Origin of the sequence: Pseudomonas sp. 2822-15, assembly GCF_002742515.1 — a bacterium.
GTDB lineage: Bacteria > Pseudomonadota > Gammaproteobacteria > Pseudomonadales > Pseudomonadaceae > Aquipseudomonas > Aquipseudomonas salomonii.
The window spans coordinates 1-115,343 of the sequence record NZ_LJRY01000199.1; the positions used below are offsets into that span (position 1 = coordinate 1).

A 115,343-nucleotide genomic window follows, 5' to 3' on the forward strand; every position below is an offset into this window, starting at 1 on the left:
CGAAATCGACCCTGCCAGTTAAAAACTGTTACCTATGTGCGTGAACTGATTTGTAACCCATGTGGGTGAGTCATACCCCGGCGAGGACCTTTTGGTTACTTTTGCGTCCTTGCAAAAGTGACCCGCTGTAAGAGCGGAACCAATAGAAGCCGTTACCGCAGCAACGGATATGTACTCAGCAACCCCGCCACAACCCAAGACCTCGGCATCCCCCCGGTCACAAGGAAAAACCGAGGTGCCTGTAGCGAGGGCAAGCCCGGCGCCAACACTCAGTCAGCAGAGAACTTGAACACAGTGTTCTGGCTATAGGTCTGCCCCGGATTCAACCGAGTCGAAGCAAACTTGGGCTGGTTGGGCGCATCAGGAAAATGCTGGGTTTCGAGGGTAAAGGCACTCCAGTGCTGATACGTCTTGCCGCCTTTGCCCTTGACCGTGCCGTCGAGGAAGTTGCTGGTGTAGAACTGCACCCCAGGCTCGCTGGTGTAGAGCTTCAAACGCCGGCCAGACGCAGGGTCGTGTACTTCGGCGGCGAGTTGTTTGATATCGCCCTGGGTGTCGAGCGCCCAGTTGAAGTCAAACCCACCTTGTTTCGGCTCGGCAAATTTAAGCTGCGGATGTTCGTCCTTGATGTGCTGGCCGATCGGCGTGGGCTTGAGAAAGTCCATCGGCGTGCCCTTGACCGGTGCCAGCTCGCCGGTCGGAATCAGGGTGGCATTCACCGGGGTGTAATGGCTGGCATGCAAGGTCGCGACCTGCTTGAGAATGTCGCCGTTGCCCGCGCCGGCCAGGTTGAAATAGCTGTGGTTGGTGAGGTTGAGCACCGTGGGTTTGTCGGTGCTGGCCTTGTAGTCGATATGCAGTTCGTTGTGATCGTTGAGGCTGTAGGTGACCTCGGTCTTCAGGTTGCCGGGAAAACCCATTTCACCGTCCTTGGACAGGTAGCTGAGTTTGACGCCGACCGAGTCCTTGCCCTTGACGGGTTCGGCTTGCCAAACGTGTTTGTCGAACCCCTGGGCGCCGCCGTGCAGCGAGTTGGGGCCGTCGTTGAGCGGTACCTGATAGCGTTGGCCATCAAGTTCAAACGCACCGCCCGCCAGGCGGTTGCCGAAGCGCCCGATGGTCGCGCCAAAAAACGCCGTGCCGCTCTGATAGCCCTGCACGTCATCAAAACCCAGTACCACGTCATCGATCTTGCCGTTTTTATCCGGCACTTTGAGTGACTGCAACACGCCGCCGTAGGTGATCACCGTGGCTTGCATGCCGTGGCTGTTGCGCAAGATGTACTGCTCGACGGCGGTGCCGTCGTTGGTTTTACCGAAGGGTTTGTGCTCGCTGGTTAGGCCTGCAGCCTGGGCGCCGCCGCTGGCGATCAGCATGGACAAGGCGAGGCCGGAAAGCAGGTGACGAGGGTGCTTCATGGTCGAACTTCCTTTTGTTGTTTTCAGTGGAATAGTTCTACTAATGTGCGATATTTTGTGGTTGCAGCAGCAGATTTATAGCCTTTTACGGCCTGTTTGCAAAATAAAATAAGACTAATTAAGTGAGGCAACCTTTATATGACCACTCAGCAGGCTGTTTACCCCGACCTTGAGGGTAAGACCGTTCTGGTTTCCGGTGGTGCCTCAGGCATCGGCGAATTCCTGGTACGCGCGTTCGCCGCCCAGGGCGCCAAGGTGGGTTTTGTGGACCGGGCGCAAAGCCAGGGCGAGCGGCTGGCCGCGCTGCTGCATTCCCAGGGCTACAACGTAGAGTTCGTGTGGTGCGACATTACCGATGAAATCGCCTACAAGGCGGCGATCGAGCGCTTTGAGCACTCGCTGGGGCCGATCACCGTATTGGTCAATAACGCGGCCAACGACGTGCGTCACACCCTGGAGGAAGTCGATTCGGCGATGTTCGACAGGCTGATCGCCGTCAACCTCAAGCACGCATTCTTTGCCGCCAAGGCCGTGGTGCCGATGATGAAACGCGCCGGCGGCGGGGCGATCATCAACCTGGGCTCGGTGGGGTGGATGATGGCGTCTGCCGGCTACCCGGTGTACGCCGCCAGCAAGGCGGCTGCCCATGGCATGACCCGCGCCCTGGCACGGGAACTGGGCCCCAGCCATATCCGCGTGAACACCCTGGTGCCCGGCTGGGTCATGACCGACAAACAACTGGCGATGTGGGTCGATGATGCGGCCAAGGAGCTGATCAGCCGCAGCCAGTGCCTGCCCGGCAGCGTGCTGCCGGAACACATCGCCAATATGGCGTTGTTTCTCGCCTCCGATGCCTCGGCGATGTGCTCGGCGCAGAACTTTATTGTGGATGGCGGCTGGGTCTAGGCCAGCTATTCGACGGGGTAGCGCTTGAACGCCGGATGCTGTTCCAGCCGGTCGGCGTGACGTTGCAGGTTAGGGAATGCCTTGGGGTCGAGCACCAACGGCAGTTTGAGTTGGGTGAACGACCACGCGACTGCCGCGGTCAGCGCCGCCTGGGTCAGCGGCGCGTCGGTGGATTGGGCAAGGTGCTTTTCCAGCAGTGAATAGGCGGCCAACAGTTGCCCGGTCACGCGGTCTACCCACGGCTCATGGCGTTTTTCTGCCGGGCGCAGATTGTCCTCATAGACGATCTGCACGGTTTTCTCGCAGGCCGCCAGGGCCAGCCCAAGCAGGTGCAGCTCGTGGGCGCGGGCGCCAGGCGCTTGCGCCAGCAGCTTCTTGTCGATGGGGGCCTGGGCTTCGAAATAGTCCAGGATCAGGCTGGAGTCCATCAGCACGGTGCCGTCGTCCAGCACCAGGGTCGGTGCCTTGACCACCGGGTTGATCGCGTGGAACTGCTCAAAGGTGCTGAACACCGACACCGACTGATGTTCAAACGCCACGCCGTACAGGTCCAGGGAAATTGCCACGCGGCGTACGTAAGGCGAGTCCAGCATGCCGACCAGTTTCATGAAGCCTCCGTTGCTTTCAGGTGATTGCTTTCAGTTGATTCGATCAGGAGATTAAGGGCACAGGATCGTCCTGTGCAACGGTTTCGCACAGTTGCCGATAGGCTTGCACCAACTGCTCCAGGTTGAACGCCAAATTGCGCCCGCTGGGGTTGGGCAGCACCCATACCGCTGCGCCGCCCAATAACGGCGGCTGCAGCCCCCAGGCAACCTCGCGTTGGCCGGACACCGCGCTATAGCCGACCTTGCCCAGAAAGGCCACGAAGCGTGGCTGGCAGCGGCGGATTTTCTGTTCAAACGCTACGGCTGCGTCGTTGAATTCATGCCGCGCCAATTCCCCCGCGCTCGCTGTCGGGCGCTCCACCAGGGTGGTCAGGCCGCAGTGGTAGTCGAGCAAGCTGCGCCCCGCTTCGGGGCGGATCTCATGGGGCGTAAAACCGGCCAGGTGCAACGTGCGCCAGAAGCGGTTGCTGCGGTTGGCGAAGTGCAGGCCCAAGGCGGCGGAGCCTTTGCCGGGGTTGATGCCGCAGAACACCACGTTCAAGTGCTCGGTGAGGATGTCTTCGAGTCTGTCGCTCATGTCGGGTCTACCTGCAAATGCATCAGCAACCATTGGGTAAAGCTGCGCGCCAGTGGTGCATTTTCACTGTCACGGTGGGTCGCTTAGGCGTCCTTGGCCAACAAGGTGCGGGCAAATTCGTCGGAGGCGATAAAGTCCAGGGTCTGGCGCAGTTGCGCCGCCGCTTCACGGCCGAATGCCTGATCGAAGCGTTCGGCCATTTGCGTGGAAATACGCTTGGCCGCCAGGTGGGTGCGCTTGCCGTGTTCGGTCAGCAGCACGCGCCGGGTACGCCGGTCGAGTTCGTCCACGCGCAGCTCCACCAGGCCGTCACGTACCAGCGGTTTGAGCGTGTGGCCGAGCGCGGACAAATCCATCACCAGGGTTTGTGCCAGCTCGCCCATTTTCGGCGTGCCGGCCTTGGCGATGCGGTTGAGCAGCGCGTATTGCGTGGCTTTGAGCCCGCAGGGCGCGAACGCTTCGTCATAGATCTGGCCCAGGCGGCGCGAGGTGCGGCGCACGGCACCGTTGACGCAGGCGCTGGGGCTCTCGGAGCAAGGCGGGGCAGATTTCAAGGGCAGATACTCTCTGATACAAAACACGACGCGGCTGATTATGCCTGCGCGACCTGTCAGGACAAGGCCTTTCGGACCGAACTGACGCTCCAGATGAAAACTGAGACAGCTTGAAACAAATTAGTTGCGTATGCCACTAAGTTCGATATCGTGGCATATGCCTCTTTGTGACCTGGATGTCGTTACAAAACCCCAGGACGTGCGTGGGGCGAGGCGGGAAAACGGCATGGCGAAGCCTGCTTGACCGACCAATCTCCTGTCTGGATCACTTCCTATGCTCAACCTCGTGCGCATCGCCTTGCTGCGCCCCTATACCTTTGTGGTATTGGCTATTTTCATCCTGATCGTCGGGCCGCTGGCGGCCTGGCGCACGCCGACCGACATCTTCCCGGAAATCCGCATTCCGGTGATTGCGGTGATCTGGCAGTACACCGGTTTGCCGCCTGACCAGATGGCGGGGCGGATCACCTCGCCATTCGAGCGGGTGCTGACCACCACCGTGAACGACATTCGCCATATCGAAGCGCAGTCGATGAACGGCTACGGGATTGTGAAGATCTTCTTCCAGCCCGGCGTCAACATCAGTACCGCCAACGCCCAGGTGACGTCGGTGTCCCAGGCGATCCTGCGGCAATTGCCGCCCAGCACCGTGCCGCCGCTGGTGCTCAACTACAGCGCCTCCACCGTGCCGATCGTGCAGCTGGCTTTATCCGGGCCGGGCCTGAGCGAACAGCGCCTGGGCGATATCGGCCTGAACCAGGTGCGCCTGATGCTCACCAGCGTGCCCGGCGCGGCCCTGCCATACCCGTTTGGCGGCAAGAGCCGGCAGGTGCAGATCGACCTCGATTCGGCGCGCATGCAAGCCCGTGGCCTGTCGGCGCAGGACGTCGCCACCGCCCTGGCCACGCAGAACCTGATTACGCCGGTGGGCACCCAGAAGATCGGCAGCTACGAATTCAACCTGCAACTGAACAACTCGCCGTCGGACTTCCATGACCTGGAAAACCTGCCGATCAAGACCGCCGACGGCACCACCGTGCTGATCCGTGACGTGGCCACCGTGCGTGACGGCAACCCGCCGCAAACCAACATCGTGCATGTGAACGGCAACCGCTCGGTGCTGCTGCCGGTGCTCAAGACCGGTTCGGCGTCGACTTTGGGCGTGATCGCCGGGATCAAGGAAAAACTTGCCGACAACAAGGCTGCGTTGCCGCCCAATCTGAATATCGACCTGATCGGTGACCAGTCGCTGTTCGTGCGCTCGGCCATCAGCGGCGTGGCCCGTGAAGGCTTGATCGCGGCGGCGCTGACCAGTCTGATGATCCTGCTGTTCCTCGGCAGTTGGCGTTCGACGGTGATCATCGCTACCTCGATTCCGCTGGCGATCCTGGCCTCGATTGCCACGCTGTCGGCTCTGGGTGAAACCCTGAATATCATGACCCTCGGCGGCCTGGCGCTGGCCGTGGGCATCCTGGTGGACGATGCCACGGTGACCATCGAGAACATCAACTGGCACCTGGAGCAGGGCAAGCCGGTGCAGACGGCGATCCTCGACGGGGCGGCGCAGATCGTGACGCCGGCGTTTGTCTCGCTGCTGTGTATCTGCATCGTGTTTGTGCCGATGTTCTTCCTTGATGGTGTGGCGCGTTTCCTGTTCGTACCGATGGCCGAAGCGGTGATCTTTGCCATGATCGCTTCGTTCCTACTGTCGCGCACGCTGGTGCCGACACTGGCCAACTACCTGCTCAAGCCGCATGTACACGGCGACGACGGGTATGCACCGTCGCGCAACCCGCTGGTGACTTTTCAGCGCGGTTTCGAGAAGCGTTTTGAGGCCTTTCGCGAGCGTTACCGCAGCGTGTTGCACGGCGCCTTGCACCATCGTCGCGCGGTGGTGATCGGCCTGCTGGTGTTTGTCGCCGTGTCGTTTGCACTGGTGCCGTTCCTGGGCCGCAACTTTTTCCCCGAGGTCGATTCCGGGCTGATCCTGTTGCACGTCCGCGCTCCGGTGGGCACACGGGTGGAGAGTAATGCGCACCTGATCGCCGACATCGAAAACGCGATCCGCCGCAACGTCCCGGCCGAGGAACTCAAAGCCCTGGTCGACAACATCGGCCTGTCCATCAGCGGTATCAACGTGGTGTACAACAACACCGGCACCGTGGGTTCCCAGGACGCCGATATCCAGATCAGCCTTAACGAAGGCCATCGCCCGACCGCCGAGTACATGCGCCAATTGCGCGAAACCCTGCCACGGGAATTCCCGAGCGCGGTGTTCTCGTTCCCGGCCTCGGACATTGTCGGGCAGATCCTCAACTTCGGTTCTTCGGCACCGATCGACCTGCAAATCACCGGCAATAACCTGGCGGCTAACTTCACCTATGCCAGCGCGCTGCTGCGTGATATTCGCCGGGTGCCGGGGGTGGTGGATGCGCGCATCCAGCAGTCGCGGCAATTGCCGACGTTCAATATCGACGTGGACCGCACCCGTGCGCAGTTGGTCGGCCTCACCGAACGGGATGTCACCAACAGCCTGGTGGTCAACTTGGCGGGCTCCAGCCAGGTGGCGCCGACGTTCTGGTTGAACCCGGCCAACGGCATTTCCTACCCGATCGTGATGCAAACCCCGCAATACAATCTGGAAAGCCTGGCCGCACTGCACAACTTACCGCTGAGCGGCAGCAATGGCGCGGCCACCGACCAGACCTTGGGCGGCCTGGCGAATATCCAGCGCAGCCACAGCAGTTCGGTGTTCAGCCAGTCGGATATCCAGCCGGTGGTTGAGGTGCTGACCGCGATCCAGGACCGTGACCTGGGTGGCGTCGCCGCCGATATCCAGAAGATCATCGCGGCCCACGCCGGTGAAGTGCCGACCGGCTCCAAGGTGATTTTGCAGGGCCAGGTACAGACCATGAACGCGGCCTTCAGTGGCTTGCTGTTCGGCCTGTTGGGCGCGGTGGTGCTGATCTATTTGCTGATCGTGGTCAACTTCCAGTCCTGGGCCGACCCGTTTGTGATCATCACCGCGTTGCCGGCGGCATTGGCGGGCATTGTGTGGATGCTGTTTGTTACGCATACGCCGCTGTCGGTGCCCGCCTTGACGGGAGCGATCATGTGCATGGGCGTGGCCACCGCCAACGCCATCCTGGTGGTGAGCTTCTGCCGTGAGCGTCTGGCCGTGCATGGCGATGCTGTGCAGGCCGCGTTGGAGGCCGGTTTCACGCGGCTGCGGCCGGTGTTGATGACCGCCATCTCGATGATCATCGGCATGGCGCCCATGGCGCTGGGCCTGGGCGAGGGCGGCGAGCAGAACGCGCCGCTCGGCCGTGCGGTGATCGGCGGGCTGGCGTTTGCCACCATCGCCACATTGATTCTGGTGCCGTTGATTTTCAGTCTGGTCCACGGGCGTCGCCAACACGCCACGCTGGCGACTACCGTTTCCCAAGGGGTTTGACATGTCCGTTTCCAGTTCTCAAAAAAAGCCGTCCCGTGGCCTGCTGTGGCTGATCGTGGGCGGTGTGACGGTGGTGGTCATCGTCGGTGTCGGCCTGAGTGTGCGCGCCAGTGAATCCCGTGATCTCAAGACCTGGACCGATGCCCAGGCACTGCCCAGCGTCAACCTGGTCAAGCCGGTGGTGCAAGCGCAAGGCCCGGTCCTCAACTTGCCGGGGCGCATGGAGGCTTATTCGCGGGCGTCGATTTTTGCGCGGGTCAATGGCTACCTGAAATCCTGGAATGTCGACATCGGCACCCGTGTCAAAGCTGGCCAGGTATTGGCCGAAATCGACACCCCGGAACTCGACCAGCAACTGCTGCAGGCCCGCGCCACTTTGGCATCGGCCCAGGCCGATGAGCACCTGGCCGCAACCACCGCCAAGCGCTGGCAGGCGATGCTGGCGACCGACTCGGTGTCGCGTCAGGACGTCGACGAGCGCACCGGCGACTTGACCGCCAAGCAGGCCAAGGTGACGGCGGCCAAAGCCAATGTCGAGCAGTTGGTGGCGACCAAGGGCTTCCAGCATCTGGTCGCACCGTTTGCCGGTGTGGTCACCGCGCGCAGCACCGACGTGGGCGCGTTGATCAGCGCCGGGGGCACCGCCGGCAAAGAGCTGTTTGCGGTGGCCGACGTCAGCCGCCTGCGCGTGTATGTGCAGGTGCCGCAGACCTTCTCGCCACAGATTCGCGAAGGCACCACGGCGCGCCTGAGCGTGCCGGAGTATCGCGGCGAAACCTTTACCGGCAAGGTGATCGCCACTGCCGATGCGGTCAACGCCGCGTCCGGCAGCACCTTGGTGCAACTGCTGGTGGACAACCCCGGCGGCCGCCTGCTGCCCGGTGGCTACACCAGCGTGCAGTTTGATTTGCCGGTGCAGGCCGACGTGCTGCGCGTACCGTCCAGTGCCCTGGTGTTCGATGACAAAGGCATGCGCGTCGCCACCCTCGACAGCCAGGACCATGTGCACTTCAAGACCGTCACCATCGCTCGTGACTTTGGCGACAGTGTGGAGATCGCCAGCGGCCTGCAAGCGGCCGACCGCGTTATCGATACGCCGCCGGATGGCCTGGCCGATGATGATTCGGTGCAGTTGGCTGTCGCCTCCGCCGAGGCCAAACCCCATGGCTAAGCGAACCCTGCCGGGCCTGCTCGTCACCTTGAGCCTGGGCGCCTGCTCGTTGGCGCCGCCGCTCAATGTGCCGCCAACACCCATCGCCGCGCAGTTTCACACCCAAGGCCCGTGGACCGCCGGCGCGCCCGACGACCAGGCCAACCGTGACGGCTGGTGGCGCATCTACAACGACCCGCAGCTGGACGCGATGCAGCAGCAGTTGCTCAACAACAACCCGGACCTGAGCGCGGCCCTCGCGCATTATCAGCAGGCCCAGGGCTTCCTGGCCCAGGACCGTTCGGGGTTGTTCCCCAAGCTCTCGGCCATCGGCAGCGGCCAGCGTATTCGCCAGTCGGACACCCGACCGCTGCGCTCGGCCACCTCGCCGGACGTCTACAACTCCGCCACCCTGGGGCTTGAGGTGGACTATGAAGTCGACCTGTGGGGCCGCGTGCGCGACACGGTTGCGGCGGGCACCAGCGATTCCCAGGCGGCCAGGGCCGATCTGGCGTCGGTACGCCTGAGCCTGCAAGCGCAATTGGCTGACAGTTACATCCGCCTGCGCGGTATCGACTGGCAGAACCAACTGCTGGAACAGACCCGCGACGCCTACACCAAAGCCCTGAGCCTGACCGAAGGTTTGCATGGCGGCGGCATTGTCTCCGGGCTGGACGTGGCGCGGGCGCGCACGCAGCTGTCGACGGTCAAGTCGCAACTCAAACAGAGCCTGGTACAACGGGCGGTGCTGGAGCATTCGATTGCGGCGATGCTGGGTGAGTCGGCATCAACCTACACCGTCGCCGTCAATGTGACGCCGATTGCCTTGCCCAACGTGCCCACCGGCGTGCCGTCGAGCCTGCTGCAACGCCGCCCGGATATTGCCGCTGCCGAGCGTCGCATCGCGTCGGCCAATGCGCGTATCGGCGTGGCCAGGGCCGCGTGGTTTCCGCAGATCACCTTGAGCGCCCAGGGCGGTTATCAGAGTGATGAGTTTGCGCGTTTGCTCAGCGCACCGAACCTGTTCTGGGCCATCGGCCCGTCGCTGGTCGGCACGCTCTTTGATGGCGGCGCGCGCCAGGCCCAGGTGGATATCGCCAAGGCCGCCACCGACGAGGCCGCGGCCAAATACCGCGGCGTGGTGCTGAGCGCTTTCGAGCAAGTGGAAGACAACCTGTCGCAAATCGCGGGCCTGGGCAGCGCCCTGGATGACCAGCGTGACGCGGCCGCCGCCGCGCAATACGCCGAAGACCTGTCGACCTCGCGTTATCGCCAGGGCGCCGTGGCCTATCTGGATGTGGTGACCGCCCAAGTGGCGGCGCTGGAAGCCAAGCGCAGTGTGCTGCAACTGCAAACCCAGCAATTAAGCGCTAATGTGGGCCTGATCAAGGCGCTGGGCGGCGGATGGAACGTGGCCCAACTGGCTGCATCGAACAGTACTCAAATCAAGGAGAAGTGAGCATGACCGACTACCTACCCCCGAAGGTGTGGACCTGGGACACCGAAAGTGGCGGCACTTTCGCCAGCATCAACCGGCCCATTGCCGGTGCGACCCATGAGAAAGCACTGCCGGTCGGCAAGCACCCGTTGCAGCTGTATTCCCTGGCCACACCGAATGGGCAGAAGGTCACCATCCTGCTCGAAGAACTGCTGGCCCTGGGGCACACCGGCGCGGAATATGACGCCTGGCTGATCAAGATCGGCGATGGCGACCAATTCGGCAGCGGCTTTGTGGCGGTCAACCCGAACTCCAAAATTCCGGCGTTGATGGACCACAGTGGCGACACACCGATTCGCGTGTTCGAGTCCGGGGCGATCCTGCAATACCTGGCCGAGAAGTTCGGCGCGTTCTTCCCCACCGAGCCTGCTGCGCGTGCCGAGTGTTTGTCGTGGCTGTTCTGGCAGATGGGCAGCGCACCGTACTTGGGCGGCGGCTTCGGGCATTTTTACGCCTACGCGCCGAGCAAGATGGAATACCCGATCAATCGCTTCGCCATGGAAACCAAGCGTCAACTGGACGTACTCGACCAGCGCCTGGCGGTGAGTGAGTACATTGCCGGCGATGAGTACACCATTGCCGATATCGCGATCTGGCCCTGGTATGGCGGCTTGGTCAAAGGCCGTTTGTATGGGGCCTCAGCCGAGTTCTTGTCGGTGCACGAGTACAAACACGTGCTGCGCTGGGCCGAGGCGATTGAGGCACGCCCGGCGGTACAGCGTGGGCGGCGGGTGAACCGGGTGTCCGGCGCACCTGAAGAGCAACTGGCTGAGCGCCACGACGCCACCGATCTGGACTGAAACCCGGTCAAAAATGTGGGAGCTGGCTTGCCTGCGATTTGCGGAGTATCAGTCGATAAATGTGTGACTGACCCACCGCAATCGCAGGCAAGCCAGCTCCCACAGTTTTGATTTGTGTGTATCAGATGGACAGGTTCTCTGAAGTCACGATATGCGGTGGGATGTGCACTCTGTGCCGCAGTGGGTCGAAGGCCTCGGTGGCCTGCAACTCCACCAGTAGTTCTATCAGCGCGGTCGCCGTCTGCCGTGGCTGTGAGTCCATCACCACATCAATTAAACCCCGGCTCAGCGCCTCACGCGACAACGCGGTGGACTCCTGCAAAATGCAGCACAGCGCCGGCCGCTTGGGCAGTTGCGCCAGGGCATTGATCACGCCGTCACCGCCGCCGCCCACCACGCACAGGCCGCGCAAGTCGGTGTGGCGGGTGAGCAGGTCGAGAGTGGCTTCTTCAGTGATGTCGCTGTTGTCCAGGTTGATCAGCGGTTCCAGCGGCTTGAGCCCCGGCGCATGTTCGGCCAGGTAACTGTGCAAGCCTTCAACCCGTGCCTGGTGGCCGAGAAAACGATGGCCGCCCAACAGAATGCCGACGCTGCCTTTGCGTGCGCCGCAGGTGCGCGCCAGCAGCCAGCCCATGGTGCGCCCGACTACATGGTTGTCCTGGCCCACATAAGGCTCCAAGGCGTGTTCGTGGATATCCGAGAGCAGCGCAACCACCGGCACGCCGGCTTCGCGCACTTGCGCCAGTGTGGCGTTGATCAACGGATGGGCAAAGCTGACCACCGCAAGGGCGTCGCATTGCACGGCCAATTGCTCGATCTGTGCGGCGATGGCGCTGGGCGTGCGGTCGAGAATGTAGTCGAACTGGCAGGTCAGGTTGGCTGTAGCGTGATGCTGCGCGGCCGCGCTGATCGACTGCGCCAGGTTGGCGTAAAACGCTTGGGCGGTGCCCAGCAGCAGGATGCCGAAGCGATAAGTGGGGCGCCGTTCGCGAATGCGCTGGCCAATCAGCCGTGCAGCAAAATAACCCACGGCTTCGGCGGCCTGGAACACCTGCTCGGCGGTCTGCGGATTCACCGGCGCTCGGGCGTTGAGTACGCGGTCGACGGTGGCCACACTCAAGCCCGCCTGGGCGGCCACGGTGGCGATGGTCGGGCGTTTATTATTGGTCATGACAGGCCTCTCAAGCGTCTTGATAGAAAACTATCAAGCCCCGCTGGGCCTGGATGATAGCTTGATAGGGAATGGATTCAAGGCCTTGAGGCGGATTTATCCGCGCTCTATGGTTTGTTCGCAAAGCACCTGTTACCCAACGCTTGCGGAGAACAATAACAATGCCTGAATACACGCCTCACCGCGCCCGGCGCGACTACAGCCTCACCGGCCCTGAAGCTTCCCGCGCCGCAGAGAAGGGCCTGGTCTCGGCCAGTTGGTATCAATCGCCGATCTCGCGTAAACGCATGAAAGAACTGATGCAGCGTCGCGACGGCCCGGCGTTGCTCGACACGGCCTTGTGGGTGTCGGCGCTGCTGGTTACGGGGTTTGGCGGCTACTGGTTCTGGGGCTCATGGGCGTGCGTGCCGTTCTTTATTGCTTACGGCGTGCTCTACGGCACCGCGTCCAACCCGCGTTGGCATGAGACCGGCCACGGCACTGCCTTCAAAACCCGCTGGATGAATGATGGGCTGTACCAGGTGGCAAGTTTCATGTGCATCTTCGAGCCGCATGTTTGGCGCTGGAGCCATGCGCGGCACCACACCGACACCATCGTGGTCGGGCGTGACCCGGAAATCGTCGAGCCGCGCCCGCCAAGCCTGTTGATGATGGGCCTGAGCCTGTTCAACCTGCCGCTGGCCTGGAAAACTTTCAGCGGCGTAGCGCGCCATGCGCTCGGCAAGATGAGCGCCCAGGAGCAGGACTTCATCCCCGAGTCCGAATGGCCCAAGGTGTTCCGTGCTGCGCGGATCTGGGTCGGCATTTATGCGCTGGTGATCGGCACCGCGTTGTACCTGCACAGCTGGCTGCCACTGATGCTGGTCGGCCTGCCGAGCCTGTATGGCGCCTGGCTCGGCTACCTGTTCGGCCTCACCCAGCACGTGGGCCTGGCCGAAGATGTGCTGGACCACCGCAGCAACTGCCGCACCATCTACATGAATCGCCTGCTGCGCTTTATCTACATGGACATGAACTACCACCTCGAACACCACATGTACCCGATGGTGCCGTACCACGCGTTGGCGCAATTGCACGAAGAGATCCGCAGCGACTGCCCGCCGCCGTACGCGAATATTCTTGAGGCGTACAAGGAAATCCTGCCGACGATCTGGAAGCAGCGCAGCGACCCGAGCTATTTCGTGCAGCGCCCCGTGCGCCATCGCACAGAACCCACTGCCCATGCCCCGGTCAATGCCGAAGCCACTGCTGGCTAAGTTTCACCCCACCCAATAAGAGAAAACGCCATGAACGATCAATGGATCGACGTCTGCGCCGTGGGCGAAATTGACGAAGAAGACGTGCTGCGCTTCGACCATGGGCCGCACACTTACGCGGTGTACCGCTCGGCCGAGAATGAATTTTTTGCCACTGCCGGGCTGTGTACCCACGAGAAAATCCACTTGGCCGACGGCCTGGTGATGGACCACGTGATCGAGTGCCCCAAGCACAACGGGCGCTTTGATTACCGCTCCGGCAAGGCCCTCGGCGCGCCGGTGTGCGTCAACCTCAAAACCTACCCGGTGCGGGTCGAAGCGGGGCGGGTTTTACTCGCCGTGACGGCGTGAGCATGAACGCACCCCTGATCATCGTCGGCGCCGGCCATGCCGGTGGCCGTGCGGCGCTGACCTTGCGCGAAGAAGGCTACACCGGGCGCCTGATCCTGATCGGCGATGAAGCGCACTTGCCCTACGAACGCCCGCCGTTGTCCAAGGGCTTGCTGCAAGGCAGCACGGACCTGGCGGGTTGCAGCCTGTGTGACAGCCAGCGCATGGCCGCGCTGGGCATCGAACATATTGCCGGCAACCCGGTCACGCGCCTGGAGCCGCAACAGCAGCGGCTGCAACTGGCCGACGGCCAATGGCTGGATTTTGCCGGTTTGCTGCTGGCCACCGGCGGCCGGGCGCGACGCTGGCCTGTGGAGCAGGCGAACGTGCTTTACCTGCGCACCCATGATGAGGCGTTGGCCCTGCGCGACGCCTTGCGCCCCGGCACGCGGCTGGTGGTGGTCGGCGGGGGTTTTATCGGCCTGGAAGTGGCGGCGACCGCGCGCGGCCTGGGCTGCCAGGTAACGGTGCTTGAAGCAGGCCCACGCTTGGCGGGCCGAGTGTTGCCAGCGGTGATCAGCCAAGCCCTGCTGGATTTGCATCGCCAGCAAGGCGTCGCGGTTCATCTGAACGTGGCGCTGGAATCCATCGACGCCGACGCGGTGCAACTGGTCGATGGGCAACGCTTGCCGTGCGATCGGGTGGTGGTCGGCATTGGCATGCAACCCAATCTGGAACTGGCCTCAGCCGCAGGGCTGGAAGTAGGGCAGGGCATTCGCGTCGATGCGCACCTGCGCACCAGTGCGCCGAACATTTATGCGGCCGGCGATGTGTGTGAGTTTCGCCTGGGTGGCCTGTATCAACGTCAGGAGACCTGGCGCAATGCCGAAGCCCAAGGCCGCCACGCCGCGCTGAATATGCTCGGGCGGGAGTTGCCGTTCGAGGCGCTGCCGGGCTTCTGGTCCGATCAGTACGACTGGGGCTTGCAGACCGTCGGCGTGATGACCCCGCTGACGGTCAGCCGGGCACTGCCGGGCGGCGGTTTGCTGTTGTTCCACTTGGATACCGACGGGCATTTGCAAGGCGCTTGCGGCTGGGCGCTGGACAATGGCGTGGCCAAGGACATCAAGCTGTGCGAACGCTTGATCAACGCGCGCATTGCACTCAATACGGCCGACCTGGCCAACCCGGACGTTTCCCTAAAACACGTGCTGCGAGGCTGATATGCGCGAATTTCTGGTGTTCCAATCCCTCTGGGCCATGCAGACCGAGCCCGGGCCGCTGGAAGCCCAGCTCGATCGCATCGCCGCCGCCGGCTTTGACGGCATCACCGACCATTACTGGAAACCCGCCGAGGCCGCGCGCCTGCACGCTGCCGCCAGCGCCAGGGGCTTGCAGATCGAAGGTCAATTGTTCCCGCAATCGGTGGATGACCTGGCCGCCGCGCTGGATGTGATCAGCCGCTATGGCTGCCACCACCTCACCCTGCAGGCCGATGTGCGCCCGCGCACACTGGGCGAGGCGGCCGGGTTGGTCGAAGGCTGGCAGCGTCTGGCCGAACAGGTGGACTTTCCGATCCTGCTGGAAACCCATCGCTACCGCCTTACCAGCGACCTGCTGTTCACCCTCGACCTGCTCGCACAAATGCCCGACTTGAAACTGCTGGCCGACCTGTCCCATTACGTCGTCGGCCGGGAGTTGCCGGAGCCTGGCGCGGCTGAGGACGACGAACACATACGCACGATATTGCGCCACAGCTGGGGCTTTCATGGCCGGGTGGCCAGCAGTGAGCAGGTGCAGGTCTCTGTGGATTTCCCTCAGCACCAGGCCTGGGTCGAGCGCTTTACCGGCTGGTGGCGCTACGGGATCCAAGACTGGCTGGCCCGGCCTGACACGCCCGATAGCCTGTCATTCACCTGTGAACTGGGCCCGCCGCCCTATGCAATCACCGATGCAAACGGCGGTGAAATCAGTGACCGCTGGGCCGAGGCGCTGAAGTTGAAAACCCTGATTCGCCAGGTGTGGGAGAGCTGCCAGTGATGATCTGCTAATCTGCGCGGGTTAAAACCGCCCTTAGCCTGTGGACTTTCATCATGAAGACTTGCCCTGTTCAGCCACCTCTTGAGCCGCAGTCCGTCTGCCATCCCATCACCAGCAGCGCGATCTTCATGGTGGCAACCGTCGCACCCGGCAGTGAAGACCAGGTGCGCGCCTGGTGCGGCGACATCGCCGGGCTGGTGCGTTCGGTGGGCAAGCGCGTGCCGGCGGGCAACCTGACGTGTGTCTGCGGGTTCGGCTCGGATGCCTGGAGCCGGCTGTTCGGCGGGCCACGCCCGGCGGCCTTGCACCCGTTTCGCGAGTTCGGCGTGCCAGGGCGCATGGCGCCGTCGACGCCCGGCGATATCCTGCTGCATATCCGCGCCGAGCAGATGGACCTGTGCTTTGAGCTGGCCACGCAGTTGATGGTGGCCCTGGGCGACAGCGTCAAGGTGGTGGATGAGGTCCAGGGTTTCCGTTACTTCGATATGCGCAGCATCATCGGGTTTGTCGACGGCACCGAGAACCCGGTAGGGCGCAAGGCTGTCGGCTTTACCATCGTCGGCGATGAAGACGCGGAATTTGAAGGTGGCAGCTACGTGTTGGTGCAGAAGTACCTGCACAACATGAGCGCCTGGAACGAACTGACGGTGGAAGCGCAGGAGAAGGTGATCGGGCGTACCAAACTGGCCGATATCGAACTGGATGAAGAGACCAAGCCGAGCAACTCCCACAGCGCCTTGACCGTGATCACCGACGCCGATGGCGAAGAAGTGAAAATCCTGCGCGACAACATGCCCTTTGGCCGCCCGGGCGCCGGCGAGTTCGGCACCTACTTTATCGGCTACGCGCGCTCGCCGCAGCCCCTGGAATTGATGCTGGAAAACATGTTCGTCGGTCGCCCGGTCGGCAACTACGACCGCTTGCTGGACTTCAGCACCGCCGTGACCGGCGGCCTGTTTTTTGTGCCCTCGGCCGATTTGCTTGAAGAGCTGGCCGAGCGTCAACCGGAATCTTAACTGAGCAACCCGGTGCTGACCGCCACAATCAGGAAGATCCCCAGCAGCGCGCGATAAATCACAAACGGCCAGGTGGAGAACCGCTCCAGGAACTTCATCAGGCCCCAGATCGCGAAGAACGCCGAGATACTTGCCACCACCAGGCCAAAGAGCAAATGTGGCCAAGCGTGGGCCGGCATGTCGGCGTGCAGCAGCACCCACAGTTCTTTCAAACCGGCCAGCGCGATCGCCGGCAGGCCCAGCAGGAACGAAAAGCGCGCGGCTTCTTCACGCTTGAAGTTGAGGAACAGCGCAGCGGTCAGTGTCGAGCCTGAACGCGAGACGCCGGGAATCAACGCGCCAATCTGTGCAACCCCGACAATCAGCGCATCGCGCAGGCGCATTTGGCCCATGTCTCGGGTGTGGCGTGCACGCACTTCGGCCACCGCCAGCAATACCGCCATCACCACACAGGAAATACCGATGACCATCAGGCCGCGCAACGGCGAGTTGCAGCTGTTGAGGGTCGAGGACAAGGCCAAACCGGCAATGCAGATAGGGATGGTCGCCAGCACAATCGCCACCGCCAGCTTGAACCACGGGTCGTTGTAGTCGCCCCGGCGTACCGCACCGATGCTGCCCGTGGTGACCTGGCGCACATCGCGCCAGAAATAACTGACCACCGCCGCCAGCGCCGCCAACTGCATCGCCGCCGAAAACGCCGAGCCGGGGTCTTGCCAGCCGAGCAGGGCCGGCACCACACGCATGTGGGCGGTGGACGACACCGGCAGCAACTCGGTAATGCCCTGGATCACCCCCAGGATAAAAATCTGCAGGTAATCCAGGGAGGCAAAGCCTACATCCAGGCCGGCGGAACAGACGTTGGTCAAAATAGAGGTCCTTGAGGAAAAGGTCGAAGCTGACGAAGTTTATTCTAAATGTTTCAGGAATTTCGGTTGGACGGGGCAAATCCGCAATCGGTTCAGCAAACAGAAAGGTTAGGCAATGTATTGGCCTGCGCGCGTGTTTTGTGAACAATGGCGCCCTGCGTTTTGTCACCGAGAGCCCCATGCCTGAAACCACCGTTGAACTGATCCAGACCGGCCCCGAAGAGGCCGAATTGATCCGCAATCTTTACCAGTATTACGCCTATGAGTCGTCGGACTGGGAGCAGGAAGATGTCGAGGCCGATGGCCGCTTCTACATCCACGATGAGCACCTGACCCGCTACTGGCAAGACCCGCAATGGAGCGCCAACCTGCTGCTGGTGGACGGCTATATCGCCGGCTTCCTGCTGATCGAAGGCAGCGAACTGCCGGGCATCGACGCCCTGGAACTGGCCGACCTGTTCATTCTCAAACGCTACCGCCGCAAAGGCATCGGCCGTGCCATCGCCACCCAGGTGTTGAGCAGCGGCCAGGCCGATTGGTTGGTGCGTTTCTATGACCAGGATGAAGTGTCCCAGGCGTTCTGGCGCGCCGTGCTGGATGATTTGCCGCGCCCGGTGCAGACCCTGGAGCTGGAGGATGACCCGCAGTTGGTGAGTTACCTGATTACCCGAGCGGTCCTGCATTAAAAGCCTGCTGCATAGCCTGCGGCGGCTGCCCGAAGGCACGCAGAAACGCCTGGCGCATGCGTTCGCGATCACCAAAGCCGGTTTCGCGGGCCACCACTTCGACCGGGTGGCGGCTGGTTTCCATCATCGCCCGGGCCGCTTCCACGCGCAGTGATTCGATGGCCTTGGCCGGGGTTTGCCCGGTTTCTTCGCGAAATACCCGGCTGAACTGGCGCGGGCTCAGGCGGGCGACCTCGGCCAGGGCTTCGACCGACAGGTCGTGGGTCAGGTTTTCGCGGGCATAGGCCAGGGCCAGTTGCACGCGGTCGGACTTGGGGTCCAGTTCCAGCAGGGCCGACAACTGCGACTGCTCACTGCCACGGCGTTGTGCAATCACCAGTTTGCGCGCGATGCGCCGGGCCAGGTCGCTGCCCAGGTCGGCCTCGACCATGGCCAGTGCCAGGTCGACACCGGCGCTCATGCCCGCGCCGGTCCAGATCTGGCCGTCGACCACAAACAGTTTATCTTCCTCCAGCTGGATGTGCGGGTAGCGCTTGCGAAAGGCGGGCGCGTGAATCCAGTGGGTGGTGGTGCGCTTGCCGTCGAGCAGGCCGGCTTCGGCCAGCACGAAAATGCCCATGCACAATGAGGCTACACGCCGTGACTGCGCGGAGGCGGCCTTGACCAGTTCGAGCAGGTTGGCTTGCGGCAAGCGAAATTCCAGGTAGCCGCTGACGATCAGCGTGTCATAACCCTGCGCGCGGATCGGCGTGGTGTTCACCGAAAAGCCTTGGGAGGTCATCACGGCGCCGCCGCTCTCCGACACCAGGTGAAACTCATAGGCCGGCTCGCCGCGCAACAGGTTCGCGCATTCAAATACCGAGCCCAGGCTAAGGCTCAGGGATTGGAAGTTCGGGTAAACCATCAGCGCAACGCTGTGCATCATTGTTCTCCTAAAAAACGCGGGCCAAGGGCGCGGGAGTGGCGATTGTCGGCGCGTGCCGGGTAAACGGCAACCGGCTTTGTGGCATGTCCGGAATCCTTGCGCATATGACATTGTTGAAGGTCTGCGTGGCGCCTAACATCCCCTCAACGAACTAGACGACTGGTCTAATCGGACGGGAAGCGTGATGAACAACGAAGCTAAAAATACTCGGCAGGTGATTCTGGACACGGCGCAAGTGATTGTCGGCCGCAAAGGATTTTCTGCGGTGGGCTTGAACGAAATACTGCAAGCCGCCGAGGTACCCAAAGGCTCGTTCTATCACTACTTCAATTCCAAGGATGCCTTCGGCGTGGTGTTGCTCGACAGCTACTTCGACCACTACGTCAAAGGCATGCAGCAGTTGTTCGATCAGCCTGAACTGTCAGGTTTCGCCAAGTTGATGCGCTATTGGCACTCCTGGGTCGACAACCAGACCGGCTGCACCGATACGGGCAAATGCCTTGCCGTCAAACTCGGTGCCGAGGTGTCAGACCTTTCAGAGCCGATGCGTCTGGCCCTGCAGCGCGGCACCGCACGCACCATTGCGTTGCTGGCAGAAGCCTTGCAGCACGGCGTTGAAGACGGCTCGCTGCCGGCACAGTCACACCCCGAAAGCCTGGCCCGGCGCCTGTATGCGTTGTGGCTGGGGACCAGCGTCATGAGCAAGATCACCCGAACATCCGCGCCGTTTGATGAGGCGCTGCTACTCACACAACACCTACTGCAACCCATCGATCGAGGCACTGGAAAATGAAAGTATTAATGGTACTGACCTCTCACGACCAGCTGGGCAATACCGGTCGTAAAACCGGCTTCTGGCTCGAAGAGTTTGCCGCTCCGTATTACACCTTCAAGGACGCCGGTGCCGAACTGGTGCTGGCATCCCCGGCCGGTGGCCAGCCACCGCTGGACCCGGTCAGTGACCAGCCGGATGCACAAACCGACGACACCCGCCGGTTTGCCGCCGACTCGGCCGCGCAGCAGGCCCTGGCCAACACGGTCAAGCTGGACTCGGTGAATGCCGCCGATTTCGACACGGTGTTTTACCCAGGCGGTCACGGGCCACTGTGGGACTTGGCCGAATCGCAAACGTCTATCGCGTTGATCGAAGCCTTTGAGCGCGCCGGCAAGCCGATCGGTTTTGTCTGCCATGCGCCGGGTGCGCTGCGTCACGTCAAGGCGGTCAACGGTGAAGCGTTGGTGAAGGGCCGTCGTGTGACGGGCTTCTCCAATTCCGAAGAAGCCGCCGTGGGCCTGACCGATGTGGTGCCGTTTTTGATCGAAGATGATTTCAAGGCCCTCGGTGGCCTGTATGAGAAGGGCGCCGACTGGCAATCCTTCGTGCTTGAAGATGGCTTGCTGGTGACGGGCCAGAACCCTGCCAGCTCCAGCGATGTGGCCAAGGCCCTGCTGAAACTCACCGCGTAAATTAACTAACCGTTGCAGGCATTGGCGGCTCTGAAGAGCCGCCAACGCTTTTGTTCGCCCTGAATTTGGACAGTGACTCATGACGATGCATGTTTTAAATACCCCGGTAAAACTGGGGCATCACACGCTGAATAACCGGGTTGTGCTGCCGCCGTTGACCCGTCAACGCAGTGCGCAACCGGGCGACATAGCTACCGACCTGATGGCCGAGTATTACCGTCAACGTGCCACTGCCGGTTTCATGGTCAGTGAAGGCACGCAGATCGAACCGCGTGGCCAGGGCTATGCGTGGACGCCGGGTATTTACACACCTGCGCAGATCCACGGCTGGCGTAAAGTTACCGAGGCGGTGCATGCCGATGGCGGGGTGATTTTCGCGCAGCTCTGGCATGTTGGCCGTGTGTCCCATAACGCGTTGCAGCCGGATGGCGCAGCACCCGTCGCACCGTCTGCGCTTGCGGCGCTGCAAGCGAAGGCGTTCATTGAAACCGGCCCTGGCGTCGGTGAATTGAAACAGCCGCCGGTGCCGCGTGCATTGAGCGTGCTGGAGATTGAGGAACTGGTTGGGCACTACGCCCAGGCGGCACGCAATGCCTTGGACGCCGGGTTCGATGGCGTGGAAATCCATGCTGCCAATGGTTACCTGGTCAACCAGTTCATCTCTGCGCATGCCAACCAGCGCGACGACGAATACGGCGGCTCGTTGCACAATCGCCTGCGCTTTTTGCGCGAAATTGTTGAAGCCGTGACGGCCGTGGTCGGGCCTGAGCGCCTTGGCGTGCGTTTTTCGCCGTTGTTCAGCGGCACTGACCAGGATCGCGTGTATATCGGCCTGGTGGAGGAAGATCCGCATCACACCTATATCGAGGCGATCAAGGTGCTGGAGGCGTCCGGCATTGCCTATGTGTCCATCGCCGAAGCCGACTGGGACAACGCGCCTGACCTGCCTGAAACCTTCCGCCAGGCGGTGCGCAGCACTTTCAGCGGGCGGATCATTTACGCCGGGCGCTACACCGCTGAGCGTGGTGCAAAGCTGCTGGAGTCGGGGCTGGCGGACTTGATCGCGTTCGGTCGCCCGTTCATTGCCAACCCGGATCTGCCACAGCGACTGTTCAACGGCTGGCCATTAAACCCGCTGCGGGCAGAAGGGATGTACGGCGGCTCGGCGCAGGGCTATACCGACTACCCGGTGTACGCCGGGTCTGTGCGCTGAGCCAATGCGCAAACGGTGAGCCAGGTGGTTAATGTTTCGCCTGTGCCGCCGCCTTCGCAGCCTCGCCGGGGCTCGACAGCTCCCACATTTGAGCTTTGTCGCTAGCGAAATCTGCGTTCGACGCGATGGCCCTGCTGACAGAGAGCTAAGCAACAAAGCCGAACTACTGTGGGAGCTGTCGAGCTTTAGCGAGGCTGCGAAAGCGGTGGGTCAGGCAACTAATATGTCGCCCGTGCCGCCGCCTTCGCATCCTCGCCGGGGCTCGACAGCTCCCACATTGGAGCTTTGTCGCTAGCGAAATCTGCGTTCGACGCGATGGCCCTGCTGACAGAGAGCTGAGCAACAAAGCCGAACTACTGTGGGAGCTGTCGAGCTCTAGCGAGGCTGCGAAAGCGGTGGGTCAGGCAACTAATATGTCGCCTGTGCCGCCGCCTTCGCATCCTCGCCGGGGCTCGACAGCTCCCACATTGGATCTCTGTCGCTAGCGAAATCTGCGTTCGACGCGATAGCCCTGCTGAATGAGAGCTGAGCAAAAAAGCCGAGCTACCGTGGGAGCTGTCGAGCTTTAGCGAGGCTGCGAAAGCGGTGGGTCAGGCAACTTACATGTCGCCTGTGCCGACGCCTTCGCAGCCTCGCCGGGGCTCGATTACTTCACTTGCAACACGATCTTGCCAATATGATCCCCACCTTCCATTCGCGCATGGGCCTGGGCGGCGTCGGTGTATGCGTACACTTTGTCGATGATCGGCAGGCAGCGCCCGGCGGACAGCACGGGCCATATATATTCGTGCAGTTGCTCAGCGATTGCGGCTTTCTCGTCCTTGGTGCGAGCGCGCAACAAGGAGCCGGTGATGACTGCGCGTTTACCGAGGATAGTCAGCAGGTCGACGTCATTGGCTTTGCCGCCGCCGAGGAAGCCCAGCATCACCAAGTGCCCGTCCATGCCCAGGGCCTTGAGGTTGTTGTTCAGGTAGGAGGCTCCCATGATGTCGAGGATCACATCGACGCCTTTGTCGCCGGTCTTCTTGGCGATGACCTCGGCAAAGTCCTGCTCGCGGTAATTGATCGGCTCGGCGCCCAGTTTGGCAATCGCCGCGCATTTGTCGGTACTGCCGGCGGTGGCGAACGCCTGGATGCCGAATTCCTGGCAGAGCATCAGCGCGGTGGTGCCGATGCCACTGGTGCCGCCGTGGATCAAGGCGCGTTGGCCTTTGTGCGCGCCACCCAGGCCGAACAAGTTGGCCCAGACAGTAAAAAAGGTTTCCGGCACGGCAGCGGCTTGAATCCAATCCATGCCTTCAGGCACCGGCAGGGCCTGGCTGGCGGGTACGGCGCAGAACTGTGCATAGCCGCCACCATTGGTCAGGGCACAGACCTTGTCGCCCAGGCTGTATTCACTGACGCCGTCGCCCAGCGCCACCACTTCGCCGGCCACTTCCAGGCCCGGTATCGGGCTCATGCCGGGTTTCATCGGGTATTTGCCGGCGCGTTGCAGGGCATCGGGACGATTGACCCCGGCGGCGTGCACTTGAATCAGAATCTCGCCGGGGGCCGGTGAGGGCACTGCAACCTGACGGGGCTGAAGCACCTCAGGGCCGCCGAAGGTGGTGATTTCAATCTGGGTCATGTCGTGGGGCAGAGTCATGTTCTGGATACCTGTAGCGATGAGCGTATGAAGTAGGACCGCAGTCGGTGGTGGTTGATTCAACCGGGGTGGTCTGTGTGGCGCCCAGCATAGCCGGCTCGTTGCCATAAGGTCAGCACAGGCTTGCAAGCTCGGGCTCGGTTCTGGGAACACAATCGACGTCGGTTTCTTTTATGGACGTTGCAGATGAATGAATCTAAAAACCAGGCGCTTGGGCTGCTGTTTCTGCGAGTCAGCGCATCGCTGTTCTTGCTGTGGGTGCATGGGTTGCCCAAACTGCTCCACTACAGCCAGCAATTGACGCTGATCGAAGACCCGTTCCACCTGGGCGCCCATGTCACGTTGTGCCTGGCGATTGGCGCTGAAGTCGTCTGCCCGCTGTTGATTATCGCCGGGTTCTGGGTGCGCCTGGCCTGTTTGCCGATCCTCGCTGTGCTGCTGGTGGCGTTGCTGGTAGTGCACCCGGAGTGGTCGCTGTTTGAAGGGCAGTTTGGATGGCTGCTGTTGATCCTGTTTTCCAGCATTCTGATCGCAGGGCCCGGTCGCCTGGCACTTGGTCACGCTTGAGCCTGAACAAAAAAAGGCCGGGCAAGCCCGGCCAAAGAAAGGAGAGGGTGACGCCGTTGCTTCAGCGGTTGAGGAAGGCCAACAGGTCTTCGTTTAACTGCTGGGTGTGAGTGGCGGCAAAACCATGGGGCGCATCCTTGTACACCTTCAATTGCGCGCCTTTGATCATCTGCGCCGCCACCTTGCCGGTGGTCTCGAACGGCACGATCTGGTCGCCGTCACCGTGGATCACCAGGGTCGGCACATCGACCTTGGCCATGTCGGGGCGAAAGTCGGTTTCGGAGAATGCCGTGACGCAATCAACCGTCGATTTGAGCGATGCCAGCAAGGCAATCTGCAAGGTCTGGGTGAGCACGCCCGGCGAGACCTTCTGCCCCTGGTTGATGCCAAAGAACGGGGTATTGAAATCGCTGATAAATTGCGCGCGGTCCTTCAGCAGCCCGGCTTTGATACCGTCGAATACATCGGTGGGCACACCTTGCGGGTAGTCCGCTTTCTGACCAAAGATCGGCGTCACGGCACCCAGCAATACCAGGCCGGCTACGCGTGCGTTGCCATGGCGGGCGATGTAGCGAGCAACGTCGCCGCCGCCCATGGAGAAGCCCACCAGGGTCACGTCGGTGAGGTCCAGGTGTTCAATCAACTGGGCAATATCGTCGGCGAAGGTGTCGTAGTCATTGCCGGTCCAGGGTTGGTCGGACCGGCCAAAACCACGGCGGTCGAAAGCGATGGTGCGAAAGCCGCGGCTGCTCAGGTATTCCATCTGGTATTCCCACATATCCGCATCCAGCGGCCAGCCGTGGCTGAACAATACCGGTTTACCGCTGCCCCAGTCCTTGAAGTAGATCTGGGTACCGTCTTTGGCAACGAATGTGCTCATGCATAACTCCTTGATTGAGGGGGATGACTGCGCGTTACTATTGCCCTGCACCCGTCGAAGGGCTTGTACGCGTGTGCTTGCTTGGGTTTACCAACTGAATTTGAGTTCGACTCCCAGGTAATTGCTGTCGTCGCCACCGGCCTCGCGCAGGGTGCGGCCCACCGCGTAATGCACGGCTTCGACCGCGCCGGCAAGGTTCGGCGTGAAGGCGTAGTCGGTGCGCAACTGAGCGTAGGCGCCGGTCCAGCGTTCGCCTTGGCCTGCAGTGCCGGCAACGGGCAAGTTCGGTTGGGTATAGACCGCGTCGTCGGTGGTCTGTCGCCAGAGCAGACCAATGGCAGACTGTACGCTCAGTTTGGGAAGGGGTTTGACGGTGATCGACGGTTTGACGTGGATCAGGTTGCTGTAGCCCGTATAGCCGGCCAGTGAAAAATAGTAGCCGTTGGGAAACAGCGGGTTGAACGTGCCGACGGTAGCGTCACCCGCTTTGCGGTCGCCGGAGGCGATATCCAGTTGCACGCCGAGCCGTGGTTGCCATGCCAGGCTCTCAAGCGTATAGCCCGTGCGGCTGCCGGCGGCCCACGCCCGAATCGACTTGCTCCCCACCGACCCCCTTTGCAGCATCGCCTCGATGTCCCAGTCGAAGCCCTGGGCCGCGCCGCCCAGGCGGGCGTCGACAAACTGGCGGGTTTCCTCGCCGTCGGCGTCCAGGGAATGCGCAGCGCTGCGTTCATATACGCCGTAGTAGGCCGACAACTCATTGCTGCCGCCCACCAATCGCTCGACCCGCAGCAGGTGAAAGCGTGCGTCGCTGTTGGAGCGGTCGTCGAAGTGTCTCTGGTCCTGATACTGCACCGGTTGGCTGGCGATCGCGATAAAACGCCAATGGGTGGTTTCCCAGTCGGCCCAGAGTGCATCGAACGACTGGCGCACATTCGGCCCATCCCGCGACGAGATAAACCGCTGCAAGTCGAAGGCGAAGTCCTGGCGGCCGATACGGCTTTTGAACGTCCCGCTGCTGAAGGTGTTTACGTACTCTGCAAACGCCAGCCGCAAGTCGACACGGTTCTGATCGGCACCACCCACTGTAGTTTTGTCGTACGCCCGAGCATCTTCGAGTTGGGTGAACACCCGCCAGTGTTCGTCCAGGTGCAGATCCGCGTGGACCTCAACGCGCTGGATCAGGTAGCGATCACGCTGCACATCGCGCACGCCGAACCCGCTGGCATCGTTCATCTCGAAACGTTCGCGCAAGCTCGCGCCCAACGACAGGTACGTCATCGGGTTGGCGCTTGATAGCGGGATGTACTTCAAATTGTCCAACGGTTGTGTGCGCAGCAACGGGTCTTGCAGCACCGACCAGTTTTCCTGCCAGCGGTTGGTTTTGAGCACCGGACGGGTGGCTTGCTCCTCGGCGTGGGCGCCGGCGGTGAGCAGCGGCCACAGCACGGCCAGGCCCCAGGGGGTACGACGATTCATTTTGCCGCGCTGAGCTGGTGAATTTCCGCGACGTATCCACCGGGAAATTCGACCATTGCGCTGCGCCGCCCTTTGCTTGCGAACGCCGGTACCAGCACAGTGGCGCCCGAGCCTGTGGCTTTGGCCAGGGTGGCCGTCAGGTCGTCGACCTGGTAACCGGTGGTCTCATGGCCGAACGGGTAGGGCAGTTGGCCATTGGTCACCAGCACGGCCATGCGTCCGAACGGCGATTGCAGGTCGACACGCCGGTAGAGGCCGCTCTGGCCGATATCGATACCCGGCGCGTGTTTGTCGTCAGCCAGGACCTTGCCATGGGAAAAGCCGAGGAACGCTTTGATAAACGCCTCGGCCCGTTCGGCAGGCAGGTAGACGCGGTTTTCCGGCACCGTCTGGAACCCTGCGTAGTTCGGGGCCTGGGTGTGCCAGTAGAGCTGCATGTTCACACCGCCTGGCCACTGCACCACGGCATCGCGGCCGATAGGGTCGGGAAAGTCACTGACAATCACGGCTGCACCATTTTCCCGCGCGGCCTTGAGGGCCACGTCCATGTCCTTGACCAGATAACCGTTGCGCTCCTGGCCAAACGGATGCGGTATGGGGGTGCTGAAGCCAAACAGTGACACCGTACCGACCGGCGTCTGCAGCAGTTGCGAGGTGGTACTGCTTGGCACTGGCAGTACGTTCACCACCACCTGTGGGGTACTTTTGCCACCGAAGGTCGCCAGGAAGCTTGTGGCAAAGCGGTCCACATCAGCCGGTGCCACGTAGACGTGGCTGGTGTCGTACTGCGGCGCCACTGCCACGCTCGGCGTTGCCGCAAACGCGCTGTTCATCATGGCCCCGGCCAACAGCGTCAATGCCAGGCTTACCCTATTCGCTTTTCTACCCATGCCTGCTCTCCAGCCGATTTTGGAAAGTCAGAAGCTTAGGCGGCCTGCCTGGATGCGAATTGTATGGGCGTGCTTGATGGCGCACTTGAGGCAGGAAAGTCACAGGGCATGACCGCTGGTTTTTTCAGCGCGCACCCTCTTTATTATCACGCCACCTTAATAATCTTCGACACCAACTCCACCACCGTCTTGGCCTGCAACTTTCTCATCAGGCGCGCGCGGTGCACCTCCACCGTGCGGTGGGAGATCGCCAGGCGCAAGGCGATTTCCTTGGACTTGAGGCCATTGACGATGTGCATGGCGATTTCCCGCTCCCGTGGCGTGAGATCGCCGGTGCCCTGGTGCGTGCGGTCCAGGCGCTCGAAGTGCCAGATCATCAGTTTGAATGGGTCTTTGGGCGTGAGGGTGTAACCGTGGGACTTGGCCCAGAACACTTCGCCATTGTGGTGCTGCATGAAACGCTCGTCGGAGTAGAAACCGTTTTCGCTTTCCAGCAGCCATTCATGGCTGCGCTTGCCAATGGCGTGGTAGTCCGCCTGGGAAGGGTAGATCAGCAGCGTCAGTTGGTTGACCAATGCGTCGCGCGAATAGCCGAACAACTGCAGGAAGGCTTCATTACAGTCGACCATTACGCGGTTGCGGGTGACCAGTTGCGGCGCGGGGGAGAGTTGGAACGCCAGGCGTTCTATGTCATGGAACTGCTGTGCAAACGCGTTCATTGGGCATCCTGCCTCGTCGCTTTTCTCAACTGGGGCTACTTAGCCATGTAAGTAGTTGCACGAATTGGCGCGCGGCCAACGGTGGGTCATTGTAGGTAAATGTCCGCACCAAAAATAGAAGAAATTGATTATGCCAGCTGATTGCGTCTCCATTGTTGCTGCCGGTCATTCACGTTTCGGTCGCCTTGAAGGCACCCGCCTGGAGGATCTGATCGTACAGGTCACCCGCGAAGCCCTGAAGGACGCGGCAATTGACGCGAGCGAGATCGACGCGTTATTCCTTGGCCACTTCAATTCGGGGTTGGTGCCCGATGGGTTCCCGGCCTCGCTGCTGCTGCAGGCCGACCCTGGGCTGCGCTTCAAACCGGCGACCCGCTGTGAAAACGCCTGCGCGTCCGGTTCGGCGGCGATCCTGGCCGGGGTTCAGGCGATCCTGTCCGGCAGCGCCGAGCTGGTACTGGTGGTGGGCGCCGAAAAGATGACCCACACCACCACCGCCGAGGTGACCCAGGCCTTGGCCGGTGCCGGCTATCAGAACGACCCGGCCGAAGCAGGCTTGAGTTTCCCGCAGTTGTTCGGCCGTGCGGCACGTCAATATGCCGAGCGCTACCACTGCCCGTTGGGCTCGATGGCGGCCATCGCCACCAAAAACCACTCCAATGCCATGGCCAACCCGTTGGCGCAGATGCACCGGGTGATGGATTTCGAACACTGCAACAACGTGTCCCAGAGCAACCCGTTTGTGGCCGATTCGCTGCGCCTGACCGATTGCTCGCTGATCAGCGACGGCGCCGCCGCGATCATCCTGGCTTCGCCCAAACGTGCGCGCGCGTTTCGTCGTGATGTGCAGATTCGCACACTGACCCAGGTCAACGATTGCCTGCCGATTGCCCAGCGCGACATCCTCGCCTTTGAAGGCCCGCAACGCGCGATTCATACGGCGTTGCGCGGGGCGAACATCACCCTGGCCGACCTGAGTTTTGCCGAGGTACATGACTGCTTCACCATCGCCGAGCTGCTGATCTACGAAGCCATGGGCCTGGCGCCCAAAGGCGAGGGGCACCGTGTGCTTGACAGCGGCGTGGTGCGCGCGGGCGGGCGGTTGCCGGTGAACCTGTCCGGCGGGCTCAAGGCCAAGGGGCATCCGGTGGGCGCCACCGGCGTGTCGATGCATGCCCTGGCGTTTCGCCAATTGACCGGCGAGCCGATCGGCCTGGCAGTGCCTAACCCCGAGTTCGGTTTGGTGTTCAACATGGGCGGGATGGCCGTGGCCAACTATGCCTCGGTGCTGCACGCGCGTCGGAGCTGAGCCATGAACATTGCCAACTGGCTGCACGACACCCAGCGCCGCGACCCGCAACGCCCGGCGTTGTTTGAAGGCACGCGGCACGTTGCCGACTACGCAACCTTCGCCGCCCATGTCCGTCAACGCGCCGCGCAACTGGTCGATCAATATGGCCTGGTGCCGGGCGATGCGGTGGCGCTGTTGATGAAAAACAGCTGCGACTACCTGGAAGTGCTCTACGCCGTCTGGTGGCTGGGCGGCGTGGTGGTGCCGATCAACGCCAAACTGCACCCGGCAGAAGCCGCGTGGATTGCCACCCATGCCGAGGCCCGCTTGATCTTTACCGACGGCGGCCGGGTCTTCGCGTCATCCCGCGACTTGCCTGCGCGCTGCAAGGAACTGGACGCTCACACGCTGCCGCCGACCCGTGGCTGGCCGACCCTGGAGCAGCCGGTGCCGCGCCAGGATCAGGACCTGGCCTGGCTGTTCTACACCTCCGGCACCACCGGGCGCTCCAAGGGCGTGATGCTGTCCCACGGCAACCTGGTCGCCATGTCGCTGTGTTACCCCACGGATGTCGACCCGGTGCGTGCCGACGACGCAGCCGTGTATGCCGCGCCGATGTCCCACGGGGCGGGGCTGTATAACTTTATCCATGTGCGCTGCGGTGCACGGCATGTGGTGCCGGCTTCCGGCGGTTTTGATGCCGGCGAACTGTTTGGCCTGGCTACGGAGCTGGGCAATGTATCGCTGTTTGCCGCGCCGACCATGGTCAAGCGCATGGTCGAACAGGCGCGGCGCCAGGGGTATGGCGGCGACGGCATCAAGACCATCGTCTACGGGGGCGGGCCGATGTACCTGGCCGACCTGTGCGAGGCGCTCGACACCTTCGGCCCGCGCTTGGTGCAGATCTACGGCCAGGGTGAAAGCCCGATGACCATCAGCGTATTGCCCCGCACCCTGATCGCGGACCGCCAGCGCCCAGGCTGGTCAACCCTGGCGGCCTCCGTTGGCCATGCGCAAGCCTGTGTGGAAATCCGTATTCTGGATGCCCGGCATCAGCCGCTGCCGACCGGCGAGCGCGGTGAGATTGCCGTGCGCGGTGCCACGGTGATGCAAGGTTATTGGCGCAACCCGCAGGCCTCCGCGCAAACCCTGGTCGATGGCTGGCTGCTCACCGGCGACATCGGCTTTCTCGACCCGGCCGGCTACCTGACCCTCACCGATCGTTCCAAAGACGTGATCATCAGCGGCGGCAGCAATGTGTACCCGCGTGAAGTCGAGGAAGTGCTGGTGCAGCATCCCGAGGTGTCCGAGGTGTGTGTGGTGGGCGAGCCGGACGCGCAATGGGGCGAGTCCGTGGTGGCCTTTGTGGTCACACGCAGCGGGCAGGCATTGGATGAGGCCGAACTCACCGCGTGGTTTCTGGAGCGCATGGCGTCATTCAAGAAACCCAAAAAGTATGTGTTCAGAGCCGATTTGCCGAAGAACAGCTACGGCAAAACCCTCAAGACCGACTTGCGGCAGTGGTTGAAAGCAGCGAGTATCGCCGCGCTTTCCTAGCTTTTCATGGACAGAACAACCGACAAGGAGTCCCTTCGATGGGCAATACAGCGCAAGACACGCAGCGCAAGCGCCGCCGTGCATTTCTCGGTGCCACCTCGGGCCACCTGATCGAGTGGTATGACTATGGCGTCTACGGCTTTCTCGCCGTGTACATCGGCCAGGCGTTTTTCGTCTCCGATGACCCCACCACCAGCCTGCTCGCCAGTTTCGCGGCGTTCGCCCTGAGCTTCTTTATCCGGCCGCTGGGCGGGCTGTTCTTCGGCCCGCTGGCGGACAAGATCGGCCGACGCAAAACCCTGATCATGGCGCTGGTGATGATGACCGGCTCCACCGTAATGCTGGGCCTGTTGCCCACTTACGCGACCCTGGGCATCGCCGCGCCGATCCTGCTGATTCTGGTGCGCTGCGTGCAGGGCTTTTCGGCGGGCGGCGAAATCGGCACCGTCACCAGTTTTATCTCCGAATACGCCGGCCCCGGCCGCCGTGGTTTTGCCACGTGCTGGTTGATGGTCACCGCCGTGCTCGGCCTGCTGCTGGGTGGCGCCGTGGCGAACGGCATGACCTGGATTCTGGGCGCCGACACGATGCAGGAATGGGCCTGGCGCGTGCCGTTCCTGATCGCGGCGCCGCTGGGGTTTATCTCCATGTATATCCGCCTCAAGCTCGAAGACAGCCCGGAGTTTCTGGCCCTGCAACGCGCCGGGCAAACCTCCCGCGCGCCGTTGCGCGAGGTCTGGCAGTGGAAACGCGCCATCGCCCTGGTGTTTTTCATCATCACTTTGCACAGCTCGATCTTTTACCTGGTACTGACCTTCGCCTCGACCTACATGGCCAAGATCCTCAAGTTCGACAGCGGCACCACCTTGCTCTATGTGTTTGTCGCCAGCTTCTCGGCGGCATTCGTGATGCCGTTTGGTGGCGCCTTCACCGACAAATACGGGCGCAAGCCGTTTCTGATGGTGATCGGCACTTTGGCCACGCTGGCGATGTTCTGGCTGTTCAAATCGGCACCCACCGCCACGCCCGCGTCGTTCTTCGCGCCGTTGATGGCCGTGGCGATCCTGTTCGGGCTGTACGCCTCATCCACCTACGCGCTGATGAGTGAACTGCTGCCGACGCGCATCCGCTCCACCGGGATTGCCGTGGCCTATAACGTGCCGGTCGCGGTGTTTGGTGGCAGCGCGCCGTTGATCTCCACCTGGCTGATCAAGGTGACGGGCGACATCACTTCACCGTGGTACTTCTACGTGGCCACCGGTGTGGTGTCGCTGATTGCCCTGGTGGTGTTGCGCAAAGAGGACTTTGTTGCCAGCGCTGGCCCGGTGGTCGCGCCGCCTGCGGCTGCGGCACTGGCCTGATCGCTCAGGGGCGTTGGGGTTTGACCGACGTCCTGTTTCGTGTGTGTTGTAATATATTGAGACAACCCCGCCAGTCTCCGCTGACTGTGCCACGAAACAGAGTGAATTGTGATGCAGGCTACCCGCTTGACCTTGATTTGCCATGCCGTCACGCCGCTGCAAAAGTACGGGCGTTTTCCCGGTGACGAGTCTGTGGCGATGGATTGGCAAGGTGCGGCGCTATCCCTGGCCGGGCGTTTCAAGAAAACCCTGCGGTTAGTCAGCGCCCCCGAGGCCAGAACCCGTCAGACCGCGGGCCTGTTCGGTGCCGAGGCGCAGATCGAAAATGCTTTGCGTGACGCTGATTTCGGCGCCTGGAAAGGCCAGGCCATTGATCAGTTGGCTCCCGACGCGTTGGCGGCCTGGATGACCGACAGCACCGCCGCACCCCATGGCGGTGAATCGGTAGAGCAGCTCTGCACGCGGGTTGGGCACTGGCTCAAATCCCTCGAAAGCCACCCCGGCCATGTCGTGGCCGTCACGCACCCCTTTGTGATCCGCGCCGCCCTGCTGTACGTCATGCAGTTTCCCCTCTCGAAGTTCTACTTGATCGACGTCGAGCCGCTGTCCGCCACCGAGCTGCGTTTTAACTCGGTGTGGCGCCTGCGCCTGGAAACTCACGCCGAGTGCCATGAACGTGGCAAAATCCACGCCCCGCAATGAGAGCACCCCATGAAACGCATCCTGATCATCGGCATTGGTGCCGGCAACCCTGACTACATCACGATGCAGGCCGTAAAGGCGCTGAACCGCACCGACGTGTTTTTTCTGATGGACAAGGGCCAGAGCAAAGACAAGTTGATCGACCTGCGCCGCGAGATCTGCGAGACCTACATCACCGAGCCCGGTTACCGTTTCGTCGAGGCCGATTGCCCCGAGCGCGTGCGCGGTGATATCGACTACACCACCGCCGTGCAGGACCTGAACCGCGACAAACAGCACACGTTCGAGCGCATGATCAACGAGCACATGGCCGACGGTGAAGTGGGCGCTTTCCTGGCCTGGGGCGACCCGGCGCTGTACGACAGCACCATCCGCATCCTGCAGGCGATTCTGGCCAGCGGCCGTTGTGTGTTCGAGTTCGAAGTGATTCCCGGCATCACCAGTGTGCAGGCCCTGGCGGCCCAGCATAAGGTGGCGCTCAACCGCATCGGCCGCTCCATCGAGATCACCACTGGGCGCCGGTTGGCGGCGGGGCAGGCGAGTGATGCCGATACCTTGGTGGTGATGCTCGATGCGGAGGACTCCTACCGCACTGTGGCCGATCAGGATTTGGATATTTATTGGGGCGCCTATTTGGGCACGCCGGATGAAATTCTTATCAGCGGCAAAGTCAGCGAAGTAGCCGACGAAATCCAACGGGTGCGCAAGGCCGCGCGCCTGGAAAATGGCTGGATCATGGACACGTATCTGTTGCGCAAACCCTGAGGTTGATGCTCATGTTCAAACAGTTCGCCCTGGTGCTGGCGTTGGTCGCCGGTGCCGCCCACGCCGATGATGCCTTGCACACCGACTTGCCCTTGGCCTACCTGGAGCAGACGCAAAGTGATGCGCGCAACCAGCCACTGGTGATCTTTCTGCACGGGTTTGGCAGTAACGAGCAAGACTTGTTTGGCATCAAGGACGCGTTGCCGTCCACCTGGACCTATGTGTCGGCCCGCGCGCCGATGCCGGTGGACCCCAGCGGTTATCGCTGGTTTGCCAGAAAAGCCGGTGAAGGCGACTACGACGGCGAGACCGCGGATTTGCAACGCAGCGCCAAGCTGATTGAGGACTTTGTCAGCAAGGCCACGGCCAAGTACCACACCCACAGTGATCGGGTGTTCCTGGTGGGGTTCAGCCAGGGTGCGATCATGGCCTATGAAGTGGGCTTGCGACAGCCTGCCAGGGTACGCGGGATTGCGGCGTTGAGTGGCAGCGTGTTGCCGGTGCTCAAGGCTGAGCTCAAGCCTGATGAGTCATTGAATAGGCTGGCGATTTTTATCGGCCATGGCACCTTGGATCAGGCGCTGCCGTATGCGTCGGCCACCCGCGCCAATGAGGTGTTGCTGGGGCTGGGGTTGAAGCCTGAGTTTCATGGGTATGTGGGCATGCCGCATACCGTGAGCGAGGCTGAAATACAGGACCTCAAGGCTTGGCTGGAAAATAGCCTGAAGTAAAAACGCGGTTAAACAATGTGGGAGCTGGCTTGCCTGCGATAGCGGTGTATCAGTCACCCAATAGGTCGACTGGTAAATAGCGATCGCAGGCAAGCCAGCTCCCACAGTTGATGTGTGTTGTTATGATCGTTCCCACGCTCTGCGTGGGAATGCAGCCCTGGACGCTCCGCGTCTGCTTTTGAAGGTCGTGACGCGGAGCGTCACAGGAGGCATTCCCACGCAGAGCGTGGGAACGATCGTTGTACTACTTGCCGCCGGTAATCTGCTTCACCAACTCGGCATGCCCCTTCACATCGTCGGCCCGCGAAATCGCCTGGATCACCAGCAGATGGTTGCCCGAACCGCCGAGGAACGTGGAGTTCAACGTCTTGCCACCGCCCTGGGTCGCCGTGCTGTCCACCTGGCGCAGGCCCAGGCCTTTGAACGTCAGCTTCTTCTCGTTTTGCTTCTTGAAGTCGGGCAGGGCAGCGCTCTGGTCCTTGACGAAGTCCGCCACGGCGCCATCGAGGAACTGCGGGTCATTGTCCTTGATGCTTGCCCCGTCGTTACGCACGGTTTCGGCGACGATCACCACACTTTTCGTGGTCGCGTTGGCGTACAGCGTGCCTTGGGTGTCGGCGGTGCCATCCTCGACCTTGCCGGTTGGCAGCGTGTCAGCGACGAACGCCTTGGGCAGGCTAAAGGTGAATTTGCCGCCCAAGGTCGAGATGGTCTGGGTGGCAGGGGACTTGCTGGCGGCGAACACGCTACCGGCGGTAAGCGCAAGGGCCAGCAGGACGACGGTCTTGGTGAAAGTGGCCATGAAGCGCTCCAAGGATGAACGAAATTGCGGCGTATTCTGTCAGAAATTTCGCAATGTCGTTCATCCGTAAGCTCACACCTTGTCGGACTCCTCCTCAAGTCGGTCCATCTCAAACAGGCGCGCCAGTTCCGTGCGGGCTTCCTGGGCCGATTGCAGTACTTTGGCCGCGTCGTCATACACCGCGTGCTGAGCGGCGAGTAGCTGATGGTCGTGGTTTTTGAATCGATCGATGCGCGCGTCGGCCTGGGCCTGGCTCAAGCCCAGGCCGACCAGGGTGCGCCGGCTCATTTCCAGGCTGGAGTAGAAGGTCTCGCGTACCGGCGAGGCGTCCAGGTCGACCAGGCGATGAACGTGCTGGCGGTTGCGCGCGCGGGCGATGATTTTCATGTGTGGGTAGAGGCTGCGCACCAGGGCGGCGGTCTTGATGTTGATCTCCGGGTCGTCCATGGCGATCACGAAAAACTCGGCCTGGTCGACCTTGGCCGCATGCAGGATTTCCGGGCGCTGCGGGTCGCCGTAAAACACCGGCATGCCGCCGAAGCTGCGGGTCAGCTCGATGGTTTCCACCGAGGTGTCGAGGGCAATAAACGAAATGTTCTGCGCGCGCAGGATCCGCGCGACGATCTGGCCCATACGGCCCATACCGGCGATCACCACGCGGGGCGCGTCACTTTCGATGGTGCGGTATTCCTCCGGCACTTCCACCGACTTGGCCTTGGGCTTGAACAGCTTGGGGCACACCAACAACAGCAGCGGCGTCACGGCCATGGACAGGGTGATGGTCAGCACCAGCACATCGTAAAGGTGCGGCTCGAACAGGCCCTGGTCGCGGCCAATCTTGAACACCACAAAGGCGAACTCACCGCCTGCGGCCAGTACCACACCGAGGCGCAAAGCGCTTTCGCGGTTCAGGTCACCCACCCACCGGCCCACGGCGTACAGCAGCGGCAGTTTCAGGCCAATCAGCAGCAGGGTCAGGCCGATCACCATCAGCGGCGTGCTGAGCAGCAGGCTGAGGTTGGCGCCCATGCCCACGCTGATAAAAAACAGGCCCAGCAGCAGGCCCTTGAACGGCTCGATCTGGGATTCCAGTTCGTGGCGGTACTCCGAATCGGCCAGCAACAGCCCGGCGAGGAAGGCACCGAGGGCCATGGACACGCCCACCAATTCCATCAGCCAGGCGGTGCCGATCACCACCAGCAGCGCAGTGGCGGTGGACACTTCGCGCAGGCCGGTCTTGGCGACGATGCGAAACACCGGGCGCAACAGGTAACGCCCGCCGATGATCACCACGGCGATGCTGCCCAGAATCTGCAGCACATGTTGCACGCCCTGGGCTTCGGTCGTCGGGTGATCGCTGCCGGCCAGCAGCGGCACCATGGCAATCAGCGGGATCGCTGCGATGTCCTGGAACAGCAGGATGGCAAAGGCCAGGCGCCCGTGGGGCTGGTTGAGCTCCTTGCGTTCGGCCAGGCTTTGCAGGCCAAACGCCGTGGAGGACAGCGCCAGGCCCAGGCCCAGCACGATTGCGCTGTTCCAGGGTTGGCCAAACAGCCACAACGCCACCACGCCCATCACCACGCCGGTGAGCACCACCTGGGCCAGGCCGACGCCGAACACCGCCTTGCGCATCACCCATAAACGTTTGGGCGACAGCTCCAGGCCAATGATAAACAGCAGCAACACCACGCCCAATTCAGAAAACTGCGCCACGCTTTGCGGGTTGCCTATCAGGCCCAGCACCGACGGGCCGATGATCACGCCGGCAAACAAATAGCCCAGCACGGCGCCCAGTTGCAGGCGCTTGGCCAAAGGCACGGTCAACACAGCGGCGAGCAGGAACACCACGGCTGCTTGTAACAGGTTGCCTTCATGGGGCATTGAGATCTCCCAGATCTTTTAAGCGAATCTACAGGGCGCTATTAGAGCGTTTTTTACATTTAGAAACTTGTATTTATGTCGCAACCGTCAATGGATGCTGGCTGTAATCCTGTTCTTACGGGGCGCTTACGAAAGTATTAATACCATTTAATTCAATGACTTTTCTGTAGGTCTACTACCGTTTCGACAAATTGGATCAGTTGTCGCCACGGTCAGGTATTTCGAATTCGATGCGTGTGGGCCAATAACGTTGAGCTTCTACGCACTCATGGATGAAAGGCTTGAACCACAAGGAGTTGAGCGTGGATAGAAGACTTGCTACTGCTGTTGCACCTCGTATTTCTGCGCTTTCTCTTGCGATTCGCCTCGGCGTAGCGGGGCTGGTGATGGGGCTTGCAAGCCCTGCAGCGATGGCGGCCTGCTCGCCCGCAAGCCCCACGACAGGTGCCACGGTGACGTGCACGGGGGTGCCGTCGTTACCGCTGTTACTGAACACCTTTTCGAGTGCGGTGAATAACCTGACGGTCAACGTCAACCCGGGCGCGCAGCTCAATGCGACGTTGGGCGGCATTGCGTTGAACCTGACCGGTAACAACACCACACTGAACAACTCCGGCACCATCGACCCGGCGGTGCTCGGGCTTGTATCCGTGCTCAGCGGTGGTGTGTTGGTGGGCAATACCGCGGCCAGTGCGGTGAATATCACCAACACGGCCACCGGGATAATCCGCGGTACCGGCGCATTGCTGGGGCTCAACCTGACTTCATTGGCGGGCGCGGCGCTGAACGTCACCAATGGCGTCGGTGGCACCACCACCCTCACCAACGCCGGCGCCCTCGGCTCCAACCCCTTGCTGGGGCTTTCGTTGTTTGCCTCTGACACGCCAGTGGTCGCCGTGCAAGGTGGCGGCCAGGTCAATATGACCAACAGTGGCACGCTCACCGGCCGGGTTGCCTTCGAGGCGTCCACTTTGGGTAACACCTTCGTCAACAGCGGGATCATTTCCGGCGGCGTGTCGATGGGAGCAAGCAGCGCCAACACCTTTACGGCGGTGACCGGGTCGAGCGTGTCCTCGGGCGGCGGTATCGGCCTGAGCCTCGGCGGCCTGGTGGGCGTGAACCTGACGTTTGCCCCCACCGGCCAGGTGGATGGCGGCGCAAACGGCAGTAACACCTTGATCCTGAAAAACCCCGGCGGCGTTGGTAGCAGCGGCACCGGTACGGCGTCCAGCGCCACTTATATCAACTTCAACAACCTGACCATCAATGGCGGCACCTGGACGCTGCTGGGACCATTGGTCAGCGGCAGCACCACGCTCAATGGCGGCATTTCGCAGTTCGATAACAGTGCGACGTTCGGTACTGGGGCAATCACCGCCAATGGCGGGATTATCGAAGCAACGGCCAATAACCTGACGCTGGCTAACTTGCTCACGCTGGGCACCGGCGGGTTGACCGTCCAGGGCGCCAATACCGGGCTGACCCTGGGCGGCGTGCTCTCGGGCACCGGCGGTTTGACCAAGGCGGGCACCGGTCAACTGATCCTCAATACCGCCAACACTTACACCGGCGCCACCACGCTGTCCGGCGGTTCGGTTCAGTTGGGCAATGACCTGGCGCTGAGCAGCGGCGCTGTGACCGTCACGGCCGCAACAACCTTGCAGGCGCCCGGTACGATCAGCCTTGCCAACGCGCTCACCCTTAACGGCAACCTGATTACCGATGCAGCAGGTTCGTTGAGCCTGGACGGCGCTATTACCGGCACCAGTGGCCTCACTCAGAGCGGCGCGGGCAGCCTGACGCTCAATGGCGTCAACACCGGCTACAGCGGCGCCACCAGCCTGGGCGCCGGCACTTTGGTGCTGGGTAATAACAATGCCCTGGGCAGCGGCAACCTGAATGTGACGGGCACTGCCAACCTGAACACCAGCGGCGCCTCATTACTGAACAACAACGTCGTCTTGACCGGCGATCTCAGCCTGGTCAACGCCAACCCGCTGACCCTGAGCGGTGTAATGTCCGGCGTTGGTGGCTTGACCAAAACCGGCGCGGGCCTGCTGACCCTGGCCGGTAACAACACCCGCACCGGCATTACGTCGCTCGATGCCGGCGGCTTGTTGCTCAGTTCCAACACCGCCCTGGGGACGGGCGCGCTGAATACGGCGGCGGGGACGTCGTTGGGTGCAACCACCGCAGTCAACCTCGCCAACGCGGTCAACCTGGCCGGCAACCTGGGCATCGGCGGCACCGCCGACCTGACGCTGGCCGGTACGATCAATGGCGCCGGCAGCCTGACTAAAAACGGCGCCGCCAATCTGCTGCTCAACGGCCCCAACAACTTCCTGGGCGGCACCACGCTCAATGCAGGCACCCTGACGTTGGGCTCCAATGCGGCCCTGGGCCTGGGTAACTTGACCGTTGGCGGCGCGTCGACGCTCGACAGCAACGGGGCATTCAGCCTGGGCAACAACGTTGTGCTCAACGCCGGGTTGACCCTAGGCGGTACCAATAACCTGACCCTGGCGGGTGTGCTCAGTGGGGCAGGGCCACTGACCAAAAATGGCCTGGCCAACCTGACCCTCAACGGCAACAACACCTTCAGCGGCGGCACCACCCTCAATGCCGGGACCTTGACCCTGGGCAACGCCAATGGCCTGGGCAACGGTGCCTTGACCGTCGGCGGCGCGGCGACCCTGGACACCAGCGCTTCCTTTGGCATCGGCAATGCGATTGCGATGAATGCTGACCTTACGGTCGCCGGCAACAACGACCTGAGCCTGAACGGCGTGGTCAGCGGCGCCGGCAATTTGATCAAAAATGGCTTGTCCGACCTGACCCTGGCCGGCAATAACACCTTCACCGGCGCCGTGGACGTGGTCTCCGGTAGCCTGACGCTGGTCAATGCCAATGCCCTGGGCAGCACTGCCGGGGTGAACGTGAGTGCGGGCGCCGGGGTCAACCTGGCCGCCGACGTCAGCCTGGCCGGCTTGAGCGGCAGCGGCGGCGTGCAACTGAGCGGCGCCAACACCTTGACCGTCGGTGGGGTCAACACCACCAGCACCTTTGATGGTGATGTGAGTGGTACTGGCGGGCTGATCAAGGTCGGCACCGGCACTCTCAACCTTACCGGCATCAATGGCGTCACTGGCAACACGGCGATCAATGCAGGCACCTTGAACCTCAGTGGTTCCCTGGCCAGTGCCCAGGTCAACGTCAACAACGGCGGTACGCTGACCGGTACCGGCTCGCTGCTGGGCGCGTTGAATGTCAACAACGGCGGCCATCTGGCGTTGAGCAGCGGCAATACCTTGTCGGCCGGTGCACTGAACATGGTCGCGGGTGGCAACCTGGATGTTGCCCTCGGTGCGCCATCCCTCACTTCCTTGCTCAATGTCGGCGGTAACGTGGCGCTCGCCGGCAACCTGAACGTCACCGATGCCGGTGGTTTTGGTGCGGGCACATATCGCCTGATCAACTACACCGGCGGCCTGACCGGCGGCCTGACGGTAGCCGGTGTTCCCGTGGGTTATGGCCTCGGCGATCTGCTGGTACAAACCTCGGTCGGCAACCAGGTCAACCTGGTGGTGGCGGCGCCCAATATCCGTTTCTGGGACGGCAGCCAAGCTGTCGCAAACGGCGTGGTGGATGGCGGCACTGGCACCTGGACCGCCGGCGGCACTAACTGGACGTCCGCCGATGGCCTGACCAACTCACCTTGGGCCAGTGGCTTCGCGGTGTTCACCGGGGCTGCCGGTACGGTCGCCGTGCAAGGACCGCAAGCCTTTACCGGCCTGCAGTTTGTCAGCGACGGCTACAACCTGGTCAGCGGTGCAGGCGGGCAATTGACGGCCATCAATGGCGGCAGTGGCAATGTCTCGATGCGTGTAGATCCGGGCGCAACCGCGACCGTCGGGGTCAATATCGATGGCGCCGGCACCCTGAACAAACTTGACACCGGCACCCTGGTGCTCAACGGCGCCAACACCTATACCGGTGGCACCTTGCTCAATGGCGGCAGGCTTATCGTCGGCAGCAACACCGCACTGGGCGGCGGCCTGTTGACCACGGCGGCCGGGACGACACTGGACAGCAATGCGGCTATCACCTTGGGCAACACGCTGCTCTTGAACGGCGACACCAACGTCGCGGGCAGCAACGCGCTGACTCTTAATGGCGGGATCAGCGGCGTTGGTGGCCTGATCAAAAACGGCGCGGCCACTTTGACCCTGGGCGCAAGTAACACTTTCCTCGGGCCTGTGGCCTTGAACGCGGGTGGGCTGATCCTGGCCGCCAACAATGCCTTGGGCGCTGGCGCGTTGAATGCGGCTGGCGGCACGACACTGGATGCCAGTGCGGCGGTCACTGCCAATAACGCGATCAACCTGGCAGGCAACCTGGGTATAGGCGGCACGGCTGACCTGACCTTGGGCGGTGCAATCAATGGTGCCGGCAGCCTGACAAAAAATGGCGCGGCCAACCTGACCCTCAATGGCCTCAATGCCTACAGCGGCGGCACGACGCTCAATGCGGGTACCTTGACCCTGGGCACTGCGACAGCCCTCGGGACGGGTGCCTTGACGGTGGGCGGCGCGGCCAACCTAAACAATGGCACGCCACTGGTGCTGGCCAATGCGGTCAACGTCAACGCCAACCTGACGGTGGGCAGCCTGAATAACAACCTGACGCTGGCGGGTGGGGTGGGGGGGAGCGCCAATCTGATCAAAACCGGCACTGGCGACCTGGCCCTGACTGGCAACAACACCTTCTCCGGCCTGTTCGACGTGCAATCGGGCAGCCTTAGCACGCTCGGTAACGACGCGCTGGGCGCAGGCGCCGGGGTCAACCTGGGCAGCGGTACACAATTGAACATGGGTGGCTCGGCCAGCCTGGGTGAACTCACCGGCAACGGCGTGGCCGTTGTCGGCACCGGCAGCACCTTGAGTGTCGGCAGCAATAACCTCGACAGCACGTTCGGTGGCGTACTCGCCGGGTTGGGCGGTCTCAACAAAATCGGCAGCGGTGCCTTGACCCTCGGCGGCCTCAGCGTGTTGACCGGTGACACCCAGGTCAACGCCGGCAGCCTGCTGGTCAACGGCGCGCTGGACAGTACCAATGTGAATGTGGCTAATGGCGCCACCCTCGGCGGCACCGGCACCCTGGTGGGCGCAGTCAATATTGCCGATGGCGGCCACCTGGCGGTCAACTCGGGCAACACCCTGACGCTCGGCTCGCTGGTACTCAATACCAACTCCAACCTCGATGCCGGGCTCGGCGCCCCGTCTACCGGCGGCACGGCGCTGATTCATGTGGGCGGTAACCTGACCCTGGACGGCACGCTGAATGTCAGCGATATCGGTGGCTTCGGCCCCGGCATTTACCGGTTGATCGACTACACCGGCGGCCTGACCAATAACGGCCTGCAACTGGGCAGCCTGCCGGTGAATATCCCGGCTAGCGACCTGGACCTGCAAACAGTGATCGGCAACCAGATCAACCTGCTGGTCACCGGCAATACCACTGTGCGGTTCTGGGACGGTAGCCAGACTACCGGTAACGGCAGCATCGAGGGCGGCAGCGGTACCTGGACAACCGCCGCCACCAACTGGACAGGCGTCAACGGTTCGTTCAACACCGCCTGGGCGCCAAACAGCTTTGCGGTCTTCCAGGGCGCGGCGGGTACCGTCACCGTGGACGGCGCCCAAGCGATTACCGGCCTGCAATTCGTCAACGACGGCTACAACGTGGTCGGCGGCACGGCGGGGGCCTTGACCTTGTTCAACGGCACCGGCGGCAACACCGCCGTGCGCGTTGACCCGAATGCCACCGCCACCCTGGGCGTCACCCTCAACGGCGGCGGCACCCTGGCCAAGCTGGACGCCGGTACCCTGGTACTCAATGGCGCCAACACCTACACCGGCGGCACCACGCTTGCGGCCGGTACGCTGACGGTCGGCAATGCCACAGGCTTGGGTTCGGGCGCCTTGACCGTCACTGGCGCAAGCACGTTGGATAACAGCGTGCCGCTGGTACTGGCCAACGCCATCAACCTGAATGCCGACCTCAATGTGGCGGGGAACAACAACTTGACCCTGGCCGGCGTGCTGGCGGGCAATGCGGCACTGATCAAAAATGGCGCGGCGGACCTGCTGCTCAGCGGCAATAACACCTTCAGCGGCCCTCTCAATGTACTTGGCGGCAGTGTGACGACTGCAGGTAACGCGGCCTTGGGCAACACCTCCGGCGTCAATGTCGGCGGCGGTGCCAGTCTCATTCTGGGCGGCAACGCCAGCCTCAATACCTTGGCCGGTACCGGCGCGATTCAGGTGGCGGGCGGCAGCACGCTGGCGGTGGGTGGCAGTAATCTCGACAACACCTTCGCAGGCACGCTCAGCGGTGCCGGTAACCTGGATAAAAACGGCAGCGGTGTGCTCAACCTGAGCGGCACCAATGGCATCAGCGGCGCGGCCAACGTGAATGGCGGCACCTTGAATGTCAGCGGCTCACTGGCCAGCGGCACGGTAGCGGTCAATACCGGCGCGACGCTGACCGGCCCCGGCTCGCTGGCGGGCGCGGTAACCGTGGCCGATGGCGGGCATATCGGCCTGACCTCCGGCAGTACACTGTCGGTGGGCTCGCTGGTGCTGGGCAGTAATGCCAACCTGGACGTCGGCCTCGGTGTGCCGGTGATGGGCGGTGGCAGCGGGCTGCTGAATGTCGGCGGCGATCTGACCTTGGGCGGTAACCTCAATGTCACTGATATCGGCGGCTTTGGCAGCGGCGTCTACAACATCATCAACTATGGTGGCGCACTCACCAATAACGGCCTGGCCCTCGGCACCTTGCCGGGCAGTGTGATTCCGGGCGATGTGCAAGTGCAGACGGCCATCAGCAACAAGGTCAACCTGCTGGTCACCGCGCCCAACACCACCGTGCAGTTCTGGGACGGCGCCAACCTGATCGGCAACGGCGCCATCGACGGCGGCAACGGCACCTGGGGCGCTGGCACCACCAACTGGACCAACCTTGATGGCACCCTCAACCAGAACTGGAACAACAGCTTCGCAGTGTTCCAGGGCCCGGCGGGTAACGTGAGCGTGGAGGGCACGCAAAACCTCACCGGCCTGCAGTTCGTCACCGATGGCTACAACCTGGCCTCCGGCACGGCGGGCGTGCTCAACCTGGTGAATGGCGGCACCGGCAACACGGCGATCCGTGTCGACCCGAACGCCACCGCAACCTTGGACGTCACCCTCGGTGGCGCCGGCACCCTGGCCAAACTCGACACGGGCACCTTGGTGCTTAACGGCACCAACACCTACACCGGCGGCACCGCGCTCAATGGCGGTACGCTGGTGGTCGGCAATAACAGCGCACTGGGCAGCGCAGCGCTGACGGCGGCCGACGGCACCACCCTGGACAGCAACGCGGCCGTCACACTCGGCAACGCTGCGGTACTTAATGGCTCACTGGCCATCGGCGGCAGCAATGCGCTGACGCTTAACGGTAGTCTCAGCGGCAATGGCAGCCTGCTGAAAAAAGGCGCGGCAACCCTGACCCTCAAAGGCGCCAACACCTACAGCGGCGGCACCACCCTTAATGGCGGCACCACCACCGGCGACACCAACAGCTTGCAAGGCGCGATTGCCAACAACGCGGCCCTGACCTTCGAGCAGGGTACCGATGGCACCTACACCGGTAACCTCACCGGCGCAGGCGTGCTGAATAAAACCGGCAGCGGCGCGTTGCTGTTGAGCGGCGACAACACCTTCACCGGCAACACCAACGTCAACGCCGGAAGCTTGCTGGTCAACGGCAGCTTGAACAGCGCAGCGGTGCAGGTGGCCAGCGGTGCGACCCTTGGTGGCAGCGGTAGCCTGGGCGGTGCTGTGACAATGGCTGATGGCTCGACCCTCAAGGCCGGCGCGGCGACGCCACTGTCGGTGGGTTCGCTGGCGTTATCGTCGGGTACCGCCCTTGACTTCACCCTCGGCGCGCCTGGCGCATCCACCACCGCGGTGAATGTGGCGGGCAATCTGACCCTCGACGGCACCCTTAACGTCACCGATGCCGGTGGCTTTGGCCTCGGCGTTTATCAACTGTTCCGCTACGGCGGCGCCTTGACCGACAACGGCCTGACCCTTGGCTCGCTGCCGGTCGGCCTGGGCAACCTGAGCCTGCAAACGTCGCTGGCCAACCAACTGAACCTGCTGGTGCAGACCACGCCGGGGCAAATCCAGTTCTGGAACGGCGGCACCACCAACCCGGATGGCACCATCACCGGCGGCAGCGGCACCTGGGGCCCAGGCACCAACTGGACCGATCCAACCGGCACCCAGGGCCAGGTGTCGAACAACCAGTTTGCCGTGTTCGGCGGGCAGGGCGGTACTGTCACGGTGGTCGGCAATCAGGGCTTCACTGGCCTGCAATTCCTTGACCCCGGCTACACGTTGACGGCAGGTGCGGGTGGGACCTTGTCGCCAACCGGTACCGCAGTGGTGCGTGTCAATTCGGGCGTCACTACCGAAGTGGCCGCGCCAATCGTGGGTGCCGGGGCGATCAACAAACTTGACGCCGGCACCTTGCTGTTGACCGGCGCCAACACCTACACCGGCGGCACCACCGTCAGTGGCGGTACGCTGGCCGGTAACGCGCTGAGCTTGCAAGGCCGCATCTTCAACAACGCGCGGCTGCTGTTTGTCCAACGCACTAGCGGCACCTTTAATGGCGTGTTGAGCGGAACCGGCAACATTACCAAACAAGGCGCAGGGGCGTTGTTGCTCACGGGCAACCAGCCGTTCAGCGGCACCGTGGCCGTGGACGAAGGCGTGCTGCAAGTCGGCAACGCGGCCAACCCAGGCGCGGTGTTCGGTGGGCAGGTGAGCGTCGCCAACGGTGCAGGCTTGACCGGCAACGGCAGCGTCGGTGCGTTGGTCAACAACGGCAGCGTCACACCGGATAACGGCAAGCTGACGGTGGCTGGTAACTTCACTAATGGCAACACCGGCGCGTTGAACCTGCTCATCACCCCATCGTCGACCGGCTCCCTGGCCGTCGGCGGTACGGCGAACCTGGGCGGCACCTTGAATGTGGTCAACCTGGCGCCGTACGCCGGCCCGGCCACCTACACGCTGCTCACGGCGGGTGCGGTGAACGGCACCTTCGGCACCACCAACCTGGAGAACCTGGCGTTCCTCAATACCGCGTTGAACTACAGCCCGACTCAAGTGGCGCTGGCGGTCAGCCGCAACAACGTCAGCTACGCCAGCGTGGCTGCTACCGGTAACCAACGTGGCGTGGCCGCCGCGTTAGACAGCGGTGCCGCGGTGGGTGGCGCAACGGTGCAGAACGCGCTGCTCAACTCCAATGTTGCCGGGGCGCGCGCCGCCTTCGACAGCTTGTCCGGGGAGATTCATGCCAGCACCGCCAGCGCCATGCTCGAAGATTCGCGTTACGTGCGTGACGCGGTCAACGAGCGCCTGCGTCAGCCCGGCTGCTACCGCGAAGATGACCCACGCAACAGCCTCGCGCCCAGCGAAAACCGCCTGAGCAGCGCCGGTTGCCACGGCGAAATGGTCGGCTGGATGCGTGTGTTGGGCACCTGGGGCCACATGGGCGGCGACAGCAACACCGCCAAGCTGGACCGCAACCTCGGCGGCTTCCTGCTCGGCACCGACAAACAAGTGGATGACGCCTGGCGCGTCGGTGTGGCCGCCGGCTACACCCGCAGCGACCTGGACGCCAAGCGTCGCAGCTCCAGCGCCGACGTCGACAGCTACCACTTGATGGCCTACACCGCGTACCAGCAGGAAGCCTTCGCCGCTCGCCTGGGCGTGGCATACAGCTGGCACGACATCGAAAGCAAACGCGATGTGGCCGTAGGCGGCGTGGGGCAACGCCTCAAAGCCGACTACAAGGCGCGCAGCGCACAAGTGTTCGGTGAAGTGGGCTACACCATTGAAACCGGCAAAGTGGTGGTAGAACCGTTCGCCGGCCTGGCCTACGTCAACTACGACAGCGACACCGTCAAGGAGAAAGGCGGTTCGGCAGCCCTGCGCGGCGATGCCGATCAGGACGTGACCTTTTCGACCCTGGGCGTGCGCCTCGGCCAGACCATCACCCTGGGCAACGGCTCGAAAATCACCCCACGGGGCAGCATCGGCTGGCGTCATGCCTTTGGCGACACCCAGCCGGATGCCGACCTGAGCTTTATCAACGGTGGAGCATCGTTCAGCACCCAAGGTGTGCCGATCGCCAAGGACAGCGCGGTGGTGGAAGCAGGCCTGGACTACCAGATCAGTCAGAACGGCAAGTTGGGCCTGGGCTATTCCGGCCAACTGTCGCGCAACGATAAGGACCATGCGATGACGATCAGCTTCTCCCTCGGTTTCTGATCAAAGCCGAGTACTTTTAACCGCCCGAAAGGGCGGTTTTTTTTGGGGGAAAAATTTCTTAACCCTATTCGATTTTTTGCGCAGGTGGCGGGGTTGTTGCCCGGCGTCTGGTCAGAAGGATGTACAAACAATTTCGACTGGAACCCGGCTGGCAATACAGCCTTTTCTGAATCTAAAGTATGCCCTTGAGTTTATATTCCTTAGATGGCATATTCGCATGGGCTGGGACATTGAATACACGGATGAATTCGCAGAGTGGTGGGATGAGCTGGGCGCAAAGGAGCAAGTCTCTGTATCTGCCAGCGTCGATCTGCTGGGGCTTTTCGGGCCTGGGCTGGGCTTCCCCCACACCAGTGATATCAAGGGTTCCCGGCATGGCAACCTGCGGGAACTGCGGGTCAAGCATGCCGGCCGGCCTTATCGAGTGCTGTATGCATTTGATCCCAGGCGCTGCGCCGTCCTGCTGATCGGCGGCGATAAAGCCGCACACCCCAGGTGGTACGAGGTGCATGTGCCCTTGGCCGAAAATGTGTACGACATCCATTTGCAAACATTGCGTAAAGAGGCCCGTAAACATGGCTAAAAAATTCGCTGAACTTCAAGCGCGCATGACCCCTGAGTCGCGTGCGGAGGCCGAGCAACTGTTCCGCCAGCACCTCCAGGAAATGCCTTTGCATGAGCTGCGTAAAGCCCAACAGTTGAGCCAGGAAAGCCTGGCCAAGGCGTTGAATATCAATCAGGCGGCGGTTTCCAAGATGGAGCGGCGCACCGACATGTACATCAGCACGCTGCGTGACTACATCCGGGCGATGGGCGGCGAGCTGGAAATCATCGCGACGTTCCCGGATGGCCAGGTCAAGATCGACAACTTCGCTCACTAAGTCACAATGGACCACCCCGATGAATCAGCTCCTGGCCATGCGCGCCTTTGTCCGTGTTGTCGATACCGGTTCATTCAGCCGCGCATCCGACCAGTTGGCGCTGCCACGCTCCACCGTCAGCAAACTCATCACTGACCTGGAAAGACACCTGGGCACCCAACTGATGCACCGAACCACCCGCGCCCTGGCGCCCACGCTTGAAGGGCTGGAGTATTACCGCCATGCGCGACGGCTGGTGGCTGAGCTGGATGAAGTGGACAGCGCCGCACGCGGGCAGATCCTAAGGCCCGGCGGGCACCTGCGCGTGGATGCACCGGCCTCGTTTGCCAACTGCCTGCTGATTCCGGCGCTGGTGGACTTTCATCGCGAGTACCCCGATATCACCATCGCCTTGGGCATCAGCGACCGTGCGGTGAATATCGTCGGGGAGGGCGCCGATTGCGTGATTCGTGCTGGCAAACTGGAAGACATGGCGATGATCGGGCGCAAGGTAGCGGACCTTGAATACCTGACCTGTGCGGCACCCAGTTACTTGGCGCGCCGGGGTTTGCCGGATTCGCCCGAAGACCTTGTAAACAACCACCTCAAGGCCGGCTATTTTTTTGCCGGGTCGGGCAAGCCGGAGCCGCTGATTTTTGAGCGGGGCCAGCAACGTATCGAGGTAAACGACTGCGCCTTTTCGACTAACGAAGGCAACGGCCTTAAGGAAATGCTGCTCGCGGGCCTGGGTGTGGGGCAGCACTTCAAGTCGATCGTGCAGTACTACCTCGACACCGGCCAATTGGTTGAGGTGCTGCCGGGCTGGTCACGCCCGGCCACGCCCTTGCATATTCTCTACCCACCCAACCGCCATCAGAGTGCGCGGCTCAAGGTGTTTACCGAGTGGGTGATCCGCAGGTTTGGGGTCAGGGAATAATCGCGGTCACGCGTATCTCCACACGCATGGTTGGCAGTCCCAGGGACTCGACGCCGACTTGGGTCCAGATCGGTGCATGGTTGGGCATGTAGCGCCGGTATTGCCGCACCATCGCTTCGTTGACCTCAGGTGCAAACCCACCGACGTGGTAGGAGTTTATGTGAATCACATGCTCCCAACCCGCGCCGGCGGTGGCCAGGGTGCGCTCCAGGTTGTGAAAGGCCTGGGCGATTTCTGCACTGAGGTCGGCGGGGATGTGCAACTCATCGTCCCAGCCGCCCTGGCCTGACGTTTCTACGCGGTTACCGATTTTCACTGCTTGGGAGTAGTGCAGGTGTTCGCGCAGGGTATCGCCATAGCCTGGGGTGACAAAAAATTCGGGCGTGCTCATGGTATTTCCTCGGTTGAATACAGGACCCGACGGATGCTAATAGAGCGAATACACGAACAAAACCCCGAGTTTTTGCCATGACTATCTAACGGTATGCACAATCGGTTTGCGATAAAGCCCGACTGCCAGGCCGCTGATAATCACTGCGATAAAGACCAGATTCGCGGTGCTAACGCGCTCGCCCAGTATCAACATCGAACTGGCAACGCCGAACACCGGAATCAGCAGCGACAGCGGCGCGACCGTGGACACCGGGTACGCCTTGAGTAACGTGTTCCAGCCCCAGTAGGCAAAGTGCGTGGCCAGATACACCTGAAACAGCAGCGACCACACGGCCGTGAGGTCGAGGTTGGCGGGCAGGCTTACAAACGCCGCGTCGCCGTGCACCCACCAGGCCATCAGCAACAGCGGGATTGGTGGGAACAGGCTGGCCCACACCATGAAAGAAAAGATTTCCTTAACCCCGGACGTCTTGATGATGACGTTGCCGATGCTCCACGCCAGTGCGCTGAACACAATCATCAGCACGCCGAGCACGGCGTGTTCGCCTTGCTGGTTGGCGATGATCCCGGGTAATCCAATCAAGGCCAAAAAAGCCCCGGCCCACTGCGCGCCGCGAATGTTCTCCTTGAACAACACACAGCCCCAACCCAGGGTGAAAAACACGCTTAGCTGGATGAGCAAGGAGGCAATCCCCGGGCTCACCCCAAGCTGGATGCCATAGTTGATCACACCCCACATGCCCAAGCCGAAGATCACGCCATAGGCCGCCACATAACCGAATGGCACGGCCGGGCGCTTGATGAAGAACACCCACGGCAAGGCGGCGAGGGCAAAGCGCAGGCCGGTGAGTACAAACGGGTCGATGGCCCGCAGGCCCAGTTTGGTGATGGGAAAATTCAGCCCCCAGGCCAGCGTGACCAACAGGGCGAGTGCCAGGTGTTTCTTGTGCATGGACGTTCCTTCGAACCGGTTGCTTCAAAGGGGTGGATGCTAGAGTGCGGGCTGATGGCCCGCTTGCTATGTCAGGTCATACTTTGACAAGATCGGGCCATGATTCCGACCTTTGACGACAACGACCCCGAAGCGCTTGTGACCTTGCGTGAATACCCGTCCGGCAGCGTGTTTGCCCGGCATACGCACCCGCGCGGCCAGTTTGCCTATGCTTCCACTGGCGCGTTAAGAATGTTCACCGACCTGGGCAATTGGGTGGTGCCGCCGCAGCGGGCCGTCTGGGTGCCCGGTGGCATTGCCCATGAGATGCACATGCGCGGCGATGTGGTGATGCTCAATACCTACCTCGATGCGCAAGCGGCCGAGCGCGCAGGGTTGCAGGGGCACTGCCAGGTGTTCGAGGTATCGCCGTTGCTCAGGCATCTTTTGGAAGCCGCGTTGACGTGCGGGGCATCGGCAACATCCGAGGTTCGGCGGCACTGCGTATTGACGCTGTTGATCGACGAAATCGGTACGCTGCCGGCCTTGCCCCTCAGTGCGCCGTTGCCCTCCGAACCGCGCCTGGCACGGGCTTGCCAGCGCTTTCTGGACGCGCCTGCGCAAACCGTGTCTCTGGATCAAATGGCGGATTGGTCGAGCATGAGTCGGCGGACCTTTACCCGGCATTTCCAGGACAGCACCGGCATGACCTTCGTGGCCTGGCGCCAGCAAGTCTGCCTGCTGGAGGCGACTGCGCAGCTCAGCCATGGCGCCTCGATCACCGAGGTCGCGTTCGCATTGGGCTTCAGCAGCCCCAGCGCCTTCACCGCGGTGTTTCGCCGGCACCTGGGCGATTCCCCGGGGCGCTACCTGGCCAAGTCCAGGGCCGTGTCGTTGTTCTGAAAAACTCACACGCTGATCAGGATTCACCTTGCAGGCGGCCCTGCTTTGTTACTATCGCCGCCCACCGTCACCAGGAGTCACCGGCCCATGCAGCACCAGTGGGATGAAATGCACCGCACCCGCAAGCCCACGTTCCTGTTGTGCGGCGAGCCTCAAGGGGATGTGCTCAATCTCTATGTTCACGGTTACTCGGCCTTCTTCAACCGCCAGCAACTGGGCAACTTCACGCAACAACTGGCAAGCATCGAAGGCTCGACCAACCTGATGCTGTTCTGGCCGGCGGGGCATTTTCTGGAAAACCTGTTTGCACCGGTCAAGGATGTGATCACCGCGCTGCTGGGTGGTGGCGGCCTGGGCGCGGCAACCGTGGGTGTGGGCCGTGCGATTGCCTACTTTCTCGACCATTACAAAAGTGTCGAGGCGCGTGTTGATGAAGTGGCCAAGACGTTATTGCCTGAGCTTGCCCATTACCTGCACGGCGAAGCGTTGCCCGTGCGGCGCATCAACCTGATCGGGCACTCCCTCGGCGCGCGTATCCTGGTCAAGAGCCTGCTGGCCAGCCCCGAGGTCGCCCGCCAATTGCCGCTCAATAATGTGTTGCTGATGGGTGGCGCCATCAGTACGTCCAGCCCCTGGGATCAAGTGACGGCACCGCTCAAGGGCCGCGTGATCAACTGCTACTCCAGCAAGGACTGGGCGCTTGCGATCAAGCCGGACACCGAGCGCTGTATCGGCCGGTATGCGATCGACGTCACCCCCGCGCTCAAGGCCAAGGTCACCAACGTGCACCTGGCCACCTTCGACCACGCCGCCTACTGGCCGCAGCTGAAAACGGTGGTGCAGTACACCGACCTGCTGCAGGAACGGCGTGGCCTGATTCGCGCCGACCTGCGTAGCAGCGAAGTGCGTTTTGCCGAGGAGGACGTAGAACTGTTTCCGGCCTTGGTGCAGGCACGCCCGGAGGAGCTTAAGTTTCTGGCTGAGTTGATGGCACAAAAACGCAGTGCCTCGATCGACGCTGACATGCGTGAACCGCTGAAACTGGCCATCGAACTGCAACGCATGGGCGGTGACAGCTTTATGAACCTCGCCCGTGGCCATGGCGTGAGTTATCGCCAGATCGCCGAAGATGTCGCACAGCGGCTGGGCATCAAGTTCGATGGGCCGCTTGAAACCGTGGTGCTGGCGGACATCGAGGCACAGGTCGCGGAAAAACTCATTGAGCAGTACAAGGACAAACTCAGTCGCGCCGACCGCCAGGCCTTCGACGCTGAACTGAAGGCGGCCGCGCAAAAAGAGCAGGGCCTGTTCAATCGCATCGATATCGGCCGTTCGGCCACCACCGCCCTGAGCGGCACGGCGTTGGCGGGGCTTACGGGGTTTATGCTGCGGCGCGGCGCGGCCACGGCGATTCCGGTGGTGGGCCAGGCACTGGCGGCGGCGATGTTGCTGGTAACAGGCGTGCGTGCGTTTTCCGGCCCGGCCTATTCGATCACCACCTTGGCGGTGTTGGTGATTGGCGTGATTCGCCAGCGCATGGAGCGCGAGGCGTTGAACCAGGAGATGGACCTGGTGGTGCAAGTCGTCGAAGCGTTCGACTTGCCCCGGGAAACGGTGATGCGCACGGTCGCGTCGGACTGATAAGCTGCGGCTCTGACTTGTGTGTTTGCCTGGGATACCGCGTGAAATTCAGCCTGCCGAAAATCGCCACTGCCCCGTTCTGCCCGCCGGAAGTGGCCGGCTCCGTTATCGTCGACCCCAAGGCCTCGTTTTTCAAACGGGCGCTGATGTTCGCCGGCCCCGGCCTGCTGATCTCCATCGGCTACATGGACCCCGGCAATTGGGCCACGGCCATCGAGGCCGGTTCACGTTACGGCTACAGCCTGTTATTCGTGGTGCTGCTGGCCAGCCTGGCCGGGATGGCGGTGCAGTGCCTGTGTTCGCGCCTGGGCATCGCCACCGGCAAAGACCTCGCGCAACTGTGCCGTGAGCGCTACAGCAAACGCTCCGCGCGCACGCAATGGGTGTTGGCGGAAATCTCCATTATCGCTACCGACCTTGCTGAGGTACTTGGCTGCGCTCTGGCCTTTCACTTGCTTCTAGGTGTGTCGCTGACTACCGGCATCGTCATTACCGCCTTCGACACACTATTGATCCTGGCCCTGCAAAACCGCGGTTTCCGCCGCCTGGAAGCGATCATGCTGGCGCTGGTGGCAACCATTGGCGTGTGTTTCTTTATCGAATTGGTGCTGATCAAACCTTACTGGCCGGACGTACTCAGTGGTTTTACTCCGTCGCTGGCGGCCATCAGCGACGCCGCGCCGTTGTACCTGGCCATCGGCATTCTCGGCGCCACGGTGATGCCGCATAACCTCTACCTGCACACCTCCATTGTGCAGACCCGCCTGATTGGCAAAGACCTCGCCAGCAAACAGGACGCGGTCAAGCTGGCGCGTATCGACACCATCGGTTCCCTGGCGCTGGCGTTGCTGGTCAACGCCGCGATCCTGGTGCTGGCCGCCGCCGCGTTCTACAAGACCGGCCACACCGAGGTGGTTGAAATCCAGGACGCCTATCACCTGCTTGACCCCTTGGTGGGTGGCGCCTTCGCCAGCATCCTGTTCGGCATCGCCTTGTTGGCCTCGGGGCAGAGTTCGACCTTTACCGGCACCATCGCCGGGCAAGTGATCATGGAGGGTTACCTCAACCTGCGCATCCCGTGCTGGCAGCGGCGCCTGATTACGCGCGGGCTGGCGCTGATCCCGGCGTTCCTGGGGGTGTGGCTGATGGGCGACGACGCCATCGGCAAACTGCTGATTCTGAGCCAGGTGGTGCTCAGCCTGCAGCTGCCTTTCGCGTTGTACCCGCTGATCCGCATGACTGACGACAAGCAACTGATGGGGCCCTTCGTTAACCGCCTGCCCACGCGGCTACTGGCGTGGTTTCTGTTTGCGCTGATCAGTGGGGCGAATGCGTGGTTGATTGGGCAGTGGTTGTTTTGATCGGAGTTTTAGATCAAAGCCTTCTGAAACGTATCGAGCACCTCGTCAGGCAATGGCGCATCAAAGTCGTCCGGGACAGTCAGTTTTCCTTTCATTACGCCAATTCTTTGCCCCCGGTGTTGCCCAGCCGTCCCGGGCTGGGCAAGCGCACATCCGTTCTTGGTGATAATGGTTATTTGGCCGGTACTGGCCTGATGAGCCCGCTTGGAGACGTGAGCTTTCGTTGGGTCTAATGGATCCGTTATGACGTGTCGCTGTGCATTCATGGCGTCTCTTCTGTGGGGAAGGAGCCTGAGTCTGGCCTGGCATACGGTGGCTGGAAATAGTGGCCCGAAAATTCAGAACGAGCCTACTTTTCCTACCAGGAATTTTTACCTTCCAAGGCTTTTCCAGTGAGAGGGACGGGCCTCACCGATCCCAATACGGCACCGCCCCAAAACACTCCACAAAATAATCAATCACCGTGCGTACCTTCAGCGACAGCCGCCGGCTGCCCGGCCATAGCGCGGCAATCTGCTGTGGCTCCAGCGTGGTGGCCACGTCGTACTCCGTAAGTACCGCCTGCAAAGTGCCGGCGCGCAAGCCTTCGCCGATCAGCCAGGAGGGAAACACCACCAGCCCCAGGCCTTGCTCCGCCGCGTGGGTGAGGGTGTCGGCATGGTTGCCGGTGATGGGGCCTTTGACGCTGTACGGCGTCCAGTCGCCCTGGCTGCGACGGAAGAACCAGCGTTGCTGGCCGGTGATGCCTTTGTAGGCCAGGCATTGATGGTTGGCCAGCTCATCGGGATGACGCGGCGTGCCATATCGGGCCAGGTACGCCGGGCTGGCGGCGAGGCGAAAACGCTGGGGCGCGAAAATGCGGGCCTGCATGCTGGAGTCGTTAAGCACGCCGATGCGAAACAGCAGGTCTGTGCCGTCTTGCAACGGGTCGACGTAGGTGTCGGTTTGCTGGATATCCAGTTGCAGCTTGGGGTAGCGGCGGCACAACTCGCCCAGCCACGGTGACAGGTGACGCTGGCCAAACACCATCGGCGCGTTGATACGCACCAGCCCGCTGGGTTCGCTTTCCTGCTCCTGCAAGGCCTGGCCGGCGGCTTCCAACTGTTCCAGCATCAAGCGTGCGTGGCGCCCGAGCAGGCGCCCGGCTTCGGTGGGGCTGACCGCACGCGTGTGGCGGTAGAGCAATTGCTGGCCGAGCGCCTGTTCCATCAATTGGATTTGCCGTGAGATGGAGGAGGGCGCCAGCCCTTCACGGCGTGCCACTTCAGAAAAGCTGCCGTGATCCAGCACCGCTACGAACAGGCGCAATGCCTTGAAACTCAGTTCATTTAAACCCTGCATCGTGGCCCCGTGCTGTGCGCAATGCGCAAAGGTGTTGTGTGCATGCTCCCATTTATCGCACAAGACGGCCACCGGATAATGCGCGCCATGTTTCCTTTTTTGATACGCAGGTGATGTATGCAGGCAAGTTCCATCGAGGGCGTGGCGCAGGCCAGGCCGAAAAAAAATCTTTTGCGCTTGCTCTTGCTGCCACTGGTGATTCTGGCGGGCATGGGCCTGTCGGTTGAGGCCGGCTTGCTCGGGCCATTGGGTGCGCAAGTCGGGCATTTGTGGGCGACCTTGAGCATCTTTGGCGTAGGCACGGCAATCCTGTTTTTGCTGCTGCTGTTCAGCGGCCCGCAAAAAGGCCCGGCACTCACCGACCTGCCGCGCTGGCAGTTGATCGGCGGCTTTTTGGGGCCGATGTATGTGGTGGTGCTGACCCTGGCCACGCCGCATATCGGCATCGCCATGACCATGATCGCGATTTTGTCGGGCCAGGTCGGCAAGAGCGTGCTGATCGACCATTTCGGCTGGTTCGGCACCGCGCGTAAACGGGTCAATGGCGAACGCTGGATTGCCCTGGCGTTGATCGTGGCGGCACTTGTTCTGATTGCACGAGGTTAAAGCGATGAATCTGATATTGTTATTGGTACTGGTAATTGCCGCCGGTGCGGTGCTGAGTGTGCAAGCCGCGATCAACGGCCGCCTGGGCCAGACGGTAGGCGTATTGCGCAGCAGTTTGCTGACCTTTGCGGTGGGCGCAATCACCACGGCACTGTTGATTTTCTTCTTCGAACCCGCACAGGCCGTGAGCTTGCTGGACGTGCCGAAATGGCAGTTGACCGGCGCCCTGTTCGGCGTGGTGTACATGATGGTCATGGTCGGCGCGGTGCCCGTGGTGGGTACGGCGGTGGCCACGGTGGCGGTGATCGTTGGGCAGTTGGGCATGGGCATGCTGATCGACAACTTTGGCTGGTTGGGCAACCCGGCCATCGAGCTGTCGGGCAGCCGTATCGTGGCGATGCTGCTGTTGGCGCTGGCGCTGGTGTTCATGTACCGCAGCAACAGCCGCCTGGCCGATTAACGGCGGTGAACCTTCAAACCGTGCCTGGAGTCACTGCTTAAGGTGTTGCGCCCGCAGCACTTGGACGACCATGCAAAAGGAGTCTGAACATGGCTGATGAAAACTGTGCCTGCCCACACTGCAACTGCGTACTGGGCACTAATGCGGTGATGAAAGACGGCAAGGGTTATTGCTGCCAAGGCTGCGCTGAGCACCATGCGCATGGCGAGCCGTGTGCCTCACCGACCGGTTGCGAGTGCGCCAAGTCCGCAAAAGGCTAAAAATCCCCTCGGCTTATCGGGTGGCGGTCATTACCATGGCCGCTCACCCTTGATTGATGTGCTCTTCATGGCCCTGGCCGCGCCTCCCAACCTCACTGATCATGCCGTCCCCGTGCAACCGCTGGCGCGCACCTACCCGCGTGGGTTGTATGTGGAGCCCCATAGCCACGACTGGGGCCAGTTGCTCTACGCCATGAGCGGGGTGATGTGGGTTGAAACACCGCGCGAAGCGTTAGTGGTGCCGCCGCAACGCGCCGTGTGGCTGCCACCAGGTGTGGAACACGGCATTCGTGTGGTCTCGGACCTGCAGATGCGCAATATCTACCTGCGCCCGGCGTTGGCGGCGACGCTGGACAGCCAGGTGCAAGTGATTGAAGTCGGTGGGCTGCTGCGTGAGCTCATCGTCGCCCTGGTTGATCAGGGCGATAACGGTGATACAGCCTATTACGACGCCGTGGTCGGCCTGGCGTTGTTGGAACTTCAACGCGCGCGCCGCTCGCAGATCCGCATTGCCATGCCGCTGGAGGCCGATCGTCGGTTGATTAATGCCTGCCAGGCGGTGATGGCCGCGCCTTCGCTGCAAATCCCTTTTGAGCAACACGCCGAAGCGGCCGGTGCCAGCGTGCGCACCCTGGCGCGGTTGTTCCAGAACCACCTCGGCATGGGCTTTGCCGAGTGGCGCCGTCAGGTGCAGCTCGCCACGGCGGTGGCGGAGCTGATCCAGGGCCAGTCGGTGAGTGGCATTGCCCGCTCGTTGGGTTATTCGCCCAGCAGCTTCAGCGACATGTTCCGCCGTGAACTCGGTGTGGCGCCGTCGCAATACGTCGGTTGAGGCTTTGGCCGAAATCCTGAAGCACTTGGCCGATGCTTCGGGATTGGGCTCACTAAACTGGGCGCATCAACCCAACCGGCGTAAACCCTATGAACTACCTCATTTCCCTCGCCATCGGCCTGTTTGTCGGCGTGATCTACGGCGCCCTGGACTTTCGCTCGCCCGCGCCGCCTGCCATTGCCCTCGTGGGGCTGATGGGCATGTTGCTCGGTGAAAAGCTCTGGCCCATGGGGCGTGAGCTGGTCAGCGGTTGGTTGTCCTGATTTTTCTTTTATTTGAAGGGATGTTGGTTATGAAAGCACTGCAATTTTCCGCCACCGGCGACCTTGCCGCCCTGAGTGTTGTCGACGTCGCCAAACCGCTGCCGGCTGCCGGTGAAGTGTTGGTCCAGGTTAAAGCAGCGGGATTGAACCCCAGCGACGTTAAAAACGTACTTGGGCGGTTTCCCTATACAACGTTGCCGCGTATTCCCGGCCGGGACTTTGCCGGTGTGGTGGTGCAAGGCCCGCAGGAATGGGTTGGCCAAGAAGTGTGGGGCACTGGCCGTGACTTGGGCTTTTTTGCCGACGGTTCACATGCGCAATACCTCACGGTGTCGGCGAAGGGCGTGGCCCATAAACCGACGCACTTGAGCTTTGCCCAGGCCGCCAGCCTCGGCGTGCCATACACCACCGCCTGGGATGCGCTGGAGCGTAGCGGTGTCGGAAAAGGCACGCGGCTGCTGGTGATTGGCGCCAATGGTGCGGTAGGCAGTGCGGCGTTGGCGCTGGCGAAAATTCGCGGTGCGCAGGTGCTGGCGGCGGTGCGCAAGGCGGATCAGGTCGAGGCGTTGCAGGGGCAGGGCTTCGACGCGATTGCCCTGGGCCAGCCGGACGCCTTGGGCGGGCAGGTGAATGCGGTGTTCAAGGGCGGCGCCGATGTGATCTTCGACACCACCGGTTTCTGGCTGCCGGCGGCTGTCGCAGGGTTGGCCCCGTTCGGCCGCATCGCGATCATCGCCGCGCCGGCCGATGGGCATGTGCAACTGCCGGCCCTGGCGTTGTACCGCAAGGGCGGTTCGGTGGTGGGCATCAATTCATTGCTCTACAACTGCGAGCAGTGCGCGGTGATGCTGGAGCAGTTTGGGCGGTTTTTTGATGAGGGTTCGCTGCCGTTGCCGACAGGCTTGCGTGAGGTTGCGTTGGCGGATGGGGTGCAATGCTACGAGGAAGTCAACAAAGGCAGCGCGGACAAGATCATCTTCCTGCCTTAACTCGGTTAAAAACTGTGGGAGCGGGCTTGCCTGCGATGGCGGTTTGTCAGGTATGTTTTTGTTGCCTGACCCACCGCTATCGCAGGCAAGCCAGCTCCCACATTTTGATCTTCACTGGGCTTGAGGGCTGTTCTCGATCGGACGTTTCCCTCAAAGGTTTCAGGTTGTCGCTCGGAAGCGGGCTGACTAGCCTCACTGCCGTCGCTGCCAATTCAGCGGCCGGATTTGACCGTCCGCCCCCAAATGTATGTGCCGCATCGAATCAGGCGTTTTTTTTACGTCTGCTGTATCGTGTCGCGGCAGCTGTACGCGGGATACCTTCGGGTATGCCGGGCTACTTTGGGACCGGTCGGTCAACCCGCGTATAGCTGCCACCCTATTTCGCTTGACCGCGAAACGTGGCGGCTCCACTCCCGAAGGATTCCACCATGATCAAAGACACCCCCAACCCCCCAGCCCATCAAGACTACGACACCAGCACCCTGCACGAAGTCGCCTACCGCGCGATCAACCACTATCTCAACCCCGGCAAACCCATTCCTGAACCCAGCGAAGGCATCTTCACCGTGCGCGCAGACTTGGGTACGGAAACCTTGCTGGTCAATGCTTCCCAGGATCTGGCGTCGATCAGCGACATTGCCAACCACCTGGCATTTGAAATCGAGGGTTCGCAACGCAATGTCGCGCTGTGTATCTGCCGAATGCTGGAAGGGGTGCAGCTGCTGGTCGACAAGGCGCTGAATGTAGCCCACCCCGTAGCCTGAATGTAGGAGCTAAGATCGTTCCCACGCTCTGCGTGGGAATGCATCCTGTGACGCTCCGCGTCACCTTGCATCCTCTAAGGCGGGACGCGGAGCGTCCGGGGCGGCATTCCCACGCGGAGCGTGGGAACGATCTCAACACAAGGTCGCGCTGGGTATCTGTCGGATGCTGGAAGGTTTGCAACTGCTGGTCGACAAGGCGCTGAATGTAGCCCACCCCGTGACTTAAAAGTGTGGGAGCTGGCTTGCCTGCGATGGCGGTCTGACAGTCAGAGAACTATCGACTGACCCACCGCCATCGCAGGCAAGCCAGCTCCCACATTTTGATCTTCACTAGGTTTGAGGGCTGTTTTCGATCGGACGTTTCCCACAAAGGTTTCAGGTTGTCGCTCGGAAGCGGGCTGACTAACCTCACTGCCGTCGCTGCCAATTCAGCGGCCGGATTTGACCGTCCGACTTGTTAACGAATCGCTACGCCCTGTACCAACTTCAGGCGTTTTTTTTATGCCTGAGGTATTGTGTCGCGGCAGTTGTGCGCGGGATACCTTTGGGTATGCCGGGTTCGTTGACAACCGGTCGGTCAACCCGCGTACAGCTGCCACCTTATCCTTGCTTGACCGCGAGCGTTGGCAGCTTCACTTGTCGACGGAGTTCCACCATGATCAAAGACACCCCCAACCCCCCAGTCCACCAAGACTACGACACCAGCACCCTGCACGAAGTCGCCTACCGCGCGATCAACCACTATCTCAACCCCGGCAAACCCATTCCTGAACCCAGCGAAGGCATCTTCACCGTGCGCGCAGACTTGGGTACGGAAACCTTGCTGGTCAATGCTTCCCAGGATCTGGCGTCGATCAGCGACATTGCCAACCACCTGGCATTTGAAATCGAGGGTTCGCAACGCAATGTCGCGCTGGGTATCTGCCGAATGCTGGAAGGTGTGCAGCTGCTGGTCGACAAGGCGCTGAATGTAGCCCACCCCGTAGCCTGAATGTAGGAGCTAAGATCGTTCCCACGCTCTGCGTGGGAATGCATCCTGTGACGCTCCGCGTCACCTTGCATCCTCTAAGGCGGGACGCGGAGCGTCCGGGGCGGCATTCCCACGCGGAGCGTGGGAACGATCTATCTGCACTAGGCTTCAGGGACGCCTTTTTCCCAGGCCGACCAGTTCTTCAGAATTGCCTGTACCAGCGGATTACCCGTGCGGTACAGGTTCTCCAGCGCCGGTACGAACCCGCCCTGGTCCGCATACTTCAGCAAGTTGTCCACCTCGCTGTAACCCGGATACGGACGGTCGAAATCGGACCCAGCCCGCACCACCGCCAAGCGCTGAATGTCCACCAACCCTTCACGGCTGGCGCGCAGCAAGGCTTCATAAGTGGAGTTGTCTTCCTGCTGGGTGGTGCAGTACTCGCCTTTGTTATCGGTGAGCAATTTGGTCCAGACTTCGGCGCGTTCGCTCAGGCGTGTGCCGGAGAACCAGGTATTGCCCGCCAGCGTGTCGCAGCGCGTGACTTGCGGCGGCTGGTTGGCCGGCGCGGCCGGGTAGTGTTTGCGCCAGGCGCTGGATTCCTTGCTTTCGCTCAGCTCAACCTTTTGCGACAGGGCAAACGCCTTGGCCTGCAACTTCGGGTTCAGCTCGAATACTTCGGTCTTGTAGTCCAACGGAGGTTTTTCGTTGGGGCCTTTGGTGTTGATGCCGATGTAACCGGTTGGCCAATCCTTGGGCGCATCGCGCGAATCCAGCTCCCACTGGGTACCGAACTCCACCAGGTAATGCGCCCAGGCTGCGGTGCCGATGGTCCCGTGTTTAGGGCTGATGCCGGCGATCCCGGCAATCAGGAAGTAGCTTTGGCGCAGGTCAAACTTGGGCGACAACGCCAGGGCCAGTGTGGACGCGGCGGCGTTGGTCTGGCCCATGCCGGTTACCAACAGGCACACGTCCTGAGTGTTGCAGCGGATCACCGGGTATTCGGCCGACAGGCCTGGCACGCGCACTTCCTGCTTGAGTTCCAGGCGGTCGATCCAGGTTTGCGCCTCGGGGGCGAACATGGTGATCAGCATCACTTTGGGTTTGATCGGCGCCGGAGCATCCGCCAGCACCACCTGGGGCAAAAAGGCCAGGCCGATGGCCATCGAGAGACGGGTAAGCATGTTCATCTAAAGCTCCTTGATCAGAATTGGTAACCGACACCGGCGTAGTAGCCCCAGCCATCCGAGCGGGCGCGGAAGTTACCCTCGCCAAAATTCAGCTCGCTGCCATCCTCCCAGTTGCCGCCGTTGTGGAAGTAACGGCCGACCAGGGTGAAGCGCAAGTGGGTAAACGAGTACAGCAACACGTTGGTCGCCACTAATGAGTTGGCGGTGCGCGCAGGGTTGTCCTTGTGCAAATCCGAGCCGAAATCGTAGTTGGTAAAGCCGATATAGGTCAGCGATGCGCCGTTATCGAAACTGCTGATGGGCACGATGTACTTCATTTGTGCACGGTAGCCGTCCCACGAATACTCATTGCTCGCGCCGTAGTTTTCCCACTGGTAGCGCCCATAGAAGTTGGCCGACAGGTTGACCCGCGAATGGGTGTCGATGTCGGTGCCCAGGCCGCTGTACAGCGTGTTGGCACGGTTGGACTTGTTGCTGCCGTGGTCGTAGATCCAGTCAAAGGCGACATACCACTCCTTGAACGGGCCGATGGCCAAACTGCGGCCGGCCAGGTAGTCGATGGAGATACGCGGCTCATGCTCCATAAATACCGGTGAGCCATGGTCCCACGCGCCTTTGTCATTACTGTTACCGATGCCGAGGATTTTCGGCACGTCTATGTAGCCATACAGCTCGAACGGGCCTTTGCGGCCGAAGTATTCGTATTCCAGGTACACATCGTCCTGCGGCTTGGGGCCGAAGCTGATGTCTTTGCTGCCAATCAGGGTCAGGTCCTGGTTGAACCAGTCCGACATATACACGCCTTTTTTTGTCGGGCTGGCTTCCGGGCTTTTGGTTTCAGGGCTGAGGGTTTCGCCCTGTGCTGAGTCATCCGCGGGTTTTTGCTGCGCCAAAATGGGCGCGCTGAGTACTCCCGTAACGGCGGCCAGTAGCAAGGAAACACCAAAACAAGCGGGACGCCTTGAGGTGAGGTGCATTGAAAATCCCTATTCTTACGCGGTTGGAACCCGTTTCTGCGGGTCGTGATGAACCTGGTGGCCAAGTTCGTTCCGCAAACGTTTGCACGTGGCGTACCAACTTTGCTCAAAGGGTTGAGCGGTATGGAAAAAACAGGGATTAATCGACCTTTTGGTCAAAATTGGCTGGGTGTCAATTTCTCGCTGCGGTTGAATAAATGCATCGCGGTTTCGCGCCGATACTCGCTCGGCGTCTGGTGCATTTCGATGCGAAAGTGCCGATTGAAGTTGGACAGGTTGGCGTAGCCCACTTCAAAGCAAATGTCTGCCACCGACATGTCGCTTTGCAGCAACAAGCGGCAGGCGCGTTGCACGCGGAACTTGCGCATCAGGTCGATAAAACCGTGGCCGGTGTTGCGCTTGAAGAAGCGTGAGAAGCCTGGCTCGCTCATCTGCAGTTGCTGGGCGATGACCGACAGGCGCAAGTCGCCGGTCAGCTCGCGCATCAGGTAATCGAAGGCTTTGTTGATGCGTTCGGCGCTGCGCGCATCCAGGGTGGGCGCATAGCAGGGGCTGGCCAGCGCCTTTACCTGGGCTTGCGGTGCATTGTTAAGCGTGTCGAGCAGTTGCAGAAACAGGATCAACCGCTGCAGGCCACGGGCGTTGCCGATGGCTTGCATCAACCCGGCTGCCTGCGCGGCGGTCTCGCCGGTAAATTCCAGGCCGCGTCGGGCCTGTTCGAACAACGGCTGCAAGTCGCCGAGTTCCGGCAGGGTTTTGCGCAGGGCGAGCAGGGCGGCGCCATCGAATTGCAGTACCACATCGCGGCCGTTCAAATATTCGCCGGGGGCGAGGTCGCCGATCCAGTCGTGGGGCAGGTCCGGGCCGATCAGCGCCACATGCCCGGCGCTGAACGCACCGATATAGTCGCCCGCCACCAACTTGCCGCTGCCTTGGCGGATCAGGTGAATCTCAAATTCCGGATGGTGGTTCCAGCGCGCCAGATCATAGGGGTAGTCATGTTCGAACCAGCGAAAGCAGTGGTCCGGCTCGGGCAGGATCACTTCGAGTTCGGCGGGGCGGTGTTCGAACAATTGGGCGCGGCTGACGGGCATGGTGATGCCTCTTATGCGTTGGATAACGCCAAAATACGCGCACCGGCAATCAGTGCGCTACCCCCGGTTTCGCCTGGCACTGATACTTTTTTGACTTTCATGCATGGGTTAAAAAAGTACCAGCCGTGCATTCGTCATTCGTTTGTGAGGCCTTGACCAAGCTGCTGTAATCGCTGCTCAACAACAAAAACAACAGGTGGATACCGCCATGCTCAAGCTCCCACACGCGCTGTTTCTGCTGACTGGCCTGGCGCTGACCATGCCCGGCTACGCCGCCGACACCGTGACCATCGCCACGGTCAACAACAGTGACATGATCCGCATGCAACGCCTGTCCAAGGTGTTCGAGCAGCAGCACCCGGACATCAAGCTCAATTGGGTGGTGCTCGAAGAAAACGTGCTGCGCCAACGCCTCACTACGGATATCGCCACCCAGGGCGGGCAATTCGACGTGCTGACCATCGGCACCTACGAAACCCCATTGTGGGGCGCCAAACACTGGCTGGAACCGCTGACCCAACTGCCGGCCGACTATGATGCCGAGGATATTTTCCCCTCCGTGCGCCAGGGCTTGTCGGTTAACAACACCCTGTATGCGTTGCCGTTTTATGGTGAAAGTACTGTCACCTACTACCGCACCGACCTGTTCAAGCAAGCCGGCCTGAGCATGCCCGCCCACCCGACCTGGACTCAGCTCGGCGAGTTCGCAGCCAAGCTCACGGTAAAAGACAAAGACCAATATGGCATGTGCCTGCGTGGCAAAGCCGGTTGGGGCGAGAACATCGCCTTGCTGAGCACCATGGCCAACGCGTTTGGCGCACGCTGGTTCGACCCACAGTGGAAACCGCAGTTGACCAGCCCCGAGTGGACGGCCGCTGCCCACTATTACGTCAACACCCTGAAAAACTACGGCCCGCCGGGCGTCTCCAGTAACGGCTTCAACGAAACCCTGGCGCTGTTCAACAGCGGCAAGTGCGCAATCTGGGTGGATGCCAGCGTCGCCGGCTCGTTCACCACCGACAAAACCCAGAGCAAAGTGGCTGACAGTGTCGGGTTTGCCGCCGCACCGACCGAAGTCACCGATAAAGGCTCCTCCTGGCTGTACGCCTGGTCCCTGGCGATCCCGGCGACGTCCAAGCACAAGGACGCCGCCAAGGCCTTTATTGCCTGGGCCACCTCCAAGGACTACATCCAGCTGGTCGCCGACAAAGAAGGCATCACCAACGTACCGCCGGGCACTCGCCAGTCCACCTACAGCGAGGCATACCTGAAGGCCGCGCCGTTTGCCCAGGTGACACTGGAGATGATGAAGCACGCCGACCCTGCGCACCCGTCGGCCCAGCCGGTGCCGTACGTGGGCATCCAGTACGTGACCATCCCGGAATTCCAGGCCATCGGCACCTCGGTGGGCAAGCTGTTCTCGGCGGCGCTTACCGGCGGCATGACGGTCGACCAGGCGCTGCTTGCGGCTCAGTCCACTACCGAGCGCGAAATGAAACGTGCCGGTTACCCTAAGTAAACAGGACTTCTTTATGAACCGACTCGAAGGTAAAAGCGCGCTGATCACTGGATCGGCGCGCGGTATCGGCCGCGCCTTTGCCCAGGCCTATATCGCTGAAGGCGCAACGGTCGCCATTGCCGATATCAACCTGCAACGCGCCCAGGCCACCGCCGCCGAACTGGGGCCACAGGCTTACGCAGTTGCGATGGATGTCACGGATCAAGCCTCTATCGACGCCGCGATTACGGCCGTGGTGGCCCATGCCGGCAAGCTCGATATCCTGATCAACAACGCTGCACTGTTCGACTTGGCACCCATCGTCGACATCACCCGCGACAGCTTTGAGCGGCTGTTCTCGATCAACGTCGCCGGCACGTTGTTTACCTTGCAGGCCGCGGCCCGCCAGATGATCAGCCAGGGCCACGGTGGCAAGATCATCAACATGGCCAGCCAGGCCGGGCGGCGGGGCGAGCCATTGGTGGCGGTGTATTGCGCGACCAAGGCGGCGGTGATCAGCCTCACGCAGTCGGCGGGTTTGAACCTGATCAAGCAGGGCATCAACGTTAACGCGATCGCGCCGGGCGTGGTCGACGGCGAGCATTGGGATGGCGTGGATGCGCTGTTTGCCAGGCATGAAGGGCTGGCGCCTGGCGAGAAGAAGCAGCGGGTTGGCGCCGAGGTGCCGTTCGGGCGCATGGGCACGGCTGAGGATCTGACCGGCATGGCGATCTTCCTGGCCTCTAAAGATGCCGATTACGTGGTGGCCCAGACCTACAACGTCGACGGCGGCAACTGGATGAATTGAGCCAGGCACTGAGCAAAATGTGGGAGCGGGCTTGCTCGCGAGTGCGGTGTGTCAGTTGCTGAATGCATTGACTGACACGCCGCTTTCGCGAGCAAGCCCGCTCCCACATTGGATCTCCATAAGGCTTGAATGTGAGGTCAGTTGGCAACGCCGTGTTCAAAAAAGTAAACAAAGTGTTTGTGGAGGTAGCCGTACCTCATGTCTACTTTTACCTGCACCTCACAGGAGTGCCGCCATGACCCTTTTGAAAACCGCCATTGCCTCATTCGACGTCGACCCCCAAAAGAGTTTCACGCCGTTGTGCCCCAATGAACTGCCGGTGGCCGGCGGCGATCAGATCGGTGCCGAACTCAACTTCATGGCCGGTCTTGCCGGTTATCGTGTCGGCAGCAAAGACGCCCATACCCCGCACGCCCCGTGGGTGGTCACGCAGCCCGGCGACATGTTGAAACCCACCGGCCTTGAGCATGCCGACCTCACCTGGCTCAGTCATTGTGTGCCGGGCACTGAAGGCTTCACGTTGCTCGACGAATTGCCCACGCCGTATGACTACGACTACTTCATCTGGAAGGGCGTCGAGCCCGACCTGCATCCCTATGGCGCCTGTTACCACGACCTGCACGACAAGCTGTCCACCGGGGTTATAGAGTACCTCAAGGCCCAGGGCGTGCGCCGCGTGATCGTGGGGGGCCTGGCCCTGGACTTTTGCGTCAAGACCACGGCCATGCAATTGCTCAGGGCCGGCCTGGAAGTGGTTCTGCACCTGCCGGCGTGCCGAGGCATCAGCGAGGCGGGCGGTGCGGCGGCGGTAACGGACTTGCGTAATGCCGGTGCAGCGATCAGCCGTAGCCGCGAAGAACTCGCCGCGATGGCGTCGCGTTAAGGCGCATAGCTATCACCCAATACCTGCTTTCCTATGGGAGTCGATGATTCGCGGCTAGACCGGTAACGTTGCGCGCAAAAAAACGAGAAGCGTCCTACATCACTCATTGGGCGTTACTGATTACCCTCACGCTTTTGCACGAGCGGCCTTGACTGGCCGGGGAGCGCTGTCGCGTGAGGGAGTCAACTGCAAACCGTCTTGCCCGGTGCCTGCCTGAATTTCTGCTTATGGTCGTTGTAAGCCTGCTTTCAGGCGGCGCCGCTGGCTTCCTGGCGAGCACCACCTATTTGCGCCGCCTTGGCCCGGCGATGCAAACCGGATGTAGCGTTGCGCTGTTGCTGGGCTTGATGATTTTGTCCGGCCTTGGCCATTGGATGCTGGCACGCGGGCGCGTTGCTTCCACTGGATGGCAGACGGGCTATTTTGTCCTCTGCTTGATAGTGGTGACCCCTACCATTCAATACCGGCCGCACGCGCTGGCTTACCTGTTGGGGGTTGCGTTTCCACTGCTGGGAATACTTCTGCTAAACACTTACCGCTATCACGAAATGCGACTGAAACTGGCAAACATTCGCTGCCCGTAGCTCCCGCGCAGTCGCGCGGGAGCACGCCACGCCTGCCCGCTACCGCTCGATCGAGCGGCTCCACCGCGCATTCCACTCCGGCCGCGCCTGGTTGACCTGGTCCCAATCAATCGAAATCGCTGTCTGCAAATAGCCTTGCATGGCCTCCACCCGTGCGCGGGTTTTGTCGGTGGTCGGCGTGGTCGGGTTCGACGGGATCTGGTCACCTTCTTCCAACGCCGGCGCCTGGGCCTCTGCCGTCAGCAAGAAGGCCGCGAGTTTCTGCGCCAGCTCCGGCTGGTCATTCCGCGCAATGACACACTCGGCCACGTTGAGCACCACTGCGCCTTCCTTGGGCTGGGCGTATTCCATCGGGATGCCGAGCAATTGCTGGGTGGTGACCTGAGTGGGTGTGAGGGGGAAGATCGCGGCTTCGTCGGTCTGCACCATCTCGGAAATTTTCGCGGAACTGGCGATGTATTCCAGCACGTTGGGGCCGATGGTTTTTGGCCAGGCCTTGAAGCCCGGCTCCACGTTGGTCTCGGAGCCGCCCTGGATGCGGTTGAACATCAAGAAGCCGTGCAGGCCGAAGGTGGAGGAGGCCAGGGACTGGAACACCACCTTGTCTTTGAATCGAGGATCGGCGAGGTCCATCCACGAGGTGGGCGCCGCCCAGCCTTTTTCCTTGAACATCTTGGCGTTGTAGCCCAGGCCCGTGACGCCCAGGGTCACGGCGACCGCTTCTTCCTTGATTTTCGCCTTGGCCGGGATCTGGTCCAGGGTCGGGTTGGGGGTGAGCTTGTCGCACAGGCCCATGGAAATGGCGCGGTACATAATGCCGTCGTCGAGGAACATCACGTGCATCTGCGGGTTGTCTTTGTTGGCCTGGACCTTGGCGAGGATGTCCGACGAGGTGCCGGGCACGATCACCACCTTGACGTTATTGGCCTTCTCGAACGCGGGCAGCACCTTGTCGGCGTACACCCGTTCCATAGTGCCGCCGTTCATGCCCAGGTACAGCGTCGGCGCGGCATGGGCGGTGGCGGTGAGTAAGGCGAGGGGCAAGCAGGACAGTGCGATACGTGGGTTCATGGGGGTTTTTCCTCTCAGGCTTGGAAACGACGAATGGAAAACGCTTCGATGGGTTGGCGGCTGGCGCCTGTGCAGACGAGCTCTGCCAGGGCTTCACCGACGGCGGGGCCGAGCTGGAACCCGGCGCCGGCAAAGCCGAAACCGTGGAGCAGGCCAGGTTGGGTGCTGCTGGGGCCGATCACCGGTTCATGATCGGGTAAGTAACCTTCGGTGCCGCTCCAGGTACGAATCGCCTGGGCACCCTTGAGAAACGGGTACAGCTCACCGGCATTGCGCAGAATCTCCAATACCGCCGCTTGCCCAGGGCGCGCCGTCAGCGGGCCAAGGGCAAAACCACGGCCGCCGCCGAGGATGCAATTGCCACGGGCGACTTGGCGCGCATAAATCCCGCCGCCTTCAACGCCGGTGCTCACGTTCATCACCACCGGCAGCGGCTCGGTGACCAGCATCGCCGGGTGCGCCGAAGTGATCGGCACCGGCTCGCCAAATTGCGCGGCGAGCGTCCCGGCCCAGGCCCCCGCGCAGTTCAGCAACCACGGCGCTTGCAGGTGCAGGCCATTGGCGCAGCGCACCCGGAAGCACTGGCCGTCATGTTCGATCTGAGTCACTTCGGCCTGCTCGTGCACCGCCGCGCCAAGACGCTGCGCCGCACGGGCGAAAGCAGGCGACACCAAACGCGGGTTGGCATGCCCGTCTTCGGGGCACAGCGAGGCGCCCACCGCAATGTCGCCCACCCACGGGAAGCGTGCGCGCAGCTCGGTGTAGTCCAGCAATTGCAAGCCCAGGCCAAACCCACGGGTCTGTTCGGCATAGGCTTGCAGCGCGGCGAAATCCCCATGGCTGCGCGCCAGTTTCAAATGCCCGGAGCGCACGTACTCGCCGTCGATGCCGATCAACCCCGGCAAGTCGGCCCACAGTTCATGAGCACGTTGTGAGAGTGGCAGTTGGTGCAAAGGGCGGCCTTGGCGGCGCACGCCGCCGTAATTCACGCCGCTGGAGTGCGAGCCACAAAAGTCCCGCTCCACCAGGGCCACACGCTGGCCTTGGTGCGCGAGCATCAAGGCCGCCGACGCGCCGACGATACCGCCGCCCAACACGATCACGTCGATCATGGCTGCACCTCTACACCAAACGGCAGCGGCTTGATCGGCGCCTGGCCACGCAAACGGCCAACGTCGTGTATGGCGCGACCGCTGCGCTCGGCCACAACCTCTGCGGCCGCCAGCCCACACATGCGGCCCTGGCAGCGGCCCATGCCGACCCGGCAATGGGCTTTGACCCGGTTGATTTCCCAGTGGCCCTCATCGACGACGGCGCGTACATCGCCGACGCTGACTTCTTCGCAGCGGCACAGGATTAACGCATCCGGCGCCTGTGCGGCCCATTGCTCAGGGAAAGGGAACGCGGTTTCCAGGCCATGGCGAAAGCGCTGGATACCCGCCAGTTGTTGCTCAAGCAGCGCTGGGCGAAGCGGATCGATGGCGACGCCTGAATCTTCCAGGACCGCCAACGCCGCCCGTTCACCGGCCATTTGCGCGGCATCGGCGCCCATGATCCCGGCCCCGTCGCCCGCCAGGTACACGCCGCTGACGCTGCTGCGCCCGGCACTGTCGCGTTGTGGCAGCCAGGCGCGGTTCAAAGGGTTCCAGGCAAACTCACAGCCGAGCAAATCCGCCAGTTGCGTCTCGCTGCGCAGCGCATGGGCGAATGCCACGGCATCGCATTCCAGCACCCGCTTGCCCCAGCGAATGCCACGCACCCGTTGCTCGCCGTCGATCTGCTGGAGCGTCGCACCCTGGTGCACGGGAACCCCATGGGCGGTGAGCCAGGCACGGTAATAAATGCCTTTGGCCAGGGTCGCCGGTTGCCCCAGCAGCGCCGGCAAAGCACGGCACTGGGCACGCAATGGCGCGCTGTCGAGCACCGCCACCACCTTGGCCCCGGCCTTGGCATATTGGTAGGCGACCAGATACAGCAACGGCCCACTGCCACACAACGCCACGCGCTCACCGATGGCACAGCCCTGATATTTCAACGCGATTTGTGCAGCGCCAAGGCTGTAGACGCCGGGCAAGGTCCAGCCCGGCACCGGCAGAATGCGGTCGGTGGCGCCGGTGGCGACGATAATCCGGGCGTACTCCACGCTTTCGGCGTGGCCCTTATTCAACATGTCCAGGCGACCGTCCTCGGCATTCCACGCCAGGGTTTCGGGCCGGTAGTCGATCAGCGGCGCCAACTCATCCAGTGTGCGGTGCACGGCCGTCGCCTTGCCCGCCTCAAAGCCATACAGCTGCCTGGGCGAGCGCTGAAAATTGGCCGGTTGACGCCGATAGATCTGCCCGCCGCCGCGCAGGCTTTCATCCACCAGGCAAGGCTTGATGCCATGGTCGAGCAAGGTGCGCGCCGCGCTGATGCCCGCCGGGCCTGCGCCGACAATCACGATCGGTTTCATGCCTGACGCCCTGGATCGCGGCTGATCGCCTGGCCCTCTTCCAACAGCGTTGAGCAAGCCCGCACACGGCGGCCATCTTCCAGCCGCACCCAGCAGTCCTGGCACGCGCCCATCAGGCAGAAACCGGCACGGCGTTCGGCGCTGAAATCGCTGCCGCGCAGGTGTTCGGCGCAGGTCAATATGGCGGTGAGCAACGTGTCGCCCAGCAAACCGCTGGCCGGTTGACCATCAAGGGTAAAGGCCAGGGCAGGGCGGCGGGTTTCGGCCAAACGTTTGAACAAGGCCATCAATGTTTCCCCACCAGTACGCGGTCCAGGCCATACACCCGGTCGAGCAGGATCATGGTGGCTGCGGTGAGTGCAATGACCAGCGCCGACACCGCCGCCATCATCGGGTCGATGGACTCGGTGGCGTACACATACATGCGCACCGGCAGGGTTTGCGTGGCTGGCGAGCTGACAAAAATAGACAGTGTCACTTCATCGAAACTGTTGATGAACGCCAGCAACCAGCCGCCGGCCACACCCGGCAAAATCATCGGTAAGGTGATTTGACGGAACAGCGTGAAGCGCCCGGCACCGAGGGATTCGGCGGCTTGCTCGGCACTGCGATCAATACCAATGGCCGCCGCCAACACCAGGCGCAGCACATACGGTGTGATGATCACCACGTGCGCCAGCATCAGCCAGGTGAAGCTGCCATTGACGCCCATCAGCGCAAACAGACGCAGCATCGCCACGCCCAGCACCAGGTGCGGAATGATGATGGGCGACAGGAACAACGCGCTGAAAAAGTTGCGCCCCGGGAACTGATAGCGGCTGATCGCCAGGGCGGCGGGCACTGCAATCAGGGTCGCCAGGGTGGCGGCGGTAAACGCCAGGATCAGGCTGTTGTAGAACGCCTGGATAAAGTCGGCACGCTCGAACACTGCACGAAACCAGCGCAGCGAGAAGCCCGAGGTGGGCAGGCTCAGCGTGTTTTCCGGCGTGAAGGCCACCAGGCACACCACCACCAGCGGCGCCATCATGAACAGCACCACCAAACCATGGAAACCGAGGGCCAAAGGACCGTTTCTGGACATGCGCTTAAACCCCCAGGGACTTTTTGTAGCGGCCTTCGACCATGCGGTTCCAGCTCAGCATGATCAGCAAGTTGACCAACAGCAGCACCACCGCAATGGTCGCGCCCATGGGCCAGTTGAGTTCCGAGAGGTACTGGTCGTAGACCACGGTGGCGACCATTTTCAGGCGGCGCCCGCCGAGCAGGCCGGGTATCGCAAACGAACTGGCGGCCAGGCCGAACACGATCAAGGTGCCGGACAGCACGCCGGGCATCACTTGCGGCAACACGATCTTGCGCATCACCGTGGCCTGGCTGGCGCCCAGTGACAGCGCCGCCTGTTCCGCCGACGGGTCGAGCTTTTGCAGCGAGGTCCACACCGGGATGATCATGAACGGCAGCATCACGTGCACCAGTGCGATCACCACCGCGAACGGCGTGTACAACAGTTTCACCGGGCGCCCGCCGAGGAACTGAATCACCTGGTTGACCAGCCCGTCGGCACCCAGCAACAAGCTCCAGCCGAAGGCGCGCACCACCACCGAAATCAGCAGCGGCGTGAGGATCAAAATCAAAAAGATCGAGCGCCACGGGGTGCCCATGCGGCTGAGGATGTAGGCTTCCGGTACGCCGATCACTACACACAGCAGAGTCACCAGCGCGCTGATCCAGAAGGTGCGCCAGAAGATTTCGTAGAAGTACGCATCGCTGAACAGCGACAGGTAATGGGCAAAGGTCCACTCATCGGCCTTCACGCCCACCTGGTAGTCGAACACGTTGAACGACAGCACCAGGGTCATGAACAGCGGCAGGATCAGCAGGCCGCTAAACAGCAGCAGCGCCGGCAGCGACAACAGATAACCACGGCTCATGGGTGCACCTCATCCGCCGTCAGCACGCGCAGTAACTCGGCGTGCCAGTCCAGGCCCACCGCCGCGCCGCAACCGAGCGGTGCGCTGCCGTCGTTGCTGCGTACCACGGTGATTTCGCCCAGAGCCGTTTGGACGCGGTAGAGCCATTGGCTGCCGAAGAAATAACGGTCGAGGACCTCGCCTTGCAGGCGGCCTGCACCTGCATCCACCAGCTGGACTTTTTCCGGGCGCAGGCTCAGTACCAGTGGGCCGTCGCCGCCGGTATGACGCACTTGGGGAGTGCCGAATTCGTCGTAGTCACCGGCCAGCAAGTTGGCCTTGCCGACAAAGTCCGAGATAAACCGCGTACGTGGGTGTTCGTAGAGCTTGTAGGGCGCGTCGATCTGGGTCACGCGCCCGGCCTGCATCACCACGACGCGGTCGCTGATCGACAGGGCTTCGGCCTGATCGTGGGTGACCATCAAGGTGGTGATGCCCACGGCGCACTGAATACGGCGGATTTCAAACTGCATTTCTTCGCGCAGGTTGGCATCGAGGTTGGACAGCGGCTCATCCAGCAGCAGCACCGGCGGCTCGATTACCAGCGCACGCGCCAGTGCCACACGCTGGCGCTGGCCGCCGGACAATTCACGCGGATAGCGTTCGGCGTGTGAGGCCAGGCGCACCAGTTCCAACACGGTTTTGACTTTGCCGGCGATCTCGGCAGCCGGCACTTTGCGCATCTTCAGGCCGAAGGCCACGTTGTCGCGCACGCTCATGTGCGGGAACAGCGCGTAACTCTGGAACACCACGCCCAAGCCACGGCTGGCGGGTTTGGCGTGGGTGATGTCGCGGCCGTCGAGCAGGATCTGCCCGCCGCTCACGTCGACAAAGCCTGCGATCATTTGCAGGGTGGTGGTCTTGCCGCAGCCCGAAGGGCCGAGCAGGGAAACGAACTCGCCCTTTTCCACCGCAAGGTCGGTGGCGACCACTGCGTCGACGGCACCGTAGCGTTTGCTCAAGGCGTTGAGTTGGAGAAAAGCCATGTCTGCGTTCCACCTTTTTTGAGTCGCGTCGAAACGCGCTTTTTTGTTTTGGGCAGATGCGAAAAGAGTGTTGCGGGTGCGTTGGCGCTCGATCTCAAGTCGGCTGCCGGTTGTTGTTCATTTCGCCCCTGTGGACGCAGATTAGGACGAAGACTAGGATGGGCGGAAGATGGAATTTCACTGAACGGACTATTATTTTCATATTTATTCATTTATCAGAATTTAAGCTGAGATTAAGTGTTATGGATTCCACTGAGCGGAATGAAAACCCTAAGGAAGTGGGCGCGGGCAGCGTGTCTCGTCTGTTTGCGTTATTGCGCACGTTGGGCGAAGTGCCCGAAGGCGGCGAGCGCGTGACCCAGCTCGCGCAGCAGGTCGGCCTGTCGCAGCCCACTACGCACCGCCTGCTGCGCAGCCTGATGGACGAAGGCATGGTTGAGCAGGATGGGCGCAGCAAGCGCTACCGCCTGAGCCTGGAGTTCTTCGCCCTGGCGGCCAACGCCGGCAAGACCGGCAACCTGCGCGACCTGGTGCGCCCGAGCATGTTGCGCCTGAGTGCGTCATTGGGCGATTCGCTGTTTCTGCTGGCGCGCAGCGGCTTTGATGCGATCTGCCTGGACCGCAGCGAAGGGCCGTATCCGATTCGCACCTTCACTGGCGATATTGGTGGGCGTGTGGCGCTCGGCGTGGGGCAGGGCAGTCTGGCCATCCTTGCGTTTTTGCCGGAGGAAGAGCGTGAGACGGTGATCCGCTACAACCTGCCACGCCTCAAGGATTTTCACCTGTATGACGAAGTGCTGCTGCGCTCCGAGGTCGAGAATGTGCGGCGCCTGGGTTATGCGGCGCGCAATACCGGTGTGCTCGAAGGCATGGCCGGGTTGGCGGTGCCGATTCTGAATCGGGATGGGCATGCGGTGGCGGCGTTGAGTGTGGCGACCATCAGTGACCGCTTGGGGCCAAGCCGGTTGCCGATGGTGGTGGAGTTGCTCAAGCGCGAAGCGGCAGCGATCGGGCCTCGGATCAATCCGTTTGATCCGACGTTGCGTCGACCGTCGCAGACCTTTGGCGGCTAGCTCACTTTCACCCAATGAAGATCCGCTTTGGTGTGGGAGCTGGCTTGCCTGCGATAGCCATAGGTATCTACACACCTTTTGAAGGCCGCCAATTTCTCCTGTGGCGAGCAGGCTTGTCCTGCGTTGGGTTGCGAAGCAGCCCCAAAACCAGACGCCTAGTTCTTTCAGGAACATTGCAGTGCCTTTACTGGGGCCGCTTCGCGGCCCAACGCAGGACAAGCCTGCTCGCCACAACAGCTCGCTTGCAACAGACTTCGTGTTAACTGGTTGTGTAGATACCTATGCTGCGATAACGGTAAACCAGTCGCCGAAGAGGCAAGCTGACAAATCGCAATCGCAGGCAAGCCAGCTCCCACAGGTTCAGGTTGCAGCTAACGCGACAGGTGCGTGGCCGCGCCGACGGTTTTTGCCGCATCGGCTTGCGGATTATCAAAATACAATTAATATGATCCGGGTAAAACAAATAACATCCGGGTAATAACCGATGCCTATTCAAAATACAGCAGTTTGCACTGCCTTTGTCGGTCACCAGCGCGTGGCAGCCGGCTCCTATTCCCAGGTGGCCGAGGCGCTGGCGAGCCTTGACCTGCCCACCGGCAGCTTCCTGGTCTTCGACGATGCCACCGGCACCCAGGTCGACTACCCTTGGCCTGCCGGCTACGCGCCGGATCAACCGGTGCCGATCAAGCTCGATGAAGATCCACCCGCAGCGCCTGCGGTCGGGCGCCCCAAGCTGGGCGTGGTTGCGCGGGAAGTCACCCTGCTGCCGCGCCACTGGGAATGGCTGGCCCAACAACGTGGCGGCGCGTCGGCGGCATTACGTCGGTTGGTGGATGAAGCGCGCAATGTTCATGCTGCCCGTGATCAAATGCGCCAGGCCAAAGAAGCCAGCTATCGTTTCATGAGCGCCCTCGGCGGCGACCTGCCAGGGTTTGAAGACGCGTCACGGGCGCTGTTTGCCCAGGACGCTGCCGACTTTTCCCTGAAAATCGCGCATTGGCCGGTGGACGTACAGACGTACCTGGCCTGGCTGTCACGCAATGCCTTCAACGCATAACAATAATCCAGAGATTCAAACCAGTATGGACGTCACCCCAAAGCGGCCGTTGTGGCAGATCTACCTGATGTTTCTGGCACCCATGGTGCTGTCCAACTTCCTGCAAAGCTTTTCCGGCACCCTTAACGGCATCTATGTCGGGCAGATGCTCGGCACCCAGGCGCTGGCGGCGGTGTCGGGGATGTTCCCCATCGTGTTTTTCTTTATCGCGTTGGTGATCGGCCTGGGGGCGGGCGCTTCGGTGTTGATCGGGCAAGCCTGGGGCGCGCAGGAAACCGCGATGGTCAAGGTGATTACCGGCGCGACCCTGACGCTTGGCGCGCTGGTGGGCTTGATCGCGGCAGTGCTGGGCAGCCTGTTCGCGCGCCCGGCGTTGCAGGCGTTGGGTACCCCAATCGATGTACTCGACGACGCGGTGGGTTATGCCCAAATGATGATGCTGATCATGCCGCTGCTGTTGGTGTTCATCCTCTACACCCAACTATTGCGAGGCGTCAGCGATACGGTTTCGCCGTTGCTGGCGTTGATGGTCTCGACGCTGGTCGGCCTGCTGCTGACCCCGGCGCTGATTCGTGGCTGGATCGGCTTGCCGCCCATGGGCATTCAGAGTGCGGTGTATGCGGGCTTGGTGGGCAACGCGGCGGCCATGCTGTTTCTGATTTTGCGCCTGCGCCATAAAAACCATGTGATGGCGCCGGACCGTGAACTGCTCGCGGCCTTGCGCCTGGACCGGGCGATCCTCGGCAAGGTCCTGCGTATCGGCTTGCCAACCGGTTTGCAGATGGTGGTGTTGTCGCTGTCGGAGTTGGTGATTCTGGCGCTGGTCAACGGGCATGGCTCACAAGCTACGGCGGCCTATGGCGCGGTGACGCAGATCGTCAATTACGTGCAGTTCCCGGCGCTGTCGATTGCGATCACGGCCTCGATCCTCGGTGCCCAGGCGATCGGGGCCGGGCGCCTGGAGCGTATCGGGCCGATCCTGCGCACCGGGCTTGTGATCAACCTGTGCCTGACCGGTGGCTTGATCCTGTTGGGTTACCTGTTGTCCCACTGGTTGCTGGGCTTGTTTATCACCGACGACGCGGCACGGCTCAATGCCGAACACCTGCTGCATATCATGCTGTGGAGCATCCTGGTGTTCGGGTTCCAGGCGGTGATCGGCGGGATCATGCGCGCCAGCGGCGTGGTGTTGATGCCGGTGGCGATTTCGATCTTCTGTGTGCTGTGCGTTGAGCTGCCGATGGCGTACCTGTTCAACGCGCACTTCGGCCTGGAAGGCGTATGGATGGCGTTTCCGGTGACCTACCTGGCGATGCTGGTGCTGCAGAGCGCCTATTACCGGTTGGTGTGGCGCCACAAGCAGATCAAACGGCTGGTGTGACGGGGTGCTTCAGGCCTTGCAGTAACAGTTCCAGCGCCTGCAAACCTTCTTGCAGGCGCAGGTTTGGTTGCTCGTCACGGGCGATCCACAGGGCCGCGTTGACCAGGCTGCCATTGATCAACTGGGCCAGCGCGACGCTGGGGGCTTGCTGGATGACACCGGCCTGCATCATCGCCTCCAGCAACTGGCGCAGGGATTCCACGCACTGTTGCTCAGAGGCCGTATCACCGAGTACGGCAGGCGCATCCTGCAATACGATGCGTTGGATCTCGCCATCCTGGGCCATGCGCAAATAGGCGCGGCAGCGTTCACAAAAGCCGCTCCAAGGCTCCTGCGCCTGGTCGCTGATGCCTTGCAGGTGGGCGTCCATCTCCGCGTCGAGCTCGGCGACCACCGCCGCCAGTAAACCTTTCTTGTCGCCGAAGTGGTGGTACAACGCACCGCGGGTGAGGCCGGCGCGGGCGGTAAAATCATCCATCGAGGTGTTGGCGTAGCCCTGTGTGGCGAAGGCTTGGCGAGCGCTGGCGATCAGCCGGGCGCGGGTGGCGTCGATCATTTCGGTACGGGCTCGGCTCATGGGTAAGGCTCGCATTAGCTCAGTGAGTGATTGACATACGCTGCGTATGTTACGCATGATTTGTCACATACGCACCGTATGTATTTTGCCTTGATACCTGCAAATCGCAAGTTTCAAGGGTTGAGGAAGAGGTTAAGCAGGATGGCAAATCCCTACGCCGAGTTATTCCAGGCCCCAGGCAGCCGGGCGTTCGTACTGGCGGGCATGCTTGCGCGCATGCCTATTTCGATGACCGGTATCGGCCTGATCACCATGCTCTCGCAAGTGCATGGCGGTTATGGCCTGGCAGGCTCGGTGGCGGCGGTGTTTGCCCTGGCGACGGCATTCTGCGCGCCGCAGGTGTCCCGCCTGGTGGACCGCTATGGCCAAGGCCGGGTGCTGCCGATTGCGGCGCTGATCGGCGGCGGAGCGTTGGTGCTGTTGTTGCTGTGCACTCGTTTGCAGGCGCCAGCCTGGACACTGTTTGTGTGCGCCGCACTGGCCGGTTGCATGCCGAACATGTCGGCCATGGTGCGGGCGCGCTGGACTGAGCTGTACCGTGGCCAGCCCAGGCTGCAAACAGCATTCGCTTTGGAGTCGGTGCTTGATGAGGTGTGTTTCATTATCGGCCCGCCGATCTCGGTAGGCCTGAGCGTGGTGCTGTTCCCGGAAGCGGGGCCCTTGGTGGCGGCGGTGCTGTTGGCGGTTGGCGTCACCACCTTTGTACTGCAGCGTGCGACAGAGCCGCCGGTGCATGCGCAGCAAGACCACCACGGCCGCTGGTTGATCGCTTCACCGTCGGTATTGATCCTGATGATCCTGCTGCTTGCCATGGGCGTGATCGTGGGTGTGGTGGATGTGGTCAGCGTGGCCTTCGCCCAACACCAGGGCCAACCGGCGGCGGCCAGTATCGTGCTGTCGGTGTATGCCATCGGGTCGTGCCTGGCGGGTTTGGCCTTTGGCATGCTCAAGCTCAAGGCGCCGTTGCCTCGGCAATTTCTGTTCTGCGGCGTGGCCACGGCGCTGACCACATTACCGCTACTGCTGGTGACCAATATCCCTGGTCTGGCGGCGGCGATCTTTATCTCCGGGCTGTTCTTTGCCCCAACCCTGATCGTATCCATGGCCCTGGTGGAGCAGGTGGTGCCGCCCAGCCGCCTGACCGAAGGCATGACCTGGCTGATCACCGGCCTGAGTATCGGTGTGGCCATTGGCGCGGCCAGCTCCGGTTGGATGATCGACCACTTCGGTGCTGCCAGCGGGTTTTGGGTGGCATTGGTGGCGGGCGCGGTGGTGTTGGGCTCGGCGGTGTTTGGGTATCGGCGCTTGGGCGCTTAGCCGAGCGTTGGTACAGGTTCTGCGCAGTGATGCTGCAAAAACTCATTCAACGCCTGCCGCGTCAGGTCATTGAGCGTGACTTTCTTGCGGGTCGCCGCCAGCGCCGCCGCCAAATGCAAGTCGTGGCCAACGCGCACGTTGAATGAACCCTTGCAAGGTTTCTCCGGGGTTTGCCCCAGTGCCTGGCAGGTCACGAGGTAGTCATCCACTGCCTCGCGGAACGCCGCGTCCAGCTCGGCGACGGTTTTGCCTTCATAGCTCACCAGTGCCTTGATGAACAGCACCTTGCCGAACAGGCAGTTGTCTTCGAGGCTGGCTTCGATAGAGCCGATGTAGCCTTGGTGTTTCAGTTGGTTGTCCACTGAATCAGTTCTCCTGATTTCAATTGTTCGATGATCTGGCGCCGAATGTAGTGTTTCAGTTCGTTGCCAGGGTGAGGCCTGTGCAAGGTGATCATTGCACTGGGGTTGCCGATATCGAACTTGACGCGGCTTCCAGCCCCTTCAATTTGTCGGTAGCCAAGCTGACGCATCAGCGTTACCAGCTCAGGCCAGGTAAATGCCATGTGCTCATTGAGCAGTTTGGCGAGCAGCTTTTCATTTTTGGACACGGCGTTCCTTGCGTGTAACTAAATGTAGTTGCAAAAAGTGGTGTTCGTCAATGCTAGCCGGAGTTGGCGAGCCTTGGCTGAGATTGATGTAACCCTTGATGACACCGCGCTTCATGCCGCTTACGCCCCGCTAATTTTTCCTTGTCCGGTTCGTTTTATAGGGACGACGTGCCTTTGTGCTTCCTGCCTATTGTTCCGGACTCCAAGAAATGAATGCTGAAGACTCCTTGAAACTTGCTCGCCGGTTTATCGGGTTGCCCCTGGAAAAACGCCAGGTTTTCCTGCAAGCCCTGCAGAAAGAAGGCGTGGATTTTTCCCGGTTTCCGATTCCGGCAGGCGTGGACGTGGAGGATCGCCAGGCGCTGTCCTACGCACAGCAACGCATGTGGTTTCTGTGGCAACTGGACCCGGCCAGTGGCGCCTACAACTTGCCCGGCGCCGTTAGGTTAAAAGGCGCCCTCAGCCTGCGCGCACTGGAGCAGGCATTCGCAAGCCTGGTGGCACGTCATGAAACACTGCGCACGGTCTTCCAGCGCCAGGCCGACGATCGCTTGCTGCAAGTTGCCATCGAGCCTTCGGTTGCCGTCGAGCATCTGGACTTCAGTGCGTTGGCCTTTGACGCACGCGAGCAGGCCGTCAACCAGGCGGCGACCCAGCAGTCACTGCTGCCATTCGATCTGGAAAACGGCCCACTGCTGCGCGTGCAATTGCTCAAGCTGGATGTGAATGAGCACGTGCTGCTGCTGACCCTGCACCACATCGTCTCGGATGGCTGGTCGATGAATGTGTTGATCGACGAGTTCATTCGCTGCTACGACGCCCACGAACGCCACGAAACGCCGCAATTGCCGGCGCTGCCGATCCAGTACAGCGACTACGCCCTGTGGCAGCGGCGTTGGCTGGAAGCGGGGGAGCAGGCACGCCAGCTTGAATACTGGCAGGCCCGTCTGGGTGATGAGCATCCGGTGTTGGAGCTGCCCACCGATCGCCCGCGCCCGGCCATGCCCAGCTACCAGGGCACCCGGCATAATTTCGCCATCGATTCAGGCCTCGCCGCGCAACTGCGCAGTTGTGCGCAAAAGCACAACGTCACCCTGTTCATGTTGCTGCTGGGCGCTTTCAACGTGTTGTTGCATCGCTACACGGGGCAGGGCGATATCCGCGTCGGCGTGCCGATTGCCAATCGCAATCGCAGCGAAGTCGAAGGGCTGATCGGATTTTTCGTCAACACGCAGGTGCTGCGTACCGAGCTGACCGGGCAAACCCGTGTCGCTGAACTGCTGCAGGGCATCAAGGAGCATGCGTTGGGCGCCCAGGCCCATCAGGAACTGCCGTTCGAGCGCCTGGTGGAAGCCCTCAAGGTCGAGCGCAGCCTGAGCCATACACCGCTGTTTCAGGTGATGTACAACCACCAGCCAGTGGTGGCGGACATTGCCTCGGTGAGCACCGCTTCCGGCCTGGAATTGGCGCTGGTGGAATGGCAAGGCCGTACCACCCAGTTCGACCTGACCCTGGACACCTATGAAAAGTCCGGCACCTTGCATGCCGCGTTGACCTACGCCAACGACCTGTTTGACGCGCCCTCTATAACGCGCATGGCCCAGCACTGGGTCAGCCTGCTGCACGCCATGGTGGCAGGCGACGAACAACGCATCGGTGAATTGCCGATGCTGGCCGCCGAGGAGCAGCAGGTGCTGGTCAAGGCATGGAACCAAACGGCCCAGGCGTACCCGACCGAGCAAGGTATCCACTCGTTCATTGAAGAACAGGTGCGGCGCACCCCGGATGCTCCGGCGCTGGTGTTTGCTGAGACCACCTTGAGCTATGCCCAGCTCGACGCCCGCGCCAACCAGTTGGCCCATGCCCTGCGCGAGCAGGGCGTTGGCCCCGACGTGCTGGTGGGTATCTGCGTGGAGCGCTCGGTGGAAATGGTGGTGGGTTTGCTGGCGATCCTCAAGGCCGGCGGCGCCTACGTGCCGTTGGACCCGGAATACCCCCAGGAACGCCTCGCCTACATGATCGAAGACAGCGGCATCAAGCTGTTGCTCAGCCAGCAGAGCCTGCAGGCTTTGCTGCCGATTCATGGCGTGCAAGTGATCGTTCTGGACCAGGCGCCGGGTTGGCTGGACGGCTATAGCAGCGAATCACCGGCCGTGGCCATTCAGGCGCTCAACCTGGCTTATGTGATCTACACCTCCGGTTCCACCGGCAAACCCAAGGGCGCCGGCAACAGCCATCGGGCGTTGGTCAACCGCTTGTGCTGGATGCAGCAGGCTTACGGCCTGGACGCCAGCGATGCGGTCTTGCAGAAAACCCCGTTCAGCTTCGACGTGTCGGTGTGGGAGTTTTTCTGGCCATTGATGAACGGCGCTCGGCTGGTGGTCGCCGCCCCTGGCGAACATCGCGAGCCGGCGCGGCTGATCGAGACCATCGGCCGCCACGCCATCACCACCTTGCACTTCGTGCCGTCGATGCTCCAGGCGTTTATCCATGAGCCGGGCGTGGGTGCCTGCACGAACCTAAAACGCATTGTGTGCAGCGGCGAAGCCTTGCCATTGGATGCGCAGTTGCAGGTGTTCGCCAAACTGCCAGCGGCGGGTTTGTTCAACCTCTACGGCCCCACCGAAGCCGCCATCGACGTTACCCACTGGACATGCGTGGACGAAGGCGCCGACAGCGTGCCCATCGGCCGCCCAATTGCCAACCTGGCCACCTATGTGCTCGACGCCCAGCTCAACCCGGTGCCCGCCGGTGTCTCTGGCGAGTTGTACCTGGGCGGTGTCGGCCTTGCGCGCAGTTATCACCGCCGTCCCGGCTTGACCGCCGAGCGCTTTGTGCCCAGCCCGTTTATTGGCGGCGAGCGCCTCTACCGCACCGGCGACCGCGTGCGCCAGCGTACCAATGGCGTGATCGAGTACCTCGGCCGCCTCGACCATCAGGTCAAGCTGCGCGGTTTGCGTATCGAGCTGGGCGAAATCGAAACCCGGCTGATGCAACACCCGCAGGTGCGCGAAGCCGTGGTACTGGTGCAGGGCGGCAAACAGCTGGTTGCCTATCTGGTTAACGAAGGTGAAGAGCCGACCGACCTCAAGGCCTGGCTGCTCAGCAGCCTGCCGGAATACATGGTGCCCACGCATTTCGTCACCCTGGCCAAACTGCCGGTCACCGCCAACGGCAAGCTCGACCGCAAGGCGCTGCCGTTGCCGGATGCTGCGCCGCAACAAGCCTTTGTCGCGCCCGAAAGCGAACTGCAAAAGGCCCTGGCAGCGATCTGGAGCGATGTGCTCGGCGCTCCGCAGGTCGGTCTGGACGACAACTTCTTTGAGCTGGGTGGCGATTCGATTATCTCTATCCAAGTGGTCAGCCGCGCCCGCCAGGCGGGGATTCGCCTCAACCCGCGTGACCTGTTCCAGTACCAGAGCGTGCGCAGCCTGGCGCTGGTGGCGAGCGTTGAACAGGCGACGGTGATCGATCAAGGCCCGGTCAGCGGCGAGGTGATCCTCACGCCCGTGCAACACAGCTTTTTCGAGCAGATGATCCCGGCGCGCCAGCATTGGAACCAGTCGCTGTTGTTGGCCCCGCGTGAAGCCCTGGAGCCCGCGCGCCTGGACGCGGCCTTGACCCGCTTGATCAACCACCATGACGCCCTGCGCCTGCGTTTTGTGCAACAGGCAGACGGTTGGCAACAGGCCCACGCCGAGCCGGTGGCAAGCGCTTCAGTGTGGCAGGCGCAGGTCGCTGACGAGGCTGAGCTGGCCGCACTTTGCGACGAGGCACACCGCAGCCTCGACCTTGAACAGGGTCCGCTGCTACGCGCGGTACTGGTTTGGATGGCAGACGGCGCCCAGCGCCTGCTGCTGGTGGTGCATCACCTGGTGGTCGATGGCGTGTCGTGGCGCATCCTGCTAGAAGACCTGCAACAGGCTTACCGCAACGCGGCGTTGCCGGCCAAGACCAGTGCCTACCAAGACTGGGCGCAGCAGTTGCAGGCCCATGCGCTGACGCTGGGCAACCAACTGCCGTACTGGCAGGCCCAGACCGCGAGCGCCGACCTGCCCTGCGACAACCCCCAGGGCCGCCTGCAGAATCGCCTGGGCAGCAAGCTCGAAATCCGCTTGAGCGCCGAACACACCCGTCAACTGCTGCAAGACGCCCCGGCGGCCTACCGCACCCAGGTCAATGACCTGCTGCTCACCGCGCTGGCGCGCGTCGTCAGCCGCTGGAGCGAGCAGCCTGCCGCACTGATCCAACTGGAAGGCCATGGCCGTGAAGACCTGTTCGACACGCTCGACCTGAGCCGCACCGTCGGCTGGTTCACCAGCCTGTTCCCGGTGCGCCTGCAAGCCGATGGCGAGCTGTCGGCGGCGATCAAGTCGGTCAAAGAGCAACTGCGCGCCGTACCGCACAAAGGCATTGGCTACGGCCTGCTGCGTTACCTCGGCACGCCTGACGCCCGTCAAGCTCTCTCGAACCTGACCGCGCCACGCATCACGTTCAACTACCTGGGGCAGTTCGACCGCCAGTTCAACGAGTCGGCGTTGTTCGTGCCGGCCACCCAGGGCAGTGGGCAAGCCCAGGACCCGCAGGCGCCGCTGGCCAACTGGCTGACGGTGGAGGGGCAGGTGTACGGCGGTGAATTGGCCCTGCAGTGGGGGTTCAGCCGCGAGATGTTCGAGGTCGCGACTGTCCAGCGCCTGGCGGATGATTTCCAGCAGGAACTGCTGGCCCTGATCGCCCATTGCGTCGATCGGAAACAGGGCGGCCTGACACCGGCCGACGTGACCCTGGCGCAATTGACCCAACCCCAGCTTGACGAGCTGGCGCTGCCGGCAAGGGACGTGCAGGACCTGTACCCGCTGTCGCCGATGCAGCAAGGCATGTTGTTTCACAGCCTCTACCAACAGGGCGAGGACGACGTTTACGTCAGCCAGCTGCGCGCTGATGTGCACGGCCTGGACGTGGCGGTATTCCAGCGCGCCTGGGCGCAAGTGCTGGCACGGCATGACATGTTGCGTACCGGGTTTGTCTGGCAGGACGATCAGGGCCAGGCCCTGCAAGTGGTGTATCGCCAGGTCAGCTTGCCGTTCACCGAATTCGACTGGCGTGGGCGTCAGGAGCTTCCCGCCGCCCTGGATAGCCTGGCCGCCGAGCACCATCGCGAAGGCTTCGAGCTGGCGCGTCCGCCGTTGTTGCGGGTAGCGTTGGTCCGTACGGCTGAAGACCGCTGGCACTTGATCTACACCAGCCATCACATCCTGATGGATGGCTGGAGCAATGCCTTGGTGCTCAATGAAGTGCTGCAGGCCTGCAAGGGCCTGGCATTGGCGCCGGTGGGCGCGGCGTTTTCCCAGCATATCGCCTGGTTGCAACGGCAGGATCCGGCGTTGGGCGAGGCTTTTTGGCGCCAGCGCCTGGTGCAGTTGGACGAGCCGACGCACCTGGCGCGCAGTGTGCCCAAAAGCCCGGCGCAGAGTGCGGGTGAATACGGTGAAGTCCTTTGTGAGTGGGATGCCATCCAGACTCAGCGCCTTTCGGCCTTCGCCCGTGCGCACCAAGTGACCCTCAACACCCTGGTGCAATCGGCGTGGCTGTTGCTGCTGCAACGCTACACCGGCCAGTCCAGCGTCGCCTGCGGGGTGACGGTGTCCGGGCGCCCGGCGCAGCTGGCGAATGTCGAGCAGCAAGTCGGCCTGTTCATCAACACCTTGCCGCTGATTGCCGCTGCCAGCCCGGCGCAAAGCGTCAGCGATTGGGTGCGCTGCGTACAGGCACTGAACCTGGAAATGCGCGAGCATGAACACACCCCGCTGTTTGATATCCAGCGCTGGGCGGGTTCGGCCGGTGAGGCGTTATTCGACACGCTGGTGGTGTTCGAAAACTTCCCGGTGGCCAAGACGCTGGAGCAGTCGGGCGAGGGCGGTTTGCGCTTCAGTGGCGTCAGTCATCAGGAGCGCACCAACTACCCGTTGACACTGACCGTGCACGGCGGCGAGCGCCTGAGCCTGCACCTGGAATACCTGCGTGCGGAGTTTGCGGCCGACACCGTGCAGCACATCGGCACCTACTTGCAGGGCTTGCTGCAGCAATTTATCCAGGCGCCCGAGCAAGCTGTGGGCGCCATCCCGTTGCTGTTGGGCCCTGAATACACCCGCGTGCTGCAAGACTGGAACCCGCGCAGTGTTGCGCAACCGGCCAAGGCAAGCGTATTGCAGCGCTTCGAACAACAGGCCGCGTTGCACCCGCAAAACATCGCGCTGATCCTGAATCAGCAGCGTATGACCTACGCCGACCTCAACCTGCGCGCCAACCGCCTGGCCCATCGTCTGATCGCGTTGGGCGTCAGCGCCGACACCCAGGTGGGCGTTGCAGTGGACCGTTCCCTGGAAATGATCGTTGGCTTGCTGGCGGTGCTCAAGGCCGGCGGCGCTTATGTGCCGCTGGACCCGAAATACCCGGCCGAGCGCCTGCAATGCATGATGGAGGACAGCGGTCTGCAATTATTGCTGACCCAGCAGCCGTTGGTGGAGCATCTGCCGATCAGCGCGAACCTGACGCTTGTGTGCCTGGAGTCCGGCGCAGACTGGCTGGCCGATTACAGCGCTGAAAACCCCGTGTCGAGGGCGCAGCCGGCCAACCTGGCCTACGTGATGTTCACCTCCGGCTCCACCGGCAGGCCAAAAGGCGTGGGCATCGACCTGGCGTCCCTGGCCCGGCATGTGGAGGTGTTCACCGAACTGTTTGCGCTGCAAGCCCATGACCGCGTGCTGCAATTTGGCACCTTCAACTTCGACGGGTTTGTCGAGCAGCTCTACCCGGCGTTGTGCTGCGGTGCGGCGGTGGTGGTGCGCGGTGGCGAACTGTGGGACAGCGACACCTTCTACCAGCAGCTGATTGAACACGATATTTCCGTGGTCGACCTGACCACGGCCTATTGGCTGGCTCTGGTGCGCGACTTTGCAGACCTGGGCCCACGTGATTACGGGCGCCTGCGCCAACTGCACATTGGCGGCGAAGCCATGCCGCCTGAAGGGCTGAATGCCTGGCGCGCAGCGGGCTTGCAGCAGGTGCGGCTGCTCAACACCTACGGGCCTACCGAAGCCACGGTGACCGCCACTGCCCTGGACTGCGCCGCGTATGTCGAGGGCCGTGAAGCCTTGCCATCGATGATGCCGATTGGCCGCGTGCTGGATGGCCGGGCCATTTACCTGCTGGATGCCAACCTCAACCCGGTGCCGGTAGGTGTCGCGGGCGAGCTGGTGATCGGAGGGCCGTTGTTGGCGCGGGGTTATTTCAAACGTGCGGACCTGACGGCCCACCGCTTCATTCCCGATCCCTTCTGCGCTGACGGCGTCGGCCGTTTGTACCGCACCGGTGACCTGGCGCGCTACCGCGCCGATGGGATGATCGAGTACGTGGGGCGAATCGACCATCAGGTCAAGGTGCGAGGTTTCCGTATCGAGTTGGGTGAAATCGAAGCGCGCCTGCTGGCGCAGGCCAGTGTGCGCGAGGCGCTGGTGATCGCGGCGGACAACCAGTTGGTCGGCTACATCGTGGCCAACCAGTCGTTGTCCGACACCGAGCAGGCTCAATTGCGCACGCAGCTCAAGGCCGCGTTGCGCCAAGAGCTGCCGGACTACATGGTTCCGGCGCATCTGCTGGTGCTGGAGCGCCTGCCACTGAGCCCCAACGGCAAGCTGGACCGTGCCGCGCTGCCCAAGCCGGATATCAGCCAAGCCCAGATCGATTGGGTGGCACCGGTCACCGAGACCGAGCAACGCGTCGCGGCTATCTGGGCCCAGGTGCTGGGCGCCGAACGGGTCGGGCTCAACGATCACTTCTTCGAAATGGGCGGGCATTCGTTGCTCGCCACGCAAGTGGTGTCCCGCTTGCGCCATGGCCTGGGTCTCGAAGTTGCACTGCGCACGCTGTTTGAGCAACCCGTGCTGGGCGACTTTGTTAACACTCTGACGGGGGGCAACAATCTGGCCGCGCTCAGCGCTTCGGCGCCGGCGATGGTGGCGGCGGATCGCGATCAGCCATTGTTGCTGTCCTATGCCCAGGAACGGCAGTGGTTCCTCTGGCAACTGGACCCGCACAGCTCGGCCTATCACGTGCCCAGTGCGCTGCGCCTCAAAGGTCCGCTGGACCGCTGCGCCCTGCAACGTGCCTTCGATACCCTGGTGGCGCGCCACGACAGCCTGCGCACGCATTTTAAGCAAGAGGCCGACCGCACGGTGCAAGTGGTCAGCCCGCAGGCGCGGATCGAACTCGTGTCGCAGCTCACCGACCAGGCACAGCTTAAATCCACGGTGCAGGCGCTGGTGGCGCAACCGTTCGATCTGCGCCAGGGGCCGCTGATGCGTGTGAGCCTCTTGTGCCTGGCGCAAGACGAGCATGTGTTGGTCCTGGTGCAACATCACATCATCTCCGACGGCTGGTCGATGCAAGTGATGGTCGACGAACTGGTGCAGCTTTATGCGGCCTACAGCCAAGGCCAGGCCCTGCAATTGCCGGCGATGCCGATCCAGTACGCCGACTACGCAAAATGGCAGCGCGACTGGATGGAAGCCGGTGAAAAGGCGCGCCAGCTTGACTACTGGCGCGAACTGCTCGGCGGCGAGCAACCGGTGCTGGAGTTGCCTTTTGATCAACAGCGCCCTGCGGTACCGTCCCATCGCGGGGCGCGTTTGTATATTGGGTTGCCGACCTCGCTGCTCGATAGCCTCAAGTTGTTGGCCCAGCGCGAAGGTGTGACGCTGTTCATGCTGTTGCTGGCCTCCTACCACGCGTTGTTGCATCGCTACAGCGGCCAGCGGGATATCCGTGTCGGCGTGCCGATCGCCAACCGCAACCGTGTTGAAACCGAACGGCTGATCGGCTTCTTCGTCAATACTCAGGTGCTCAAGGCCGAGATCGACGCGCAAACCACCGTTGCCCAGTTGCTGCAGCAGGTCAAGCAGCGCGCCCTGGAAGCCCAGGCCCATCAGGACCTGCCGTTCGAGCAACTGGTGGAGGCCCTGCAACCTGAGCGCAGCCTCAGCTTGAGCCCGTTGTTCCAGGTGGCGTTCAACCACCACATCAGCCAGGCCGGCGAGCATTTACAGCGCCTGGCGCAGTTGGACATGAGCCCGGTGACTTGGGACGAAACGGCTGCACATTTCGACCTTACCCTGGATATCGAGGAATCCCGTGACCAGTTGAGTGCGTCCCTGAGCTATGCGACCGACCTGTTCGATGCCTCGACCATTGAACGCATGGCCCGTCACTGGCAAAACCTGTTGCAGGCGATGGTTGACGACCAGCAGCAGCCCATCAGCCAGTTGAACCTGCTCAGCCAGGATGAGCAACAGCACATCCTGAAGCTGTGGAACCAGACCGACGCCGGCTTCTCGGCCGAGCGTCTGGTGCACGAGCTGTTCGCCGATCGCGCCCGGGAAACCCCGGATGCGGTGGCGGTCAAGTTCGATGCGCAAACCCTGACTTATGGCGAGCTGGACACGCAGGCCAACTGCCTGGCCCATGCGCTGATCGCCCGTGGCGTCGGCCCGGAAGTGCGGGTGGCGATTGCCATGCCACGCAGTGCCGAAATCATGGTGGCGTTCCTCGCGGTGATGAAAGCCGGCGGCGTGTATGTGCCGCTGGATATCGAATACCCGCGTGACCGCTTGCTGTACATGATGCAAGACAGCCGCGCCAAGTTGCTGCTCAGCCACACCAGCGCCTTGCCGCAATTGCCGCTCGCCGAAGGGCTGGAAGCCCTGGCCATCGACCGCACTGAGGACTGGACGGGCCACAGCGACACGGCACCAAGCGTCAATCTGGACGGCGACAACCTCGCCTACGTGATCTACACCTCCGGCTCCACCGGCATGCCCAAAGGCGTGGCGGTTTCCCACGGCCCGTTGGTAGCGCACATCATCGCCACCGGCGAGCGCTACGAAACCAGCCCGGCCGATTGCGAATTGCACTTCATGTCCTTCGCCTTCGACGGCTCCCATGAAGGCTGGATGCACCCGCTGATCAACGGCGCCAGCGTACTGATCCGAGACGACAGCCTGTGGCTGCCGGAATACACCTACGCGCAAATGCACCGTCACAACGTGACCATGGCGGTGTTCCCACCGGTGTACCTGCAACAGCTGGCCGAGCATGCCGAACGCGACGGCAACCCGCCTAACGTGCGCGTGTACTGCTTCGGTGGCGATGCCGTGGCACAGGCCAGCTACGACCTGGCCTGGCGCGCACTGAAACCGACCTACCTGTTCAACGGCTACGGCCCGACCGAAACCGTGGTCACACCGCTGCTGTGGAAAGCCCGTCGCGGCGACCCCTGCGGCGCGGTCTATGCGCCGATCGGCACGCTGTTGGGCAACCGCAGCGGCTACGTGCTGGACGCGCAACTCAACCTGCAACCCATCGGCGTGGCCGGTGAGCTCTACCTGGGCGGCGAAGGCGTGGCCCGCGGTTATCTGGAGCGCCCGGCACTGACCGCCGAACGTTTTGTGCCGGACCCGTTCGGCAAACCCGGCAGCCGCGTGTACCGCAGCGGCGACCTGACCCGTGGCCGCGCAGATGGGGTGGTGGATTACCTCGGGCGTGTCGATCACCAAGTGAAAATCCGTGGTTTCCGTATCGAACTGGGTGAAATCGAGGCGCGTCTGCGTGAGCAGGACAGCGTTGGCGAAACCGTTGTCGTGGCCCAGGAAGGTCCGAACGGCAAACAGCTGGTGGCTTATGTGGTTCCAGCAACCGCGCAGCCAAATGAAACCGAGTTCCGCGACAGCCTGCGCCGTGCGCTGAAAACCCGCTTGCCGGATTACATGGTGCCCACGCACTTCATGTTCCTGGCGCAGATGCCACTCACGCCAAACGGCAAACTCGACCGCAAGGGCCTGCCCGAGCCGGATGCGAGCCTGATGCAGCAGCACTACGTCGCCCCGCAAACCGAGCTGGAGCAACAGATTGCCGCGATCTGGGCCGAGATTCTGCACCTGCCTCGCGTGGGCCTGGACGATAACTTCTTCGAAGTGGGCGGCCACTCCCTGCTGGCGATCCAGATCACTTCGCGGGTGCAGGCCGAACTGGGGCTGCAAGTGCCGCTGGTGGAAGTGTTCCAGACCGAAACGTTGCGCGCCTATGTGCAGGCCGCTGCCACCTTCCGCGCCGGCAGCGCGGAAGATTTTGATGACCTTCGTGACTTTTTGAGCGAACTAGAGGCGATTTGAACCATGCTTTCCAACCCTAATATCGATCTGGTTTCGCGCTTTCTTCGCCTGCCTCTGGAACAGCGTCAGCAGTTTTACCAACGCCTGCAAAGCCGTGGCATGAGTTTCGCGCAACTGCCGATTGCCTCGATTCGCGAGCAGGGCCAACACGCGCCGCTGTCTTATGCCCAGGAGCGCCAGTGGTTTCTCTGGCAACTGGACCCGCACAGCGCGGCCTATCACGTCCCCGGCGCCTTGCGCCTGAGCGGGCGCTTGGACAAGGCCGCGCTGCAACGCAGCTTCGACACGCTGGTGGCACGCCACGAGAGCCTGCGCACCCGTTTGCACCTGGAGGGCGAGCAGCGTGCCCAGCAAGTGTTGGCGCATGCGGTGATCGAGATTGCTGAACGCTCAATCGACGAGGCCCAGCTCAAGGCAAGCGTCGAAGCTGAAATCGCCCGACCTTTCGATTTGCAGCAAGGTCCGTTATTGCGCGTCAGCTTGCTCGGCCTAAGCGCAGAAGAGCATGTATTGGTGCTGGTGCAGCACCATATCGTCTCTGACGGCTGGTCGATGGGCGTGATGGTGCAAGAGCTGATGCAGCTGTATGCCGCCTACCACCAGGGCCAGGATTGCACGTTGGCGCCGCTGCCGATCCAGTACGCCGACTACGCAGTGTGGCAACGCCGCTGGATGGAAGCGGGGGAGAAGGCCCGCCAACTGGATTACTGGCGTGAGCTGCTCAGCGGCACACAGCCGGTGCTGGAACTGCCGCTCGATTACTCGCGCCCAGCGCAGCAGAGTTTCCTAGGCGCACGCCAGGACATGGCCCTGGAACCCGCCCTGGTCGCCGGTCTCAAGGCCCTGGCGCAACGCGAAGGGGTGACGCTGTTCATGCTGCTGTTGGCGGCGTTCCAGGCATTTCTGTACCGCTACAGCGGGCAGGCGGATATTCGCGTCGGCGTGCCGATCGCCAACCGCAACCGCGTTGAGACCGAATCGCTGATCGGCTTTTTCGTCAACACCCAGGTGCTCAAGGCCGATCTCGACGGCCAGATGACGTTCACCCAGTTGCTGCAACATACCAAGCGCCGCGCGCTGGAGGCCCAGGCTCATCAGGACTTGCCGTTCGAGCAACTGGTCGAAGCACTGCAACCCGAACGCAGCCTGAGCCATAACCCGCTGTTTCAGGTGATGTTCAACCACCAGGCCAAGACCCCATCCGCAGAGCAACAACTGCCGGGCCTGCGTGTGGCCGGCCTCGAACTGGAAACCCAGAGCGCCCAGTTTGACCTGAGCCTGGATACCCAGGAGAGCGGCGACGGCCTCTGGGCCTCCCTGACCTATGCCACCGACCTGTTCAATACGGCGACCGCCTTGCGCATGCTGGGCCATTGGCTGAACCTGTTACGCGCCGCCGTGGCCAACCCTGCGCTGGCCTTGCAGGACCTGGCCATGCTGGATACCACTGAGCGCCAACAACTCCTCTACCAGTGGAATGCCACCGAGCGCGCTTACCCGCAAGGCCAGTGGGTGCATCAGTTGATAGAAGCGCAGGCGCTCAAGCAGCCGGATGCAGCGGCGTTGCGCTTTGGTGACGTATCGCTGAGCTACGCCGAACTGAACCACCGCGCCAATCGCCTGGCCCATCGCTTGATCGAAGCCGGCGTTGGCCCGGATTCGCTGGTGGGGCTGGCCGTGGAGCGCTCCATCGAGATGGTGGTGGGGCTGCTGGCCGTGCTCAAGGCCGGTGGCGCCTATGTGCCGCTGGACCCGGAATACCCGAGTGAACGCCAGGCCTACATGCTTGAAGACAGCGGTGTGAAGCTGCTGCTGACTCAGGCGCATTTGCTCGAACAGTTGCCGATCCCGCCAGGATTGGAAACTTTGGTGCTGGGTGAAACCGGCTTCGAAGGCTACAGCGACGCGAACCCGGACATCGCGCTGGACGGCGAAAACCTCGCCTACGTGATCTACACCTCCGGCTCCACCGGCCAACCCAAAGGCGCCGGCAACCGCCATTCAGCGCTGCTCAATCGCCTGCAATGGATGCAGGAGGCCTATGGCCTGGGCGTCAACGACAGCGTGTTGCAAAAGACCCCGTTCAGCTTCGACGTGTCGGTGTGGGAGTTCTTCTGGCCACTGATGACCGGCGCGCGCCTGGTCGTTGCAGCACCGGGCGATCACCGTGATCCGGCCCGGCTGGTCAGCCTGATCACGGCCGAACAGATCACCACGCTGCACTTTGTGCCCTCGATGTTGCAGGCATTCCTGCAAGACCTGGCGGTTTCGACCTGCCACAGCGTGCAGCGCATCGTGTGCAGCGGCGAGGCGCTGCCGGTGGATGCGCAACAGCAAGTCATGGCCAAACTGCCGCACGCCGGGTTGTATAACCTGTATGGCCCGACCGAAGCCGCCATCGACGTGACCCACTGGACCTGTGTCGATGAAGGGCGTGACGCCGTGCCGATTGGTCGCCCGATTGCCAATCTGGGCTGCTACATCCTCGACAGCCATTTCGAACCGGTACCCATTGGCGTATTGGGCGAGCTTTACCTGGGCGGCGTCGGCCTGGCCCGTGGTTATCACCGGCGTCCGGCATTGACCGCCGAGCGCTTTATCGCCCATCCCTTTGTCAGCGGTGAGCGTCTGTACCGCAGCGGCGACCTGGCGCGGTATCGCGCAGACGGCGTGATTGAATACGCCGGGCGTGCCGATCATCAGGTCAAATTGCGTGGCCTGCGTATCGAATTGGGCGAAATCGAAGCGCGTTTGCTGGAACACGATTACGTCCGCGAAGCGGCCGTGTTGGCGCCGGACAGTCAATACCTGGTAGGCTACCTCGTGCTGCAAAACGCTGCTGACGATTGGCGCGATGTACTCAGTGCGCATCTGGCCGAAACCCTGCCGGATTACATGGTGCCCGCACAATGGATGCTGCTGGAGCAGATGCCCCTGAGCCCCAACGGCAAGCTTGACCGCAAGGCGCTGCCAAAGCCCGAAGCCACGCAGCAATATGAAGCCCCGCAAAGCGCGCTCGAGCAGCAGATCGCCGCCATCTGGGCCGATGTGCTGGGCATCGAGCAGGTGGGGTTGAACGACAACTTCTTCGAGCGCGGCGGTGACTCGATCATTTCGATCCAGGTGGTCAGCCGCGCGCGTGCCGCCGGTATTCACTTCACGGCCAAGGCGTTGTTCCAGCATCAAACCGTGCGCAGCCTCGCGCGGGTGGCGCAGTTGCAAACCGCGCGGGTGATCGACCAAGGCCCGGTACAAGGTCAGACACCGTTGCTGCCGTTCCAGCAGTTGTTCTTCGACAGGCAGCTGCCGGACTCGCATCACTGGAACCAGTCCTTCTTGCTGACGCCGCGCCAAACGCTTGAAGGCGATCGTCTGGAAGCCGCGTTGCAGGGCCTGATTGCCCATCACGATGTGCTGCGTTTGAACTTCATCCAGCACCCTGAGGGTTGGAAAGCCGAGCATGCTGCAGGCGGCTCGCCGGTACTCTGGCAAGCCACGGTGGGGGATGCCAGCGAGTTGACCGCGCTCTGCGAAAAAGCCCAGCGCAGCCTCGACCTGCAACACGGGCCATTGCTGCGTGCGGTACTGGCCGAGCTGGCAGACGGTTCCCAGCGCCTGTTGCTGGTGATGCACCACTTGGTGGTGGACGGCGTGTCCTGGCGGGTGTTCCTTGAAGACCTGCAAGCGCTGTATCGCGAACAAACACTGCCGGCCAAAACCTCGTCGTTCAAAGCCTGGGCCGAGCGCTTGCAAGCCCACGCCCGCAGTGCGGCGATGGCGTCCGAGCAAGCCTTTTGGCTGCACCAGCTGCAAGGTGCGGCCACCGATTTGCCGTGCCGCGACCCGCAAGGCGCACGTCCTGGCCGCCTGGCCCAGACCGTGGTCAGCCAACTGGATGCCGAACGCACGCGGCAATTGCTGCAACAAGCGCCCACGGCCTACCGCACCCAGATCAACGACCTGCTGCTCACGGCCCTGGCGCGGGTGATCTGCCAGTGGACGGGCCACGCCTCGAGCCTGATCCAGCTGGAAGGCCATGGCCGTGAGGACCTGTTTGACGACATCGACCTGACGCGCACCCTGGGCTGGTTCACCAGCCTGTTCCCGGTGCGCCTGACCCCGGACGCGTCCCTGGCGGTTTCGATCAAACAGATCAAGGAGCAACTGCGCAGCGTGCCGCATAAAGGCCTGGGGTTTGGCGCTTTGCGTTACCTGGGCGATGACGCCACACGTGAGGCGTTCAATGCTCTACCGGCGCCGCGCATCACCTTCAACTACCTGGGCCAGGTCGACGGCAGTTTCGACCAGCCAAACACGCTGTTCGCGCCCGCCGCAGAAAGTGCCGGCGCCGAACAAAGCCCGGACGCGCCGCTGGGCAACTGGTTGACGCTCAACGGCCAGGTCTATGGCGGCGAACTGCAACTGGGCTGGACGTTCAGCCCGCTGATGTTCGACCCCGCCGTGATCGAAACGCTGAGCGCGGCCTACACCCGCGAACTCAACGCGCTGATCGAACATTGCTGCACGCCCGGCAATGGCGGTGTGACCGTTTCCGATTTCCCGTTGTCGCGCTTGAATCAATCGCAGCTGGAGTCGTTGCCGCTGGCCTTCGATGCCGTAGAAGACCTCTACACCTTGTCGCCCATGCAGCAGGGCATGCTCTTTCACACGCTCTATGAGCAAACGGCGGGCGACTACATCAACCAGATCCGCGTGACTGCGCAGGGCCTGGACGTGGCGCGCTTCCAGCACGCCTGGGATGCCACGGTGCAGGCCCATGATGTGCTGCGCAGCGGGTTCTTCTGGGAAGGCCAACTGGAATGGCCATGCCAGGTGGTATACCGCGAAGCGCGGCTGCCGATTCAGGTTCTGGACTGGCGCGCCATGCCGGAGCGCGAACTGGAACTGCGCAACCTGCAACAGGCCCAGCGCCGCCAGGGTTTTGACCTGGCCAAGCCACCACTGGTGCGCCTGGTGCTGGTGCGCACCGATGAGCAGTGCTACGAGTTGATCTACACCAGCCATCACATCCTGATGGACGGCTGGAGCAATTCGCGACTGTTCGGTGAAGTGCTGCAACGCTATGCCGGCGTGGCGGTGCCGGAAGCGGCCGGGCGCTATCGCGATTACATCGGCTGGCTGCAACAGCGTGACGCCGCTGCGACCGAAGCCTTCTGGCGCGAGCAGTTGAGTGCGTTGCAAACCCCAACTCGGCTGGGCAGCAGCCAACCGATGGCGGTGCAAGGGCATGGCGAGCACCAACTGGCGCTTGATCGCACACTCACAACTCAACTTGAGTCGTTCGCCCGAAGCCACAAGGTCACACTCAACACTTTGATCCAGGCGGCGTGGCTGATTCTGTTGCAGCGTCACAGTGGCCAGGCGGTGGTGGCGTTCGGTGCCACTGTGGCCGGGCGCCCGGCGGAGCTTGCGGGCGTTGAGCAGCAGATCGGTCTGTTCATCAACACCTTGCCGGTGATCTGCGCGGTAGAGGGGCAGGTGACGGTGGCCGACTGGTTGCAAGCGGTGCAGGCGCAAAACCTGGCGTTGCGTGAGCATGAGCACACCGGGCTGTATGACATTCAGCGCTGGGCCGGGCAGGGCGGTGAAGCCTTGTTCGACAATATCCTGGTGTTCGAAAACTACCCGGTGTCCAAAGCCCTGGCGCAAAGCGGCGGCAGCGGCATTCGGTTTGGCGAACCCCACGCCCATGAACAAACCAACTTCCCGCTGACGGTGCTGGTGGATCTGGGCGAAACCCTGTCGGTGCAGTTCAGCTTTGCCCGCGCGTATTTCCATGAAGACACGGTGCAAGGTTACGGCCGACATCTGGTCAACCTGCTGCAAGCCATGCTTGAGGGCGGACAGCAACGTCTGGGTGAGCTGGCGATGCTCGCCGCCACTGAGCGTCAGCAGGTGATTCAGGACTGGAACGCGACATCCCGCGATTACCCGTTGCAGCAAACCGTGCATCAACTGATTGAAGCGCAGGTTGCGCTCACGCCAGAGGCTCCGGCACTGGTGTTTGCCGAGCAGCGCTTGAATTACGCCGAGCTGAACCGCCGCGCCAATCGCCTGGCCCATCGTCTGATCGAAGCGGGCGTTGGCCCGGACTCGCTGGTGGGGCTGGCGGTAGAGCGTTCCATCGAAATGGTGGTGGGGCTGCTGGCGGTGCTCAAGGCCGGTGGCGCGTATGTGCCGCTGGACCCGGAATACCCGCGTGAGCGCCTGGACTATATGCTTGAAGACAGTGGCGTGAAGCTGCTGCTCACTCAAGCGCATCTGCGTGAGCAGTTGCCGATTCCACACGGTTTGGAAACGCTGGTACTAGGCGAGACGGAGTTCGACAGCTATAGCGCAGAGAATCCGGGTATTGCTCTGGACGGCGAAAACCTCGCCTACGTGATCTACACCTCCGGTTCCACCGGCCAGCCAAAAGGCGCCGGCAACCGTCATGCGGCCCTGACCAACCGCCTGCAATGGATGCAGGAAGCTTACGGCCTGGATGTCAGCGACAGCGTGCTGCAAAAGACCCCGTTCAGCTTTGACGTGTCGGTGTGGGAGTTCTTCTGGCCACTGATGACCGGCGCACGCCTGGTCGTTGCTGCGCCCGGCGATCACCGTGATCCGGCCAGGCTGGTCAGCCTGATCAATGCCGAACAGGTCACCACGCTGCACTTTGTACCCTCGATGTTGCAGGCCTTTGTGCAAGACCCGACCGTTGCGACGTGCCACACCTTGCACCGCATCGTGTGCAGCGGCGAGGCGCTGCCGGTGGATGCGCAACAGCAGGTCTTCGCCAAACTGCCGCAAGCGCGGCTGTATAACCTGTACGGCCCGACTGAAGCCGCCATCGATGTGACCCACTGGACCTGCCTTGATGAAGGTCGCGATGCGGTGCCGATTGGTCGGCCGATTGCCAACCTGGGCTGCTACATCCTCGACGGCAACTTTGAGCCGGCACCGGTGGGCGTGTTGGGCGAACTGTACCTGGGCGGTGTCGGCCTGGCCCGAGGTTACCATCGCCGCCCGGCATTGACCGCCGAGCGCTTTATTGCCAACCCCTTTGCCAACGGTGAGCGCCTGTACCGCACCGGCGACCTGGCGCGTTATCGCGACGACGGCGTGATCGAGTACGCCGGGCGTATCGACCATCAAGTCAAGTTGCGTGGCCTGCGTATCGAGTTGGGCGAAATCGAAGCGCGCCTGCTGGAGCACGACTGGGTACGTGAAGCGGCGGTGCTGGCCGTTGACGGCAAATACCTGGTGGGCTACCTGGTGCTGCAACACTCCGCCGACGATTGGCGCGACGTGTTGAGCGCGCACTTGGCCCACCACCTGCCGGACTACATGGTGCCCGCGCTATGGATGCTGCTGGAACAGATGCCCCTGAGCCCCAACGGCAAGCTCGACCGCAAGGCGTTGCCCAAAGCCGACGCCAACCTGCAGACGCGCGAATACGTGGCGCCGGGCAGCGACCTGGAACAACAGATCGCCGCGATCTGGGCCGAAGTACTCGACGTGCAACGGGTGGGCCTGAACGACAACTTCTTCGAATTGGGCGGGCATTCCCTGTTGGCCACCCAAGTGGTGGTGCGCCTGCGCGAGCAGTTGCACGCCGAATTCGACGTCAAGTCGATCTTCACCACCCCGACCCTGGCGGATTTCAGTGCCTATGTGGCCACCCGGCAAACAAATAATTCACCGGTGCAGGACGCATTGGCTAAATCCTTGGAGGCCCTCAAACGTCTATCAGCAGAAGATTTGGATAAATTGATTTCCTGAGGGGCGTGGCGTGCAAGCATTAATCGAGTCGGTAGGTTCACTGTCTGCGCAACAAAAGAAAGCGTTGGCGGTAATGCTCAAGCAGCAAGGCATCAACCTGTTTGAGATTGCCCCGGTTTTCAAGCGTCAGGAAGGCGAGCCGCTGCGACTCTCTTATGCCCAGGAGCGGCAGTGGTTTTTGTGGCAGTTGGAGCCGCAGAGCCCTGCCTACCATTTGCCACGTGCGTTGCGGTTAAAAGGCCAACTTGATCGGCCGGCCTTGCAACGCAGCTTTGACGCCTTGATTGCCCGTCACGAGAGTTTGCGCACCTGCCTGCATCAGGACGTCGATCAGGTATTACAGGTGGTCAAGCCTGAACTGCACCTTGAGATCGCTGAGGGTGTGGGTGATCGCACGCAACTCGAAGCTCAAGTGCAAGCCGAAGTCGCCAAACCCTTTGATCTGCAACAAGGCCCGCTGTTGCGGGTGAAATTACTGCAGATGGCGCCGGATGAGCATGTGCTGGTGCTGGTGTTGCACCACATCGTCTCCGACGGCTGGTCGATGCAGGTCATGGTCGATGAGCTGGTGCAGTTGTACGTGGGCTACAGCCAGGGCCAGGATGTGCGCTTGCCGGAGTTGCCGGTTCAATACCCGGACTACGCCTTGTGGCAGCGCAGCTGGATGGAAGCCGGCGAAAAAGAGCGCCAGCTGGGTTATTGGCTTGAGCGGTTGGGCGGTGAGCAACCGGTATTGGAGTTGCCCCTGGATCATCCGCGCCCGCCGGTACAAAGTTATCGCGGCGCGCGTCTGGACATGGACCTGGACGCAGTGTTGGTCAGCAGCCTCAAGGCGCTGGCTCAGCGCGAAGGTGTGACGTTGTTCATGCTGTTGCTGGCGTCCTTCCAGACGCTGTTGTATCGCTACAGCGGGCAGTCGGATATTCGCGTCGGTGTGCCGATCGCCAACCGCAATCGCGCAGAAACCGAGCGCCTTATCGGCTTCTTCGTCAATACCCAGGTGTTCAAGGCCGATATAGACGGGCAGATGCCCTTCAGTCAGTTGCTGGCCCAGGTCAAGCAGCGCGCACTCCAGGCCCAGAGTCATCAGGATCTGCCGTTCGAGCAGCTGGTCGAGGCACTGCAACCGGAACGCAGCCTGAGCCATAACCCTTTGTTCCAGGTGATGTTCAACCACCAGACGGAAGCCCATAAATCCCATGGCGAGCTGCAATTGCCGGGCCTGGCCGTTGAGGCACTGGAGTGGGGCAGTCAGAGTGCACAGTTCGACCTCAGCCTGGATACTCAAGAGTCCCCGCAAGGTATCTGGGTGTCGCTGACCTACGCCACTGACCTGTTCGAAGCGCCCACCGTGCAACGCATGGCCGAGCATTGGCAGCGCTTGCTGCGCGCCATTGTCGGGCGTGCGGACACCCGTGTGGCGCAGTTGGCCATGCTGATCGATGCAGAGCAGCGCGATGTGCTGTACGCCTGGAACCAGAGTGGCCCCGTGTTCGAAGCGGCGGCAGGCGTTCACGGGTTGTTCGAGGCCCAGGTGCAACAGCGCCCGGAGGCAGTTGCGCTGTGCCTGAACGAACACACCATCAGCTATGCCGAGTTGAATCGCCAGGCCAATCGCCTGGCGCATGCGCTGATTGAACGCGGTGTCGGCCCGGAAGTGCGGGTGGGTGTGGCGGTCGAGCGCTCGTTCGAGATGGTGGTTGGCGTGTTGGCCGTGCTCAAGGCCGGCGGCGCCTATGTGCCGCTGGACCCGCAATACCCGCGCGAACGCTTGCTGCATATGCTGGAGGACAGCGGTGTGCGTGTGGTACTGACGCAAGCCCATGTGCCGATGCCGCTGCCAGAAGGCATGGCGACGCTGGACGTGGCGGATCCGAGCCTGGTCAACTATGGCGAGAACAACCCGCAGGTCAAGGTCGACAAGCACAACCTGGCCTACGTGATTTACACCTCCGGTTCCACCGGCAAGCCCAAAGGCGTGGCCATCAACCATGGGGCACTGACCGAGTTTTCCAGGATGGCCGCCGACTATTCGCGCCTGACCCAGGATGATCGCGTACTGCAATTCGCTACCTTGAATTTCGACGGTTTCGTCGAGCAGCTCTACCCGGCGCTGACCCACGGCGCGACGGTGGTATTGCGAGGGCCGCAGCTGTGGGACAGCGCTCGGCTGTACGACGAAATCATCGCCCAAGGCATCACCCTGGCCGACTTGCCGACCGCTTACTGGAACCTGTTCCTGCTCGATTGCCTGGCGGCGGGGCCACGATCCTATGGCGCGCTTCGACAGGTCCACATTGGTGGCGAAGCCATGCCACTGGATGGCCCGGCGCAGTGGGTGAAAGCCGGTCTTGGCCATGTGCGCCTGCTCAATACCTATGGCCCCACAGAAGCAACCGTGGTGTCGAGTGTGCTGGATTGCACATCCGCTGCTGAAATCGTCGGTGCCACCGCCAGCCCGATTGGCCATTCGCTGCCAGGCCGTGCCCTTTACGTGCTGGACCGCGACCTGAACCTGGCGCCGTTGGGGGCGGTGGGCGAGTTGTACATCGGCAGCCGCTGCGGTTTGGCGCGCGCCTATTTGAACCGCGCGCTGCTCACGGCTGAGCGCTTTGTGCCGGACCCGTTCGGCGCAACCGGCGAGCGGCTGTATCGCACCGGCGACCTGGCACGCTACCGCGCCGATGGTGTCATCGAGTATGTCGGGCGGGTCGATCATCAAGTCAAGATTCGCGGTTTTCGTATTGAGCTGGGTGAAATCGAGGCGCTGTTGTTGGCCCAGCCCTGCGTACGCGAAACGCTGGTGCTGGCCGTCGACAATCAGTTGGTCGCCTATCTGGTTGCCGAGCAGCAAGACGCCGCATCCCTCAAGCTGACGCTGCGCGAGCAACTGCCGGATTATATGGTACCGGCCCACATCATCTTCCTCGACCGCATGCCGCTGAACCCCAACGGCAAGCTGGATCGCAATGCGCTGCCCAAACCCGATGTCAGCCAATCGCAGCCGGCATGGGTGGCACCGGTGACTGAGCTGGAGCAGCAGGTCGCCGCCGTGTGGGCGCAAATCCTGGGCGTTGAGCGCGTAGGGTTGACCGACAATTTCTTTGAGATGGGCGGGCATTCGCTGTTGGCCATGCAGGTGGTTTCACGCTTACGGCATACGCTGGGGCGCGAAGTACCGCTCAAACTGGTGTTCGAGCAGCCGCGTCTGGAAGGGTTCGCTGGCGCTTTGCACGCCCTGGAAAGTGGCCTGGGTGAGCAGGCGCCCGCACTGGTGCCGGTCGGTCGTGACCAGCCGCTGCCGCTGTCGTATGCCCAGGAGCGTCAGTGGTTCCTTTGGCAACTGGCCCCGGACAGCGCCGCCTACCATATCCCCAGCGCCTTGCGCCTCAGGGGGCGGCTGGACACGGCGGCGTTGCAGCGCAGTTTCGATGAGTTGGTCGCCCGCCATGAAAGCCTGCGCACCTGCGTCGAACAGCAAGCGGACGGTGCGCGGCAAGTTATCCGCGTGCAGGTGGCGTTGCCTGTCCGGTGCGTTGACGTGCAAGAAGCTGATCTGCAAGCGCACGTAGAGGCCGAAATCGCACAGCCGTTCAACCTGCAAAACGGGCCGTTGCTGCGTGTGACCTTAATGCGTGTGGCGCAGGACGATCATGTGTTGGTGCTGGTGCAGCATCACATCGTCTCTGACGGTTGGTCGATGCAAGTCATGATCGACGAGCTGGTGCAACTTTATGCCGCCTTCAGCCAGGGCCAGGCAGCACAGTTGCCGCTGATGCCGATCCAGTATGCCGACTTTGCCGTATGGCAGCGTACGTGGATGGAAGCCGGTGAGCAGGCCCGACAACTGGACTACTGGCGCGACGTGCTCGGTGGCGAGCAGCCCGTATTGGAGTTGCCGTTCGACCATCAACGTCCGGCGCAGCAAAGCCATCGCGGCGCGCGCCTGGATGTGCCGTTGCCCGCCAGCCTGGCGCAAGGTCTTAAAACCCTGGCCCAGGCGCAGGGCGTGACGATGTTCATGTTACTGCTGGCCTCGTTCCAGACGTTGCTGCACCGCTACAGCGGCCAGCAAGATATTCGTGTCGGCGTGCCGATCGCCAATCGCAACCGTGTGGAAACCGAGCGTCTGATCGGCTTTTTCGTCAACACTCAGGTGCTCAAGGCCGATATCGACGGGCACATGACGGTTGCCGAGTTGTTGGCCCAGGTCAAGCAGCGTGCGCTGGAGGCCCAGGCCCATCAGGACCTGCCGTTCGAACAGTTGGTCGAGGCGCTGCAACCCGAGCGTAGCCTGAGCCTGAACCCGCTGTTTCAGGTCATGTTCAATTATCAGAGCGAAGGACGGCTGGGTGTGCAGGCGCTGTCGGGTTTGCACATCGAAGGCCTGGAGTGGGAGCGACGTACCGCGCATTTTGACCTCGATATGGACGTGCATGAAAGTACACAAGGGCTGTGGGCCTCGCTGGGCTATGCAACCGATCTGTTCGAAGCCACCACTATCGAGCGCATGGCGCGCCACTGGCAGAATTTATTGCAGGCGATGGTTGCCGATCAGCAGCAGAACATCGGCCAGTTGAACCTGTTGGATAGCGACGAGCAGCAGCACATCCTGCAACTGTGGAACTGCACTGATTCCGGCTTCTCGGCCGAGCGCCTGGTGCATGAGTTGTTCGCCGATCGCGCCCGGGAAAACCCGAATGCGGTGGCGGTCAAGTTCGATGCGCAAACCCTGACTTATGGCGAGCTGGACCGCCAGGCCAACCGCCTGGCCCATGCACTGATCGCCCGTGGCGTCGGCCCGGAAGTGCGCGTGGCGATTGCCATGCCACGCAGTGCGCAAATCATGGTGGCGTTCCTCGCGGTGATGAAAGCCGGTGGCGTGTATGTGCCGCTGGACATCGAGTACCCACGTGATCGCCTGCTGTACATGATGCAAGACAGCCGGGCGAAATTGCTGCTGAGCCACACCAGCGCCTTGGCGCAATTGCCGGTAGCGGAAGGGCTCGAAACCCTGGCCATTGACCGCACCGAAGACTGGACCGGCTATAGCGATTTAGCGCCGCAGGTCGAGTTGGACGGCGACAACCTCGCCTATGTGATCTACACCTCCGGCTCCACCGGCATGCCCAAGGGCGTGGCGGTTTCCCACGGGCCGCTGGTAGCGCACATCATTGCCACCGGCGAGCGCTACGAAACCAGTCCGGCAGATTGCGAATTGCATTTCATGTCCTTCGCCTTCGATGGTTCCCATGAAGGCTGGATGCACCCGCTGATCAACGGCGCCAGCGTGCTGATCCGCGATGACAGCCTGTGGCTGCCGGAGTACACCTACGCGCAAATGCACCGCCACAACGTGACCATGGCGGTGTTCCCGCCGGTGTACCTGCAACAACTGGCCGAGCATGCCGAACGCGATGGCAACCCGCCCAACGTGCGCGTGTACTGCTTCGGCGGTGATGCGGTGGCGCAGGCCAGTTACGACCTGGCGTGGCGCGCGTTGAAGCCGACCTACCTGTTCAACGGCTATGGCCCGACCGAAACCGTGGTCACGCCGCTGCTGTGGAAAGCCCGTCGCGGCGATCCCTGCGGCGCCGTCTACGCGCCGATCGGCACGCTGTTGGGCAACCGCAGCGGCTATGTGCTGGACTCGCAGCTCAACCTGCAACCCATCGGCGTGGCCGGTGAGCTGTACCTGGGCGGTGAAGGCGTGGCGCGTGGTTATCTGGAGCGCCCGGCACTCACTGCCGAACGGTTTGTGCCGGACCCGTTCGGCAAGCCCGGCAGCCGCGTGTACCGCAGTGGTGACCTGACCCGTGGCCGTGCGGACGGGGTGGTGGATTATCTCGGGCGTGTCGACCATCAGGTAAAAATCCGAGGCTTCCGTATTGAGCTGGGTGAAATCGAAGCGCGCCTGCGTGAGCAGCAGGCGGTCGGTGAAACGGTTGTTGTGGCCCAGGAAAGCCCGAGCGGCAAGCAGTTGGTGGCGTACGTCGTGCCCGCTGAGCCTGCGACCGACCCGGTCGCATTCCGCGAAGCCTTGCGTCGTGCGCTGAAAACTCGCCTGCCTGACTATATGGTGCCTGCGCACTTCATGTTCCTGGACCAGATGCCGTTGACACCCAACGGCAAGCTCGACCGTAAGGGGCTGCCACAGCCGGACGCGGCGCAGTCGCAAGGCGAGTGGGTTGAACCGGTTACGCCATTGCAGCAGCAGATCGCGGCGATTTGGGCCCAGGTGCTGGGCGCTGCGCGCATTGGCCTGACGGATCACTTCTTCGAATTGGGCGGTCACTCGTTGCTGGCCATGCAGGTGATTTCCCGAGTGCGCCAGTTGCTTGAACGCGAGGTGCCGCTGCGCACGTTGTTTGAGCAGCCGCAGCTGCAGGGTTTTGTGCTGGCACTGCAGGCCGCTGAAGAGGATCTGGCGCCGCCGATGGTGGCAATAGGGCGCGATCAGCCGTTAGTGCTGTCCTTTGCCCAGGAGCGCCAGTGGTTTCTTTGGCAGTTGGACCCGCAAAGCGCCGCCTACCACATTCCGAGCATTCTGCGCCTGAGTGGTCGCCTTGATCAGCACGCCTTGCAGCGCAGTTTTGACCGTTTGGTGGCGCGACATGAAAGCTTGCGCACCCGCATCGATCAGCAGGATGAGCGCGCGGTGCAGGTGATTTTGCCCGCCGAACCGTTGCCAATCATGCGAGGCGATGCCACTGAGCAGACGCTGCAGCAGCAGGTAGAAGCCGAAATCGCCAAGCCTTTCAACCTGCAGCAAGGTCCGCTGCTGCGCGTCACCTTGTTACGCCTGGCCGAAGATGAGCACGTCCTGGTGCTGGTGCAGCACCATATCGTTTCCGATGGTTGGTCGATGCAGGTGATGGTCGACGAACTGGTGCAGTTGTATAGCGCCTACAGCCAGGGCGAAGTCGCGCAGTTACCGGCGCCGGCGTTGCAGTATGCCGATTACGCACACTGGCAACGCGAGTGGATGGCGGCGGGTGAGCGCGAGCGTCAGTTGGCTTACTGGAGCGAGCTGCTCGGCGGTGAACAACCGGTGTTGGAACTGCCCACCGCGCACGCGCGCCCGGCGCTGCAAAGCTACCGCGGGGCCAGCCTGGAACTGGAGTTGCCGACGCAACTGGCCGAGGGGCTCAACGCATTGGCGCAGCGTGAGGGCGTGACGCTGTTCATGCTGTTGCTGGCGTCCTTTCAGGGCTTGTTGTACCGCTACAGTGGCCAGCATGACATTCGTGTCGGGGTGCCGATCGCCAACCGCAACCGGGTTGAAGTCGAGCGGTTGGTCGGCTTCTTTGTCAACACCCAGGTGCTCAAGGCTGACCTGGACGAGCAGATCACCGTGACCCAGCTGTTGCAGCAGGCCAAACGCCGCAGCCTGGATGCGCAGAGCCATCAGGACCTGCCCTTCGAACAACTGGTCGAGGCCCTGCAACCGGAACGCAGCCTGAGCCATAACCCGTTGTTCCAGGTGTTGTTCAACCATCAGAGCGATGCGGGGTTGGCTACCCGTGGCCGTCAGTTGCCCGACTTGCGCGTGGAGGGCCTGGATTGGGGCAGCCAGACCGCGCAGTTCGACCTGAGCCTGGACACCCAGGCTACTGCGCAGGGGATCTGGGCCACTTTGACCTATGCGACCGACCTGTTCGAGCCGGCCATGCTCACGCGCATGCTCGCGCACTGGCAAAATCTGTTGCAAGGCATGCTCGACGACCCGCAGCAGCGCGTCAGCCAGTTGCCGCTGTTGTGTGACACTGAGCAACGTATCGCGCTGCAAGACTGGAACGCCACTGCGCGTGACTACCCGCAGCAGCCTGTGCATCAGTTGATCGAAGCACAGGTGGAACTCACGCCGGATGCCGAGGCGCTGGTGTTTGCCGGGCAGCGCTTGACCTACGCCCAGCTTAATCGGCGGGCCAACCGCCTGGCCCATCGCCTGATGGATGCCGGTGTCGGCCCCGATGTGTTGGTGGGGCTGGCCGTGGAGCGTTCGATAGACATGGTCGTCGGCCTGTTGGCAGTACTCAAGGCCGGTGGCGCGTATGTACCGCTCGACCCGGAATACCCCCGCGAGCGACTGGCTTACATGCTGGAAGACAGCGGCGTGAAGTGGCTGCTGACTCAGGCGCATCTGCTCGAACAGTTGCCGATCCCGGAAGGTCTGGAAACCCTGGTGCTGGGTGAAGCCGGTTTTGACGGCTACAGCGAAGCGAACCCCGGTATTGTGCTGGAGGACGAAAACCTCGCCTACGTGATCTACACCTCCGGCTCCACCGGCCAGCCCAAAGGCGCGGGCAACCGCCACTGCGCGCTGACCAACCGCCTGTGCTGGATGCAGGAAGCCTACGGGTTGAATGCCCGTGACACGGTGCTGCAAAAGACCCCGTTCAGCTTTGACGTGTCGGTGTGGGAGTTCTTCTGGCCGCTGATGACGGGTGCACGCCTGGTAGTGGCTGCGCCGGGTGATCACCGCGACCCGGCCAGGCTGGTAGCGTTGATCAACGCCGAACAGGTCACCACGCTGCACTTTGTGCCGTCGATGCTGCAGGCGTTCCTGCAAGACCCGGCCGTTGCTTCCTGCCACTCCTTGCAACGCATTGTGTGCAGCGGCGAAGCGCTGCCGGTGGATGCGCAACAGCAGGTCTTGCGCAAGCTGCCGCAAACCGCGTTGTACAACCTGTATGGCCCGACCGAAGCCGCCATCGATGTGACCCACTGGACCTGCGTCGACGAAGGGCAAGACACGGTGCCTATCGGCCAGCCGATCGCCAACCTGTGCACCTATGTGCTGGACGCTCAGTTGCAAGTGACCGCCGTGGGGGTGGCCGGTGAGTTGTACCTGGGCGGTGTCGGCTTGGCACGCGGTTATCACCGACGCCCGGGGCTCACCGCCGAACGGTTTGTTGCTTCGCCGTTCGCGCCGGGAGCGCGCCTGTACCGTACCGGCGACCGCGTACGTCAGCGTGCCGACGGGGTTATCGAATACCTTGGGCGCCTGGATCATCAGGTCAAATTGCGTGGCCTGCGCATTGAATTAGGTGAGATTGAGGCGCGGGTTCTTGAACATCCCCAGGTACAGGAAGCCTCGGTCCAGGTGGTCGATGGCAAGCATCTGGTGGGCTATCTGGTGTTGCAGGCGCCGAGCGAAACCTGGCGTGAGTCCCTGGGCGCACACCTGTTAGCGCACTTGCCGGACTATATGGTCCCGGCACAATGGGTGCTGCTGGCGCACATGCCCCTGAGCCCGAATGGCAAGCTGGACCGCAAGGCGCTGCCCAAGGCTGATGCGCACTTGCAGGAGCGCGTCTATCAGGCGCCGCAGACCGAATTGGAGCAGCGCCTCGCAGCAATTTGGAGCGAGGTGCTTGAGGTTGAACGCGTCGGCTTGAATGACAATTTCTTTGAACTGGGTGGCCATTCGCTGTTGGTGTTGATGCTCAAGGAGCGCATCCGCAAGGCGACCGGCACAGCGCTGTCGGTCAGCCAATTGATGCTTAACCCGACCATTGCCGGGCAGGTGGCTTGCCTGGGCGGCGAAACCCGCCACTCGCTGATCGTCAAACTCAACAGCCAGACCCAAGGCACGCCACTGTTCCTGTTCCACCCAAGCTTTGGTTCGGTGCATTGCTACAAGGCCATTGGTCTGGCGCTGCGTGAACAACGGCCGGTGCTGGGAGTGATCAGTCGGGCGTTGGTCGAGGAGGGCAGTGCAGTGCCCAGCTGGCAATCAATGGTCGACGACTACACCGCGCAACTGCTCGATGCCGTGCCCGAAGGCCCTTATCGCCTGGCCGGTTGGTCCCTGGGGGGCAACCTGGCCATGGAGGTCGCGTATGCGTTGGAACAGGCGGGGCGTGTGGTCGAGGTGGTGGGTTGGATTGATGCGTCGCCGCCGTACTGGCTCAAGGACTATTGGGACACGGCGGTGACGACCGATGACAGTGAGGTGTCGGTCAATCAACGGCGCGTTGAGTTGTTGCAGGTGATGTTTGCGCAGTCGAGCGCGTTGATCCAGGCCGCGTGGCTGCAAAGCGAGGCGCTCTCTGACGACGAGGTGCAGCAATGGCAGGCATTCAGCACGTGGGCCGAAGGCGCACTCGGTGAGACCTATCTGGAGGTCAAGGCCAGCTTGCTTGAGGGCGACGAAGCGCAGATCTCCTGGGAACTCGACCGTGCTCTTGGCCAGAGTCTCAAGGACGCTGACTTCAAGCCGATCCAGGCACCAATCCGTTGCTGGTGGGCGGCTGCGAGCCGCGCAGGGCAGCATCGTCAGTTGATTGAGGCAAGCATGGCGCAGGTTATGGGCCGGCCGTGTATTGAGCAGTCAGTAGTGATCGACTCTACCCATGATCGAATCATCGATAACGCCGCGTTCGTACAGAGCTTTGCGGATGCGATGAAGTAACACCCGGTGTAAAAGTAACGCCCCTGGACCGATGGCCAGGGGCGTTTTTTTATCTGTGTTATTCGGCAAGAGTAACGATTTAGCAGGCAGCAAAAAGCCCCTGGCCATCAGCGATGACCAGGGGCTTGGGCTGGATCAGAAGTTCCAGCGGGTGCTGAGCATGACGTTACGCGGGTCGCCGTAGTAAGCCGAGTTGTAGAAGCCGATGTTGGTGTAGTACTTCTTGTCGAAGATGTTGTTGACGTTGAGGGTCGCCGAGACGTTCTCGGTCACCTGGTAGCGGGCCATCGCGTCGACGATCCAGAGTGGGTCCTGGGAGAAGTTTTCCTCGGTACCTTTGGCGTAGTTGTTCAGCAGCTTCCAGCCGGTACCTTGCCAGCGCACGCCGGTGCCCAGGGTCAGCTTGTCGAGTGGGCCGGTCAGCTTGTAACTGGTGTAGATATTGACCTGATCTTCCGGTTCCCAGGTGGAAAGCTTCTCACCCTGTTTGTCGCGCATGATCTTGTGGGTATAGCCTGCCTGCAACTGCCAGCCTGGCGCCAGCTCGCCGGAAATTTCCGCTTCGTAGCCTTTGGTCTTGGCTTCGGTGCCCCTGGAGGCGTAATCCAGCCCTGGGTGGCTGTTGGGGATGTAATCGGTGTCGTCGACGGCGCGGTTTTTCTCGTGCACCTCGAAGTAGGCCAGGCTCGAGTTCAGGCGGCCATCGAAGAATTCGCCTTTGAGCCCGATCTCGTAGTTCTTGCCTTCATCCGGTTCCAGCGGTTTGTCGTTGCGGTCGCGATAGTCGTCCTGTGGCAGGTAGATTTCGGTGAAGCTGGCGTAGGCCGAGAAGTTGTCATTAAGGTCATAGGTGATGCCGGCGTACGGCACTACTTTGCCGGTGTCCTTGACCTGGCTGGTACCGCTGACTTCGTAGTTGTTGACCCGAGTGCCGAGGATCAGGTGCAAGTCATCGGCCAGGCTGAAGCGCCCGGTGATGTAGCTGGCGCTCTGGCGGGTCAGCTCGTCGTTCTTTTTGGTTCGAGGACCACGGTCCGGCTTGGGGGCGTCGCCGTCCCAGTTGAAGTAGTCGTGGCTGTTGTCATAGTTGGTGGCGTTGGTGTAATCGCTGCCCAGCCAGTGCGAGCGCGATACCGAGGTGCCGACCACCAGCTCATGCTCACGACCGAACAGGCTGAACGGGCCAGTGGCGTAGAGATCACCCGTGTCGCTGGTGGTTTCACCATTGTAGGTTCGGGTCAGCAGCGGTGCCTTGCCCGTTTCGGCATTGGGTGACAGCAGGGCCGACAACGGGGCTTTGTAGCCATTGATCTGGTGGTTGTACTGCGCCTTGCCGACCCAGCCATTGTCGAACGTGTGTTCCAGGGTGGCGAAGGCGGTGCGGGTGTACTGCTTCCACTTGCTGTACTTGGCGCCGTTGTTGAAGGAGCGCGGGGTGCTGATATGGTTACCGGCAGAGTCAAACAGCGAGGCCGCACCGGACCAGCTGGAGCCCTGCGGGTCGCTGTCCTGATAGTCGCCACCGATGGTCAGCAACGTGTCCGGGGCCAGGTCGAACTCGAGAATGCCGTAGTAGACGTTGGTCTGGCGTTGGTAGTGATCGAGGAACGTATGTTTGTCCTGGTAGGCCGCAACGGCACGGCCACGCACGTTGCCGGTCTCGGTCAGCGGGCCGCTGACGTCGATTTCCGAGCGGTAGTTGTCCCAGGAGCCCGCGCCCAGGTCGACATAGCCTTTGAATTCCGAGGTGGGTTTTTTACGCACCATGTTGATGGTGCCGCCCGGGCCGCCGGCGCCGGTCAGCAGGCCGGTGGCGCCCTTGAGAATCTCGACGCGGTCGTAGATGACGGTATCGGTCAAGGTGTGGCCCGACGAATACTGAGCGTCCTGCAGGATCGGAATGCCGTCGTACTGGAAGTTCTGAATGGCGAAACCACGAGAGAAGTAGCTGGTGCGCTCGCTGTCGTAGGTGGCAACGGTGATGCCCGGTGTGTGACGCATCACGTCGTCGATCGACTTGAGGCTGAAGTCGTCCATGGCCTGGCGGGTCACCACGGAAATCGATTGTGGCGTCTCACGTGGGCTTAACACCATGCGCGTCGCGGTGGCGATGGTGCCAGGGGTGTAGGAGCCGGAACCTTCGGTGATGGTCCCCAACTGGTTGGCGGTCACCTGGGTTGCGCCCAGTTCCAGTGCCGACGTTTTCGCCGCGCTGATGGTGAATGAGCTGCCCTGCAGGTCATAGCTGATGCCCGTCCCGGACAGCAAGGTGGTCATGGCCTGGCCAGGTTGCAATTTGCCTTTGATCGCGTGGCTGCGTTTGCCTTCAACGTCGGTCGGGCTGTAGAGCACCTGCAAGTTGGTCTGGCGACCGAACTCCTGAAGCGCGCTCCCCAGCGGCTGTGCAGGCACATTCAATTCGACCTCCTGCGCCTGCACATAACCTGCGACCGGCAGTGCCAGTGCCAGGGCAATCGCGCTTGGCAGCAGAGGGGTATTCAAGAGGCGGCGCATGGAGAGTGCCTTGCTCAAGGGACTCAGACCGAACGTTGCTGGCATGGATGCATTCTCTTCTATGTTTTAAGTGGGCAATACTTAGTGTTTATTGAGGTCAATTCTCATTACCACTAGTGAGACGTTCCTATCCGCAAAAACCGGAAAAAAAACTTCAGGCCGGTTCCATCTCGTGCACCACCTTGCCCGCTCGCAGGCGCACCAGTTGGTCGGCGATGTCGAAATAGCGGTCGTCGTGGCTGATCACGATGATGGTTTTGCCCAGGCGCTTGAGGTCGGGCAGCAGCTCGGTGTAGAACACGCGGCGGAAGGCCGGGTCCTGGTCGGCGGCCCATTCGTCGAACACCAGCACCGGGCGTTCTTCGAGCCAGGCATTGACCAGCGCCAGGCGCTTGCGCTGCCCGGTGGAGAGGTCGGTGGTGCTGAACACGCCGTCCTTGACGCTGACTTTGTGCGCGATTTCCAGGCGCTCCAGGTACTTGGCGGCACTGTCCAGCGATTGCGTGGCGCTGCCCTGGACCAGGTCGTCGAACAGGTAATAGTCGGCGAACACCGTGGTGAACAATTGGCGGTAGTCATCGCGCACCGGGTCGGTCACGGTTTCGCCGTTGAGGCGGATTTCCCCGGCGTCGGGTTGATACAGGCCCAGCAACAGTTTGATCAGCGTGGTCTTGCCGCAGCCGTTCTCGCCGACGATAAACACGATATCGCCCTGCTTGATGCTCAGGTTGATCGGCCCCAGGTGAAATGGCTCGCTGCCCTCCACCGGCGGTGGGCTGTAGGTGACGCCGCGCAATTCAAGGCTGTTGACGACCGGCGACGGTGCTTCACTGCCGTCCATCAACAAATGCGGCTCGGGGGACGAGAAGCGATCCGACAGCTCGGTGATGCGCGCAAAGGCAATGCGCGCCTTGCCGATGATCGGCAGGTAACCGATCACGTGTTCGAGCGGGCCTTTCATGTACAGCAGCACCAATACGAAACCGGTGATCACCGCCGGGTCCGGGTTGGGGCTGTAGGCCTGCATGGCCAGGGCCAGGCCGATGACCACAAAGAACAGCATCGAGCCAAAGGTTTTGGCCACGATGTAAATATTCACCGAGCGCACCTGGATGTCGCTGATCCGGTCGGCGGTTTCCTGGATGCGGTGGGTGTTCATCCGGTAGCGCCGTGGCCGGTGGATGCGCAGCTCCTTGGCGCCCGAGGCAATCGCCGAATAGTAGCGCTGCAGTTCGTCTTCCAGGTCACGGGCTGCGTCGAAGCCGCGAATGCCTTTGTGGCCGGCGATGAATTGCACGCTGCTGCCGATCACAATGGCCACGATCATCATCAGGAACATCGGCACCGACAGGTAGGCCAGGTAACCCAGGCAGCCCAGGGTCACCGTGCTGGCGATGGCCAACGGGGTAAACGCGAAGGAGAAATCGCTGATGGTGTCGACGTCGTGAGTGAGTACCGGGATCAGGCGGTGCGAGCGGTAGCGTTCGATCTGCCCGATGGGCGCCGATAGCACTTTCTCGCCGAGATCCTTGCGCAAGGCGGCAATGATCCGTTGGCCCACATAGTTGGTGCCGATATCCGAGACGATCGAACTGGTCAGCGCCAACAGGCACAGCGCCGCAAAGGTCAGGACCACGCCCTGGGTCATGCCGGTGGCAGAGTGCAGGGCGTTATTGATGGTCGCCAGCAGCAATGTGATGGCCAGGCCGCCGGCCATGCCCAGCGCGACAGAGACGCTCACGATGGTGCGAAAAGGCCTGAGCAATGCGAGCAAACCGTTAAAGGCGCCGCGCTTGGGGTCGGTCATAAATACTTCCCGGAAAGTGAAAAGAGGGGGCTGGGCACACAGACCCTTACCCATGACAAACGAAGTGCCGGGGCGACTATTTAGCGCGGCATGCCGGGCGGTGGAGCGGGTCGATAAATTGCCGACAGGCTGGTTCGTTCTTGTTGTGTAGGCGCACGCGTATTGGCGCGTGCCTGATCTATCCAGCGAGAGCGAAACAATGACGAAAAAGAATCTGGTGTATGTCTGGTCCCTGAGAAACGCTGCCGCCGACAAGGCCGGCCAGCCAGTGGCCTACAAGGACCACGAGCGCTATATGAAGTCGGTGCTGGAGTTTCTGGTGGGGTCGCTGAACGACACACCGTTGGGCCAGGCTTACAATCTGGTCGGCGTGGTGTACGACGATGATGAGCACAACCCACGAGACCAGCAGCTGGTCGCCGACTATGGCTTTGCCTACCAGCCGGGCCGCCAGTGGCTCTACCCGGCGGACCTGCGGGTGCAGGGCAACCTGGTCAATGACCTGCTGCTGAGCGTGCCGTCCACCTACCGCCGCCTGCCGCGTGGCAGCGCGGAACACATCGCCGGCAAACAGGATTTCGAACGTCGCCTGCACGACACCCTGGTGGAGTTGAAGGCCGACATCGTGGTGCTGGACGGCCTGTTGGTGATCCTCGATGAGCTGGTGCGGCCCGGCGCGCCGTTTGCGCGGCGGATCATGAACATCCACCCAGGCATTACCCGTATTGAATCGCCTTACGAGCGCCGTGGCGCCTATGCCACCTGGAATGCCTTGTACGGCGCGCGCGGGCAGACCGTTGTGGATTGGGCGACCAAAGAAACCAAGGCCAGCGAACCGCTGTACCTCACCGGCGCTTCGTTCCATTACGTGGACAACGGCATTGATTCGGGCGAAGTGTTCCACGACGTGCTGAAAACCGAGATTTCGCCTGAGGACACCATCCTCGAATTGCGCTG

81 protein-coding genes (1 of these 81 running past the window's edge) are annotated in these 115,343 nt (G+C 62.1%); 49 read left to right on the plus strand and 32 right to left on the minus strand.

Going from position 1 to position 115,343, the window contains the following annotated elements; all coding sequences use genetic code 11:
- Positions 1–269 precede the first annotated feature (269 nt).
- Complete coding sequence (locus AOA59_RS19375) at positions 270–1,418, minus strand: aldose epimerase family protein (protein ID WP_099488755.1); 1,149 nt, start codon at positions 1,416–1,418, stop codon at positions 270–272.
- Positions 1,419–1,556: 138 nt separating this feature from the next.
- Between AOA59_RS19375 and AOA59_RS19380 the strand changes: the two genes are divergently transcribed.
- Positions 1,557–2,324, plus strand: coding sequence for an SDR family NAD(P)-dependent oxidoreductase (locus AOA59_RS19380; protein WP_099488756.1), 768 nt, complete (start codon positions 1,557–1,559; stop codon positions 2,322–2,324).
- Positions 2,325–2,329: 5 nt separating this feature from the next.
- On the opposite strand, the gene AOA59_RS19385 is transcribed toward AOA59_RS19380, so the two are convergent.
- The 3 genes from AOA59_RS19385 to AOA59_RS19395 form a co-directional block, all read right to left on the minus strand.
- Positions 2,330–2,932 (minus strand): glutathione S-transferase family protein, encoded by a 603-nt coding sequence (locus AOA59_RS19385; RefSeq protein ID WP_099488757.1) that lies wholly within the window; start codon positions 2,930–2,932, stop codon positions 2,330–2,332.
- Between the two features lie 43 nt (positions 2,933–2,975).
- Positions 2,976–3,509 (minus strand): G/U mismatch-specific DNA glycosylase, encoded by a 534-nt coding sequence (gene mug / locus AOA59_RS19390; RefSeq protein WP_099488758.1) that lies wholly within the window; start codon positions 3,507–3,509, stop codon positions 2,976–2,978.
- 83 nt (positions 3,510–3,592) lie between these two features.
- Positions 3,593–4,063, minus strand: coding sequence for a MarR family winged helix-turn-helix transcriptional regulator (locus tag AOA59_RS19395; RefSeq protein ID WP_256593071.1), 471 nt, complete (start codon positions 4,061–4,063; stop codon positions 3,593–3,595).
- 274 nt (positions 4,064–4,337) lie between these two features.
- On the opposite strand from AOA59_RS19395, the gene AOA59_RS19400 reads away from it, so the two are divergent.
- From AOA59_RS19400 to yghU, 4 genes are read left to right on the plus strand one after another with little or no spacing between them, the layout of a single operon-like run.
- Positions 4,338–7,517, plus strand: coding sequence for an efflux RND transporter permease subunit (locus AOA59_RS19400; protein WP_099488759.1), 3,180 nt, complete (start codon positions 4,338–4,340; stop codon positions 7,515–7,517).
- Position 7,518: 1 nt separating this feature from the next.
- Positions 7,519–8,688, plus strand: coding sequence for an efflux RND transporter periplasmic adaptor subunit (locus AOA59_RS19405; protein ID WP_099488760.1), 1,170 nt, complete (start codon positions 7,519–7,521; stop codon positions 8,686–8,688).
- Positions 8,681–10,126 carry an efflux transporter outer membrane subunit gene (locus AOA59_RS19410; RefSeq protein WP_099488761.1) on the plus strand — a complete coding sequence of 482 codons (1,446 nt, stop codon included), beginning with the start codon at positions 8,681–8,683 and terminating at the stop codon, positions 10,124–10,126. The genes AOA59_RS19405 and AOA59_RS19410 overlap by 8 nt, the downstream gene beginning before the upstream one ends.
- Before the next feature lie 2 nt (positions 10,127–10,128).
- Complete coding sequence (gene yghU, locus AOA59_RS19415) at positions 10,129–10,965, plus strand: glutathione-dependent disulfide-bond oxidoreductase (protein WP_065932139.1); 837 nt, start codon at positions 10,129–10,131, stop codon at positions 10,963–10,965.
- Between the two features lie 121 nt (positions 10,966–11,086).
- On the opposite strand, the gene AOA59_RS19420 is transcribed toward yghU, so the two are convergent.
- On the minus strand, positions 11,087–12,136 hold the full coding sequence (locus AOA59_RS19420) for a LacI family DNA-binding transcriptional regulator (RefSeq protein WP_099488762.1): 1,050 nt from the start codon (positions 12,134–12,136) through the stop codon (positions 11,087–11,089).
- A 161-nt stretch (positions 12,137–12,297) separates the two neighbouring features.
- On the opposite strand from AOA59_RS19420, the gene AOA59_RS19425 reads away from it, so the two are divergent.
- Genes AOA59_RS19425 through AOA59_RS19445 form a run of 5 tightly spaced genes read left to right on the plus strand, consistent with a single transcriptional unit; the run spans position 12,298 to position 16,778 of the window.
- On the plus strand, positions 12,298–13,392 hold the full coding sequence (locus AOA59_RS19425) for a fatty acid desaturase family protein (RefSeq protein WP_099488763.1): 1,095 nt from the start codon (positions 12,298–12,300) through the stop codon (positions 13,390–13,392).
- Positions 13,393–13,422: 30 nt separating this feature from the next.
- Positions 13,423–13,743 carry a MocE family 2Fe-2S type ferredoxin gene (locus AOA59_RS19430; protein WP_017134582.1) on the plus strand — a complete coding sequence of 107 codons (321 nt, stop codon included), beginning with the start codon at positions 13,423–13,425 and terminating at the stop codon, positions 13,741–13,743.
- 2 nt (positions 13,744–13,745) lie between these two features.
- Complete coding sequence (locus tag AOA59_RS19435) at positions 13,746–14,945, plus strand: NAD(P)/FAD-dependent oxidoreductase (protein WP_099488764.1); 1,200 nt, start codon at positions 13,746–13,748, stop codon at positions 14,943–14,945.
- Position 14,946: 1 nt separating this feature from the next.
- Entirely contained in the window at positions 14,947–15,762 is an 816-nt protein-coding gene (locus AOA59_RS19440) for a sugar phosphate isomerase/epimerase (protein WP_099488765.1), read from the plus strand.
- Between the two features lie 53 nt (positions 15,763–15,815).
- Positions 15,816–16,778, plus strand: coding sequence for a Dyp-type peroxidase (locus AOA59_RS19445; protein WP_099488766.1), 963 nt, complete (start codon positions 15,816–15,818; stop codon positions 16,776–16,778).
- Here AOA59_RS19445 and AOA59_RS19450 read toward each other — a convergent pair.
- Positions 16,775–17,647, minus strand: a complete 873-nt coding sequence (locus AOA59_RS19450) for an undecaprenyl-diphosphate phosphatase (RefSeq protein WP_065932133.1) — start codon at positions 17,645–17,647, stop codon at positions 16,775–16,777. The genes AOA59_RS19445 and AOA59_RS19450 overlap by 4 nt on opposite strands.
- Positions 17,648–17,826: 179 nt before the next feature.
- Here AOA59_RS19450 and AOA59_RS19455 point away from each other — a divergent pair, with 179 nt between their 5' ends.
- Positions 17,827–18,333 carry a GNAT family N-acetyltransferase gene (locus AOA59_RS19455; protein ID WP_065932197.1) on the plus strand — a complete coding sequence of 169 codons (507 nt, stop codon included), beginning with the start codon at positions 17,827–17,829 and terminating at the stop codon, positions 18,331–18,333.
- Here AOA59_RS19455 and AOA59_RS19460 read toward each other — a convergent pair.
- The gene (locus AOA59_RS19460; protein ID WP_065932132.1) at positions 18,311–19,255 is read right to left on the minus strand and encodes a GlxA family transcriptional regulator; all 945 of its coding nucleotides are present in this window, start codon (positions 19,253–19,255) and stop codon (positions 18,311–18,313) included. The two genes, AOA59_RS19455 and AOA59_RS19460, sit on opposite strands and share 23 nt — an antisense overlap.
- A 187-nt stretch (positions 19,256–19,442) precedes the next feature.
- Here AOA59_RS19460 and AOA59_RS19465 point away from each other — a divergent pair, with 187 nt between their 5' ends.
- The 3 genes from AOA59_RS19465 to AOA59_RS19475 all read left to right on the plus strand — a co-directional run bounded on the left by AOA59_RS19465 (position 19,443) and on the right by AOA59_RS19475 (position 21,938).
- Positions 19,443–20,051, plus strand: coding sequence for a TetR/AcrR family transcriptional regulator (locus tag AOA59_RS19465; RefSeq protein WP_099488767.1), 609 nt, complete (start codon positions 19,443–19,445; stop codon positions 20,049–20,051).
- Complete coding sequence (locus AOA59_RS19470) at positions 20,048–20,725, plus strand: type 1 glutamine amidotransferase domain-containing protein (protein WP_099488768.1); 678 nt, start codon at positions 20,048–20,050, stop codon at positions 20,723–20,725. Before AOA59_RS19465 ends, AOA59_RS19470 begins: the two co-directional genes overlap by 4 nt.
- Before the next feature lie 79 nt (positions 20,726–20,804).
- Positions 20,805–21,938: an alkene reductase gene (locus AOA59_RS19475; RefSeq protein WP_099488769.1), complete on the plus strand. Its 1,134-nt coding sequence runs from the start codon at positions 20,805–20,807 to the stop codon at positions 21,936–21,938.
- A gap of 646 nt (positions 21,939–22,584) precedes the next feature.
- Here the strand turns inward: AOA59_RS19475 and AOA59_RS19480 are convergent.
- The gene (locus AOA59_RS19480) at positions 22,585–23,583 is read right to left on the minus strand and encodes an NAD(P)H-quinone oxidoreductase (RefSeq protein ID WP_099488770.1); all 999 of its coding nucleotides are present in this window, start codon (positions 23,581–23,583) and stop codon (positions 22,585–22,587) included.
- Positions 23,584–23,769: 186 nt separating this feature from the next.
- Between AOA59_RS19480 and AOA59_RS19485 the strand changes: the two genes are divergently transcribed.
- Positions 23,770–24,150 carry a DoxX family protein gene (locus AOA59_RS19485; RefSeq protein WP_099488771.1) on the plus strand — a complete coding sequence of 127 codons (381 nt, stop codon included), beginning with the start codon at positions 23,770–23,772 and terminating at the stop codon, positions 24,148–24,150.
- A 61-nt stretch (positions 24,151–24,211) separates the two neighbouring features.
- Here AOA59_RS19485 and AOA59_RS19490 read toward each other — a convergent pair whose 3' ends face one another.
- The 4 genes from AOA59_RS19490 to AOA59_RS19505 form a co-directional block, all read right to left on the minus strand.
- Positions 24,212–25,030, minus strand: coding sequence for an alpha/beta fold hydrolase (locus AOA59_RS19490; RefSeq protein WP_017134594.1), 819 nt, complete (start codon positions 25,028–25,030; stop codon positions 24,212–24,214).
- 87 nt (positions 25,031–25,117) lie between these two features.
- Positions 25,118–26,509 (minus strand): alginate export family protein, encoded by a 1,392-nt coding sequence (locus AOA59_RS19495; protein ID WP_099488772.1) that lies wholly within the window; start codon positions 26,507–26,509, stop codon positions 25,118–25,120.
- Entirely contained in the window at positions 26,506–27,399 is an 894-nt protein-coding gene (locus tag AOA59_RS19500; RefSeq protein WP_099488773.1) for a VOC family protein, read from the minus strand. The genes AOA59_RS19495 and AOA59_RS19500 overlap by 4 nt, the downstream gene beginning before the upstream one ends.
- Positions 27,400–27,545: 146 nt before the next feature.
- Positions 27,546–28,118: a LuxR C-terminal-related transcriptional regulator gene (locus tag AOA59_RS19505; RefSeq protein WP_056859407.1), complete on the minus strand. Its 573-nt coding sequence runs from the start codon at positions 28,116–28,118 to the stop codon at positions 27,546–27,548.
- Between the two features lie 130 nt (positions 28,119–28,248).
- Between AOA59_RS19505 and AOA59_RS19510 the strand changes: the two genes are divergently transcribed.
- From AOA59_RS19510 to AOA59_RS19535, 6 genes are all read left to right on the plus strand, one after another.
- A complete protein-coding gene (locus AOA59_RS19510) occupies positions 28,249–29,427 on the plus strand; it encodes an acetyl-CoA acetyltransferase (RefSeq protein ID WP_065932124.1) in 1,179 nt (392 codons plus the stop codon).
- Positions 29,428–29,430: 3 nt separating this feature from the next.
- On the plus strand, positions 29,431–30,966 hold the full coding sequence (locus tag AOA59_RS19515; protein ID WP_069787225.1) for a class I adenylate-forming enzyme family protein: 1,536 nt from the start codon (positions 29,431–29,433) through the stop codon (positions 30,964–30,966).
- Between the two features lie 38 nt (positions 30,967–31,004).
- A complete protein-coding gene (locus tag AOA59_RS19520; RefSeq protein ID WP_065932122.1) occupies positions 31,005–32,327 on the plus strand; it encodes an MFS transporter in 1,323 nt (440 codons plus the stop codon).
- 111 nt (positions 32,328–32,438) lie between these two features.
- Complete coding sequence (locus tag AOA59_RS19525; RefSeq protein ID WP_099488774.1) at positions 32,439–33,029, plus strand: histidine phosphatase family protein; 591 nt, start codon at positions 32,439–32,441, stop codon at positions 33,027–33,029.
- Between the two features lie 9 nt (positions 33,030–33,038).
- Entirely contained in the window at positions 33,039–33,794 is a 756-nt protein-coding gene (cobF, locus tag AOA59_RS19530; protein WP_099488775.1) for a precorrin-6A synthase (deacetylating), read from the plus strand.
- An 11-nt stretch (positions 33,795–33,805) separates the two neighbouring features.
- Positions 33,806–34,525, plus strand: coding sequence for an alpha/beta hydrolase (locus tag AOA59_RS19535; RefSeq protein WP_099488776.1), 720 nt, complete (start codon positions 33,806–33,808; stop codon positions 34,523–34,525).
- Positions 34,526–34,769: 244 nt separating this feature from the next.
- On the opposite strand, the gene AOA59_RS19540 is transcribed toward AOA59_RS19535, so the two are convergent.
- Both AOA59_RS19540 and AOA59_RS19545 read right to left on the minus strand, forming a co-directional pair.
- Positions 34,770–35,327, minus strand: a complete 558-nt coding sequence (locus AOA59_RS19540; protein WP_099488777.1) for a hypothetical protein — start codon at positions 35,325–35,327, stop codon at positions 34,770–34,772.
- A 72-nt stretch (positions 35,328–35,399) separates the two neighbouring features.
- On the minus strand, positions 35,400–37,208 hold the full coding sequence (locus tag AOA59_RS19545; protein ID WP_065932118.1) for a monovalent cation:proton antiporter-2 (CPA2) family protein: 1,809 nt from the start codon (positions 37,206–37,208) through the stop codon (positions 35,400–35,402).
- A 302-nt stretch (positions 37,209–37,510) separates the two neighbouring features.
- Between AOA59_RS19545 and AOA59_RS19550 the strand changes: the two genes are divergently transcribed.
- The 4 genes from AOA59_RS19550 (at position 37,511) to AOA59_RS19565 (ending at position 49,396) form a co-directional block, all read left to right on the plus strand.
- Positions 37,511–47,599, plus strand: coding sequence for an autotransporter-associated beta strand repeat-containing protein (locus AOA59_RS19550; protein WP_099488869.1), 10,089 nt, complete (start codon positions 37,511–37,513; stop codon positions 47,597–47,599).
- 217 nt (positions 47,600–47,816) lie between these two features.
- A complete protein-coding gene (locus AOA59_RS19555) occupies positions 47,817–48,182 on the plus strand; it encodes a type II toxin-antitoxin system RelE/ParE family toxin (RefSeq protein WP_099488778.1) in 366 nt (121 codons plus the stop codon).
- A complete protein-coding gene (locus AOA59_RS19560; protein ID WP_065932116.1) occupies positions 48,175–48,480 on the plus strand; it encodes an XRE family transcriptional regulator in 306 nt (101 codons plus the stop codon). Before AOA59_RS19555 ends, AOA59_RS19560 begins: the two co-directional genes overlap by 8 nt.
- Positions 48,481–48,499: 19 nt before the next feature.
- A complete protein-coding gene (locus AOA59_RS19565) occupies positions 48,500–49,396 on the plus strand; it encodes a LysR family transcriptional regulator (protein WP_099488779.1) in 897 nt (298 codons plus the stop codon).
- Here the strand turns inward: AOA59_RS19565 and AOA59_RS19570 are convergent.
- Both AOA59_RS19570 and AOA59_RS19575 read right to left on the minus strand, forming a co-directional pair.
- Positions 49,386–49,787: a RidA family protein gene (locus AOA59_RS19570; RefSeq protein WP_099488780.1), complete on the minus strand. Its 402-nt coding sequence runs from the start codon at positions 49,785–49,787 to the stop codon at positions 49,386–49,388. The genes AOA59_RS19565 and AOA59_RS19570 overlap by 11 nt on opposite strands.
- Before the next feature lie 81 nt (positions 49,788–49,868).
- Positions 49,869–50,741, minus strand: a complete 873-nt coding sequence (locus tag AOA59_RS19575) for an EamA family transporter (RefSeq protein WP_099488781.1) — start codon at positions 50,739–50,741, stop codon at positions 49,869–49,871.
- A gap of 99 nt (positions 50,742–50,840) precedes the next feature.
- On the opposite strand from AOA59_RS19575, the gene AOA59_RS19580 reads away from it, so the two are divergent.
- The 4 genes from AOA59_RS19580 to AOA59_RS32430 all read left to right on the plus strand — a co-directional run bounded on the left by AOA59_RS19580 (position 50,841) and on the right by AOA59_RS32430 (position 54,858).
- A complete protein-coding gene (locus tag AOA59_RS19580) occupies positions 50,841–51,623 on the plus strand; it encodes a helix-turn-helix domain-containing protein (protein WP_065932112.1) in 783 nt (260 codons plus the stop codon).
- 87 nt (positions 51,624–51,710) lie between these two features.
- Positions 51,711–53,264 (plus strand): DUF726 domain-containing protein, encoded by a 1,554-nt coding sequence (locus AOA59_RS19585; RefSeq protein WP_099488782.1) that lies wholly within the window; start codon positions 51,711–51,713, stop codon positions 53,262–53,264.
- 41 nt (positions 53,265–53,305) lie between these two features.
- Complete coding sequence (locus tag AOA59_RS19590) at positions 53,306–54,625, plus strand: Nramp family divalent metal transporter (protein ID WP_017139624.1); 1,320 nt, start codon at positions 53,306–53,308, stop codon at positions 54,623–54,625.
- Positions 54,598–54,858 (plus strand): hypothetical protein, encoded by a 261-nt coding sequence (locus AOA59_RS32430; protein ID WP_158235257.1) that lies wholly within the window; start codon positions 54,598–54,600, stop codon positions 54,856–54,858. The genes AOA59_RS19590 and AOA59_RS32430 overlap by 28 nt, the downstream gene beginning before the upstream one ends.
- A gap of 175 nt (positions 54,859–55,033) precedes the next feature.
- On the opposite strand, the gene AOA59_RS19600 is transcribed toward AOA59_RS32430, so the two are convergent.
- Positions 55,034–55,966 carry a LysR family transcriptional regulator gene (locus AOA59_RS19600; protein WP_099488870.1) on the minus strand — a complete coding sequence of 311 codons (933 nt, stop codon included), beginning with the start codon at positions 55,964–55,966 and terminating at the stop codon, positions 55,034–55,036.
- Between the two features lie 117 nt (positions 55,967–56,083).
- Between AOA59_RS19600 and AOA59_RS19605 the strand changes: the two genes are divergently transcribed.
- The 8 genes from AOA59_RS19605 to AOA59_RS19640 all read left to right on the plus strand — a co-directional run bounded on the left by AOA59_RS19605 (position 56,084) and on the right by AOA59_RS19640 (position 61,131).
- Positions 56,084–56,572: a DMT family transporter gene (locus AOA59_RS19605; protein WP_065932109.1), complete on the plus strand. Its 489-nt coding sequence runs from the start codon at positions 56,084–56,086 to the stop codon at positions 56,570–56,572.
- A gap of 4 nt (positions 56,573–56,576) precedes the next feature.
- Positions 56,577–57,032, plus strand: a complete 456-nt coding sequence (locus AOA59_RS19610; RefSeq protein ID WP_099488784.1) for a DMT family transporter — start codon at positions 56,577–56,579, stop codon at positions 57,030–57,032.
- An 89-nt stretch (positions 57,033–57,121) separates the two neighbouring features.
- A complete protein-coding gene (locus AOA59_RS19615) occupies positions 57,122–57,292 on the plus strand; it encodes a metallothionein (protein ID WP_065932107.1) in 171 nt (56 codons plus the stop codon).
- Positions 57,293–57,359: 67 nt separating this feature from the next.
- Entirely contained in the window at positions 57,360–58,124 is a 765-nt protein-coding gene (locus tag AOA59_RS19620; protein WP_099488785.1) for a helix-turn-helix transcriptional regulator, read from the plus strand.
- An 89-nt stretch (positions 58,125–58,213) separates the two neighbouring features.
- Entirely contained in the window at positions 58,214–58,387 is a 174-nt protein-coding gene (locus AOA59_RS19625; RefSeq protein ID WP_074854484.1) for a DUF1427 family protein, read from the plus strand.
- A 29-nt stretch (positions 58,388–58,416) separates the two neighbouring features.
- Positions 58,417–59,376: a zinc-binding alcohol dehydrogenase family protein gene (locus AOA59_RS19630; RefSeq protein WP_099488786.1), complete on the plus strand. Its 960-nt coding sequence runs from the start codon at positions 58,417–58,419 to the stop codon at positions 59,374–59,376.
- A 428-nt stretch (positions 59,377–59,804) separates the two neighbouring features.
- The gene (locus tag AOA59_RS19635; protein ID WP_099488787.1) at positions 59,805–60,140 is read left to right on the plus strand and encodes a DUF6124 family protein; all 336 of its coding nucleotides are present in this window, start codon (positions 59,805–59,807) and stop codon (positions 60,138–60,140) included.
- 655 nt (positions 60,141–60,795) lie between these two features.
- Positions 60,796–61,131: a DUF6124 family protein gene (locus AOA59_RS19640; protein ID WP_099488788.1), complete on the plus strand. Its 336-nt coding sequence runs from the start codon at positions 60,796–60,798 to the stop codon at positions 61,129–61,131.
- Between the two features lie 140 nt (positions 61,132–61,271).
- Here AOA59_RS19640 and AOA59_RS19645 read toward each other — a convergent pair whose 3' ends face one another.
- The 3 genes from AOA59_RS19645 to AOA59_RS19655 form a co-directional block, all read right to left on the minus strand.
- Complete coding sequence (locus AOA59_RS19645) at positions 61,272–62,300, minus strand: purine nucleoside permease (RefSeq protein WP_056859386.1); 1,029 nt, start codon at positions 62,298–62,300, stop codon at positions 61,272–61,274.
- A 14-nt stretch (positions 62,301–62,314) separates the two neighbouring features.
- Positions 62,315–63,277 (minus strand): nucleoside-specific channel-forming protein Tsx, encoded by a 963-nt coding sequence (locus AOA59_RS19650; RefSeq protein WP_056859385.1) that lies wholly within the window; start codon positions 63,275–63,277, stop codon positions 62,315–62,317.
- Between the two features lie 155 nt (positions 63,278–63,432).
- Positions 63,433–64,371, minus strand: coding sequence for an AraC family transcriptional regulator (locus tag AOA59_RS19655; RefSeq protein ID WP_065932103.1), 939 nt, complete (start codon positions 64,369–64,371; stop codon positions 63,433–63,435).
- 259 nt (positions 64,372–64,630) lie between these two features.
- On the opposite strand from AOA59_RS19655, the gene AOA59_RS19660 reads away from it, so the two are divergent.
- From AOA59_RS19660 to AOA59_RS19675, 4 genes are all read left to right on the plus strand, one after another.
- A complete protein-coding gene (locus tag AOA59_RS19660; protein ID WP_371919077.1) occupies positions 64,631–65,890 on the plus strand; it encodes a sugar ABC transporter substrate-binding protein in 1,260 nt (419 codons plus the stop codon).
- Positions 65,891–65,903: 13 nt separating this feature from the next.
- On the plus strand, positions 65,904–66,677 hold the full coding sequence (locus AOA59_RS19665; RefSeq protein WP_065932101.1) for an L-iditol 2-dehydrogenase: 774 nt from the start codon (positions 65,904–65,906) through the stop codon (positions 66,675–66,677).
- A 235-nt stretch (positions 66,678–66,912) separates the two neighbouring features.
- Positions 66,913–67,560 (plus strand): nicotinamidase, encoded by a 648-nt coding sequence (locus AOA59_RS19670; protein ID WP_065932100.1) that lies wholly within the window; start codon positions 66,913–66,915, stop codon positions 67,558–67,560.
- A gap of 227 nt (positions 67,561–67,787) precedes the next feature.
- Positions 67,788–68,144 (plus strand): hypothetical protein, encoded by a 357-nt coding sequence (locus AOA59_RS19675; protein ID WP_099488790.1) that lies wholly within the window; start codon positions 67,788–67,790, stop codon positions 68,142–68,144.
- A 39-nt stretch (positions 68,145–68,183) separates the two neighbouring features.
- Here AOA59_RS19675 and AOA59_RS19680 read toward each other — a convergent pair whose 3' ends face one another.
- The 7 genes from AOA59_RS19680 to AOA59_RS19710 are packed head-to-tail and all read right to left on the minus strand — an operon-like array spanning position 68,184 to position 74,623.
- Positions 68,184–69,215, minus strand: coding sequence for an ABC transporter substrate-binding protein (locus tag AOA59_RS19680; protein WP_058420064.1), 1,032 nt, complete (start codon positions 69,213–69,215; stop codon positions 68,184–68,186).
- Between the two features lie 14 nt (positions 69,216–69,229).
- Positions 69,230–70,327 carry an FAD-binding oxidoreductase gene (locus AOA59_RS19685; protein ID WP_099488791.1) on the minus strand — a complete coding sequence of 366 codons (1,098 nt, stop codon included), beginning with the start codon at positions 70,325–70,327 and terminating at the stop codon, positions 69,230–69,232.
- On the minus strand, positions 70,324–71,667 hold the full coding sequence (locus AOA59_RS19690; protein WP_099488792.1) for an NAD(P)/FAD-dependent oxidoreductase: 1,344 nt from the start codon (positions 71,665–71,667) through the stop codon (positions 70,324–70,326). The genes AOA59_RS19685 and AOA59_RS19690 overlap by 4 nt, the downstream gene beginning before the upstream one ends.
- On the minus strand, positions 71,664–71,954 hold the full coding sequence (locus tag AOA59_RS19695) for a (2Fe-2S)-binding protein (RefSeq protein ID WP_065932096.1): 291 nt from the start codon (positions 71,952–71,954) through the stop codon (positions 71,664–71,666). Before AOA59_RS19695 ends, AOA59_RS19690 begins: the two co-directional genes overlap by 4 nt.
- A complete protein-coding gene (locus AOA59_RS19700) occupies positions 71,954–72,748 on the minus strand; it encodes an ABC transporter permease (RefSeq protein ID WP_065932095.1) in 795 nt (264 codons plus the stop codon). Before AOA59_RS19700 ends, AOA59_RS19695 begins: the two co-directional genes overlap by 1 nt.
- A 4-nt stretch (positions 72,749–72,752) precedes the next feature.
- On the minus strand, positions 72,753–73,598 hold the full coding sequence (locus tag AOA59_RS19705; protein WP_069787205.1) for an ABC transporter permease: 846 nt from the start codon (positions 73,596–73,598) through the stop codon (positions 72,753–72,755).
- Positions 73,595–74,623 carry an ABC transporter ATP-binding protein gene (locus AOA59_RS19710; RefSeq protein ID WP_099488793.1) on the minus strand — a complete coding sequence of 343 codons (1,029 nt, stop codon included), beginning with the start codon at positions 74,621–74,623 and terminating at the stop codon, positions 73,595–73,597. The genes AOA59_RS19705 and AOA59_RS19710 overlap by 4 nt, the downstream gene beginning before the upstream one ends.
- A 242-nt stretch (positions 74,624–74,865) precedes the next feature.
- Between AOA59_RS19710 and AOA59_RS19715 the strand changes: the two genes are divergently transcribed.
- From AOA59_RS19715 to AOA59_RS19725, 3 genes are all read left to right on the plus strand, one after another.
- Positions 74,866–75,696, plus strand: a complete 831-nt coding sequence (locus tag AOA59_RS19715; RefSeq protein WP_099488794.1) for an IclR family transcriptional regulator — start codon at positions 74,866–74,868, stop codon at positions 75,694–75,696.
- 484 nt (positions 75,697–76,180) lie between these two features.
- Complete coding sequence (locus AOA59_RS19720) at positions 76,181–76,753, plus strand: DUF2239 family protein (RefSeq protein ID WP_099488795.1); 573 nt, start codon at positions 76,181–76,183, stop codon at positions 76,751–76,753.
- A 25-nt stretch (positions 76,754–76,778) separates the two neighbouring features.
- Positions 76,779–78,134 carry an MATE family efflux transporter gene (locus AOA59_RS19725; RefSeq protein WP_099488796.1) on the plus strand — a complete coding sequence of 452 codons (1,356 nt, stop codon included), beginning with the start codon at positions 76,779–76,781 and terminating at the stop codon, positions 78,132–78,134.
- Here the strand turns inward: AOA59_RS19725 and AOA59_RS19730 are convergent.
- Positions 78,118–78,711 carry a TetR/AcrR family transcriptional regulator gene (locus tag AOA59_RS19730; protein ID WP_099488797.1) on the minus strand — a complete coding sequence of 198 codons (594 nt, stop codon included), beginning with the start codon at positions 78,709–78,711 and terminating at the stop codon, positions 78,118–78,120. The genes AOA59_RS19725 and AOA59_RS19730 overlap by 17 nt on opposite strands.
- 141 nt (positions 78,712–78,852) lie before the next feature.
- Here AOA59_RS19730 and AOA59_RS19735 point away from each other — a divergent pair, with 141 nt between their 5' ends.
- The gene (locus AOA59_RS19735) at positions 78,853–80,028 is read left to right on the plus strand and encodes an MFS transporter (protein WP_099488798.1); all 1,176 of its coding nucleotides are present in this window, start codon (positions 78,853–78,855) and stop codon (positions 80,026–80,028) included.
- Here the strand turns inward: AOA59_RS19735 and AOA59_RS19740 are convergent.
- Positions 80,025–80,390, minus strand: coding sequence for a type II toxin-antitoxin system HicB family antitoxin (locus AOA59_RS19740; protein WP_056859316.1), 366 nt, complete (start codon positions 80,388–80,390; stop codon positions 80,025–80,027). The genes AOA59_RS19735 and AOA59_RS19740 overlap by 4 nt on opposite strands.
- Positions 80,375–80,638, minus strand: coding sequence for a type II toxin-antitoxin system HicA family toxin (locus AOA59_RS19745; RefSeq protein ID WP_056859315.1), 264 nt, complete (start codon positions 80,636–80,638; stop codon positions 80,375–80,377). The genes AOA59_RS19740 and AOA59_RS19745 overlap by 16 nt, the downstream gene beginning before the upstream one ends.
- Before the next feature lie 209 nt (positions 80,639–80,847).
- Here AOA59_RS19745 and AOA59_RS19750 point away from each other — a divergent pair, with 209 nt between their 5' ends.
- The 3 genes from AOA59_RS19750 (at position 80,848) to AOA59_RS19760 (ending at position 110,065) form a co-directional block, all read left to right on the plus strand.
- Positions 80,848–91,863 (plus strand): non-ribosomal peptide synthetase, encoded by an 11,016-nt coding sequence (locus AOA59_RS19750; RefSeq protein WP_099488799.1) that lies wholly within the window; start codon positions 80,848–80,850, stop codon positions 91,861–91,863.
- A 3-nt stretch (positions 91,864–91,866) separates the two neighbouring features.
- Complete coding sequence (locus AOA59_RS19755; RefSeq protein ID WP_099488800.1) at positions 91,867–99,648, plus strand: non-ribosomal peptide synthetase; 7,782 nt, start codon at positions 91,867–91,869, stop codon at positions 99,646–99,648.
- A 73-nt stretch (positions 99,649–99,721) separates the two neighbouring features.
- Positions 99,722–110,065 (plus strand): non-ribosomal peptide synthetase, encoded by a 10,344-nt coding sequence (locus AOA59_RS19760; RefSeq protein ID WP_099488801.1) that lies wholly within the window; start codon positions 99,722–99,724, stop codon positions 110,063–110,065.
- Between the two features lie 135 nt (positions 110,066–110,200).
- Here the strand turns inward: AOA59_RS19760 and AOA59_RS19765 are convergent, their stop codons facing one another.
- Positions 110,201–112,579 carry a TonB-dependent siderophore receptor gene (locus AOA59_RS19765; RefSeq protein WP_099488802.1) on the minus strand — a complete coding sequence of 793 codons (2,379 nt, stop codon included), beginning with the start codon at positions 112,577–112,579 and terminating at the stop codon, positions 110,201–110,203.
- A 154-nt stretch (positions 112,580–112,733) separates the two neighbouring features.
- A complete protein-coding gene (locus AOA59_RS19770; protein WP_099488803.1) occupies positions 112,734–114,386 on the minus strand; it encodes a cyclic peptide export ABC transporter in 1,653 nt (550 codons plus the stop codon).
- 199 nt (positions 114,387–114,585) lie between these two features.
- Here AOA59_RS19770 and AOA59_RS19775 point away from each other — a divergent pair, with 199 nt between their 5' ends.
- Positions 114,586–115,343, plus strand: partial view of a N(5)-hydroxyornithine transformylase PvdF gene (locus tag AOA59_RS19775; protein ID WP_099488804.1) — the 5' portion only. The gene runs 70 nt beyond the window's last position; 758 of the gene's 828 nt are visible here — the first part of the coding sequence; its start codon is at positions 114,586–114,588; its stop codon lies off the right edge, out of view.

Excerpts from the sequence above, each read along its gene's own strand:
- AOA59_RS19510 (WP_065932124.1), top strand. The coding sequence starts at position 28,249 with ATGCCAGCTGATTGCGTCTCCATTGTTGCTGCCGGTCATTCACGTTTC.
- AOA59_RS19650 (WP_056859385.1), bottom strand. The coding sequence starts at position 63,277 with ATGCACCTCACCTCAAGGCGTCCCGCTTGTTTTGGTGTTTCCTTGCTA.
- AOA59_RS19460 (WP_065932132.1), bottom strand. The coding sequence starts at position 19,255 with ATGCACAGCGTTGCGCTGATGGTTTACCCGAACTTCCAATCCCTGAGC.
- AOA59_RS19495 (WP_099488772.1), bottom strand. The coding sequence starts at position 26,509 with ATGAATCGTCGTACCCCCTGGGGCCTGGCCGTGCTGTGGCCGCTGCTC.
- AOA59_RS19605 (WP_065932109.1), top strand. The coding sequence starts at position 56,084 with ATGCAGGCAAGTTCCATCGAGGGCGTGGCGCAGGCCAGGCCGAAAAAA.
- AOA59_RS19770 (WP_099488803.1), bottom strand. The coding sequence starts at position 114,386 with ATGACCGACCCCAAGCGCGGCGCCTTTAACGGTTTGCTCGCATTGCTC.
- AOA59_RS19400 (WP_099488759.1), top strand. The coding sequence starts at position 4,338 with ATGCTCAACCTCGTGCGCATCGCCTTGCTGCGCCCCTATACCTTTGTG.
- AOA59_RS19575 (WP_099488781.1), bottom strand. The coding sequence starts at position 50,741 with ATGCACAAGAAACACCTGGCACTCGCCCTGTTGGTCACGCTGGCCTGG.
- AOA59_RS19525 (WP_099488774.1), top strand. The coding sequence starts at position 32,439 with ATGCAGGCTACCCGCTTGACCTTGATTTGCCATGCCGTCACGCCGCTG.
- AOA59_RS19695 (WP_065932096.1), bottom strand. The coding sequence starts at position 71,954 with ATGGCCTTGTTCAAACGTTTGGCCGAAACCCGCCGCCCTGCCCTGGCC.
- AOA59_RS19715 (WP_099488794.1), top strand. The coding sequence starts at position 74,866 with ATGGATTCCACTGAGCGGAATGAAAACCCTAAGGAAGTGGGCGCGGGC.
- AOA59_RS19435 (WP_099488764.1), top strand. The coding sequence starts at position 13,746 with ATGAACGCACCCCTGATCATCGTCGGCGCCGGCCATGCCGGTGGCCGT.
- AOA59_RS19655 (WP_065932103.1), bottom strand. The coding sequence starts at position 64,371 with ATGCCCGTCAGCCGCGCCCAATTGTTCGAACACCGCCCCGCCGAACTC.
- AOA59_RS19545 (WP_065932118.1), bottom strand. The coding sequence starts at position 37,208 with ATGCCCCATGAAGGCAACCTGTTACAAGCAGCCGTGGTGTTCCTGCTC.
- AOA59_RS19765 (WP_099488802.1), bottom strand. The coding sequence starts at position 112,579 with ATGCGCCGCCTCTTGAATACCCCTCTGCTGCCAAGCGCGATTGCCCTG.
- AOA59_RS19760 (WP_099488801.1), top strand. The coding sequence starts at position 99,722 with ATGCTCAAGCAGCAAGGCATCAACCTGTTTGAGATTGCCCCGGTTTTC.
- AOA59_RS19755 (WP_099488800.1), top strand. The coding sequence starts at position 91,867 with ATGCTTTCCAACCCTAATATCGATCTGGTTTCGCGCTTTCTTCGCCTG.
- AOA59_RS19420 (WP_099488762.1), bottom strand. The coding sequence starts at position 12,136 with ATGACCAATAATAAACGCCCGACCATCGCCACCGTGGCCGCCCAGGCG.
- AOA59_RS19635 (WP_099488787.1), top strand. The coding sequence starts at position 59,805 with ATGATCAAAGACACCCCCAACCCCCCAGCCCATCAAGACTACGACACC.
- AOA59_RS19630 (WP_099488786.1), top strand. The coding sequence starts at position 58,417 with ATGAAAGCACTGCAATTTTCCGCCACCGGCGACCTTGCCGCCCTGAGT.
- AOA59_RS19555 (WP_099488778.1), top strand. The coding sequence starts at position 47,817 with ATGGGCTGGGACATTGAATACACGGATGAATTCGCAGAGTGGTGGGAT.
- AOA59_RS19505 (WP_056859407.1), bottom strand. The coding sequence starts at position 28,118 with ATGAACGCGTTTGCACAGCAGTTCCATGACATAGAACGCCTGGCGTTC.
- AOA59_RS19430 (WP_017134582.1), top strand. The coding sequence starts at position 13,423 with ATGAACGATCAATGGATCGACGTCTGCGCCGTGGGCGAAATTGACGAA.
- AOA59_RS19730 (WP_099488797.1), bottom strand. The coding sequence starts at position 78,711 with ATGAGCCGAGCCCGTACCGAAATGATCGACGCCACCCGCGCCCGGCTG.
- AOA59_RS19565 (WP_099488779.1), top strand. The coding sequence starts at position 48,500 with ATGAATCAGCTCCTGGCCATGCGCGCCTTTGTCCGTGTTGTCGATACC.
- AOA59_RS19675 (WP_099488790.1), top strand. The coding sequence starts at position 67,788 with ATGGTCGTTGTAAGCCTGCTTTCAGGCGGCGCCGCTGGCTTCCTGGCG.
- AOA59_RS19625 (WP_074854484.1), top strand. The coding sequence starts at position 58,214 with ATGAACTACCTCATTTCCCTCGCCATCGGCCTGTTTGTCGGCGTGATC.
- AOA59_RS19660 (WP_371919077.1), top strand. The coding sequence starts at position 64,631 with ATGCCCGGCTACGCCGCCGACACCGTGACCATCGCCACGGTCAACAAC.
- AOA59_RS19665 (WP_065932101.1), top strand. The coding sequence starts at position 65,904 with ATGAACCGACTCGAAGGTAAAAGCGCGCTGATCACTGGATCGGCGCGC.
- AOA59_RS19615 (WP_065932107.1), top strand. The coding sequence starts at position 57,122 with ATGGCTGATGAAAACTGTGCCTGCCCACACTGCAACTGCGTACTGGGC.
- AOA59_RS19640 (WP_099488788.1), top strand. The coding sequence starts at position 60,796 with ATGATCAAAGACACCCCCAACCCCCCAGTCCACCAAGACTACGACACC.
- AOA59_RS19600 (WP_099488870.1), bottom strand. The coding sequence starts at position 55,966 with ATGCAGGGTTTAAATGAACTGAGTTTCAAGGCATTGCGCCTGTTCGTA.
- AOA59_RS19570 (WP_099488780.1), bottom strand. The coding sequence starts at position 49,787 with ATGAGCACGCCCGAATTTTTTGTCACCCCAGGCTATGGCGATACCCTG.
- yghU (WP_065932139.1), top strand. The coding sequence starts at position 10,129 with ATGACCGACTACCTACCCCCGAAGGTGTGGACCTGGGACACCGAAAGT.
- AOA59_RS19705 (WP_069787205.1), bottom strand. The coding sequence starts at position 73,598 with ATGAGCCGTGGTTATCTGTTGTCGCTGCCGGCGCTGCTGCTGTTTAGC.
- AOA59_RS19475 (WP_099488769.1), top strand. The coding sequence starts at position 20,805 with ATGACGATGCATGTTTTAAATACCCCGGTAAAACTGGGGCATCACACG.
- AOA59_RS19610 (WP_099488784.1), top strand. The coding sequence starts at position 56,577 with ATGAATCTGATATTGTTATTGGTACTGGTAATTGCCGCCGGTGCGGTG.
- AOA59_RS19645 (WP_056859386.1), bottom strand. The coding sequence starts at position 62,300 with ATGAACATGCTTACCCGTCTCTCGATGGCCATCGGCCTGGCCTTTTTG.
- AOA59_RS19540 (WP_099488777.1), bottom strand. The coding sequence starts at position 35,327 with ATGGCCACTTTCACCAAGACCGTCGTCCTGCTGGCCCTTGCGCTTACC.
- AOA59_RS19735 (WP_099488798.1), top strand. The coding sequence starts at position 78,853 with ATGGCAAATCCCTACGCCGAGTTATTCCAGGCCCCAGGCAGCCGGGCG.
- AOA59_RS19700 (WP_065932095.1), bottom strand. The coding sequence starts at position 72,748 with ATGTCCAGAAACGGTCCTTTGGCCCTCGGTTTCCATGGTTTGGTGGTG.
- AOA59_RS19490 (WP_017134594.1), bottom strand. The coding sequence starts at position 25,030 with ATGAGCACATTCGTTGCCAAAGACGGTACCCAGATCTACTTCAAGGAC.
- AOA59_RS19385 (WP_099488757.1), bottom strand. The coding sequence starts at position 2,932 with ATGAAACTGGTCGGCATGCTGGACTCGCCTTACGTACGCCGCGTGGCA.
- AOA59_RS19500 (WP_099488773.1), bottom strand. The coding sequence starts at position 27,399 with ATGGGTAGAAAAGCGAATAGGGTAAGCCTGGCATTGACGCTGTTGGCC.
- AOA59_RS19380 (WP_099488756.1), top strand. The coding sequence starts at position 1,557 with ATGACCACTCAGCAGGCTGTTTACCCCGACCTTGAGGGTAAGACCGTT.
- AOA59_RS19680 (WP_058420064.1), bottom strand. The coding sequence starts at position 69,215 with ATGAACCCACGTATCGCACTGTCCTGCTTGCCCCTCGCCTTACTCACC.
- AOA59_RS19670 (WP_065932100.1), top strand. The coding sequence starts at position 66,913 with ATGACCCTTTTGAAAACCGCCATTGCCTCATTCGACGTCGACCCCCAA.
- AOA59_RS19440 (WP_099488765.1), top strand. The coding sequence starts at position 14,947 with ATGCGCGAATTTCTGGTGTTCCAATCCCTCTGGGCCATGCAGACCGAG.
- AOA59_RS19405 (WP_099488760.1), top strand. The coding sequence starts at position 7,519 with ATGTCCGTTTCCAGTTCTCAAAAAAAGCCGTCCCGTGGCCTGCTGTGG.
- AOA59_RS19410 (WP_099488761.1), top strand. The coding sequence starts at position 8,681 with ATGGCTAAGCGAACCCTGCCGGGCCTGCTCGTCACCTTGAGCCTGGGC.
- AOA59_RS19710 (WP_099488793.1), bottom strand. The coding sequence starts at position 74,623 with ATGGCTTTTCTCCAACTCAACGCCTTGAGCAAACGCTACGGTGCCGTC.
- AOA59_RS19445 (WP_099488766.1), top strand. The coding sequence starts at position 15,816 with ATGAAGACTTGCCCTGTTCAGCCACCTCTTGAGCCGCAGTCCGTCTGC.
- AOA59_RS19470 (WP_099488768.1), top strand. The coding sequence starts at position 20,048 with ATGAAAGTATTAATGGTACTGACCTCTCACGACCAGCTGGGCAATACC.
- mug (WP_099488758.1), bottom strand. The coding sequence starts at position 3,509 with ATGAGCGACAGACTCGAAGACATCCTCACCGAGCACTTGAACGTGGTG.
- AOA59_RS19520 (WP_065932122.1), top strand. The coding sequence starts at position 31,005 with ATGGGCAATACAGCGCAAGACACGCAGCGCAAGCGCCGCCGTGCATTT.
- AOA59_RS19725 (WP_099488796.1), top strand. The coding sequence starts at position 76,779 with ATGGACGTCACCCCAAAGCGGCCGTTGTGGCAGATCTACCTGATGTTT.
- AOA59_RS19535 (WP_099488776.1), top strand. The coding sequence starts at position 33,806 with ATGTTCAAACAGTTCGCCCTGGTGCTGGCGTTGGTCGCCGGTGCCGCC.
- AOA59_RS19465 (WP_099488767.1), top strand. The coding sequence starts at position 19,443 with ATGAACAACGAAGCTAAAAATACTCGGCAGGTGATTCTGGACACGGCG.
- AOA59_RS19515 (WP_069787225.1), top strand. The coding sequence starts at position 29,431 with ATGAACATTGCCAACTGGCTGCACGACACCCAGCGCCGCGACCCGCAA.
- AOA59_RS19580 (WP_065932112.1), top strand. The coding sequence starts at position 50,841 with ATGATTCCGACCTTTGACGACAACGACCCCGAAGCGCTTGTGACCTTG.
- AOA59_RS19560 (WP_065932116.1), top strand. The coding sequence starts at position 48,175 with ATGGCTAAAAAATTCGCTGAACTTCAAGCGCGCATGACCCCTGAGTCG.
- AOA59_RS19585 (WP_099488782.1), top strand. The coding sequence starts at position 51,711 with ATGCAGCACCAGTGGGATGAAATGCACCGCACCCGCAAGCCCACGTTC.
- AOA59_RS19425 (WP_099488763.1), top strand. The coding sequence starts at position 12,298 with ATGCCTGAATACACGCCTCACCGCGCCCGGCGCGACTACAGCCTCACC.
- AOA59_RS19485 (WP_099488771.1), top strand. The coding sequence starts at position 23,770 with ATGAATGAATCTAAAAACCAGGCGCTTGGGCTGCTGTTTCTGCGAGTC.
- AOA59_RS19375 (WP_099488755.1), bottom strand. The coding sequence starts at position 1,418 with ATGAAGCACCCTCGTCACCTGCTTTCCGGCCTCGCCTTGTCCATGCTG.
- AOA59_RS19690 (WP_099488792.1), bottom strand. The coding sequence starts at position 71,667 with ATGAAACCGATCGTGATTGTCGGCGCAGGCCCGGCGGGCATCAGCGCG.
- AOA59_RS19620 (WP_099488785.1), top strand. The coding sequence starts at position 57,360 with ATGGCCCTGGCCGCGCCTCCCAACCTCACTGATCATGCCGTCCCCGTG.
- AOA59_RS19750 (WP_099488799.1), top strand. The coding sequence starts at position 80,848 with ATGAATGCTGAAGACTCCTTGAAACTTGCTCGCCGGTTTATCGGGTTG.
- AOA59_RS19455 (WP_065932197.1), top strand. The coding sequence starts at position 17,827 with ATGCCTGAAACCACCGTTGAACTGATCCAGACCGGCCCCGAAGAGGCC.
- AOA59_RS19480 (WP_099488770.1), bottom strand. The coding sequence starts at position 23,583 with ATGACTCTGCCCCACGACATGACCCAGATTGAAATCACCACCTTCGGC.
- cobF (WP_099488775.1), top strand. The coding sequence starts at position 33,039 with ATGAAACGCATCCTGATCATCGGCATTGGTGCCGGCAACCCTGACTAC.
- AOA59_RS19720 (WP_099488795.1), top strand. The coding sequence starts at position 76,181 with ATGCCTATTCAAAATACAGCAGTTTGCACTGCCTTTGTCGGTCACCAG.
- AOA59_RS19685 (WP_099488791.1), bottom strand. The coding sequence starts at position 70,327 with ATGATCGACGTGATCGTGTTGGGCGGCGGTATCGTCGGCGCGTCGGCG.